110 protein-coding genes, 1 tRNA gene, 7 pseudogenes and 1 riboswitch (2 of these 119 running past the window's edge) are annotated in these 110982 nt (G+C 68.6%); of the genes and pseudogenes, 50 read left to right on the top strand and 68 right to left on the bottom strand.

The window, feature by feature from the left end; genetic code table 11:
• Positions 1-39 carry the 5' portion of an SMI1/KNR4 family protein gene (locus ACQUQD_RS01120; RefSeq protein WP_428949984.1) on the bottom strand. The gene continues 363 nt to the left of window position 1, outside the view, so the window shows 39 of its 402 coding nt (coding positions 1-39); its start codon is at positions 37-39; its stop codon lies beyond the left edge, outside the window.
• A 329-nt stretch (positions 40-368) separates the two neighbouring features.
• Here ACQUQD_RS01120 and ACQUQD_RS01115 point away from each other — a divergent pair, with 329 nt between their 5' ends.
• Positions 369-839: an N-acetyltransferase family protein gene (locus ACQUQD_RS01115; RefSeq protein WP_428949983.1), complete on the top strand. Its 471-nt coding sequence runs from the start codon at positions 369-371 to the stop codon at positions 837-839.
• Between the two features lie 83 nt (positions 840-922).
• Positions 923-1505, top strand: a pseudogene (locus ACQUQD_RS01110) (transposase).
• A 4-nt stretch (positions 1506-1509) separates the two neighbouring features.
• Here ACQUQD_RS01110 and ACQUQD_RS01105 read toward each other — a convergent pair.
• A complete protein-coding gene (locus tag ACQUQD_RS01105) occupies positions 1510-1869 on the bottom strand; it encodes a hypothetical protein (RefSeq protein WP_428949982.1) in 360 nt (119 codons plus the stop codon).
• A 297-nt stretch (positions 1870-2166) separates the two neighbouring features.
• Here ACQUQD_RS01105 and ACQUQD_RS01100 point away from each other — a divergent pair, with 297 nt between their 5' ends.
• Complete coding sequence (locus ACQUQD_RS01100) at positions 2167-2427, top strand: hypothetical protein (RefSeq protein WP_428949981.1); 261 nt, start codon at positions 2167-2169, stop codon at positions 2425-2427.
• Between the two features lie 165 nt (positions 2428-2592).
• Positions 2593-2935 (top strand): annotated as a pseudogene (locus tag ACQUQD_RS01095) (IS5 family transposase); the annotation flags it as partial.
• Between the two features lie 46 nt (positions 2936-2981).
• On the opposite strand, the gene ACQUQD_RS01090 reads toward ACQUQD_RS01095, so the two are convergent.
• Positions 2982-3827, bottom strand: coding sequence for an endonuclease/exonuclease/phosphatase family protein (locus ACQUQD_RS01090; protein WP_428957415.1), 846 nt, complete (start codon positions 3825-3827; stop codon positions 2982-2984).
• Between the two features lie 331 nt (positions 3828-4158).
• Between ACQUQD_RS01090 and ACQUQD_RS01085 the strand changes: the two genes are divergently transcribed.
• A complete protein-coding gene (locus ACQUQD_RS01085; protein ID WP_428949980.1) occupies positions 4159-5664 on the top strand; it encodes an arabinofuranosidase catalytic domain-containing protein in 1506 nt (501 codons plus the stop codon).
• 244 nt (positions 5665-5908) lie between these two features.
• Here the strand turns inward: ACQUQD_RS01085 and ACQUQD_RS01080 are convergent, their stop codons facing one another.
• On the bottom strand, positions 5909-8110 hold the full coding sequence (locus tag ACQUQD_RS01080) for an alpha-L-rhamnosidase C-terminal domain-containing protein (RefSeq protein ID WP_428949979.1): 2202 nt from the start codon (positions 8108-8110) through the stop codon (positions 5909-5911).
• 639 nt (positions 8111-8749) lie between these two features.
• Positions 8750-9370, bottom strand: coding sequence for a dihydrofolate reductase family protein (locus ACQUQD_RS01075; protein WP_428949978.1), 621 nt, complete (start codon positions 9368-9370; stop codon positions 8750-8752).
• Between the two features lie 261 nt (positions 9371-9631).
• Between ACQUQD_RS01075 and ACQUQD_RS01070 the strand changes: the two genes are divergently transcribed.
• From ACQUQD_RS01070 to ACQUQD_RS01060, 3 genes are all read left to right on the top strand, one after another.
• The gene (locus ACQUQD_RS01070) at positions 9632-10378 is read left to right on the top strand and encodes a phosphotransferase family protein (RefSeq protein ID WP_428949977.1); all 747 of its coding nucleotides are present in this window, start codon (positions 9632-9634) and stop codon (positions 10376-10378) included.
• Between the two features lie 221 nt (positions 10379-10599).
• Entirely contained in the window at positions 10600-11262 is a 663-nt protein-coding gene (locus ACQUQD_RS01065) for a hypothetical protein (RefSeq protein ID WP_428949976.1), read from the top strand.
• Positions 11246-11521 (top strand): hypothetical protein, encoded by a 276-nt coding sequence (locus tag ACQUQD_RS01060; RefSeq protein ID WP_428949975.1) that lies wholly within the window; start codon positions 11246-11248, stop codon positions 11519-11521. Before ACQUQD_RS01065 ends, ACQUQD_RS01060 begins: the two co-directional genes overlap by 17 nt.
• Positions 11522-11564: 43 nt before the next feature.
• On the opposite strand, the pseudogene ACQUQD_RS01055 reads toward ACQUQD_RS01060, so the two are convergent.
• The 4 genes and pseudogenes from ACQUQD_RS01055 to ACQUQD_RS01040 form a co-directional block, all read right to left on the bottom strand.
• Positions 11565-11825, bottom strand: a pseudogene (locus ACQUQD_RS01055) (transposase); the annotation flags it as partial.
• Between the two features lie 199 nt (positions 11826-12024).
• Positions 12025-14622, bottom strand: coding sequence for a rifamycin-inactivating phosphotransferase (gene rph, locus ACQUQD_RS01050; RefSeq protein WP_428957414.1), 2598 nt, complete (start codon positions 14620-14622; stop codon positions 12025-12027).
• 706 nt (positions 14623-15328) lie between these two features.
• On the bottom strand, positions 15329-15952 hold the full coding sequence (locus ACQUQD_RS01045) for a histidine phosphatase family protein (RefSeq protein ID WP_428949974.1): 624 nt from the start codon (positions 15950-15952) through the stop codon (positions 15329-15331).
• A 25-nt stretch (positions 15953-15977) separates the two neighbouring features.
• On the bottom strand, positions 15978-16571 hold the full coding sequence (locus ACQUQD_RS01040; protein WP_428957413.1) for an Imm21 family immunity protein: 594 nt from the start codon (positions 16569-16571) through the stop codon (positions 15978-15980).
• A gap of 119 nt (positions 16572-16690) precedes the next feature.
• Here ACQUQD_RS01040 and ACQUQD_RS01035 point away from each other — a divergent pair, with 119 nt between their 5' ends.
• Both ACQUQD_RS01035 and ACQUQD_RS01030 read left to right on the top strand, forming a co-directional pair.
• Positions 16691-16933, top strand: a complete 243-nt coding sequence (locus ACQUQD_RS01035) for a hypothetical protein (RefSeq protein ID WP_428949973.1) — start codon at positions 16691-16693, stop codon at positions 16931-16933.
• Between the two features lie 4 nt (positions 16934-16937).
• Positions 16938-17723: a hypothetical protein gene (locus tag ACQUQD_RS01030; protein ID WP_428949972.1), complete on the top strand. Its 786-nt coding sequence runs from the start codon at positions 16938-16940 to the stop codon at positions 17721-17723.
• A 55-nt stretch (positions 17724-17778) separates the two neighbouring features.
• Here the strand turns inward: ACQUQD_RS01030 and ACQUQD_RS01025 are convergent, their stop codons facing one another.
• From ACQUQD_RS01025 to ACQUQD_RS01010, 4 genes are all read right to left on the bottom strand, one after another.
• Positions 17779-18516 carry a S1 family peptidase gene (locus ACQUQD_RS01025; protein ID WP_428949971.1) on the bottom strand — a complete coding sequence of 246 codons (738 nt, stop codon included), beginning with the start codon at positions 18514-18516 and terminating at the stop codon, positions 17779-17781.
• Between the two features lie 75 nt (positions 18517-18591).
• Positions 18592-20058 (bottom strand): glycine betaine/L-proline transporter ProP, encoded by a 1467-nt coding sequence (proP, locus tag ACQUQD_RS01020; RefSeq protein WP_428949970.1) that lies wholly within the window; start codon positions 20056-20058, stop codon positions 18592-18594.
• 416 nt (positions 20059-20474) lie between these two features.
• Positions 20475-20690 (bottom strand): hypothetical protein, encoded by a 216-nt coding sequence (locus tag ACQUQD_RS01015; protein ID WP_428949969.1) that lies wholly within the window; start codon positions 20688-20690, stop codon positions 20475-20477.
• A 98-nt stretch (positions 20691-20788) separates the two neighbouring features.
• A tRNA-Trp gene (locus tag ACQUQD_RS01010) sits at positions 20789-20863 on the bottom strand.
• Positions 20864-21073: 210 nt separating this feature from the next.
• On the opposite strand from ACQUQD_RS01010, the gene ACQUQD_RS01005 reads away from it, so the two are divergent.
• On the top strand, positions 21074-22177 hold the full coding sequence (locus ACQUQD_RS01005) for a barstar family protein (protein ID WP_428957412.1): 1104 nt from the start codon (positions 21074-21076) through the stop codon (positions 22175-22177).
• Between the two features lie 170 nt (positions 22178-22347).
• On the opposite strand, the gene ACQUQD_RS01000 is transcribed toward ACQUQD_RS01005, so the two are convergent.
• From ACQUQD_RS01000 to ACQUQD_RS00990, 3 genes are all read right to left on the bottom strand, one after another.
• Positions 22348-22611: a GlsB/YeaQ/YmgE family stress response membrane protein gene (locus ACQUQD_RS01000; RefSeq protein ID WP_428949968.1), complete on the bottom strand. Its 264-nt coding sequence runs from the start codon at positions 22609-22611 to the stop codon at positions 22348-22350.
• A 267-nt stretch (positions 22612-22878) separates the two neighbouring features.
• Positions 22879-23730: an arylamine N-acetyltransferase family protein gene (locus ACQUQD_RS00995; RefSeq protein WP_428949967.1), complete on the bottom strand. Its 852-nt coding sequence runs from the start codon at positions 23728-23730 to the stop codon at positions 22879-22881.
• A complete protein-coding gene (locus ACQUQD_RS00990; RefSeq protein ID WP_428949966.1) occupies positions 23720-24088 on the bottom strand; it encodes a helix-turn-helix domain-containing protein in 369 nt (122 codons plus the stop codon). The genes ACQUQD_RS00995 and ACQUQD_RS00990 overlap by 11 nt, the downstream gene beginning before the upstream one ends.
• A 444-nt stretch (positions 24089-24532) precedes the next feature.
• Here ACQUQD_RS00990 and ACQUQD_RS00985 point away from each other — a divergent pair, with 444 nt between their 5' ends.
• Complete coding sequence (locus ACQUQD_RS00985; protein ID WP_428949965.1) at positions 24533-24955, top strand: hypothetical protein; 423 nt, start codon at positions 24533-24535, stop codon at positions 24953-24955.
• Between the two features lie 106 nt (positions 24956-25061).
• On the opposite strand, the gene ACQUQD_RS00980 is transcribed toward ACQUQD_RS00985, so the two are convergent.
• On the bottom strand, positions 25062-26267 hold the full coding sequence (locus ACQUQD_RS00980; RefSeq protein ID WP_428949964.1) for a cytochrome P450 family protein: 1206 nt from the start codon (positions 26265-26267) through the stop codon (positions 25062-25064).
• Between the two features lie 509 nt (positions 26268-26776).
• On the opposite strand from ACQUQD_RS00980, the gene ACQUQD_RS00975 reads away from it, so the two are divergent.
• Positions 26777-26962, top strand: a complete 186-nt coding sequence (locus tag ACQUQD_RS00975) for a hypothetical protein (RefSeq protein ID WP_428949963.1) — start codon at positions 26777-26779, stop codon at positions 26960-26962.
• Between the two features lie 308 nt (positions 26963-27270).
• Positions 27271-27624: a VOC family protein gene (locus ACQUQD_RS00970; protein ID WP_428949962.1), complete on the top strand. Its 354-nt coding sequence runs from the start codon at positions 27271-27273 to the stop codon at positions 27622-27624.
• 682 nt (positions 27625-28306) lie between these two features.
• Here the strand turns inward: ACQUQD_RS00970 and ACQUQD_RS00965 are convergent.
• From ACQUQD_RS00965 to ACQUQD_RS00940, 6 genes are all read right to left on the bottom strand, one after another.
• Positions 28307-28753, bottom strand: a complete 447-nt coding sequence (locus ACQUQD_RS00965) for a hypothetical protein (protein ID WP_428949961.1) — start codon at positions 28751-28753, stop codon at positions 28307-28309.
• A 294-nt stretch (positions 28754-29047) separates the two neighbouring features.
• On the bottom strand, positions 29048-29404 hold the full coding sequence (locus ACQUQD_RS00960) for a hypothetical protein (RefSeq protein WP_428949960.1): 357 nt from the start codon (positions 29402-29404) through the stop codon (positions 29048-29050).
• 396 nt (positions 29405-29800) lie between these two features.
• On the bottom strand, positions 29801-30640 hold the full coding sequence (locus ACQUQD_RS00955) for a hypothetical protein (protein WP_428949959.1): 840 nt from the start codon (positions 30638-30640) through the stop codon (positions 29801-29803).
• 40 nt (positions 30641-30680) lie between these two features.
• Positions 30681-31748 (bottom strand): Leu/Phe/Val dehydrogenase, encoded by a 1068-nt coding sequence (locus ACQUQD_RS00950; RefSeq protein ID WP_428949958.1) that lies wholly within the window; start codon positions 31746-31748, stop codon positions 30681-30683.
• 55 nt (positions 31749-31803) lie between these two features.
• Complete coding sequence (gene ilvB / locus ACQUQD_RS00945; RefSeq protein ID WP_428949957.1) at positions 31804-33555, bottom strand: biosynthetic-type acetolactate synthase large subunit; 1752 nt, start codon at positions 33553-33555, stop codon at positions 31804-31806.
• Between the two features lie 24 nt (positions 33556-33579).
• The gene (locus tag ACQUQD_RS00940; protein ID WP_428949956.1) at positions 33580-34542 is read right to left on the bottom strand and encodes a hypothetical protein; all 963 of its coding nucleotides are present in this window, start codon (positions 34540-34542) and stop codon (positions 33580-33582) included.
• 578 nt (positions 34543-35120) lie between these two features.
• Between ACQUQD_RS00940 and ACQUQD_RS00935 the strand changes: the two genes are divergently transcribed.
• Both ACQUQD_RS00935 and ACQUQD_RS00930 read left to right on the top strand, forming a co-directional pair.
• Positions 35121-35954 carry an AMP-binding protein gene (locus ACQUQD_RS00935; protein WP_428949955.1) on the top strand — a complete coding sequence of 278 codons (834 nt, stop codon included), beginning with the start codon at positions 35121-35123 and terminating at the stop codon, positions 35952-35954.
• A 185-nt stretch (positions 35955-36139) separates the two neighbouring features.
• Positions 36140-36715 (top strand): peroxidase-related enzyme, encoded by a 576-nt coding sequence (locus ACQUQD_RS00930; RefSeq protein WP_428949954.1) that lies wholly within the window; start codon positions 36140-36142, stop codon positions 36713-36715.
• A gap of 604 nt (positions 36716-37319) precedes the next feature.
• On the opposite strand, the gene ACQUQD_RS00925 is transcribed toward ACQUQD_RS00930, so the two are convergent.
• The 3 genes from ACQUQD_RS00925 to ACQUQD_RS00915 form a co-directional block, all read right to left on the bottom strand.
• Positions 37320-38558, bottom strand: a complete 1239-nt coding sequence (locus ACQUQD_RS00925) for a hypothetical protein (RefSeq protein ID WP_428949953.1) — start codon at positions 38556-38558, stop codon at positions 37320-37322.
• 625 nt (positions 38559-39183) lie between these two features.
• Positions 39184-40404: a metallophosphoesterase gene (locus ACQUQD_RS00920; RefSeq protein WP_428949952.1), complete on the bottom strand. Its 1221-nt coding sequence runs from the start codon at positions 40402-40404 to the stop codon at positions 39184-39186.
• 243 nt (positions 40405-40647) lie between these two features.
• Positions 40648-41802 (bottom strand): MFS transporter, encoded by a 1155-nt coding sequence (locus ACQUQD_RS00915; protein WP_428949951.1) that lies wholly within the window; start codon positions 41800-41802, stop codon positions 40648-40650.
• A gap of 120 nt (positions 41803-41922) precedes the next feature.
• On the opposite strand from ACQUQD_RS00915, the gene ACQUQD_RS00910 reads away from it, so the two are divergent.
• Positions 41923-42687 (top strand): AraC family transcriptional regulator, encoded by a 765-nt coding sequence (locus ACQUQD_RS00910; RefSeq protein WP_428949950.1) that lies wholly within the window; start codon positions 41923-41925, stop codon positions 42685-42687.
• Positions 42688-42825: 138 nt separating this feature from the next.
• Here the strand turns inward: ACQUQD_RS00910 and ACQUQD_RS00905 are convergent, their stop codons facing one another.
• Together ACQUQD_RS00905 and ACQUQD_RS00900 are read right to left on the bottom strand one after the other, a co-directional pair.
• A complete protein-coding gene (locus ACQUQD_RS00905) occupies positions 42826-43164 on the bottom strand; it encodes a hypothetical protein (RefSeq protein WP_428949949.1) in 339 nt (112 codons plus the stop codon).
• A 168-nt stretch (positions 43165-43332) separates the two neighbouring features.
• Positions 43333-44070, bottom strand: coding sequence for a VOC family protein (locus ACQUQD_RS00900; RefSeq protein WP_428949948.1), 738 nt, complete (start codon positions 44068-44070; stop codon positions 43333-43335).
• 354 nt (positions 44071-44424) lie between these two features.
• On the opposite strand from ACQUQD_RS00900, the gene ACQUQD_RS00895 reads away from it, so the two are divergent.
• Positions 44425-44799, top strand: coding sequence for a hypothetical protein (locus ACQUQD_RS00895; protein WP_428949947.1), 375 nt, complete (start codon positions 44425-44427; stop codon positions 44797-44799).
• 202 nt (positions 44800-45001) lie between these two features.
• Here ACQUQD_RS00895 and ACQUQD_RS00890 read toward each other — a convergent pair whose 3' ends face one another.
• Positions 45002-45634 (bottom strand): hypothetical protein, encoded by a 633-nt coding sequence (locus ACQUQD_RS00890; RefSeq protein ID WP_428949946.1) that lies wholly within the window; start codon positions 45632-45634, stop codon positions 45002-45004.
• 138 nt (positions 45635-45772) lie between these two features.
• Positions 45773-46225, bottom strand: coding sequence for a MarR family winged helix-turn-helix transcriptional regulator (locus tag ACQUQD_RS00885; RefSeq protein WP_428949945.1), 453 nt, complete (start codon positions 46223-46225; stop codon positions 45773-45775).
• 184 nt (positions 46226-46409) lie between these two features.
• Between ACQUQD_RS00885 and ACQUQD_RS00880 the strand changes: the two genes are divergently transcribed.
• On the top strand, positions 46410-47867 hold the full coding sequence (locus tag ACQUQD_RS00880; protein WP_428949944.1) for an MFS transporter: 1458 nt from the start codon (positions 46410-46412) through the stop codon (positions 47865-47867).
• Between the two features lie 64 nt (positions 47868-47931).
• Here ACQUQD_RS00880 and ACQUQD_RS00875 read toward each other — a convergent pair whose 3' ends face one another.
• Complete coding sequence (locus tag ACQUQD_RS00875; RefSeq protein WP_428949943.1) at positions 47932-48492, bottom strand: CGNR zinc finger domain-containing protein; 561 nt, start codon at positions 48490-48492, stop codon at positions 47932-47934.
• 121 nt (positions 48493-48613) lie between these two features.
• On the opposite strand from ACQUQD_RS00875, the gene ACQUQD_RS00870 reads away from it, so the two are divergent.
• From ACQUQD_RS00870 to ACQUQD_RS00840, 7 genes are all read left to right on the top strand, one after another.
• Positions 48614-49246, top strand: coding sequence for a LysE family translocator (locus ACQUQD_RS00870; protein ID WP_428949942.1), 633 nt, complete (start codon positions 48614-48616; stop codon positions 49244-49246).
• A 365-nt stretch (positions 49247-49611) separates the two neighbouring features.
• On the top strand, positions 49612-50022 hold the full coding sequence (locus ACQUQD_RS00865) for a DUF1622 domain-containing protein (RefSeq protein WP_428949941.1): 411 nt from the start codon (positions 49612-49614) through the stop codon (positions 50020-50022).
• A 729-nt stretch (positions 50023-50751) separates the two neighbouring features.
• On the top strand, positions 50752-51156 hold the full coding sequence (locus ACQUQD_RS00860; RefSeq protein ID WP_428949940.1) for a hypothetical protein: 405 nt from the start codon (positions 50752-50754) through the stop codon (positions 51154-51156).
• A gap of 214 nt (positions 51157-51370) precedes the next feature.
• Positions 51371-51763, top strand: coding sequence for a hypothetical protein (locus ACQUQD_RS00855; protein ID WP_428949939.1), 393 nt, complete (start codon positions 51371-51373; stop codon positions 51761-51763).
• A gap of 278 nt (positions 51764-52041) precedes the next feature.
• A complete protein-coding gene (locus ACQUQD_RS00850; RefSeq protein WP_428949938.1) occupies positions 52042-52923 on the top strand; it encodes an alpha/beta fold hydrolase in 882 nt (293 codons plus the stop codon).
• Between the two features lie 192 nt (positions 52924-53115).
• The gene (locus ACQUQD_RS00845; RefSeq protein ID WP_428949937.1) at positions 53116-54498 is read left to right on the top strand and encodes a mycothione reductase; all 1383 of its coding nucleotides are present in this window, start codon (positions 53116-53118) and stop codon (positions 54496-54498) included.
• A gap of 167 nt (positions 54499-54665) precedes the next feature.
• Positions 54666-55223, top strand: coding sequence for a Dps family protein (locus ACQUQD_RS00840; protein ID WP_428949936.1), 558 nt, complete (start codon positions 54666-54668; stop codon positions 55221-55223).
• Positions 55224-55466: 243 nt separating this feature from the next.
• On the opposite strand, the gene ACQUQD_RS00835 is transcribed toward ACQUQD_RS00840, so the two are convergent.
• From ACQUQD_RS00835 to ACQUQD_RS00820, 4 genes and pseudogenes are all read right to left on the bottom strand, one after another.
• On the bottom strand, positions 55467-56030 hold the full coding sequence (locus ACQUQD_RS00835; protein ID WP_428949935.1) for a dihydrofolate reductase family protein: 564 nt from the start codon (positions 56028-56030) through the stop codon (positions 55467-55469).
• Positions 56031-56084: 54 nt separating this feature from the next.
• Positions 56085-56423 carry a hypothetical protein gene (locus tag ACQUQD_RS00830; protein ID WP_428949934.1) on the bottom strand — a complete coding sequence of 113 codons (339 nt, stop codon included), beginning with the start codon at positions 56421-56423 and terminating at the stop codon, positions 56085-56087.
• 634 nt (positions 56424-57057) lie between these two features.
• Positions 57058-57207 (bottom strand): annotated as a pseudogene (locus ACQUQD_RS00825) (IS5/IS1182 family transposase); the annotation flags it as partial.
• Positions 57208-57259: 52 nt separating this feature from the next.
• A complete protein-coding gene (locus ACQUQD_RS00820; protein ID WP_428949933.1) occupies positions 57260-57898 on the bottom strand; it encodes a DUF6518 family protein in 639 nt (212 codons plus the stop codon).
• A gap of 342 nt (positions 57899-58240) precedes the next feature.
• Here ACQUQD_RS00820 and ACQUQD_RS00815 point away from each other — a divergent pair, with 342 nt between their 5' ends.
• From ACQUQD_RS00815 to ACQUQD_RS00805, 3 genes are all read left to right on the top strand, one after another.
• Positions 58241-58606: a hypothetical protein gene (locus ACQUQD_RS00815; protein WP_428949932.1), complete on the top strand. Its 366-nt coding sequence runs from the start codon at positions 58241-58243 to the stop codon at positions 58604-58606.
• A 166-nt stretch (positions 58607-58772) separates the two neighbouring features.
• On the top strand, positions 58773-58955 hold the full coding sequence (locus tag ACQUQD_RS00810; RefSeq protein ID WP_428949931.1) for a hypothetical protein: 183 nt from the start codon (positions 58773-58775) through the stop codon (positions 58953-58955).
• A 101-nt stretch (positions 58956-59056) separates the two neighbouring features.
• Positions 59057-59563, top strand: a complete 507-nt coding sequence (locus ACQUQD_RS00805; RefSeq protein WP_428949930.1) for an SMI1/KNR4 family protein — start codon at positions 59057-59059, stop codon at positions 59561-59563.
• Between the two features lie 297 nt (positions 59564-59860).
• Here ACQUQD_RS00805 and ACQUQD_RS00800 read toward each other — a convergent pair whose 3' ends face one another.
• Together ACQUQD_RS00800 and ACQUQD_RS00795 are read right to left on the bottom strand one after the other, a co-directional pair.
• On the bottom strand, positions 59861-63166 hold the full coding sequence (locus ACQUQD_RS00800) for a S8 family peptidase (protein ID WP_428949929.1): 3306 nt from the start codon (positions 63164-63166) through the stop codon (positions 59861-59863).
• 87 nt (positions 63167-63253) lie between these two features.
• Positions 63254-64117, bottom strand: a complete 864-nt coding sequence (locus ACQUQD_RS00795) for a glycoside hydrolase family 16 protein (protein ID WP_428949928.1) — start codon at positions 64115-64117, stop codon at positions 63254-63256.
• Positions 64118-64289: 172 nt separating this feature from the next.
• Here ACQUQD_RS00795 and ACQUQD_RS00790 point away from each other — a divergent pair, with 172 nt between their 5' ends.
• From ACQUQD_RS00790 to ACQUQD_RS00770, 5 genes are all read left to right on the top strand, one after another.
• Positions 64290-65384 (top strand): substrate-binding domain-containing protein, encoded by a 1095-nt coding sequence (locus ACQUQD_RS00790; RefSeq protein WP_428949927.1) that lies wholly within the window; start codon positions 64290-64292, stop codon positions 65382-65384.
• A 104-nt stretch (positions 65385-65488) separates the two neighbouring features.
• Positions 65489-65574: riboswitch (ZMP/ZTP riboswitch) on the top strand.
• A 21-nt stretch (positions 65575-65595) separates the two neighbouring features.
• Positions 65596-66462, top strand: a complete 867-nt coding sequence (locus ACQUQD_RS00785; RefSeq protein WP_428949926.1) for a bifunctional 5,10-methylenetetrahydrofolate dehydrogenase/5,10-methenyltetrahydrofolate cyclohydrolase — start codon at positions 65596-65598, stop codon at positions 66460-66462.
• A 529-nt stretch (positions 66463-66991) separates the two neighbouring features.
• Positions 66992-67609 carry a Pr6Pr family membrane protein gene (locus ACQUQD_RS00780; RefSeq protein ID WP_428949925.1) on the top strand — a complete coding sequence of 206 codons (618 nt, stop codon included), beginning with the start codon at positions 66992-66994 and terminating at the stop codon, positions 67607-67609.
• 291 nt (positions 67610-67900) lie between these two features.
• Positions 67901-69301, top strand: a complete 1401-nt coding sequence (locus ACQUQD_RS00775) for a sensor histidine kinase (protein WP_428949924.1) — start codon at positions 67901-67903, stop codon at positions 69299-69301.
• Between the two features lie 28 nt (positions 69302-69329).
• The gene (locus ACQUQD_RS00770) at positions 69330-69998 is read left to right on the top strand and encodes a response regulator (protein ID WP_428949923.1); all 669 of its coding nucleotides are present in this window, start codon (positions 69330-69332) and stop codon (positions 69996-69998) included.
• Here ACQUQD_RS00770 and ACQUQD_RS00765 read toward each other — a convergent pair.
• The gene (locus ACQUQD_RS00765; protein WP_428949922.1) at positions 69961-70329 is read right to left on the bottom strand and encodes a hypothetical protein; all 369 of its coding nucleotides are present in this window, start codon (positions 70327-70329) and stop codon (positions 69961-69963) included. The two genes, ACQUQD_RS00770 and ACQUQD_RS00765, sit on opposite strands and share 38 nt — an antisense overlap.
• Positions 70330-70357: 28 nt before the next feature.
• Positions 70358-71173 carry a DUF4184 family protein gene (locus tag ACQUQD_RS00760; protein WP_428949921.1) on the bottom strand — a complete coding sequence of 272 codons (816 nt, stop codon included), beginning with the start codon at positions 71171-71173 and terminating at the stop codon, positions 70358-70360.
• 243 nt (positions 71174-71416) lie between these two features.
• Here ACQUQD_RS00760 and ACQUQD_RS00755 point away from each other — a divergent pair, with 243 nt between their 5' ends.
• From ACQUQD_RS00755 to ACQUQD_RS00745, 3 genes are all read left to right on the top strand, one after another.
• The gene (locus tag ACQUQD_RS00755; protein ID WP_428949920.1) at positions 71417-72142 is read left to right on the top strand and encodes an ANTAR domain-containing protein; all 726 of its coding nucleotides are present in this window, start codon (positions 71417-71419) and stop codon (positions 72140-72142) included.
• A gap of 616 nt (positions 72143-72758) precedes the next feature.
• Positions 72759-73448, top strand: a complete 690-nt coding sequence (locus tag ACQUQD_RS00750; protein ID WP_428949919.1) for a restriction endonuclease — start codon at positions 72759-72761, stop codon at positions 73446-73448.
• Positions 73449-73731: 283 nt separating this feature from the next.
• A complete protein-coding gene (locus ACQUQD_RS00745; RefSeq protein WP_428949918.1) occupies positions 73732-73926 on the top strand; it encodes a hypothetical protein in 195 nt (64 codons plus the stop codon).
• A 56-nt stretch (positions 73927-73982) separates the two neighbouring features.
• On the opposite strand, the gene ACQUQD_RS00740 is transcribed toward ACQUQD_RS00745, so the two are convergent.
• Positions 73983-74816: a PIG-L family deacetylase gene (locus tag ACQUQD_RS00740; protein WP_428949917.1), complete on the bottom strand. Its 834-nt coding sequence runs from the start codon at positions 74814-74816 to the stop codon at positions 73983-73985.
• 252 nt (positions 74817-75068) lie between these two features.
• Between ACQUQD_RS00740 and ACQUQD_RS00735 the strand changes: the two genes are divergently transcribed.
• Both ACQUQD_RS00735 and ACQUQD_RS00730 read left to right on the top strand, forming a co-directional pair.
• Complete coding sequence (locus ACQUQD_RS00735) at positions 75069-75554, top strand: DUF2975 domain-containing protein (protein WP_428949916.1); 486 nt, start codon at positions 75069-75071, stop codon at positions 75552-75554.
• Complete coding sequence (locus tag ACQUQD_RS00730) at positions 75554-75775, top strand: helix-turn-helix domain-containing protein (protein WP_428949915.1); 222 nt, start codon at positions 75554-75556, stop codon at positions 75773-75775. Before ACQUQD_RS00735 ends, ACQUQD_RS00730 begins: the two co-directional genes overlap by 1 nt.
• 174 nt (positions 75776-75949) lie before the next feature.
• Here the strand turns inward: ACQUQD_RS00730 and ACQUQD_RS00725 are convergent, their stop codons facing one another.
• The 12 genes from ACQUQD_RS00725 to ACQUQD_RS00670 all read right to left on the bottom strand — a co-directional run bounded on the left by ACQUQD_RS00725 (position 75950) and on the right by ACQUQD_RS00670 (position 87909).
• Positions 75950-77869 carry an NAD-binding protein gene (locus tag ACQUQD_RS00725; RefSeq protein WP_428957411.1) on the bottom strand — a complete coding sequence of 640 codons (1920 nt, stop codon included), beginning with the start codon at positions 77867-77869 and terminating at the stop codon, positions 75950-75952.
• Positions 77870-78729: 860 nt separating this feature from the next.
• Positions 78730-79326: a GTP-binding protein gene (locus ACQUQD_RS00720; RefSeq protein WP_428949914.1), complete on the bottom strand. Its 597-nt coding sequence runs from the start codon at positions 79324-79326 to the stop codon at positions 78730-78732.
• On the bottom strand, positions 79307-79507 hold the full coding sequence (locus ACQUQD_RS00715; RefSeq protein WP_428957410.1) for a DUF742 domain-containing protein: 201 nt from the start codon (positions 79505-79507) through the stop codon (positions 79307-79309). Before ACQUQD_RS00715 ends, ACQUQD_RS00720 begins: the two co-directional genes overlap by 20 nt.
• Positions 79480-79743 carry a hypothetical protein gene (locus tag ACQUQD_RS00710; RefSeq protein WP_428957784.1) on the bottom strand — a complete coding sequence of 88 codons (264 nt, stop codon included), beginning with the start codon at positions 79741-79743 and terminating at the stop codon, positions 79480-79482. The genes ACQUQD_RS00715 and ACQUQD_RS00710 overlap by 28 nt, the downstream gene beginning before the upstream one ends.
• Positions 79740-80204, bottom strand: coding sequence for a roadblock/LC7 domain-containing protein (locus ACQUQD_RS00705; protein ID WP_428949913.1), 465 nt, complete (start codon positions 80202-80204; stop codon positions 79740-79742). Before ACQUQD_RS00705 ends, ACQUQD_RS00710 begins: the two co-directional genes overlap by 4 nt.
• The gene (locus ACQUQD_RS00700) at positions 80201-82642 is read right to left on the bottom strand and encodes a nitrate- and nitrite sensing domain-containing protein (RefSeq protein ID WP_428949912.1); all 2442 of its coding nucleotides are present in this window, start codon (positions 82640-82642) and stop codon (positions 80201-80203) included. Before ACQUQD_RS00700 ends, ACQUQD_RS00705 begins: the two co-directional genes overlap by 4 nt.
• 146 nt (positions 82643-82788) lie before the next feature.
• Positions 82789-83571: an MHYT domain-containing protein gene (locus ACQUQD_RS00695; protein WP_428949911.1), complete on the bottom strand. Its 783-nt coding sequence runs from the start codon at positions 83569-83571 to the stop codon at positions 82789-82791.
• Between the two features lie 437 nt (positions 83572-84008).
• Positions 84009-84350, bottom strand: coding sequence for a chaplin (locus ACQUQD_RS00690; RefSeq protein ID WP_428949910.1), 342 nt, complete (start codon positions 84348-84350; stop codon positions 84009-84011).
• 251 nt (positions 84351-84601) lie between these two features.
• Positions 84602-85387: an aminotransferase class IV family protein gene (locus tag ACQUQD_RS00685; RefSeq protein ID WP_428949909.1), complete on the bottom strand. Its 786-nt coding sequence runs from the start codon at positions 85385-85387 to the stop codon at positions 84602-84604.
• A gap of 290 nt (positions 85388-85677) precedes the next feature.
• Positions 85678-86238: a hypothetical protein gene (locus ACQUQD_RS00680; protein ID WP_428949908.1), complete on the bottom strand. Its 561-nt coding sequence runs from the start codon at positions 86236-86238 to the stop codon at positions 85678-85680.
• A gap of 177 nt (positions 86239-86415) precedes the next feature.
• On the bottom strand, positions 86416-87123 hold the full coding sequence (locus ACQUQD_RS00675) for a GAF and ANTAR domain-containing protein (RefSeq protein WP_428949907.1): 708 nt from the start codon (positions 87121-87123) through the stop codon (positions 86416-86418).
• A gap of 45 nt (positions 87124-87168) precedes the next feature.
• Positions 87169-87909 carry an ANTAR domain-containing protein gene (locus tag ACQUQD_RS00670; RefSeq protein WP_428949906.1) on the bottom strand — a complete coding sequence of 247 codons (741 nt, stop codon included), beginning with the start codon at positions 87907-87909 and terminating at the stop codon, positions 87169-87171.
• 372 nt (positions 87910-88281) lie between these two features.
• On the opposite strand from ACQUQD_RS00670, the gene ACQUQD_RS00665 reads away from it, so the two are divergent.
• Positions 88282-88728 (top strand): hypothetical protein, encoded by a 447-nt coding sequence (locus ACQUQD_RS00665; RefSeq protein WP_428949905.1) that lies wholly within the window; start codon positions 88282-88284, stop codon positions 88726-88728.
• 84 nt (positions 88729-88812) lie between these two features.
• Here ACQUQD_RS00665 and ACQUQD_RS00660 read toward each other — a convergent pair whose 3' ends face one another.
• From ACQUQD_RS00660 to ACQUQD_RS00645, 4 genes are all read right to left on the bottom strand, one after another.
• Positions 88813-89361 (bottom strand): GNAT family N-acetyltransferase, encoded by a 549-nt coding sequence (locus ACQUQD_RS00660; RefSeq protein WP_428949904.1) that lies wholly within the window; start codon positions 89359-89361, stop codon positions 88813-88815.
• A gap of 37 nt (positions 89362-89398) precedes the next feature.
• A complete protein-coding gene (locus ACQUQD_RS00655) occupies positions 89399-89683 on the bottom strand; it encodes a hypothetical protein (protein ID WP_428949903.1) in 285 nt (94 codons plus the stop codon).
• A gap of 5 nt (positions 89684-89688) precedes the next feature.
• Positions 89689-90183 (bottom strand): DUF5994 family protein, encoded by a 495-nt coding sequence (locus ACQUQD_RS00650; protein ID WP_428949902.1) that lies wholly within the window; start codon positions 90181-90183, stop codon positions 89689-89691.
• A gap of 227 nt (positions 90184-90410) precedes the next feature.
• Positions 90411-90875 carry a DUF5994 family protein gene (locus tag ACQUQD_RS00645; RefSeq protein ID WP_428949901.1) on the bottom strand — a complete coding sequence of 155 codons (465 nt, stop codon included), beginning with the start codon at positions 90873-90875 and terminating at the stop codon, positions 90411-90413.
• Positions 90876-91838: 963 nt separating this feature from the next.
• On the opposite strand from ACQUQD_RS00645, the gene ACQUQD_RS00640 reads away from it, so the two are divergent.
• Positions 91839-92252 carry a DUF5994 family protein gene (locus tag ACQUQD_RS00640; protein WP_428949900.1) on the top strand — a complete coding sequence of 138 codons (414 nt, stop codon included), beginning with the start codon at positions 91839-91841 and terminating at the stop codon, positions 92250-92252.
• Between the two features lie 224 nt (positions 92253-92476).
• A complete protein-coding gene (locus ACQUQD_RS00635) occupies positions 92477-93805 on the top strand; it encodes an MFS transporter (protein WP_428949899.1) in 1329 nt (442 codons plus the stop codon).
• A gap of 562 nt (positions 93806-94367) precedes the next feature.
• Here the strand turns inward: ACQUQD_RS00635 and ACQUQD_RS00630 are convergent.
• Both ACQUQD_RS00630 and ACQUQD_RS00625 read right to left on the bottom strand, forming a co-directional pair.
• Positions 94368-95531, bottom strand: coding sequence for a hypothetical protein (locus tag ACQUQD_RS00630; protein ID WP_428949898.1), 1164 nt, complete (start codon positions 95529-95531; stop codon positions 94368-94370).
• A 325-nt stretch (positions 95532-95856) separates the two neighbouring features.
• A complete protein-coding gene (locus tag ACQUQD_RS00625; RefSeq protein ID WP_428949897.1) occupies positions 95857-95988 on the bottom strand; it encodes a hypothetical protein in 132 nt (43 codons plus the stop codon).
• 357 nt (positions 95989-96345) lie between these two features.
• Here ACQUQD_RS00625 and ACQUQD_RS00620 point away from each other — a divergent pair, with 357 nt between their 5' ends.
• Positions 96346-97068, top strand: a complete 723-nt coding sequence (locus ACQUQD_RS00620; RefSeq protein WP_428949896.1) for a dienelactone hydrolase family protein — start codon at positions 96346-96348, stop codon at positions 97066-97068.
• 195 nt (positions 97069-97263) lie between these two features.
• Here the strand turns inward: ACQUQD_RS00620 and ACQUQD_RS00615 are convergent, their stop codons facing one another.
• From ACQUQD_RS00615 to ACQUQD_RS00600, 4 genes are all read right to left on the bottom strand, one after another.
• On the bottom strand, positions 97264-98292 hold the full coding sequence (locus tag ACQUQD_RS00615) for an ABC transporter substrate-binding protein (protein ID WP_428949895.1): 1029 nt from the start codon (positions 98290-98292) through the stop codon (positions 97264-97266).
• Between the two features lie 41 nt (positions 98293-98333).
• Complete coding sequence (locus tag ACQUQD_RS00610) at positions 98334-99107, bottom strand: ABC transporter ATP-binding protein (RefSeq protein WP_428949894.1); 774 nt, start codon at positions 99105-99107, stop codon at positions 98334-98336.
• Positions 99107-100207 (bottom strand): FecCD family ABC transporter permease, encoded by a 1101-nt coding sequence (locus tag ACQUQD_RS00605; RefSeq protein WP_428949893.1) that lies wholly within the window; start codon positions 100205-100207, stop codon positions 99107-99109. The genes ACQUQD_RS00610 and ACQUQD_RS00605 overlap by 1 nt, the downstream gene beginning before the upstream one ends.
• A 355-nt stretch (positions 100208-100562) precedes the next feature.
• On the bottom strand, positions 100563-101003 hold the full coding sequence (locus ACQUQD_RS00600) for a PPOX class F420-dependent oxidoreductase (RefSeq protein ID WP_428949892.1): 441 nt from the start codon (positions 101001-101003) through the stop codon (positions 100563-100565).
• A 127-nt stretch (positions 101004-101130) separates the two neighbouring features.
• Here ACQUQD_RS00600 and ACQUQD_RS00595 point away from each other — a divergent pair, with 127 nt between their 5' ends.
• Both ACQUQD_RS00595 and ACQUQD_RS00590 read left to right on the top strand, forming a co-directional pair.
• Entirely contained in the window at positions 101131-101529 is a 399-nt protein-coding gene (locus tag ACQUQD_RS00595; RefSeq protein ID WP_428949891.1) for a DUF2809 domain-containing protein, read from the top strand.
• 209 nt (positions 101530-101738) lie between these two features.
• Positions 101739-102245 carry a DinB family protein gene (locus ACQUQD_RS00590; protein WP_428949890.1) on the top strand — a complete coding sequence of 169 codons (507 nt, stop codon included), beginning with the start codon at positions 101739-101741 and terminating at the stop codon, positions 102243-102245.
• A gap of 2 nt (positions 102246-102247) precedes the next feature.
• Here the strand turns inward: ACQUQD_RS00590 and ACQUQD_RS00585 are convergent.
• Both ACQUQD_RS00585 and ACQUQD_RS00580 read right to left on the bottom strand, forming a co-directional pair.
• Positions 102248-102459 (bottom strand): annotated as a pseudogene (locus tag ACQUQD_RS00585) (IS5/IS1182 family transposase); the annotation flags it as partial.
• 83 nt (positions 102460-102542) lie between these two features.
• Positions 102543-103109, bottom strand: coding sequence for a hypothetical protein (locus ACQUQD_RS00580; RefSeq protein WP_428949889.1), 567 nt, complete (start codon positions 103107-103109; stop codon positions 102543-102545).
• A 218-nt stretch (positions 103110-103327) separates the two neighbouring features.
• Between ACQUQD_RS00580 and ACQUQD_RS00575 the strand changes: the two genes are divergently transcribed.
• Positions 103328-103951 (top strand): TetR/AcrR family transcriptional regulator, encoded by a 624-nt coding sequence (locus tag ACQUQD_RS00575; RefSeq protein WP_428949888.1) that lies wholly within the window; start codon positions 103328-103330, stop codon positions 103949-103951.
• Between the two features lie 192 nt (positions 103952-104143).
• On the opposite strand, the gene ACQUQD_RS00570 is transcribed toward ACQUQD_RS00575, so the two are convergent.
• On the bottom strand, positions 104144-104791 hold the full coding sequence (locus ACQUQD_RS00570; RefSeq protein WP_428957409.1) for a TetR/AcrR family transcriptional regulator: 648 nt from the start codon (positions 104789-104791) through the stop codon (positions 104144-104146).
• A 155-nt stretch (positions 104792-104946) separates the two neighbouring features.
• Between ACQUQD_RS00570 and ACQUQD_RS00565 the strand changes: the two genes are divergently transcribed.
• Positions 104947-106416 carry an MFS transporter gene (locus ACQUQD_RS00565; RefSeq protein WP_428949887.1) on the top strand — a complete coding sequence of 490 codons (1470 nt, stop codon included), beginning with the start codon at positions 104947-104949 and terminating at the stop codon, positions 106414-106416.
• Here the strand turns inward: ACQUQD_RS00565 and ACQUQD_RS00560 are convergent.
• Both ACQUQD_RS00560 and ACQUQD_RS00555 read right to left on the bottom strand, forming a co-directional pair.
• Positions 106311-107041, bottom strand: a pseudogene (locus ACQUQD_RS00560) (epoxide hydrolase N-terminal domain-containing protein). The gene ACQUQD_RS00565 and the pseudogene ACQUQD_RS00560 sit on opposite strands and share 106 nt — an antisense overlap.
• A 99-nt stretch (positions 107042-107140) precedes the next feature.
• On the bottom strand, positions 107141-107761 hold the full coding sequence (locus ACQUQD_RS00555; RefSeq protein WP_428949886.1) for a TetR/AcrR family transcriptional regulator: 621 nt from the start codon (positions 107759-107761) through the stop codon (positions 107141-107143).
• 224 nt (positions 107762-107985) lie between these two features.
• Between ACQUQD_RS00555 and ACQUQD_RS00550 the strand changes: the two genes are divergently transcribed.
• The gene (locus ACQUQD_RS00550) at positions 107986-109122 is read left to right on the top strand and encodes an oxygenase MpaB family protein (RefSeq protein ID WP_428949885.1); all 1137 of its coding nucleotides are present in this window, start codon (positions 107986-107988) and stop codon (positions 109120-109122) included.
• Between the two features lie 100 nt (positions 109123-109222).
• Here the strand turns inward: ACQUQD_RS00550 and ACQUQD_RS00545 are convergent.
• Positions 109223-109510, bottom strand: a pseudogene (locus ACQUQD_RS00545) (LD-carboxypeptidase); the annotation flags it as partial.
• Positions 109511-109729: 219 nt separating this feature from the next.
• On the opposite strand from ACQUQD_RS00545, the gene ACQUQD_RS00540 reads away from it, so the two are divergent.
• Both ACQUQD_RS00540 and ACQUQD_RS00535 read left to right on the top strand, forming a co-directional pair.
• On the top strand, positions 109730-110335 hold the full coding sequence (locus tag ACQUQD_RS00540) for a hypothetical protein (protein WP_428949884.1): 606 nt from the start codon (positions 109730-109732) through the stop codon (positions 110333-110335).
• Between the two features lie 93 nt (positions 110336-110428).
• Positions 110429-110982, top strand: partial view of an N-acetyltransferase family protein gene (locus ACQUQD_RS00535; RefSeq protein WP_428957408.1) — the 5' portion only. The gene runs 4 nt beyond the window's last position; 554 of the gene's 558 nt are visible here — the first part of the coding sequence; the start codon lies at positions 110429-110431; the stop codon falls past the right edge of the window.

The raw sequence follows: 110982 nt of genomic DNA, 5'->3' as shown, positions 1-110982 counted from the left end.
CTCTTCGCTTGCCGGGTCGCCGAGTTCGGCATCGGACATGGTCTTGAGGATCTGTTCACGCCACATCAGCGAACCCTCTCAGATGCCATGCCGAGGGACGCATGGCGCCCCTGCCAGGTGTGTTGTGCACACGTGCATCATGGTCGTATGACCAATCTTGGGGAGCCCTCACTCGAGCAGCCTCTGAGGCCTGTCGATTCATCCGCGTTGCTGGCGCCGGCCGATCGATACCACGCTCGTGCGGTACGCCCCCTGGGCAGCCGGGCGGTTACGGGGGCACCTGGTAGCGGCCACGTCCTCGTTCACCCATGGATCGAGGGGTACATGTCCGACCTCGCCGTCCTCGTAGGTCCGGCTGGGGATGTCCGATGACGGGCACCGGTTCGGTCAGAGTACGCCGCGCACGCGTCGCCGATCTTCCGCAGGTCGTCCAGCTCGTGTCCGAGCACGCCGCCTACGAGAGGGCGGCGGCCCCACCGACTGGCCTGGCTCGGCGGCTGGAGGCGTTGCTGTTCGGCGCGGACACACCGCGATTGCGTTGCTTCGTCGCGGAGTTGAACGACGGCGAGATCATCGGATACGCCACGTGTGCTCCGGAGGTGTCCACGTGGGACGGCGCGGAGTATCTCCACATGGACTGTCTGTTCCTGCGCGATGGTCATCGGGGTCTGAAAGTCGGCCCCCTGCTGGTGGAAGCCGTGGTGGCCGAAGCGCATGAGCTGGGGCTCGGGCAAGTCCAGTGGCAGACCCCGCCCTGGAACACGGACGCGATCAGATTCTACGACAGGCTGGGGGCGCAGGCGAAGGAGAAGCTGCGGTTTCAGCTGTCAGTCGGCTGAATTCTGCTGGACCGCTCCCACATATCGCTCCCGCCTAGGCCGTGTGTCGAAAGTGGATCTTGGGCTGTGGATGATCACGGTTCATGGGCCGGGGAGATCTCACGGACGAGCGGTGGGCGATGCTGGAACCGCTGCTGCCGAATGGCACGAAGGCAGGTCGGCCACCGGTCTGGTCCCGGCGGCGGTTGATCGACGGCATACGGTTCAGGGTCCGGACCGGTGTGCCGTGGCGGGACGTGCCCGTCGCGTACGGACCGTGGGGCCGGATCTACGACCTGTTCCGCCGATGGCAGCGGAACGGCACCTGGCACCGGATACTCGCCCGGCCGCAGTACCTGGCCGACGCGGAAGGTGCGATCACGGTCCGCCCCGACCGGGTCCGCGCGGACAAGGCGTACGCCTCCCGCAGGAACCGCGCTTACCTGCGTCGCCGCGGGATTTGCTGCACCATCCCTGACAACCGACCAGGCGCGCAACCGCCGGAGGCTCGGTTCCCGCGGCGGCCGGCCGCCGCGCTTCGACCCGGCCGACTACCGCGAGCGCCATGCGGTCGAGTGCGGGATCAACCGCCTCAAGAGGAACCGCGCGGACGCCACGCGCTACGACAAGCTCGCCGTCCGCTACGAGGCGAAAGTCCTGGTCGCGGTGATCAACGAGTGGCTGTAATCCTTCACTGAAAAGGCATCGGGGTCCACGGCAGCGCCTCCCGCCATCCCTGTCGATCGTGAGCCCAGTCCATCATCACCTTGGCGGTCGACTCTTCCGGGCCGAACACTTCATGGAGCCTTGGAACGTGGGCCTGGTAGTGCTTGTCTGCACTGCCTTCGCGGTACTCGACCTGGTAGCTGAGGTCGTCGTTCAGGTACACCTGAATGTAGTGCTGATCCACAGCCTCCAGATCGAGTCTTTCCAAGATCACAAACCGGTGCGACAGGTTCATCTCAGAGAGCAGGTCGTGCAGAGCCTCCTCGGTCGGATCGTCCACGGTACGACCGCCCGCTTCAACTACACGCAGCACTGGCTTCAGCATGCACGCGACTGTACCGACCCACAGGACTCAACTGCCCAGCAGCGCACTCCCGCAATAGGCCCTAACGCTCCCTCGTACCGCTTGCGCGTACCGGTCGCCGACCGGCGTCGGTGCGATGAAACCCAGCCCTGGGAGTTGTCGACAAAGTGACCTCGGTGAGACCCCGTGCACATCCAGTGCCGTAGGTCGCCAGGCGAGGCATCCCGGTGAGTAGAGACGCTTGGGTTCCGGCAGCTGGGACCACTGCCTGCGCCGATACTCTCTCCGGAAACAGCCCAGACGAATTGCGAGGAGCCAGTGATCCGAGACCTGTACAACGTCCGGGCGCAACCTGCGGAAGGCGGTACCACGCCGCTGACGGAGGAGGAAGAGCAGCGCGCTCGGGCGGTGTTGCTCAGCGATCTCGGCGACAACATCGCCGAACGAGGCTGGGTCCGGTTCCCCGCATACTCGGCTCATTGGGGGCAGCAGGTGCTCATCGAAGCCGAAGACCAGTGCGCCATGAAGCCCTATGGTGCCGGGCACGGATCGCAGCCGGCGAATCCGCTGCTGCCGTAGGGGGGGGCGCGATCTGCGCGATCCCGGCTAGTGGATCATGGCTGGGTGATCTGTCGCAGTGAACTGGCGGACTCCGAGTGGGAGTTCGTCCGTCCCCTGTTGCCTCGGTCGGAACGGTGGAGGAAGCGGCTGGACGACCGGACGGTCCTTAACGGGAGCATCTGAAAGTTCCGGACGGGCGCGGCTTGGGCGGGACGTGCCGGAGAGGTCCGGATCCTGGGCCACGCTGCGCACCCGCTACCGTCGATGGGTCAAGGACGGCACCCTTCAAGCGGATGCTCCGGGAAGCGCAAGGGCGAGTGGACGCTGCTGGTGAGGTCTACTGGGAGGTGTCGGTCGGCTCCACCCTCGTTCGCGCCCACCAGCACGCTGCGGGAGCCCGAAATGGGGGCTCCACACTCCTGGTCCTGGACGTTCCCGAGGTGGTCCGACGACCAAGATCCATCTCGCTTGCGACGCCTCGGGCCGTCCGCTCGCGTTCACCGTCACGGGCGGCAACACCAACGATTGCCTCGCATCGTTCCTGATGTGGGCGTGACATTTGACGACACTCCCTAGCTCGGGTCCAGGTCCGCGTGCAGCGGGTGGTGATCCGAGTACGCGCTGGGATGAACCCCGTGCGCGATCGAGGCGATGCCGCGCAGGAAGACGTAGTCGAACTTGCTCTGCCAGTCGGTGGTCGTTTCGCAGGGGCCGGCGGACGACGGGCGGCAATGAGGATCGGCATCCGTGGCCAGCGCCCACATTCCGCTGAGCTCGGGGGCGCCCGGCACGGCGTTGAAGTCGCCGAGGACGATCGTGCGCTCGTGCCGGGCGACTTCCGCGGCCAGGACGCCGACCTGGTCCGCTCGGACGGCCTCTTGACGCCGTTCCGCGAGGTGGGTGTTGAAGACCCGGACGGGGCGGCCGCCCACCGTCGTGGTGACCGCCATGTATCCACGGTCCTCCGATCCGCCGTCGGGGTACTCCACGTTCGTCCGGTCCGTCATCGGTGCCGCCGAGAGGATCGCCTGGCCGAAGCCTCCCGGGCGCCACGGAAACCCGCCGCAACGGCCCCAGTTGCGCAGCACCGATCCGTACTCGACGTGGTACGGGAGCCCGTAGAAGTTCTCCAGATACTCCCGGATCTTCTCGACGTCCCGTACACACGCTTCCTGCAGGCCGATGACCTGAGGCGCGTACGTGGCGATCTCCGCGGCCCGGCCGAGGTTGTGCCCGCTCTGGTTGCAGGGATTGCAGATGTTCCACGTCATGACCCGGTTCGGTACCACGTCCTTGGCGGCGTCGACCGGCAGCGGCCGCGCGATGAGGGCACCGCTGGGTGCGCTCGGGCCGATGAGCACCATGCAGACCGCGGTGATGGCGACCGCGAACAACCGCGTGCCCCTTCCGAGCACCAGCGCCTCCTCGGACTTGATGCACCTGGCAGCGCATGACGTCTTTGTGCACGAGGTTATGGGACGGGTCGTCGACGGCACACGCGGTGTTCCGGATCGCGTTGCGCTCGGCCGGGAGCGCAACGAGCAGCCGGGTCTTGCTCGTGGCCCGAGAAGGTCTCCCCACCCGAATCCGAAGGAACTCCAAACATTCCTTCAAGAAGCCGCGCAGCAAAGCAACAAACATTGACCCAACCGAACATGGAGTCTACGTTCCCGCTCTGGCACGCAACGGCAACTGTGCTACCAGACCGTTGAGTTGAGGCTCCACTCCATCCCCCCTCAGGAGCACATCATGCGCAGAACGGCTCACCCCGCAGGCAGAACAGGCACCTCCGCACTCGGCTTACTGGCCCACCCCCGCCGGGCCGCCCTCGCCCTCATCGCGACTGTGGCCCTCGTCTTCGGGGCGCTGCTCAACATGCCGGGACTCTCGCACGCGGCGACGTCCCTGCCGTGCGACATCTACGGCAACGCCGGCACCCCCTGCGTCGCCGCGCACAGCACCACACGCGCCCTCATCTCCTCCTACAACGGGCCGCTCTACCAGGTGAAACGGGCCTCCGACGGTACGACCAAGGACATCGGCCCGCTCGCGTCCGGCGGATACGCCAACGCCGCGACGCAGGACACCTTCTGCCAGAACACCACCTGCTCGATGAGCAAGATCTACGACCAGACCTCGCGCCACAACGACCTCACGCCCGGGCCCGCCGGCACCGCCGGAATGGGCGCCGACCGCGGCGCCGACGCCGCCGAGATCTCGGTCACGGCAGGCGGGCACAAGGTCTACGGGATCTGGGTCTCACCCGGCGTCGGCTACCGCTCCAACGGCCAGGCCTCGGGCACGGCGGTCAACGGGCAGGCCGAAGGCGCTTACATGGTCGCCAGCGGCACCCACGTCGGCTCCGCCTGCTGCTTCGACTACGGCAACGCCGAACGCACCCCTGCCGACACCGGCAACGGTCACATGGACGCCGTATCCATCGCCACGACCTGCTACTTCGCCCCGTGCACCGGATCGGGACCCTGGGTGGAGGCCGACCTCGAGAACGGCATGTTCCAGGGGGCCAACGGCTCCAACACCGCCAATCGTGGCAACAACTCCACCTACGTAACGGCGATGCTGAAGAACGACGGGCAGACCAAGTACGCCCTCAAGGGCGGCAACGCGCAATCGGGCGGTCTGTCGACCTGGTGGGACGGGGCCCTGCCCGATCGGGGCGGCTACAAGCCGATGCAGCAGGAGGGCGGCATCATCCTGGGCACCGGCGGAGACAACAGCAACTGGAACCGCGGCACCTTCTTCGAAGGCGTGATGGTGTCCGGCTACCCGACCGACGCCGCGGAGAACGCCGTCCAGGCCAACGTCACCTCCGTCGGCTACTCCGGCCAGACCGACGAACCCAACGGCGACCAACGCAAGTTCACCGGCCCGGGCGGCAAGTGCGTCGACGTCGCCGCCGACGACACCGGCGTCAACGGTGCGGCGGTCCAACTGTGGGACTGCCAGAAGTACGCCGAGGACCAGCACTGGGCCCACCCCTCCGACGGCACGCTGCGCACCCTGGGCCGTTGCCTGGACATCAACGGAAACGGCACGGCCGGCGGTACCAAGGTCGAACTCTGGGACTGCAACGGGGTCGGCGGCCAGAAGTGGGTGACCCAGTCGGACGGTTCGCTCCTCAATCCGCAGTCCGGCCGGTGCCTCGACTCGCCGAGCGGCGCCACCGCCAATGGCACTCGGCTGCAGATCTGGGACTGCAACGGCGCCGACGCGCAGAAGTTCCAACTGAACTGAGGCCAATGACCTGACGGGTGCGGGGACACGAGGAGTTGGAGTGCTCCTGGTGTCCCCGCCGGTCCCGGCCTTTCGGCGGCGCGTCAGCTGGTCCGGCATCGGGGGGCGAGTTCGGGGCTCTGACCGGCGAAGGCGGCCAGATTCTTGGTGTGCCGACGGTCGGGAGGCTCACACTGCCAGGCCACCGGGGACGGTCGGCGCCTGAAGCGCGGGCCGTCCCCCGGCGCCACTGCAACCACCCGGGTCAGCGGCGCCGAACCGTCACCGTGTGCTTTCCTTCGGCAAGTCCGGTGAGCCGGACGTACCCACCCTCGTACTGCGCGTCGTAACTCCGCGCATCGCGATCCCACGCAGCCTTGCCGTTCACACGTACGACGTAGGAGTTGGCGTCGAGCATCGGCACAGCGACCTCGGTCACGCGCCGAGCAGGTATCTCGGCGGTCAGCCCGAACTCGCCGCGGCCGGTGCTCTGCCACGAGACGGCGATCACCCCCGTAGGGGTGGTCAGCTGACCCTCGGCACGCTTGACGTCGCCGGGCTGCGGAGCGATGCGGTACGTCCCCTTCCCGTCGGCGACGGGCGCGATGCCCAGCAGATGGAACGTCAGAGCCGAGGTGGGGCCGGTCGACCAACCGTGCGCGGCGCTCATGTAGGAACCGGAGTAGTCGGAACTGCCGTCCGTCTTGTACCCCTCCCAGAAGGTGCTGGCCGTTCCTTGCGGGGCATCGAGCATGTAGCCCCACTCCAGACGGATCAGATCCAGCGCCGTCCGTGCGCGGCCCGCGGCGAAGTGACCGTGGACCTCCATGCTGCCCGGGAACGGATGCACCGAAGAGTCGGTCTTCTCCGGTGAGAGGGCGCCGGTCTTTGTCCAACGCTTGGCCAGCGCCTGGCTGATGGCCTGCGCGCGCTCCTCGTCGTCCACCAGCCCGAACCAGAGGACGAGCGCGTTGGCATCCTGCGGATAGAGCGTTGCCCCGGGCTTGTTCCGGTACAGGCCGGTGGCCCCGTCCCAGTAACCGGCGTCGTCGACGGCCGTCTTCAGCGCACCGGCCTTCTTGGTGCACGCGGCACCGGTCTCCGCGTCGTCGACGGCTTCGGCCAGGGCGGCCGAGGCGCGGAGCGCCCGGTACATGATGGCGTTCGCTTCGAGATTCTTGCCGTCACTGTCCCTGCGCGCCCAGTCGCTGGACGCGGTGACGTTCAGGAGTCCATCACTGTCGATCTTCGCGGTGATGTAGTCGAGCGCGCGTTTGAACTTGGGGTAGATCGTGTGCGCCCACGCCGAGTCGCCGCTGAACTCGACGTACTCGGCCGTCCCGATCAGCGTCCACAGGTGGTAGGCGTCGGAGTTCCCGATGAAGTTGACGGCCGGACCGGCGTAGGGGAGCGCCCCGCTGTCGGCCTGGTGGTTGTACAGCGTCTGCAGCGAATTGCGCATGGTGACCGTGTCACCGAGCGACACGTAGTCCGTGAGCCCGGAGATGCCCAGGTCCCCGGGCCACACGGTACGGTCCCGCTTCGCACCGTCGACCAGGACGGTGTCCCCGACGTCCCCGATGCGGGCGCTGTTGTCCCACCCCAGGTCGGGCGGGCCCCACACCCGGCCCTGGGTGTTGGCGACGATGTTGGTCTGCACGGTGTAGGCACCCGCGTACCAGATACGTGTGAGCAGGTCGTCGTCGCAAGAGAAGTAGTTCGGGTAGGCGCGCAGGTCCGCCACGTTCGGCGCGAACGCGATGTCGACGGACACGCCCGTGATCTCGACGGTGCCGCCGCTCTGGTTCACGAGCGTGAGGTACCGGAAACCGCCCCGCAGGTTGGCGGCGGGATTCTTGGTGGCGTCGGTGCCTGCGGTCGGGGTGGACGTGGCGGTGTTGATCCGGCCACCGGGCAGGGCCGTGTAATTCACCGGGGGTTCGTTGTTCGAACCGCCGTTGGATCCGTCGCTCGATGTCGTGCTGATGTAGGTGGACAGCTCGGAGTACGTCAGGCCCAGGACCTGGTCGGCGTCCGTGCCCTGCCCGAGGGTGATCGTGACGTAACCGCCCACCTCCAGCCCGAAGTCGAGGGTCACGGATGTGCCCTTGCCGTTCAGGCGGGCGTGGGCCGGTCCGGACTTGCCGGCGAGGTTCTTGGCGCCGTCGACCGAACCGGTCGTGCCGTGGACGGACGTCGGGCGCACTGTGCGGTCGGCCGGGGAGAGCTTGAACCGGTCCCACGGACCGCGTGGGGCGACGGAGGAGCTGAGAGGCGCCCCGTCCGCGCCCGTTCCGCCCGCTGACGGTGACGTGACGGGAGCTGCGGCCGCTGCCGTGGTGCGCATTCCGGCGGTCAACGCCACGGCCGCGGCGCCCGCCCGCAACAACGCGCGCCGCTTGAAAGCACCGACGCTGCCGTCGACAGATCTGCCGGCGTGCTCGGGCGAAGTCGGTTCCTCGGACATCGGGGCTCCCGCTCAGATAGACGGTCGTACGTCGTGCCTGACCGCAGAGCACGGCGGGTTGTGACCCTGGGACCGGGCCAGCCGCACTGCGGACAGAGACGCTTCGGAAGAGAGGCGTGCAGCAGACGAGTTGAATGGATTCACTCGCGAGCCGCGGAACACGCTAGCCATGGGTTCACATCGGCGACAACCGTCGTGCGCCGCTCAATCTTGATCGCGCGCCTGGTTTATGCGGTTCTATCTGGTAACTCCTCATACCTGCGCTGCGAGATGACAATTCAGGGGCGGTGTGGAGTTGAACTGGTCGTGTCGCAGGGGTTGTTCGACCGGCTGGCGAGGGCTATCACCTGAATGGGCTGAATCGTTTTATGGCTGGAGGTGATGGGACGGGCTGAGCCGCCACGCGTGCGACGGCTTCAGCTTGGGCTTGGGCTTCTGCCTTCTGGGTCTTGTGGGCGTGTCCGTGAGATGCGCGAGATGGATCGTTTGGTCGCGCTCAGCGGGGGCTCACAGATGGTGAGCCGACAGGTCTCCAGCCGTAGCCCGTTGCCGGGAACAGCACCCGATCAACTCACCTGGCTACGCGCCTTGTCTCGGTCGCAGAGACAGGCCCAAGCGGCCGGTCGGTAGTGGAGCTGGTCATGGCAGCACGCGATAGGTCAGGTGTGTGACGAGCGTTGCGGACCTCGACGACACCTGCTCAAGTCTCAGGGACGGGGCGCCCTCGAACAGCCGCGGGCCGGCGCCGAGCGTGAACGGCACGAGGTGCAGCCTGAGCTCGTCGATCAGGCCGGCGGCGAGGTACTGATTGATGGTGGTCGCGCCGCCCTGGACCAGGACATCACCGCCGTCGGCCGCCGCGCGGGCCCGCGTCAGCGCTGAGGTGATTCCGTCGGTGACGAAGTGGTACGTGGTGCCGCCGTTCATCGTCTGCGGATCGCGCGCATGGTGGGTGAGCACGAACACCGGTGCGTGGAAGGGCGGTTCGCCACCCCACCAGCCGTTCCACTGCCGGTCCCACGCGCCACGCACAGGGCCGAACATGTTGCGCCCCATGATGAATGCCTCGGCGGCGGCCATCTGATCGATCTCGGCCCGGTTCTCGTCGGGAGTGTCGAACATCCAGGCGTGCAGCCGGGCGCCCGAGCCGTCGCCGCCGTCGTCTCCGAACGGGCGCTTCTCGGTCTGATTGAGCCCGGCCGCGTACCCATCGACCGAGATCGTGATGTCGCAGATCACCCTGCCCGATCGTTCGGCCATTGCGGCGCCTCCTCGTTGCGGTGCCCGCCGCTTTCGCGGTCGGCGAGACCTCTGTACAGCGTCGGCAAGAGGACGAGTACACGCAACAGCTGCGCACCCTTCGCGAACTCGTCCTCAGGACTCCTCACAAAAGCGGTGGGCTTGACCTGGTCCGAGGTCGGTGTCGTGCACGAGGCGCCGGGCAGCGGGTAGCGTCAGCCGCACCGTCACACGCGATAAACCCGGCGACATCGGCGATCATCGCCGGGATACTGGTCGCCCATGGATGAGGTCAAAGTCGTCGTCGCCCATTCCGAGCGCGCGACCCTGCGCGTCGGCGACGTGTTCCTGAAGGTGGACGCCGATCAGGCGCGCATCGACGTCGAGGTCGAGGCGATGTCCCTCGCGCCGGTCCCCACCCCGGAAGTCCTGTGGCGCAAGCCGCCCGTGCTCGCGATCGCCGCACTCCCAGGGACGACGCTCGGGCGCCTCGGCGGGCCGTCGACCGGGTCGCCGGCGGCGTGGGCCGCGGCGGGCGCGGCCATCCGGAAGCTGCACGACGCGCCGCTGCCGCCCCGGCACGGCCGGGCGGGCCGGAGCAGCCGCGCGCTGGCGGCGGAACTCGACGACGAGTGCGAGTCGCTCGTGGCGAACGGTGTCCTGCCCGCCGACCTGGTCACCCGCAACCGCCAGGTCGCCGAGGTCGCGCTCCGGCCGTGGACTCCGGCGTTCACCCACGGCGACCTGCAGATCGCCCACGTCTTCCTCGACGGCGACGAGGTCACCGGCATCATCGACTGGTCCGAGGCGGGCCAGGGCGATGCCCTCTACGACCTCGCCACCTTCACACTCGGACACGAGGAGCACCTCGACGACGTCATCGCCGGCTATGGCACCGATGTCGACCTCGATGTGATCCACGCGTGGTGGTCGTTGCGAAGCCTGTTGGCAGTTCGCTGGCTGATCGAGCACGGCTTCGACCCGTCCGCGCCGGGCTGTGAGATCGACGTGCTGAGATCCCGCATGTGAGGCCGCGCGGGGCCCGCGTGCTGTGAGTTGGCTTGGGAGGGCTGAACGGAAGTCGTCGCGAACCCTTTTCGACGTCCGCCTGGCTGCGCGTATTCCGAGGCTTGCGTATCCGCTGAGGGAGCAGAGCCGACATCCAGGCATCTGATCAGCACGTGGGCTTGACCCTCACGCCGCTGGAGAGTCGATGATCGCGCCGTAACCCTCACCTGGTCGAGCGGGATGTGCGGGTCATCACCGAGGACCTGCACTGCACCGCGATCCGCATCACCGGTGGCGACCTGGAGCGGATCGAGACCACCGCACGCCACGCCGCGGCCGCCGGGCTGGAGGTCTGGTTCTCGCCGTTTCCCTGCGAGATGACGGACGAAGAGATGCTGCCGTACTTCACCGACGGCGCCGAGTGGGCCGAACGGCTGCGTCGCGACGGCGCCGACGTCGTCCTGGTCACCGGCTGTGAACTGAGCCTGTTCGCCCGCGGGTACCTGCCCGGCGACACCTTCAGCGACCACGTCCCTGTCCTGGCCGGCCCCGACCGTGAGGCCGCGCTGCAGCCCCTTCCCACCAAGGTCAACGCCTTCCTCGGCGAGGTCGTCCGCGCGGTGCGGCCCGTCTTCAGCGGGCTCGTCAGCTACGCCTCCTGTCCCCTGGACGGGGTGGACTGGAGCCCGTTCGGCATCGTCGGCCTGGACGCCTTCCGGGGCGTGCGGAACGCCGCGACCTACCGCGACGATCTGCGCGAGGAGTTCTCCCACGGCAAGCCGGTCGCCATCATGGAAGTGGCTGCTGCACCTTCCGGGGAGCGGGCGACTACGGCGGCGCGGGCTGGCACGTCGCCATGGGGCCGGACGGCGTCACCCCCAAGCCCTGGTGCGCGACGAGGGTGAACAGGTCCGCTACCTCGACGACTTCATGCCCATCTTTGAGGACGAAGGAGTCGACTCGGTCTTCTGGTTCAGTTTCTCCGGCTACCGCACCCCCCACCGTCTGACCGGCCCGGATCCCGACCTCGCGTCCTACGGCATCGTGAAGGTCCTCGACGGGCAGAGCGGAATTCCGGCGGACGCACGCGCCTACCCCGGCATGCCGTGGAAACCGAAGGAAGCGTTTCATGCGTTCGCCGGCCACTACGAGGCCCTCAGGTAACGAGAAACTCCTCACCGGCGCCTGCGGGAAGGCGGACCCCGGGCGGCGCAGTGGCCGGCCGTCCTTGATGCGCATCGGCGGATCGGCGGATCGGCGGGACGGCCTGGACCAGCGGGATCAGTTGGGTGTCGTCGTTGCGGTTACCGCCGGTGGTGATCGCCGCGAGCGGGATGCCGTGTGCCTCGACGATCAGGTGGTGCTTGCTGCCGGCCTTGCCCCGGTCCACCGGGGACGGACCGGGGGCCGGCTCGCCCTGCACCGCGCGGATGTGGCTGGAGTCGACCGCTGCGCGGGAGAAGACCAGGCAGGTCTGCGGCCCGCAGCTCGATGTCCGCCCACAACTCGTCGTCGATCTCCCGAGGCCGGGCAGCGGTCCTTCTCGTCTCGACTGGCTCGGCCCCTAGGCCAGCATCCAACAAGAACTGGCGCACCGTCACTTCCGGCGCCTCAGAGCCCTCCTGTTGTGAGGAGTCGTGAGCGGTGAGGCTGCTCGGTGCGGTCGGTCAGGGCAGGATCTCGATGTACCCGTCGGTTCCGTGCACACGGATCCGCTGTCCGTCCCGGATCAGCCGGGTGGCCTGCTCCACGCCCACGACGGCCGGCAAACCGTACTCACGGGCGATCACTGCGCCGTGGGTCATCAGGCCGCCCACCTCCGTCACCAGTCCCGCGATTCCGACGAACAGCGGCGACCAGCTGGGGTCCGTGAAGGCCGTGACCAGGATGTCGCCCGCTTCGAGATCGGCCTCCGCCATGTCAAGGATGACGCGGGCCCGACCCTCGACGGTCCCCGCGGAAACCGGCAGGCCGATCAGAGCGCCGGCCGGCACGTCGTCGCGCCGGTACGCCCCGCTCACGGCCTCACCATCCGATGTGAGCACCCGCGGTGGCGTGAGCGCGTGGTACGACTGAAACGCGTCCTTGCGCTGCTGGATGAGCCCGTCATCCACCTGGTTCGAACGCACGACGTCGTGGAGTTCCTGGAACGTGAGGTAGAAGATGTCCTCCTTCTCAGGAAGCACGTCGGCCTGCACGAGGCGCTCGGCCTCCGCCAGCAGGGCCTGCTTGTAGACGAAAAAGCGGCTGATGATGGCGTACTTCGGGTACTCGCGGTAACCGATGAAGGTCCTGACCCTGTCGATCATCCGCTTGGCCTCGTCGGCCTTCCGATCCCCGTCCGGCAGGGCCCGCAAGCGCGACAGAACCTCCTGTTCCTTCCTCTGCGCCTTCTGGCGTCCTTGCTCGAAGCGGCGCTCGGCGGCGCCCGGCGCGAAGCTCCTGACGTTGTCGAGGATCACGGGAACGAGCGTGCTGGGGCGCTCGCGCCACCGTGGCCTCGTGATGTCGATCTCGCCGACGCAGCGCATGCCGTACCGGTCGAGATAGGCCTCAATGGCGTCGCGTGCTTCGGGCCCGCCCGCGAGTTTCGCCAGCTCGTCCAGGAATCCGTCGTCCTCGACGTTTTGCAGGAACGCCACCACTTCCGACTGCGGGCGGATCACGTCCGCGACGTCGAGCAGCGCCAGTCCCATCTCGGAGGTGACGTTGTCGGGGGCGGACAGCGTGAGCGTGTCAGCGGCGTTCTTCTCGCCCAGCCACTCCAGCAGCTTGTCGTTGAGCCACCACGTGGCCTCCATCCCTGCCATGATCCCCTGCAAGCTCAGCGGATCACTCAGTACCCGCTTGTGCTCCTCGAAGGCCTTCAGCAGGAAATCGAACAGCGCCTGTCCGGTTTTCGTCCGGATGTCGCGCTCCAGGGCGGCGATGGACGCCTGGCTGCGTTCGACCAGCCCGGTGACGATGGCCGGATCGGTCTCGATCGGAGCGGAAGCAGGGGTGGCCCTCGGTCCACCGGTGGTCGCGTCCGGGAGCGACGGGACGAAATCGCCGCGGTCCAGGACGGTCTCCAGCGCGTCTCGGATCAGTGGATCGCCTCTCCCTACGAGGTCCAGGAGGGCGGTGCGGCTCGCGGGCGAGGCCAGGCGCCGGGTGGCGTCGACGAACAACCGCCCGCCTGCCTCATGCATCGGCGCCATGGCCGTCAGCCGCCACACGGAGAGCCCCAGGGGCCTCATGGGGTCGGTCATCATCTGCTGATGACCGACGGACAGGTAGACGTGATTGTCCTGGTCGCCGCTCTCGGGGATGGGGAACAGCGTCGTGATCGGCCGACTCTGCACGATCTGGAAGTCATCGTCGACCAGGCACCATTCGATGTCCTGCGGGCGGCCGAAGTGCCCTTCGATCCGCCGCCCGAGCTGCACGAGCCGCACGACCTGCGCGTCCGTCAGCGCCGGCTGCTCCTGCCGCTGCGAGTCGATCGCCACTTCGTGCGTGCCGCCGCTCGGTAGGGCGAGCACGGCACGCTGTTTGGCGGAGACCGCCTTCGCGACGACTTCGCCCTGTCGCACCTTGAACACGTCCGGGTTCACCAGACCGGAGACCAAGGCCTCGCCGAGGCCGAAACCGGCGTCCACGGTGGCGACCTTCCGGTTGCCCGTGACCGGGTCGGCCGTGAACATGATGCCGGCCGCATCCGGGAAGACCATCCGCTGCACGACCACGGCCATGTGGACCGTACGGTGGTCTATGCCGTTGCGCTGGCGGTAGGTCACGGCCCGCTCGGTGAACAGTGAGGCCCAGCACCGGCTGACGTGCCGGAGGATCGCCGTCGCCCCCACGACGTTGAGGTACGTGTCCTGCTGGCCGGCGAAGGAGGCCGTCGGCAGGTCCTCCGCCGTCGCACTGGATCGGACGGCGTACGCGGCCTGCTCACCGAGCCGGGAGACCGCGCGGGTGATCTCCGCCGCGACATCATCCGGGATCGCGATCTCTTCGATGGTCCGGCGGATCTGCGAGCTGAGCCGGCGCAGCGCCTCCCGGTCGTCCGGGTGCAGACGGGACAACTGCTCGAGCCGATCCCCGACGGACGGCGCATCCGCCATGATCCGCCGGAAGGCGTCCGTCGTCACGCAGAATCCGGCCGGTACGCGGATGCCTTCGATCCGTGACAGCACGCCCAGGTGTGCGCCCTTGCCGCCGACGATCGCGACCTGCGACTCGTCGATCCCTTGAAGATCCAACACGTATTGCTCAGTCATTCCGATACCTCCGAGGGGGCGGTGCTCCGTGACTCCGTGACCGCCCTGCCGGTCCCACCACTGGTTCGATGTCACCGTGTCCCGCATACGTCCACACCAACGCACACACGTCCTGCCCCCCCATTTACGCAGGTGGTGGCATCGGCCGATGATTCTGCGGCATCACCCGGGCCTTGCGGCAAGCCCCCTGGCGCGCTATATGTTGAGAGTGGCAAGGAGATGGTTCTCCTTGCCTTTTGCTTTTCCTGCACGTCGGTGTCTTGGGCACGGCGGGACTGGCTCAGTCGTGCGGCTCAGGCGGTGTCGTGGTGCCCCATCGGGACAACCACGAATTGTTCTCGTCCTCGTAGACGACCCGTCCTGGGTTCCATGACTCCGACCGATGGCGTTCGACACCGTGTGCGGCCAGAAGCTCCAGGTATCCGTCCACGCGCCGGATCAGCTCTGTGGCGGATGACTTGAACCAGGCGACATCACCTGGATGCACTTGCGGGTTGTACACCTGTGGGCCGACACGTGACGGGTTCGTGTAGTCGGCGTCGCACCAGTCGTTGTCGGCCCTCCAGAATGGGTACTGCTCCTCAGCCAACTCGCTTTGTGCGACGATTTCGTGGGCGAGGACGAAGACGTTGAGAAAGCGTCGCCTGCGTTTCGCTCGGCTCCCAGGAAGCGGACGTACAGCCTGTGACTATGACCATTCCGCGCTTCAGATGTGAAGTTCGGCGGGGAGGCCCGTCCAGCGAAGGTCGCGAGGAAGATGGCCCGTGTCGTTGTAGACGAGCAGGGACGCCGGGCGGTCGGGCGCGTAACGGATGACGGTCAGTGCGGCGTTGGCGTGGCTGAGGCCGATCCACCGCCAACTCGGGGCGTCGAGGGCATCGCGGACGAGCCAGGCGACAAGGAAGTTGTGAGTGACGACCAGTTCGTGGCGGGGTTGGTCGCCTTCCACCGGTCCCGTGAGGCGAGCAAGGGCCGCCTGTGCGAGACCCGGCCCCCCCTCGCGTGCTTCCCTCGGGAACTGGGCCAGGCGCTCCAGGGTGGCGTCCGCGGTCCCGGGCGGCAGCTCATCTCGGTTCGGCAGGTAAGGCAGGTAGTCTCCGGCGAACTCCGAGCATCGGACAGGGACTTGGTCGAGCCGGCCGTGGATCAATTGGGCCGTCTGCCTCGCTCGGGGGAGAGGACCGTGGTGGATCACCGACAGAGGTGTCTGTCGAAGCCGTTCGCCGAGCAGTTCAGCCTGGCGTCGTCCCCGCGCGGTGAGCTCAGTCTCGTCGTCGGTTGCCTCGCCGTGCCGGGTAAGGTACAGGTATCGGGCTGCTGTTGAAGGCATACACGGCCCTCCGGTCGTTTCAAGATCACCTGGCCTCGATGACGCACCCCGAAGTCGACTGGTTCCCCTCACGCTCAATCGGTCCCTGAGGGTTGCAAGCAGCGATGGGCAGGACCTGGACCAGGCCGACCCGGACTCCCTCGTCGACCTCGGTATGGGTGGCTCGGACCCTCCAGCGGCCGGCGGGCAGAGAAGCCGATGCCTGGGCGGGCAATCCACCGCCGGGATACGTGGTGTCCAGCTCAGAGCCTGCTTCGGCGGAGTCCATGAGCATGGCTGGACCGTCCGACACCCACGTGCCGCACTCCTCCCAGCTGGTGGCCGGGTCGGTAAGGACGGACACGGCCGCCGCCTTCAGCTCAGCCTCGGAGCCGGCGGCGAGCCAGCGCAGGAAGGCCCGATGGTCGGGCAGGTAGCAGCTGGTGGCCGGCTCGTCCGCCAGCACCAGTGCTTGCGCGCCGTTCTCGCCCACGGTGATCACACCGGCCAGATCGTCCACCGCGCAGGCCCGGTCGTAGTCGTCCGGAGCGGTGGCATCCCCCGCCATGACACCGGTCTCCGTACACCCATGCCATGCGTCCAACGCGGATACGGGGATGACGACCAAAGGCCCGCCCATCGACTCGACCCAAGCAGTGGCGGTGCGGGACGCATCCGGTGCGGCAGACGAAGAAGAGCTCATGCCGTCAGTGTGCCCGTGCCCACTGACAACGCTCGCGGTGGTCCATAGGCGCTCCTGTGCTCCTCGACGAGCTGGACGGCGGCCTCGCCGACCTGCCCAACATGAAGTGGACGCTGAGCGCTCCGGCAGTGGATGCGGCCGTCGCCCGCTACCTGGATGCCTATGTCAACCAGGCCTACCGCACCCTCCCGCTGGTTCGCCCACCCGCACTCCTGACGCTCGCTCCTCTCCCCGAAGGGCAAGACACCCGAAGCGCGGAGGGCTGCTGCACCACCCTCCTGCGCTGGGTGCGATCCTGAGCGGATGTACGAGACCGCCGCCGCTCTGGCGATCGCCCGGTGGCCGCTCGCCCCGTCCGAGGAGACCGACTGGCTGCTGGACCTGACCTCGGATGACGGGCTCACCGGATTCATGCCGCGGGCGCTGCCCGACGCGGCCTGGGTGCTCCACTCCATGTATGAGCACGAACTCGGGCCGACCGACATGTCCTACGTCGCATACCGACGGGCCGCGCTGACGAGCGGAGGTGTCGAGACCATCCCGGGCCTTGACCCCGCGGACGTGCTCACCGGCACCGGGGGAGAGCGCCCCGGCCCCCGTTGGCGCCGACTGCGCTGGGCCGAGCTGGCGCGGCGGACCGGTGACCCCGTGGTGCCCGAGGGACGGCTGCCGTGCCACACGTCGTTTCCTTCGATCGCGCCGGGCGGCTGGCCGGTCGGCATCCAGGCACCGTCCGAGGGCAGCCTGAACCGGGCCGACTGGAACCGCCTGGTCGACATCCTCACCGAACACAGCCCACAAGGCGCCGCAACCGGCTGCCTGGCCTACTACAGCCCCTTGCTGCACGGAGCCGAGGATCTCGACAATCCGCACGTCCGGGCCGGCACCCTCGCGGACGCCAAAGCGTTGTACGACCACCCTGAAGAGGACGGCTGGAGCCCGTCCAACCTCTGGGCGCAGGACCGCTCCTGGGTGCTCTGCACGGATTACGACCTGTGGGCGACGAAGGTGGCGGGCCCCGCCCCACTCGTCGAGGCTCTCCTCGACGACGCGGAGATCGAGGCCGTTCGACTGCGATGGGCCTGCTGATCCTGATCGCTCGACAGGGGGCTCGGCTCACCTTTCCGACCGCAGCAGCTCCGCGCTATCGCTGGGTCACCGAGCGGATCCAGGCGAGTTGCTGCTGGATCTCCCCGGCTTCTGCGATCTCCTGCCGGTCGGAGCCGTCGAAGACGCCGAGGAGGGTCTCCTTGCCGCGAGGGCCGATGCTCATCACCGGACCTCCCGAGTCGCCGCCGGCGGGGATTCCGGACACCCTTTCCATGCAGAAGTCCGAACCGCCAGGCGCGGTGTAGCCCTCACAGCGGGGGTCATCGGCCGGAACGACCCGCAGATCCGACTGCTTGAGCACGGGGGACTGACAGGCGTTCTCATCCCCGGCGCACGTAGCGCCCCAACCGTACTGGCGCACGGCCTGACCTGGCCGGACACCGGTTGTGGCCAACCGCGCCGTACGGATCTTCATCGCCGGTACTTTGACGAGCATCATGTCGGCGTGCGCGCTTCCCACGCGTTTGCCGGGCAGGGGACGAACCGTCGCGCCCTTGCGCACGTCGAGGCTGCCGACGCGGAACGCAATGCGCTTGTCGGCGACCGGCTGCCCCTGCTCGAAGAAGCAGTGTGAGGCGCTGATGATCCACTGAGGCGTGACGGCCGTCCCGGTGCAGGCTGGTTCGCCGTCGACGAGCATGCGTACCGCCCATGGGCCGTAGGAACTCTTCGACCCTCCGATGACAGCGGACGCGGGTGCGGACGACATCACCGAGCCTGCCATCAGCAAGAGAGCCGTCAACAGCAGCACGCGCACGCGACCACCGACCATCAGCTACAGCTCCTCACTCGTCGGTCATGGACATGGATGGAGATGCCGTGTTGCAGCGAGAGCACTGAGGGCGGCTCAGCGTGCCGAGGACTGCTCCTTGGCGTACCGCACCAGGTCCTGAGACGTGTCGATCAGTTCCTGCTGCTCCTCCTGCGAACCGACCATGGGCTGGGAGCCGTTCAGCGGCAACTGCGCGCTCTCCGGAAGGAACTTGACGGTCACCAAGCCGATGACTCCGGCCACCATCAGGTAGTAGGCGGGCATCAACTCGTCACCGGTCACGTTCACCAGTGCCTCTGTGACCAGCGGGGTGGTGCCGCCGAAGGCCGCCACGGCGAAGTTGAAGCCGATGCCCATGGCCGCGTACCGCACCGCAGTGGGGAACAGCGCGGGCAGCGTCGCGGCGCTGGGTGCGGCAAAGCAGGCGAGGAGCGTGGACAGGATCAGCACTCCGATGACGGGACGCCATGTGCCCTCGGCCTTGATGAGGAGGAAGGCCGGGATGGCGAGGACGATCATCGCGGCTGCCGCGGTGGCGTACAGCGGTCGCCTGCCGATGTGGTCGCTGAGCCGTCCGAGGAAAGTGATGATGATGACGATCCAGACCATGCCGACGAGCACCAGGATGTCCGCCGAACTGCTGGAGCGGTCGAGCGTCTCCGTCTGATAGGTCGGTAGATAGCCGGTGACCATGTAGTTCGTGACGTTGTAGAGCAGCACCAGGCCCATGCACAGCAGCAGGGGACGCCAGTGGTCGCGGACGATGGTCTTGAACTCACTGCCGACCGAGTCCTGGGCGAGGTTCTTCTCGTGGTCGTCGAGCTGTTGCTGGAAGGCGGGAGACTCCTCCAGCTTCAGCCGCATGTACAGGCCGATGACGCCCAGCGGACCGGCGATCAGGAACGGGAGGCGCCAGCCCCAGGACAGCATCTGGTCGTCCGAGAGAGCCAGGTTCAGGACGGTGACCAACGCGGATCCGAGGGCGTAGCCGACGAAGGTGCCGAAGTCGAGCCAGCTGGAGAGGAAACCGCGACGGCGGTCCGGCGAATACTCGGCCACGAAGGTGGTGGCACCGCCGTACTCGCCGCCGGTGGAGAAGCCCTGCACCATTCGGGCGACCAGGAGGAGAATCGGAGCGGCGATACCGATCGTGGCGTAGCTCGGGATGAGACCGATCGCGAACGTACCGGCCGCCATCATGATCATGGTGGTGGCGAGTACTTTCTGCCGGCCCACGCGGTCGCCGAGCGGGCCGAACACGAGGCCGCCGAGCGGTCGGACCACGAACGCAGCAGCAAACGTTGCGAAGGACGAGATCAGCTGGGCGCCCGGGGAGGCGCCCGGGAAGAACACCTTGCCGATGGTCGCGGCGAGGTAGCTGTAGACGCCGAAGTCGAACCATTCCATGCAGTTGCCGAGCGCGGAGGCGCCGACGGCCCGCTTGAGCAGAGGCTTCTCGACTACTTGTACGTCCTGCTTGCGATAGGCCCGCTTGGTGCGGCGCAGCCGACGGGCCAGTTCCTCTCGTACGTGCCGAGGCATGTCCGCGACCGTTGCCGGCATGCGCTTGCGGACTCCGCCGCTCGGGCCGTCAGAAGGTGTGTGGGCCACGTGCCGATGCCGCCTCTCTCGTTCTCCGACTCTGCTCGCCAAGGGAAAGTGTCTGCCACATTGATCACCCGGCGCACGTCGGAACCGCTTCCCGCAATTTGCTCCGGCACACCAAATCTTGTGCGGCGCCGTATCGCCGAGGTGGGTCGATTGCTGCGGGCAGAGGGGCAGCGACCGGGTGACGTGCGGCGGATACGGTGCGGGCGGCGGCTCTGTGAGGCAGGCCTCTGGTGTCCCGTCGGCTGGGCCGTTTGCCCGGTGGCATGTGGAGTACGGGGCGCGCCGCCTGCCGGCCCGGCACGGCGCTCGGCGTGCTGGACTGACCGGCCCGATCGGGGGCACCTGACCTACATGAAGATACTGATCCTTCTGGTTGTGATCGTCGTTGCCGCGGTCTGGTTCGTGAAGTCGCGCAAGGGCAGGTGAGCCCGCACCCCGGGGGCGTGGCGAGCGCCCCGATAGTCGTTCACCCACCGCTCGGCACGGGCGGCCGGCGGGTTACTGCGCACGGACAGATCCTCGGCCTCGCGCACTCGGATGCGGACCTCGTCGATTTCCTGCACCGCGCGGGCCTGCCCAACGTGGACGGGTTGCTCGACGACTCGTCGTGGGTCAAGTGGCGAGGCGGGCGCGCACACCAGTACGAGGATGACTGAGAGGGGCGGAGCGACCGGATTCGAACCGGCGTCCTCGCGATTTTGGAGACCGCGCGCGTCGACCGCTGCGCTACGCCCCGCCTTGGTGCGTGAGCCTAGCTCGTTCGTTCGCCGTCTCGTCCGTGTGGACGGGCGGACCGGTCGGTGTGAGGCTCCACCACTGCTGACCCAGACGCAGTAGGGCGTGAACTCCGGTCCGGTCTCCGTCTGCTCCGAGAGGCTCTGCCTGTCGTCGTCACAGTCACGGCGTGAGCCGTGAAAAGGGCTTCGCGGCTTCCTCTGGTCCAGGCATGATTGCCGCCGTGTATGAGGGCGGCGGCCAACACAGGCCGGAGCGGTACGTGTTGACGGGGACAGAGCCCGGTTGGGTCTGGGGTGCCTGTGTCGAGGTCGACGGGCTGTTCAGGGAACCCCGCCGCGGGACGTACGAGCTGTTCGGCTGGGAGTCGTCCGGTACCGAAGTGCGAGGCTGGGTCGGATGTGAGGTGTGGCTGGTACCGGAGGACAGCACGCTCGACGCCTGGCTGCTGGAAGACGTGGAAAGCCTCGGGCTGCACGCGCGGACGGACGCTCTCGTGCTCACCGGTCTGGACGACTACCTGGGCCCGCCAGAAGGACACCGGGCCCAGGTCCGCCTGCACGACGGGTACCAATGGCTGGGCTCGTGCCGGGAGTTCACACGTGTTCTGCCCGACAAGCAGGCTGCACCGCCGCTCGTCCTGCGAGGCCTGGCACCGAGTGAGCGACTGAGGCGGGTACTGGCAGTGGGCACCCGCCGCGCGTTGGACTTGGATGAGGCCTGGCTGGAGATACGAGACGACAATGGAGATCGGCTCACCAGCCGACTGCTGCACCCCAAGGTTGGTGCGTGGCACCCGTCCGCGCACGCGCCGGGCCTGATCGACCTGGAGCTCGAGCTCGACCAAGAGTTCCACGAACCCGTACCTGGCCATGCCCGTCCGGTCATGGACCGGTGGCTCGCCGGCCCGCCCACCACCTCTGGCCTCTGGGCCGGCCTGGATACCCGGCAGCGGGCATTGTGGCTCGACCTCGTGCGCGAGAGGGGCTGCCGGTTCAAGCACCAGGGCCGGCCAGGCGGAGCTGCGTACGAGCTTGATGGCCGGCACATCACTGACGAGGCGAGCCTCTTCTTGGCACTCGGCGAGGCGGTCAACGGGCCGGGCGGCTACTTCGGCGGATGCGTGGACGCCGTGGTGGACTGTCTTCGCGGAGACTTCGGCTACACCGCCCCCGCAACCCTGCACTGGCGGGACTCCGCGATCGCCCACCACCATTTGTCCCGGGTTCTGGCATCGGACGGTGCACCTTATGACTTGGTTGCTGTGATGCTTGAGATCCTGGAAGAAGGCGGGATGAGTGTTGTCTTCACGTGAGGAGCGGTGTCTCGCCGCTGACACGCTCACCCGGGGGAGTCCTTCACCAGGGCCAGGGCGTCGCCTATGAGCTCGAGCAGCTCAGACCTCGTCGTCCGATAGGCGGCGCGGAGAGCAACTCACCGACGTGCCTTAGCGATGCGCAAGAGCCCTGCTTACATGGAGGAGGGTCAGCGCGAGCGACCTGTCACCACCCGGTAGAGCAGCAGCACGATCACGGAACCCGCGATCGCGGCAATCCAGGTGGAGAGGCTGAAGAAGCCGTTGATCGAGTGGACGCCGAAGATCACCTTGCCCAGCCAGCCGCCGAGCAGGCCGCCGACAATGCCGATCAGCATCGTCACCAGGCAGCCGCCGGGGTCCTTGCCGGGGGTGAGCGCCTTGGCGATGGCGCCCGCGATGAGGCCGATGAGGATCCAGGCGATGATGCCCACGAGGTGTTCCTTCCGTTCTGCTGTAGCGACGTCGAAACCCCGACCGGAGCTCCGACGTACTTCCGGATATCCCTCACGCAGTGGCATATGCGGGACTAAGGTCCTCAATTTTCCTCGGCCTTCCTCGGCCCCGACGCTTGGGGGCGGTCGACCAGTGGGACGGCCACCAGACGCGCAGCTTCAGCTCGCCGCTCGCCGCTCGCCTTTCGTCATCGGATTCGTCACCGGCCTGGCGGGCGACAGGCGCTCCAGCAGTTTCTGCTCCGGTCAGACGTTCAGCTCCGTGAGCCGGGTCACCAGCAGACTGGCCTCCTGAGGGTCCACGCGGATGTCGAAGACGTCGTCGAGCAGCTTGGGCACTTCCTGCGGCTGAACGGTCTCGGTCGCCGGGGCGCGGTCGGGGCGTTCCGTCGTCCACACCAGCGCGTCGAGGGTGTCGTGCCGGTCCGTGCGCAAGCGCTGGATGTAGGGGCGGGTCACAAACGGAGAGCGGTCGTGGGTGGCCACGAAGTGGTTCCCGACCGCGTAGTCGATGGGGTACTGCGGGGTCTCGGTGAAGACCTGGCGAACCGTCCAGCCTTCCGGCCCCTCCGCACCGTCCCCGCGCTGGTGCACTGCCCAGCCGGGGGAGCCGTGGGTTACGTTCTGCCGGCGCAGCAGGTACGGCCACGGTCCTCCTTCGCTGCGGCTGCCATCGGCCAGCTCGATGGGCTCCAGAGGACTGGCGCCGAAGCCGATGTCGTTCAGCCAGCGTGTGCCGTCCAGATCCACGATCAGCATCGCGTGGGTCGCTGGGCGCGGCGTGGTGGAGTCCGCGCCGAGTTGCACCCGACCAGAGACGGCAGTGAAGCGGAACCCGAGCTTTTCCAGAGCGGCAGCAAAGAGCACGGTGTGCTCATAGCAGTAGCCGCCACGGCCCCTGCGCAACAGCTTGTCCTGGACCGACGGCACGTCCAGCCGCACTTCTCGGTAGAGGAAACTGTCGAGAGTGTCCCACCGCACAGTCAGCACATGTGCACGCTGTAGGGCTCGCAACGTCTCGAGAGTGGGTGCTCGATCGCCCTCGTACCCGAGGTGAGTGAGATATGCGTCCAGGTCGAGTTGCTCGCTACTCCACATGTGAGAGACAACTGGCGAGGCCGTGACAACTATTCCGTGGGGTGCTCCGAATCGACCGGCCGCACTGGTCCTCCGCGATCGCGAACGCCTTCGTGCGGGCCGTCGCCATCCCGTCGGCGGGCGTCCACGCGAGCAGGGCCGTTACGTCGATTGCTTCGCGGGCATACCGGTATCCAGTGACGAGCTTGATGCCGAATCGGAGCGCGAGCTGCGCGTGGGTGTCGCCGTCACAGCGAAGGTGGGCCAGGGCGAGCAGGGCTTGGCGCCCCGGAGTCAGCCGGCGCCTGGCGCCGAACTCCCCGCGTCGCGCCGCCAGTTCCCGTCTGGGTTCAAGCAGATACGCGGTGGACAGGTCCATCGCCGACGGCTGAGCAAGCGTGGGTTAGCTGGCGGGCCGGGCTCAAGACCGCTCCGCTCCCAGCGGCCTGGCAGTAGTACGAAGCCTTACGGTGCCGCGTCACTCGGCTCACGCAGGCGGCTTGACCGCTCAACCCCCTCCGTACGCCGTTTCGAACTAAGATCCGCCGAGGAGGGGATGGCGGTGTCGATGCGACGGGCTTTGACAAGCATGGGTGTTGTGCTGCTGGTGACGCTGACGGGATGTACGTCAGGGCACACGGCGTCACCCACACCCACGAAGTCCTCGGGCACGAAACCGCCGGCCCTGCACCGACCGTACGACACGATGCCCGCCCGACCCAGGGGCAAGGCCGCCGCTACCGATCGCGACGGTGCGCTCCTGAGTGCGGCGTTACGCCGTGCCCAGCTCCCCGTACCGTACGAGCTCCCCTCGGATGACATCGTGACCGTGATTCACCGAGTGGACGACGACAACGGCGAGCTGGCGTGGATGCCTGACGGACACACCTTCTGCTATGCCCTGGTGCGGCGCGCGAAGACCACGCTGGTCTGTGGCACTCTTCCCGACCGGGCGCCTGCGCCCGGGCTGCTCCTCGTTCGCCGCGGTGACCCCGACCAGGTCCTGGAACAGGGCAAAGAGGGCCGGACTCGAATGGTGAGCTTCGTGATCGCCGAGGGTGGTCACCGGCACTTCGACCATGTCGGGCGGGCGGCGGGCGCGGGACCGGTGAACCAGGCCGTAGCGAGGTTTCCCTCAGGACGGATGGTCACCTTCCTCACCTTCGACCGTCCCTATGGCCCCATCAACTCGAAGGCTGAGATCTGCAGCACGGACCAGTCGGTCTGCTTCCCCTCTCAACCGTGAACTGAGCCTCTGGACAGGCCCCGGCCCGTCCAGCCCGCGCGTGGTCCCTCGCTACTTGTAGGGGAGCGCTTCTCGTCTGCCTCAACGCGCGAAATGGCCTTAACTCCTACCAGCGCACCGGCAGTTCTTGCAGGCTCCTCATCAGACTCGCGCGCCATTTTGGTGTGCCGTCGCCGTCGAAGGCCAGACCGGGGAAACGGTCCAGCAGGATGCGCAGGGCCACATTCGCCTCCAAGCGGGCCAGCGGGGCGCCCAGGCAGTGGTGCAGGCCGTGCCCGAAGGCGAGGTGGGCTCGGGTCGCTACGGGGTCGCGGTGGATGTCGAACCGTTCAGGGGCGGGGAAGCGTGCGGGGTCGCGGTTCGCGGCGGCGATGGAGAGCACGACACGCGCACCCGCTGGTATGCGGGCGCCCCCGAGGTCGACCGGTTCGGCGGCGTAGCGGTAGGTGCCCGCCGGCGCGGGGGATTCGAAGCGCAGCGTTTCCTCCACGGCGCTCTCCAACAAGTCCGGCTCGGCGCGCAGGTCAGCGAGCTGCTGGGGATGGCCGAGCAGTAGATGTACGGAGTTGGCGATGAGGTTGACGGTGGTCTCGTGTCCCGCGACCAGCAGCAGGAAGGCCATGCCGAGCAGCTCTTCCGGCGTCAGCCGGTCGCCGCCGTCGCGGTCGTGGGTGCGGACCAGTGCATGCAGCAGATCGCACTCCGCTGCGTCCCGCAGCCGCCGCTTCTCCTCCGCCAGTCCCGCGAGGTAGGCGGCCATCTCCTGTGAGGCTTGGGCAGACTCTTCGGCATCGTCGAGGGCGACGACCTTGGTGGACCATGCCCGGAAGGCGGCCCGGTCCACGTCCGGCACGCCGAGCAGCTCGCAGATGATGGTGAGCGGGAGCGGATAGGCGTACGCGGCCACAAGGTCGGCGCGGCCGTCGGCGGCGACGGCGTCGAGGAGTGCACCGGCCGCCTCCTGGATGCGGGGGCGCAGAGCCTGGACGCGTCGGGCGGTGAACTCGCGTGCCACCAGGGTCCGCAGGCGGGTGTGATCCGGTGGGTCGACCTGGAGCATGTTGCGGCCCACGGAGTAGAGCCCGTCGTCCTCGAAGTCGGCGGAGTGCCGTACGTCATTGCGCAGCCGGGGGTCGGCGAACGCGGCGCGTACTTCCGCATGCCCCACCACCAGCCACGACTCGTCCCCGGTGGGGAAACGCACGTGGTGGACGGGCCCGATGGAGCGCAGAGCGGTGAAGGCGGAGTAGGGGTCGACGGCGAAGTCGTCCGTGAGGTCAGCGAGTTGGACGGTGGAGGGCTGCGTGCGCATGGCGGCTCCCGGACAGAAGTGGGGATCTTTCCCCGTTTGCGTGTCGGAGGTGACCGTAGCACTAAGTGGGGAGTGCTCCCCACTTAGTGCCTCAAGGGCGGCGCTCGGGGGCGGCTTAGGGGATAGGCCCGGAAGGCGTCGACCGCGCCTCGCGGCTGGCTTGCTGGTGGTGACGAGTCCCGCCGCTCTCGGTGGGCCGCGTCGCTCGGTGCCCGGATGTGCCGGATGGAGGGCGTTGAAGATGAGCTCCCGTCCGTACGCGAACGGGGTGGCGTTCTGGGTGCGGCCCACTCCTGGCTGTGCAAGCAGGCTGCCTGCCAACAGAACTGACGGGCTGTCACCGCACCCGCCCAGATCCGACGCTTCCTGGTGTTCGGACTTTAGGTAGCTAGCCATGCGCTACCTTGAACGCGTTCAAGTTTGAGCCTCGGGCTGGCGGCGGTGTCGGGGAGGTCGAGGGGGCTCGGCGCCGTCCTGGCGCATGAGTGGGTTCGGGGGAGGACCTGTAGATGAGTGTCACGTTCTTGGGGCTCGCGTGGCCGGTGTTCCTTCTGTGTCTGCCGCTGGCGATTTGGTTCTGCCGCGCGGTCGGAGCACAGTCCTCGCCGCGCGTCGGCTGGGTCAGCGGCTTCGGCATCATCTTTCTGCCCGCGGTTCTCCTGGTTGCCCTTTTCGTGCCCCTCGGGTCGTCGTGAGACACGGAGTCAGAGCGTCCCTCAGTGCTGCGCCGGTAGATCGTGATCCGAGACACGAGCGGCTCCAGCGGGGCGCGGATACGTTCCACCGTCTGGCGACGAATGGTCCCCGTGGTTTCCGCAAAGGCCGCCCCTAGCCAAGCAGGCGTGAAGCGCGCCTGAGGCGCAGGACTTACTGCCAGCGACCGAAGACCCCCTCAGCTCTTCGCTCGGGACGGTCAACTTAGGTGCTCAGGGCGGCAGGGCGAGGCAGGCAGACGCTCGTGTACTGCCAGTCCGGTTGACGGTCGTCCTGGCAAGATGGCGGCATGGAGCGTGTGCTTGGAATCGGTGGATACTTCATGAGGGCCTCAGACCCGTCGGCCCTGAGCGCGTGGTACCGCGAGTGCCTCGGTTTGGACACGGATGACAATGGCCTGTGGCGTCAGGCGGCCGGGCCGACGGTGTTCGCGACGTTCGAATCCGGCTCCGACTACTTCGGATCCCGCGTGCAGCAGACCATGCTCAATTTCCGGGTCCACGACCTGGACGCGATGCTCTCGCAGCTGCGCGCCACGGGAGCGGACGTGGCCGAAGAGACCCAGGACATTGAGGGTGTCGGGCGATTCGGCTGGGTCACTGATCCTGAGGGCAATCGGGTCGAACTATGGCAGCCCGCGTGACCGGGTTTCCACAGGTCCGGTGATGAGGGAGCGGCCTGTCAGACCGGTGCGGTGTGAAACAGGCCCTGTAGTGGACTCATGCGACACAGTCGCTAACGGCAGCACGTCAGGACTCAAGAGCTCAGCCGGCAGTTCGTCCAGTGCAGTGTGCTTGTCGCCTGCTTTGCCAGTGAGCCTTTTCCAACCTGAGGTTGAGGCGTGGTGAAGGACGAGAACGGTCTGCACGATGTCGGTGATCCGGTTGTTGCTGCAGCGGAGCTTTCGCAGGAGGACCATCCCCGCCGGCAAGGTCCCGGTCTCCATCGGCACCTCGGCCGCCAACGCCAGCTACGCGGGTTCGATCACCGTCAAGTAACCCCTTCAGTACGTCCGTTCGGGGCACACGCGCCCCGAGCAGTCTCCCCATGCTGCCCCCTGCCCGGGCCACGATGTCCGGGCAGGGACTGTGGCCAGCACCATCCCACCGCGGCGGGAAGGGCTGAGCCACGTGCCTTCTCCAGGCGGCGCCCCACTGATGCACGCACCTTGCACGCACCTTCAGATCCGAAGTAACCCGGGCTTGCGTACGCATAGGAGAGCGGCATGAACCACCTCAGCTGTCGCACCGTGGTCTCCGCGGCGTTGGGTATCACGCCGCCACAGCACTGCCAGCCACCCATGCCGCCGCCAGCGGTGCGCGCTGTCAAGGCTGCGGCGGGCAGGGCTTGGCGACACGCATCGGCACGTAGACCGCCAGCGCGTACCCGATGACCACGAACACGGTCCCTCCGATGCGCAACCCCACGTGCTCACTGGCGGTGCCCAGTCCCCAGATCAGCACCACAGCGATGGTCAGGCACAAGCACCACCAGATCGTCATTGCTGACCACGCACTGAGCCCCTCGCGATACTCGCCCTCCTTGAAGGCGCGGTCGCGAGCAAGGGACTCGGGGGTGTCGCACAGGATCCGAAAGCGCCATTCCACGAACACCCCCCGCTGCTCGCGGTCCAGGGTGTCCCAGTCCGACGGCGTCAACGTGGTGGGCATGCCGTGCTGGTGCAGGTAGGACCGTCGCTCGTCTCCGCTCAGGCCGTCCCATTCGGCTGGCGGCTGCCAGGCCATGAGTTCCGCGCTGGTTCTGATCGCCATGCCAGGTCACGGTAACGGGCGGTCGTGGCAGGCGCGCCCGCGACTGCGAAGCTGCCCGCAGGGGCGATCAGATCTGACCGCCTCGCAGCGAAAAACGGCCGAGATCAACCGATTTCCCCGTACCCCACACGGTCTCGGCGGCCTCACGGAAAGCCGTACCCCGACGGCGTCGAGCGCTGATCGCAGACCTCCGCATCGCGTCGGCCGTCTCCTTCTGGCTCCTCTGGCAGCGACTGACGCCGCTCCACTCGCGAGCCAGCGAAACTCCGAAATCCAGCGCGCCGGCCCAGACAGTCAGTTGAAAGCGTCGGTCACGCAGTCCACCCGGCAGTCGGCGGCCTCATAGCGTTGGCGGAGGGCGGCAGCCGCCTCCTCGCGCTCCACGAAGACGTGCCCGTAGTGCTGGCACGCCACGCTGGCCACGTCTCCGACCGTGACGATGGCCGGTTCGCCGCGTGCGGCCCGGCGGCGCGCTTCGGCGATCGCCATGTCCGCGGAACGCAGCAGATGTCTGGAACGGTCCCGGATCACGGCTGCCTGGGCCCGTTTCGCCGAGAGGGGGCGCAGGACGCGTCCCCGCCAGAGGAAGCCGGCGGCGACAAGTACGAGACCGAGCGCTACGAACATGAGTCCGCCGGAGTCGCGAGGCATCTGTCCAGTCTTCACCACTTGCACGGTGATCGTCATGCCCGCGGCGGCGGCCGATTCTCGGAACGGCTTGGCTGCCGAGCAGCACGCCCCTGAGTGACGGTGAGGAGCACGCGTTTGTGGAGGAGGGGAAGTCTGGGCCTGCCCGCGACAGACAACGAGCCCGCCGCTCTCCTCGCCGCGATCACGCTGCTCGCCCTCGCGCACGCCAGGATCGCAGAGCTTCGGGTCGAGCGGACGGGGCGATGCCATGCGCCGTGACACATATCCGTAGTTCCGCACGCACCGGAGCGCGAACTCGCACCGCCTTAGGGCATCCTCTACGTCCTGCACCGCGACGTCGCCTGGCAACTCCTGAAGTCGTACGACTCATAAGCCGTACGCGCGGCTGCAGTTGCGCTACCCGCGGTGCCCGGCGGCGAGGTACCGGCCGAGCGCTGTGCGAAACGCGTCGACGAACGTGCGCCTGGTGCTGTCGGGTACGAGGTCCAACGAGAGGTACGGATTGAGATCCTCGATCTCCATGAGCAGCAGTTGCCCGTCCTCGGTACGGCAGCCGTCAACGCGCTGGATGCCGTGGCGGATGTCGTTCCAGGAGATGAAGGAGCGGGCGAAGGCGAGATCGGCGGCCGTGGCCTCGTAGGGTTCCAATGCCCAACGAGCCTGTGGATCAGGTGCGTTGAGGGCGTACTGGAAGATGTCGTCGACGAAGTAGAACGAGACCTCGTAGCGGATCGGAACCGTCGGCTGCAGCAGGTTGCCTGTCCGCTCGACGGTGGCGGCCTGCCGGGGTGACAGGTGCTGAAGCCCGATGGAGTCCGCTCCCCACAGCGGCTTGAGTACGTAGCCGTCAGCACTGGGCAGGGCGCTGAATTCCTCGTGGTCCTCGATGGTCGGGATGACCGGACAGCCCGCGCGGTAGAGGTGGGGGAGGTAGGCCTTGCCGGCCATGTCGGCCTTGCCCCGCAGCTCGTTGTAGACCAGCGCACCCGTGCTTGCCGCCTGCTTGCAGAACTGCTCGTACTCGAGGCGGTAGTGGATGACGGGGCCGCTGTTGCGGACCACGACCAGGTCATGCTCTTCGAGCATGTGGGTGGCCTGCGCAGGTGTGCAGGTGGTGATCGCGAAGGCGTCGCGGAGCTGGTCGGTCAGGAAGACGTCCTCTGCTCCGTAGGAACGTCCGCCCTGGGCTCCGTAATGCGGGTCGGTCACGTACAGCACGGAGGGCTTGCCGGTCACGGTGGTGCGCCTTTCCTCGGGAGTCTCACATGCCATGAGTTCAGCGGACCGTCTGGGTGGCGGGGCCGCGTGCCACGATGCGTTCCGCGAGGTCCAGGGCGACGTGGTGGGGTGTCTGTCCCGTGCCGGCGGATTCGGCGAGGACTTCGCGCGTGGTGGTGCGGATCCGCTGGGTGTGGGCCCGGGCGCGTTCGGCGTCGAAGTGCTTGAGCTCGTCGGCGATCTGGATGACGCCGCCCGCGTTGACCATGAAGTCCGGGGCGTAGAGGATGCCGCGCTCGTGGAGTACGTGGTCCAGGCCACTCTCCTGGAGTTGGCGGTTGGCGGCGCCGCAGATGACGCGCGCCTCGATCGTGGCGGCCCGCTCGGCGCTGATCGCGCCGCCCAGCGCGCAGGGTGCATAGATGTCGAGGCCGGCGGCCAGTACGGCGTCGTCGTCCTCGACCAGGGTGACGTCGGGGTGGCGGCTCTGGAGCTGTGCGCGCGCCTGCGGCAGCACGTCGGTGGCCACGACCTTCGCTCCTGCCTGGCGCAGGTGTCCCACGAGGCGGCGCCCCACCTTGCCCAGGCCGGTGACGCCGACGGTGCGTCCGGACAGGTCCGCGGAGTTCCAGGTGTGTTCGGCGCAGGCCAGCATGGCCTGGAACACGCCGAAGGCGGTGAGTTCACCGGAGTCGTCGGCGCCGCCGTGCTCGGCCGGCCGGCCGGTGACGTAGGGGGTGGTGTGCGAGATGCGTTGCATGTCGGCGGGGGCGGTGCCGACGTCGCAGGCGGCGATGTACTGGCCCGCAAGGGAGTGCAGGAAGACGGCGAACGCATCCAGCCGCGCCGGAGACTTCTCGGTGGCGGGGTCGGCCATGATCACGGCTTTGCCGCCGCCGTGCGGCAGGAGAGCGATGGCGTTCTTGTGCGTCATCGCGCGCGAGAGTTCCAAGGCGTCCTCGACGGCTGCTTCTTCGCTGGGATACGGCATACATCGCGTGCCGCCCAGGGCCGGCCCCAGGCGGGTGGTGTGTACCGCGATGACGGCCCGCAGTCCGCTGGAGGCGTCCCTGCACAGCACGACTCGCTCGTGCTGGTGGCCGGCCGTCAGGTCGATGATGTCCATGTCGTTCGTTCTCCTCAGATAGCGGTGGTGTGCCTGTTGGTGAGAGAGGGTTGGATCAGGCGTCGTCGCCCCATGCGGGCGACATGTTTCGTGCGAACTGAATGGCGCTGTTGCTCGAGTGAGGCATGACCATGGGCCACAACGTCTCGTCGGCGCGGACGTGGAAGTCGATGACGACCGGGCGGTCGTTGACGGCCTGAGCGCGAGCCAGGACGGGCTCGATGTCCTGCGGGCGCGTGCAGCGCAGCCCCACACAGCCGAAGGCGCGGGCCAGGTCCGCGATGTCAGGGGTGCTGCGAGGCAGTGTGGTGTGTGCGCGGCGTCCGTCGTAGAAGAGGTCCTGCCATTGCCGGACCATGCCCAGACCGCCGTTGTTGATCACGGCGACCTTGACGGGAATGCTCTCCACTACGCACGTGGACAGCTCTTGGCAGGTCATCTGGAAGGATCCGTCGCCGTCGATGACCCACACGGGGCTGTGGGGATCGGCGAGTTGAGCGCCCATCGCGGCGGGCAGCCCGTAGCCCATGGTCCCCAGGCCGCAGGAACTGAGAAAGCTCCCCGGACGCTCGTAGGAGATGAACTGGGCGGCCCACATCTGGTGTTGCCCCACACCCGTGGCAATACGTGTGTGCGTGCCGCCGATGCGTCCGACCGCTTCGATGACCTCCTGTGGTGCGACAGCCCCCTCGCGAGAGGGCTCGTACCCCAGGGGATAGGCGTGCTGCCAGGCCCGCAGCTGCTCGCGCCACGACTCGTGGGCCGTAGTGGAACGGCCATGGGCCCATGCCTTGTACAGGTCAGTCAGGAAGCGTCGGGCATCGGTGTGCACGGCCAGATCGGCGTGACGGATCTTGCCGATCTCGGCGGAGTCGATGTCGGCGTGGATGACCTTGGCATGCGGTGCGAACGTGTCGGCCTTCCCCGTCACCCGGTCGTCGAAGCGGGTGCCCACGGCGATGACCAGATCCGCGTGCTGGAGCGCCCCGACCGCGGCGATGGTCCCGTGCATCCCCGGCATCCCCAGGTGTGCGGGGTGACTGTCGGGGAAGGCACCGCGAGCGGCAAGGGTGGTGACCACCGGGATGTGCGTGGCGTCCACCAGATCTCGTAGCTCGCCCGTGGCCCGCGCCCGTAGGACGCCCCCTCCGATGTAGAGGACGGGCCGGTCTGCTGCCCGCATCATGGCCGCGGCGGTCTCCATGGCCGCCTGGTCCGGCGCCGGAGAGGAGGGCGGAGCCGGCACTGCGGACAGTGGCGCTACGGCGGTGGGAGCCTGCAGCGCGTCCTTGGTCACGTCGACGAGGACCGGACCGGGGCGACCTGAAACGGCCAGATGGAATGCCTCGTTGAGTGCCTCGGCGATGTCAGCGGCGCGGGTGACCTGACGGCTCAGCTTCGTCACCGGTGCCGCCAGGGCACAGATGTCGGCCTCCTGGAAGGCGGCAGTGCCCAGAGCCGTGCTGTCCACCTGCCCGGTGACAGCCACCAGGGGGACCGAGTCCGCGCATGCATCGGCCAGAGGGGTGAGGAGATTGGTCGCTCCCGGTCCACTGGTGGCGATACACACTCCGGGCTTCCCGCTCACCAAGGCGTATCCCTCGGCCGCGTGTCCGGCGCCCTGCTCGTGGCGGACCAGTACGTGGCGGATCGAGCTGCTGCGCGCCAGCGGGTCGTAGAGCGGCAGTACCGCGCCACCTGGAATTCCCCACACATGCCGCACGCCGAGCTGTTCCAACGTGTGCACCACGACGTGGGCTCCCGTAACGGTTTCACCTGACATGGAGTCTCTCCCAAGTAGGGGCATGAGGGCCGGACGGCTGTCGACGGTTCAGCACAGGAGGTTCTGCACCTGACGCCGCAGGAGCGGCAGGTGGGACGACAACGCGGGATCCGCAGCGACGGGCAGCCAGCGTGAAGCGGTACCCAGATTCGTGTTCGGGGGAATGCCGCAGGTGCCGGCCAACAGAGCCAGCAGCCACGCCGTCACCTGGCCGGCACGCGCGCCGGCCAGCGGGTCACTGTCGCGGCCGCCCAGGACCCCCAGCATGATCACTTCGTCGTCGGGCGGTGAGATGCGGCCGGGGGCGGCACACGGAGCCGGCGCTTTGCCCTGCCAGATACATCCCTGAGCATCGATGAGGTAGTGCCACGGCAACTCGTCGCGGCCCCGTATGTCGGAACAACATCGAGCCAGGGCCGACATGTTCAGCCACGCGTTGCTCTCGCAGTCCGCTGAGCCCTCCAGAAGGTCCTCTGCACAGACATGCTGAAGAGCGATCACTTGCGGATGGCTGCCCGGCTGACCAGAGTCGCGCAGATCAAGTTCCGCTCCTGCCGCCCACTGGGCACGGGAGACGAAGTCGCTGCGGATGCTCTGGCCTTCGGGGAACCGGAATCCCTTCACGGGTTGGGGACGCACGGCAGACGCAGGGTCCAGGTCGAGACAGAGCTCGACGATGCGCACCACCGACGCGCCTCGGGGGACGCGCAGCTCATAGCGTTCACTGAGCGGGAGCGCGATGAGACCGAAGTAGTCGCCGTCGCCCCGCGATCCGCCCGTCGGCACCAGGCCCGGCAGACGCACCCACGGGGTCCACAGCCCCTCGGACTCGGCACGGACCACCACTCCGTCCGGCGCCCCGTGCCACACCACCTGAAGGTGCGTGAGTCGGTGCTGCGCAGTGAAACTGCCGCCGGTGGGCGAGTGGTGTGCGTACTTCCAGACGAGCCGTGGAACGTCCGGCGTATTCGATTCAACTTCTGATCGCACTAATTGGGTAGTGGTGGCCATTTCTGTCCTCCGCTTGATTTGAGGCGCGGGGTGATCCCAGGCCCGCACAGGGCGGTCGTGTGCCGTCCGGTACGTGCGGGCTCGAGCGGACGGTGTGCGGTTGCTGTAGTGGCGTCTTCCTTGAATCGGTTGGGCCACTCCCGGGATTCAACAGATTCAACATCTGCGCCGCTCGCTGCGGTTGGCGACAGGGCGAGGAGAACCCGGGAGCGCTCCGCATGTTCGCAGTTCAGCGGCGATGCAGACCTTCGTGGTCCGAAGTCTCGGTCCGGCACGAATACGCCACCGGATGCGCCGGGCGCACGCCACTTCCCCTCAGTGCGATGCGGAAGCCCCTTTATCAGATGGCGTGCGCAAGATACGGTCGGCCACCTGCCCATTGACTGGCTGGAATAGGTCACCCGCGCAGGCGCCGCCGTCGGCGAAATCGCAGGAGCACGAAATCTCGCCTCACAGGCCGTGTTCTCTCACCCGTGCGACATCGGGCACTGCGCCAAGGTGCCGCCCAGCCGAATCAAGCGCCGGAAAAGCGCTCACAGAGTGAGGTCTTGAAATCCTTCAAGGAGACGGAGCGACCTATGAATGCGACAGCGGCTTGGCAGGTGACGGCGCGCCATTCTCGCCTGCTGCCCGGCCCCATGACCAACAGAACGGGACACAAGCGCGACAGGGGCCTTACGACGTCGTCCGCCGCCTTGACCGACCAACTCGTCCACCAAGCATTCTTCGCGCTCAGTCACGCGAGTCCGGCGCAGCCGGCGCTGCTCGACACGCGAGGGTGCCTGAGCAGGACCGCCCTCGCCTACCACGCGCGACGGGTAGCGAGCGTGCTCGTCGGCCACGGGGTCAAACACGACGACAGAGTGGGCATCAGCGTGCACGACAGCCGGCACTACGTCAGCGCCCTCCTGGGAATCCTGCTGTGCGGCGGATGCTGTGTCCCCGTCAGCCCCCGCAGGAAGCCGCGACGACAGCAGGTCGAACTCGCCCGCTCCGGGTGTCGCTTCGTCCTCACGGACCGAACCTGGGACGCGGCGCTCAGCCCTACCGATCCCACCCCCGTAGACGCAACCGATCCGTATGACGTCCCCACCATCTGGACGGTCCCGCCGATCCAGCTGCGCACGGCCGCGCACGCTCCTCCACTGCCGGCCCACAACTTCGCCAAACGGGCGGGTGATGCCTGGATATGGCGAGCAACGGGAACTGCCGAAGCCTCCGCGACCGGTCACCGCACGGCGACCCGTACCGTCTCTGCCTTGTGTTCCCGCCTCGGCCTGCACGAGCACACCCGGACCAGTCTCCGGCAAGCATCGGGATCCGAACTGTCTCCCTACGCCATTCTCCCTGCGTTGAGCACTGGAGGAACCTTGATCGTTCCGGATGGGCAAGCGCCGACACGGCCCACATGAAGCGCCACCAAGCTGCGCTCGCACCCGTCAGCTGACCTGCAGCATCTCTTCATCCTGCAGATTCGCCTCGAGAGGCCACAACCGTCAGGTGGTGTGCCGCGCCCTCAACGGGGGAGTGACGATCAAAGCGGGGGCTGCGCGCGACGCGGCCACCCAAGTGAACCTGTTGGAAAGGGAGTCGACGCGTGAGCAGTCACAGTGTGAGCCGCTTCGGACACGTTGCACTGGCGGATTTCCCACAGGACCTGCGGGAGCGGATCGAGGCGGTCGCGGAGAAGACGGGGTTCGTACCGAACGTCTTCCTGGCTCTCGCCCGGCGCCCCCGTGAACTGCGGGCCTTCCTGGACTACCACGATGCCCTCATGGACTCGGACGAGGGGCTGTCCAAAGCCGAGCGCGAACTCATCGTGGTGGCAACCTCGGGGGCCAACCGCTGCACCTACTGCGTAGTGGCGCACGGCGCGATCCTGCGGATCCGTACCAGGGACCCAGAGATCGCGGAGAAGGTAGCCACGAACCCTTACGGCGCTGAGCTCAGCCCCCGGCACAGGGCTCTCGTGGATCTGGCGCTGGTGATCGCTCAGGATTCCGCCTCGCTCACCGAGGCGCAGCTGGAGCGGGCGCGCGCTGCGGGACTGACCGAGGACGAGATCTGGGACGTCGGGGCGATCACCGCACTGTTTGCCCTGTCCAACCGAATGGCCCACCTGACGGCACTGCAACCCAACGCCGAGTTCTTCACGATGGGCCGCCAGGTGTAGTGATCGTAAGGGCTGCCGATGAGGGCGGGATGCGGTGATAGCGAGGGCCCTTGTGCGGAGGGGATGCCTGACCTTTGCCTCCACGGGGCGCCCACCCGCGGGACGCCAGTCACACGGCGGCATCAACTCTGCGATGACTCTCATGGTCGACGTTGGCGTTGGGCCGCTGTGGGCTGTGCGGTGGAGGCGTTGGAAAGTGCCGACCCCTCGGCGGGTTGCTCCGGCGGGCCTGTTTTCCGTACCTGAACTCAGCCTCAAAGAATCGGGCTTGGCCCAGCGGACCAGGACGAGGTCCGCTCCGCGTCCGCGGAGGCGAGTCGAAGGCCAGAGAGCAACAGTGAGTTCACCCGGGTGGCTGTGACCGCTCGTGGCCGGGTGCGAGCTGTACCAGCATCGCTCTCGGAAGGCGGCTGTCGAGGCGGAGAGTGAACTTGGCATGAACGACCCATTGATGACCGGAGCTCTCCTGCACGAGTGGGCGGAAAAGCCGGAGGCAAAAGAACCGCGGCTCCACGGAGCGAAGAACGCTGACGCCGGACAGAACAGCGCCGGCGCGCCCAATCCGTCGGTGCGAAGGAGCGCATGCGCACACGGAGATCACCAATCAGCGCGCCGGTAACGCCAGTCGCGCCACCCATCGATGCAGCTGAGCATTTCGCTGGGTGAGCGGCTCGTTGCGCACGCTGCGTACGAGGCCGCGAAGCGCGTCCTGGACGGCGTCCGATCGCAGTTGCCCGGGCAGACCCAGATCGAGCAGAGCATTCAGGTGGGGCGTCGCGGCAGCTGCCGAGGAAGGCAGAAGGAGTTGGGCGAGCCTGACGTGAGTCAGAGCCCGATTGCGCAACTCCGCCGCGGGGCGCAGCTCCAGAGACTCGTTGAGTACGGCAATGGCCTCCTGCCGGTGACCGCAGTCAGCGAGGACATGGGCTTGCTGGAAAAGGAATCCGGCTTCTGGGTACGTCGTGAAGGGATCATCAAGCGCCCCGGGCGCCTGGTAGAGCGACTGGGCCCGGTCGAGGGCGCGTCGGGCGGCTTTCGCGTTGTGGATAGCGGCCAGGATACTGGCGCTCATGATGACCGAGTAGGCCTGAGTGGCAGGCGCCTGGGCGTAACGGCGGGCCTCGTCGGCCAGGCTGAGTGAGGTGATGTGCTGCCCGCGGCGGTGGGCCAGGGCTGCGCGGGCCCGTAGGGCGATGGACTGCAGGTCAGGGGAACCCGCGTGCTGCGCCAGACGAATGGTGTGCTGCCACAGTGTGTCCGCTCGTCCAGGTTCTGCGCGGTCTGCGACGAGCAGGCCGAGTGTGTAGGCGAGCTTCGCGGAATCGGTCAGTGACGCAGGAGAGGTGTCTCGGGGCCCCTCGTCCGTGATGTATGTGGTCAGCGCACTGCTGCCATGACTGCCGTAGCGGTAGTGCAGATGAATGAAGAACGCAGCTGTTGCTTCACGTGGTGTTGGCGCGGTCGTTCCGCGTTGCCCGGACGACGACGTGTGAACTGACGGCGCAGGGTGCTGTTCTGCGTGAGCAGGGGGAGGGGCGCATGTCTTCAGGAGATCTTCGATGAGGCTGGAGGCGGCCGGCCCCGAAGCAGGGGGAGCTGCCAGACCGACATCGGACAGCGTGAGTGCGCGATTGAGGCGAATGCCCAGCGCGGCGGCAATCAGACGCGGGGTGGGATCGCGCGGTCGTGTACCCCTGAGCCAGTGCGCCACCGACGTGCGATCGTAGTGGAGAGACGTTCCTTCGTGGCTCGCCAGAGCATTTACTGAGCGAGCCAGCTGTTCCATCGTCCATCGCGCATCGTCAAGTAAACGGCGCAGCTGCAGATTCGGCGTGCGCGTCATGTCTGGCTTCCTCCTCGACCAACCGTACGGAGATACCTTTCGTCGGCACACCTGGAACGGATGCGGTCCTTCGTCAACGGTGATCAGCTGGCTTGTTTGCAGCGTCTCGCGGCCGACAGCCGTCGCTCGGGCGTGGGCTGGTCGAGCGTGTGTCCAGCGGCTTCGCAGAGGTACAGGCAGAGTCGGTGGCGGCTTGGGCATGAGGCGCCGCTGCACCCGTGAGCCACAAGACCTTGATCAGTCGGCCCTCGAAGGATGCCCGTACTTGCCATCGGAATGCGCGGATTCCATCGATAGCGTGGGCGGTACGCGTGAATTCAACACTTTCAACAGTCAACCGCGCGATTGCTGCTTGAAGTGTCGCGAACCGGCGCAGCATGCCACGTGAGTGCAGTGAGATCCCTGCGCGGCCGGCGGCTGATGGCTCCCGAAATGCCGCAGCACTTTTGCAGGACTCATCAGCAGCTCGTGTGAACGCGTCTTCAACCCACCTTGGTCGTAGAGGGGTGCTGTCGTCCTGCTCCGGGCACGCCTCGCACCATCCCTACCGTGACCGTGACCGTGACCGTGACCGTGACCGTGACCGCGACCTGGAACAGCCCACCCCCCTCCAGCCCGGTCAGGTCTACGGCGAGGGGGGCCGCTGCGGGGAGCGGAGCACGAGCAGGGTGATCTCACTGGGGGCGAAGATGCGGAACGGCGGACCCCAGAAGCCGGTGCCACGGCTGGTGTAGAGAAGAGTGCGGGTGCCGTGGTGGCTGAGACCGGCGAGTGCGGGCTGGTCGATGCGGACCAGGTGGTGGAAGGGCCAGATCTGTCCGCCGTGCGTGTGCCCGGAGATTTGGAGGTCGATGCCGGCGGCTGCCGCCCGGTCGACGAACTTGGGCTGATGGGCGAGGAGCAGGACGGGTAGGTCGGGGTCGGCGCCGTTGAGGGCTCCGGCGAGGTGGGCGCGGTGGCCGGCCAGGCCGGAGGACTCGGCGGTGACGTCGTCCACGCCGGCGACCACGAGGGTGTCGCCGCCGCGTTCGAGCAGCAGATGGCGGTTGCGCAGCGGCTCCCAGCCCAGCTCGTCCATCAGGTCGACCCAGCCCTGGGCTTCGCTGTAGTACTCGTGGTTGCCGGTGACGTAGACCCGCGCCCGGCCGGCCCGTACGGTGCCGAGTGGGGCGGCCTGGGCGCGGCGGCGTTCGGCCGTGCCGTCCGCGATGTCGCCGGTGTGGCAGACCAGATCGGCCTCCAGGGTGTTCACCGTCTCGCAGACCCGTGCCGACCAGCGAGCGCGATCGAGCGGGCCGTAGTGGGTGTCGGTGATGAGGACGACGCGGGTGCCGTCCAATCCGGCTCCCAGGCGGGGGAGTTCCACGTCGAGGTGACGCACGCGTGGCACCCGGCGGGCCTCGGCGTATCCCCAGGCCAGGAGCACGGCCGCTGTGCCGAGGACCGCCCAGGTGACGATCCGGGCCCGGTCCTGGCCCTCACCGACGCCGGCCAGGGCCAGGGCGAGCCGCAGCAGGACGCCGAGCAGGACGGACCAGGTGAACAGGACCCAGCTGGTGCCCAGCAGGGTGTCCCCGACGATCGCGGCCCGGTCCTGCTGCCGCCGCCCGTGGCCGCGCATCATCGCGAGCGGCATGCAGATCAGGCCGAGGGCGAACACTGCGGTGCCGACCAGCGTGACGGGGAGCGGCCAGTGCTGGCCGGTGTGCAGCAGCAGCCAGCAGGGCACGGCCCACAGCAGGACGGGGGCGATGAGGGGGATGTAGCGCATCAGGCGGCGCAGTCGGCTGTGCTCAGCCGCAGCCGCTCCACTGTCGGCGGGTGAGGTTTCGCTGGTGTCGGTCACGCTGCCCCTTCTCAAGCAACCGGACTGCCGTTGCGCGCACTGTATCCGGTCGTCTTTGGGCCGGTTCCTGGTGGTGACCTATGCGGTGAATGGGCAGAGCGTGCCGCTGCTGCTGTCGCTGCAAGCGCGCGACGAACTACGCTTCCGGGCCACCCGGTTCAGCGCCGGCATCGGCCGCATCGCATCGTGGACGACTACGTGCGTGCGCATGCCGTGCAGGGTTCTCGCATCGACCGTGCGGGGTCAGACGGTCGGGGGAGGGGCATCCCCTGAGGCCTCCCGTTCGTGATGGACCGGTTCGCGCAATGCCGTTGAGAGCAGGATCGCGAGGATCGGGACGGTGGCGAGGACCATCAGCGCGCCCCGGGGGCCGTAGTGGGTGGCGACGATGCCCAGCAGCGGCATGAACAGACCGCCGGCGCTCATGGCGAGGCCGAGCGTCACCCCGGCTGCCGTGCCGGGCCTGCTGGGCAGGTAATCCTGGCCGAGCTTGATGAGCACCGCGAACGGGATGTTCGAGATCAGCCCGACCAGCAACGCCAGAGGCAGCGCGGCGTATTTGTCGTCGCAGATCAGCATGAGCCACAGTGCGGGCAGCATGGCGGCGTTGCCGATCTGGACCGTGCGGACCATGCCGATGCGATCGGCGAGCCGGCCGCCGAGCAGTGTGCCGAGTACGCCACCGCCGAGTTCGAGGGTCAGGGCGAGGCCACCGAGGCCGCTGCTCGCCTCAAGGTGGCGGATCCAGTACAGGGAGATGAACGTGTTGAGGCCGGTCGAGATGGTGGAGCGCACGATCTCGACGGCGGTCAGTGCTGCGAACAGGCCGGGCCGGTCCGTGCCCTGACGCTGAACCGTCCTTGCCGCGGCACCGGCGGTGCGATGGTGGTGGCGCAGCAGGATGAAGCCCATGAGGACGGCCGGCGGGACGAACAGCGCGGTCGCCTTCATCCCGAGGGTGTCCAGAGCTGGTGTGACCAGCGCCGGGGCGACGAAGAAGCCGACGCTGCCGCCGGCGGCGAAGTAACTCATCGCGGTGGCGCTGCCGCCGGCCGCGCGGCGTGCATCGCGCCCCGCCGGCGGATGGAACATGGCTATGCCCACGCCCGCCAGCAGCAGGAGCGCGAACACCAGCGGGTAGGAGGTCACCCGCCCGGACAGACCTGCCCCGGTCCCTGCCAGGCTGATGCCCAGCGGCGACATCCATCGCATCCGGTACCGGTCGGCCAGCAGCCCGATCGGTACCTGCGGCAACGCACTGCCTAGCGTTGCGGCCAGCGCCAGCCCCGACGCCTGCACGTAGCTGAAGTCGCGTTGCAGCACGAAGTACGGGACGGTCGCGGGCACCAGGCCCTGGTAGAAGTCGTCGACGGCATGGGCGCAGGCCCAGATCCGCATCCGACGCCAGTGCCCTGGCGAGGCATCGGCATGGAGGGGAGTGCTTGTTTCCTGAGTCGATGTCACCCCTCCACGATGGAGAAGAACACCATGGGCGCACTTCCCGTATTCTGCCTATCCATGTCGCAGATCCGCCATACGCCTGTCGCGCCGACCAGCACCCAGTTCCGCGACGGTGGCGACATCATTGACCGGCACCGCCACGACGACCACCAGCTCATCTACGTCAGCTCCGGCGTCCTTGCGATCACCACCGAACACGGCTCCTGGATCGCCTCCAACGACCGGGCCCTGTGGGTCCCGGCGAACACCTGGCACGAGCACCGCTTCTACGGACAGAGCCGCTTCCACACCATCGGCTTTCCCACCCGGAAAACGCCTCTGCTCAATGCCCGGCAGCCGACCGTCATCGCCGTCGACCCTCTGGTCCGCGAACTTCTCATCGCCCTGACCAGCACCACCCTCACACCGTCCGAGACCAGGCACATCGACGCGGTACTGCGCGACCGGCTGCGCCGCGTCACGACCGAGCCGATCGCCCTGCCCGCCGCACAGGACCGACGCCTCGCCGACGCCTGCCGCCTCGTCGAGAACGACCTGCGTCAGCCTCACACCCTCGCCCAGCTCGCGGCTCAGGTGCACACGAGCGAGCGCACCCTCTCGCGGCTGTACCGCGACGAGTTCGGCATGACCTACCCCCAGTGGCGCACCCGCGCCCGCCTCTTCACCGGGCTGATCATGCTCGCCGAAGGCGCCGCCGTCACCGACACCGCCCACGCCTGTGGCTGGGCGACCACCAGCGCGTTTGTCCACACGTTCGCCCAGACCATGGGCACCACCCCCGGCGCCTACCGAGCGGGCGTCCGCACGTCACCGGATCAGTAGCCCGCGCGCAGGCAGACAGGACTGCCGGCGTGGTGGCGGCTCGACGGCGAACGGCGTGGGGGCTGGCGAGAGTGGTCAGTTGGTGTCTGGATCGGGTTTCCACGACGTGGAGGGGCGGCGCCGGGCTCCTGCTCTCGGCTAGCACTCGCCCAGCAGCGAGGCGAGGGGGTCCTGGGTGAGCGGGCCCGGCGCGGCCAGAGCCTCGTCGTAGGCCGGGCGCGAGAAGACGTAGGGGCCCAGGGGCAGTTCGCCCCACTCGGGACGTTGGGGCTGGTGGAAGCCGGACCAGACGACCTCCGTCGAGGTGGCGCGGACCATGGCGGGCAGGGGCCAGCAGCCGGGCAGACCAGCCTGGTTCTGGGCCCGATAGACGAGGAGCTGGTCCCCGCCATGTGTTGACTTGCTCTGCGAGATGCCCGGCTCCAGGTTCAGGACCGGGCATCTGCAGCCACTCCAGGTCGCGCAGAGTGACGCCAAGCGCTCCAGCGTTCGGCATCGTTGCGGTGGGGGAGAGGGGGTGAGCAGGCGCCCATCTGCGTCGGCTCGCTCCGTAGCACCGCCAGACCCTCGACATCCTGGGTGACCCCAGCCCACCCTGCCGGTCTAGGAGGGCCGCGCTCCAGGCCATTGAGTACGGGTAATCAGTCAGCCCCGGCCGAGGACGCAGAACTGGTTGCCCGCAGGGTCGGTCAGGACGACCCAGGAGACGTCACCCTGACCCACGTCGGCCCTTTTGGCGCCGAGGCCTTCGAGCCTGGCGACCTCCCTCGCCTGATCCTCGACGGGCTCGGACATCACGTCGAGATGGATGCGGTTCCGTACGGCCTGGGCTTCGGTCGTACGCCGGAACTCCAGGTACGGCCCCACACCCTTGACTGAACGCAGCAGCGCTCGCTCGTCCGTCAGCTCGTGGACGGCCCAGTCGATCGCCTCGCCCCAGAACTCGACCATGGCCTGCGGCTCGTCACAATCGACGACGATGGCGGCTATCGGCCCGGTGTCCCGGTAGAGCTCCCGGGGCTCCAGAACACTGAACGTGTTGCCTTCCGGGTCGGCCATCACGGTCCACGGAGTGTCGCCCGAACTATCAGAGGCGGGTGATGCCCCGAGATCTGTCAGGCGTCCGACCAATTCCGCCTGATGGGCTTCGGAGGTGGTGGCGAGCTCGATGTGTACTCGGTACTTCACCGCCTCCGGGTCCGGGACACGGACGAGATCGATACAGACGGCGGACGGGTCCGGCCAGTCGAAGCCCACGGGTTCCAGGTTGGTGACGCCGGGGCCCTCGCTGGATACGTCCCAGCCGAGTGCCTTCGCCCAGAACTGGCCGAGCGCCGAGTCGTCCCGGGCTTTGAAGTTCACCTGAACAAGTTGCAGCGTCATGCAGTGCAGCCTAGGCGATCATCTGTCGCGCAAGTGTGCGGAGTTGAGGGCGACGCCGGCCTGGAGCAAGGCCTCCTGAGTCGGACATCTCTCGTGTGAAGCGGGTGTCCTTACACGCCGGGTGTTGCTCAGGGGCTGTCGGCTGCAGCGTCATGACCTTCCGGGCCCGGCCGTGACCGGAGGCTTCCTGCGTGCGTAGATCTCTATACGACAGGTGTCCAGCAGGCATTACTGCAAGAAGCGCTCCGCGAGCTCGCAGTGTGTTGCATATGCCTATGGAAAACACGCGGGGTGGCTAGCGTCTGGAGTGAAACTGGCTGTGCAACTGGCTGCGCCCTGCGTACGGAGGACCGAATGACCAATGTGGATGTCTCCCTCAAGATGCTGCTGACCGAGGTCGAGGGAGCGCTGGGTGCGGCCGTCGTCGACTACAACAGCGGTATGGCGCTCGGTGTTCTCGGGGGCGGCAAGGAACTGGACCTGACCGTCGCGGCGGCAGGGAACACAGATGTGATCCGGGCCAAGATGCGAACGATGGAGACACTCGGTCTCCAGGACAAGATTGACGACATTCTGATCACTCTCGGCACGCAGTATCACCTGCTCCGGCCCGTCGTCGGCAGTAACGGGCACGGGCTCTTCATCTACCTGGTGATCGACAGGTCACGGTCGAACCTGGCCATGGCGCGGCACTATCTCAAGCGTGTAGAGGAGCAGTTGGAGGTCTGATTGACCATCGATCGCCCTGCGCGGTGACGGCCTGCAGTGCGGACAGGCTGGCTCGCCGTCCTCAGTGGAGCCGCGACGACGATCGACGGGCCTACGGCGGGGTCAACGACCTTCAGATCCCACCCGTCGGTATGACCTTCGAGGCCAGAGCCGTCGCCACGGTACGCCAAGCGTGGATACGCCTGTCGGTACCCAGCCCCCGTCAGCCCGGCAAGCCGGCAGCCCTGCGCCTGGACGCGTCTTCGACGATGAGTGTGGTCACCCGCACCAGCGCGGGGCGCGGGGGAGTTGAGCCGAAGCCGAACCGGACCGGAGGGGTGACCGTGGTGAGGGGGCCTGGATCGTGCCCGTCGAGGCGTACGGATGCTGAGGTCAGTAGGCGTTCGTCCAGGGCGCAGTAGTACTCGTGGCGGGCGCCTCCGGCGCTGCCGTTGGTGCGCACGCCTCGACGTGCCAGCCGTGCTACCGGGTTGATCAGGCGGCACCAGCCGCGGGTTCGGGCGAGTGGCCGTGGCAATAGTGTGAGCAGTACCCCGACGCCGGTGCGGCGGCCGGTCGTCAGCGCGAGTTCGACCGAGGGGCTCCGGACGATGAGGCGGCCCGATCTCTCGACGGTGAGTACGACGGATTCAACCCGTACTTCGTCGAACGTGTACGTGGTCGCGATGTAGTCGGCGACGGAAGGGGTCGGTGCGATCAGTATGCGGTGTCCGTCCGGCCGCTCGATCATCACGTCGGTCACCGGTCCGAACGGCGAGTCCCGCCACATGCCGACGACCAGCCGTACGCCGGACCGTGTGCCCAGCCCCGCGATCGCACCGTCGAATCGGTCCACGTCATCAAGCTTATGCGGTCGGTGCGGATCGTGATTGTTCCGGTTTCCTTACCCTGAGCCGGAGGTAGCCCACAAGGGCGACGTGAGGCTCGCCCCTGAGCGTTGTGGCTATCGCAAAGAACTATCGCGAAGAAGGGGTCAGGACCGGGGCCAGGGCTGGCCGCTGAGTCGCTCGATGCTGGTGTTGAAACGCTGGAGGTAATGCGCGAAGGCTGTCACGTCCTCGGCCGGCCAGTCCTCGAAGACCTTGTCCAGTTCCTCTACGTGCACCTTCTGCTCCGCGTCCAGCCGCCGCACGCCCTCCTCGGTCAACCGGAACTTGCGGGCCATGCCCCCGTCGGGGTCGGGAATCCGCTCGAGCAGTCCTGCCCGCATCGCCTGCGCCGTCTGGCGATTGACCGTGGAGGCGTCGAGCGCGAACGCCTCGCTGAGCTGACCGATCGACATCGGCCCCTGCGCCCGGATCCGGCTGAGCATGATGTAGGCGCTGCGCTCGAGACGGTCTGCCTGCCGACGGCGCTTGTCATTGCCGAGCTGATGCCGGCCCAGCACCATGTGCTCGAACTCGACCAACTGCGAGGGCTTGTCCATGTACGTGCGTCCTCCCAGGTCCGACGGTATCGCAGGGCTTACGTCCAGGTTTCCCTGCCCTGGGCTGCACGCCCCTCATGCATGCGCCCTCTGCATGCGATATGCACGATACATTGTATGTGTATGCTGCACATCGTCGTACGCGGTGAAGAGATTCACGTGTTGAAGAGATAGAGGAGCCCTTATGGATGCCCCCGAGACGAGCAGCAGGTCAGGCGCTGTCGTCGCCACCCTCGCGCTCGCCGGTACCGTGGCCGCGATCATGCAGACGCTGGTGACGCCGTTGATCGCTGAGCTGCCGCAGATCCTGGACACATCGTCCTCGAACGCGGCGTGGGTCGTCACAGTGACACTGCTCGTGTCGGGCGTGTGCGTGCCGGTCTCCGGCCGCCTGGGAGACCTCATAGGCAAGCGCCGCATGATGCTCATCTGTGCCGTACCGCTGATCGTGGGATCGGTGGTGTGCGCGCTCTCCTCCTCGCTCGTGCCGATGATCGCCGGCCGTGGTCTGCAGGGCATGGGCATGGGGATGGTGCCGCTCGGTATCGCGCTGCTGCGTGACGTCGTGCCGGCCGAGAAGCTCAGTGGCTCCATCGCCCTGGTCAGCGCTTCCATGGGCATCGGCGGTGCCATCGGGCTGCCGATCGCGGCCGCGGTCGCCCAGTACGCGAACTGGCGCGTGCTGTTCTGGGGTTCGGCCGTGCTGGCCCTGATCGTCAGCGTGATGATCTTCGCCATCGTGCCGGATGTTCCCGCAGGCGCGAAGGGGCAGCGGTTCGACGCGCCCGGCGCCGTCGGCCTCGCCATCGGCCTGGTCTCGCTGCTGCTGGCCATCTCCAAGGGAGCCGACTGGGGCTGGATATCGGGCACCACGCTCGGCCTGTTCGCGGTGGCCGTCGTCGCCCTGTTCGCCTGGGGCCTCTACGAGCTGCGTACTCGTGAACCGCTCGTCGATCTGCGCACCACGGCCCGGCCCCGGGTGCTGTTCACCAACGCCGCTTCGATTCTCATCGGCGTCGGCATGTACTCCTTCATGCTGATCGCGCCGCAGTTGCTGCAGTTCCCGAAGGCCACCGGCTACGGCCTCGGCCAGTCGATGCTCGCGGCCGGTCTGTGGATCGCACCCGGCGGCATCATGATGATGCTGATTTCGCCGCTCGGCGGAAGGCTCATCAATGCGCGCGGCCCGAAGACCGCCCTCATCTGCGGTGCCCTCGTGATCGCTGTCGGATACGGCGTCGCTCTCCCGCTCATGGGGACGGCGTGGGGCATCATGCTCGCCGGAATCGTGATCAACAGCGGTGTCGCGCTCGCCTATGGCGCCATGCCCGCCCTCATCATGAGCTCGGTGCCGCTCTCCGAGACGGCCGCCGCCAACGGCTTCAACACCCTGATGCGCTCGCTCGGCACCACGATCGGCTCCGCCGTCATCGGCGTCGTTCTGGCCCAGATGACCATCAGCATGGGCGGATTCACCTTCGCCTCCGAGAACGGGTTCCGTACCGGCCTGATGATCGGCTGCGGCGTGGCTCTTGTGTCCGCCGCCGTCGCGACCCTCATTCCCGCCATGCGCAAGCCCGACGGCGACGGAGCCGCCGACGGACAGCCGACCGACGCCGACCAGGCTCCCGCCCGGGCCTGATCCTTCCGACGTGCGCGGTGCGCCCGGTCCTTCGGCCGGGCACACCGCGCACAGTCGCATGTGCTCACTTGGCTGCGGCTTTCGTTCTCCGGCTGCGGAAAGCGGCCACGCGCGCGCGGTTCTGACAGGTGACCGAGCAGAAACGGCGTCGGCCGCCGGGCGACTGGTCGATGTAGACGTCGGCGCAGTGCCCGCCGGTACAGACGCCGATCCGCCCGAAGCCGTGCTCGCCGAGGTACTGGCGCAGGGTGACCGCCGCCGCGGCGAGCAGGGCGCGGTCGGTCTTGGTCACCGTCCAGACCGCGCGGAGAGTGTCGTCGGCGCCTGCAGCTTCGAGTGCCGGCCGCGCGCCGCTGGTGGACAGCAGCCGCGTCAGTCGTCGCGCGCAGGTGCCGGCGTCCTCGGCGGCGAACACCGGGTGCAGCGCGTCCGCCGCGTCGGCCAGCATCTCCTTTGTGAGTCCGGCCCGCGCCTGCCCGGTAAGGCCCAGCCCCAGGTCCGCAAGGGTGTCCGGAGACGGCAGAGGTTCCTCTCCGCGACGGTCCTCCTGGCGAGGTCGTGTGCCCCATCTGTTGACCAGGTCAACGAGAACGCCCAGCGGGAGCGTGGAGATGGTGATGGCCATACCGCCCAGCGTAACGCATTGACCGGCTTCTTGGCGTTGCAGCCTCATCGGTGCCGACGTAACGTATTAAGCGGCTCTTGTGCGTTACGCAAATGGGTCGGGACAGACCAAGGAGGACGCCATGCTGGACCTCAGCCTTTTGCCGGCCTATCTGGTGGCAGTAGCGCTCATCTCCGTCGCCCCTGGTCCGGACGCCGCGTACATCGTGGCGGTGGCCGTGGAGCGCGGACCGCGAGCGGGTCTGCTCTCCGCGACGGGCATGGCGCTGGGCATGGTCGTCCACGTCACGGCCGCCGTACTCGGCCTTGCCGTACTGCTGCAGTCCACACCCGTGGCGCTGGCGGTAGTGGAGCTGGCGGGCGGCCTCTACCTCGGCCGACTCGCCGTGATCACCCTGCGCACGGCGACGAAAGCTCCCGAGCACTCGCCGGGACCGCCGCCCGAACGCGAGATCCTGCGCCGGGCGGTGCTCACCAACCTGCTCAACCCCAAGACCGTCCTCTTCTTCGCCGCGTTCCTCCCGCGGTTCACCAGCCCGGAGCACGGGCCGCTCTGGCTCCAACTCCTCACACTCGGGCTGATCTTCCTGGCCATGGGCCTCATCTGGGACAGTACGATCGGCCTCTGCGCCGGCCGCTTGGGCCAGGGCCTGATGCACGGCCGCAAGGCGGCCACCGCGGTCAACGTCGCAGCGGGCACTACCTTCGCGACGCTCGCCGTACTCCTGCTGAAGGACGCGGTCGCGGCGCTGTGAGACCCGCTGAGGCCGGGACGAGCAGCCCGCTGTCCGGGCGCGCATCGAGCACCCTGCTCGTCTGCCCGGCGTCACGCGGCGAGGGGACGCGCATCTTCGAGGATCGGCAGAACCTGAAGGTGGCGGAGGCCGCAGCCTTCGAGAACGGCGAGGAGGGCAGTCTCCTCCAGCAGCCTGCCGGGCTATTGCGATTGCCCCGTCACCGCGTTCCTCCAGCAACCGCGGGTGCCGTCCCCTCGTACTCCGTACTCCCGAGTCATCTGTCGCCACCCGAGGCATTGCCACAGAGGCCGTCGGCCCTCCGTGGCCCGGACGGGCGTGAACTCGTCCTTGCCTCTTGGCTATTGGGAGAAGAGCCTCCACCAATGACCCCGTTGGTGGAAAAGCTGCCCGAGTCGAGCCTGCACGAAGTGATCGGTCTGCTGGTCAGGCTGGTGGAGTCCGCGGGCGCACTGGTCATCTTCATCGGTGCTGCGTGGGCGTTCGGGCAGTTCATCCGGGCGGGTGTGCGCGGGCGCGGCAAAGTGGCGGAGTTCAACCGAATCAGGCTGGGCCTGGGGCGGTTCCTCGTCCTGGGCCTCGAGTTCCAGCTGGCCGGCGATGTGCTGCGCACGTCGGTCGCACCGAGTTTCGCCGAAATCGGCCAGATGGCAGCCATCGCGGCCATCCGGACCGGGCTGAACTTCTTCCTCGGACGGGAGATCGCCCAGGAGCAGGCCGAGATCGAACGAGGTGCAACGGCGCGCTCACAGGGACCGGGGGGACTGCCGAAATGAACGGATGGCTGCGTGCCAGCCCGCTCGCACGATTCGACAGGGCGTCGTGGCCGCATCGAAGCGGCTCGTCCTGCCACCCCGCGTAGGACATGATCTTCAGATTCCTGACGCGGCCTCCTACTGATAGCAGTTGCCAGAGCACAGCACGGATACCGTGCCGCTGTCGCCGACCACCGTCGTGGAGACGCTGATGTGGGTGGTGATCGTGGGGATCTTGCTGGTCTCCCAGGGCATGGGAGCGGCCACAGCCTGGGGAGCGAGACCCGCGAAAGCTGCGCCGGCCACGAACACGGCGGCAACTGCTCGCTTGGGCAGACGCGTGTTGACTCCTTGATCGACGAGTGGTCGGCGAGGTCCAGCGGCTGGCGCGCCGAGCGGAATGGCCGCCGTGGCCGGCCGTCAGTCTCGCGGTGCCCGCAGCCACAAGCCAGGATCAGCGGAGGAGTTCGGCGCATCTCCATGCGATCGACGCGAACGGCAGACCGTGTTCCGGCCAGACCCGGTAGCAGCCGAGGTGACTCCCGGATCGCCGCCCGCTGGTACGCCCGCAACAGACTTCACGACGCGACCACTGTCATGTCACGAACGTGTCCTGAGAACGATCAAGGTGCAACGTGGGCAACCACACCACCTGTCTAAGGGGACAGAACCCCACACGGGCGAACACTCGCCCCGCTCACTCGCCCGCCCGCTCCCCAGGAGCGACGGCCCCACGCAGAGGACACCAGCATGCGCACTCGGAAGATCTCGGCACTGACCATGACCGCAGTGGCCCTCTCACTGGCACTGACGGCATGCGGCAACAACGGCGCCGACCACGCCTCCTCCCCGAGCAGCTCATCGGTGGCCACGAGCACCCCGTCGTCCGGCACGGCGGAGAGCAAGCCGTCGAGCACGCCTGCCACGTCGGACACCAAGTGCACGGACCGGCTCAACTACGCGGGCGACCCGCGTTCCAACGCTGAGATCAACTCCATTGGTGCGGACACGGGTACGTGCCCGCCGGTTCAGAAGGAGCCGTCCGACACCAAGTGCACGGACCAGCTCAACTACGCGGGCGATCCCCGTTCCAACGCTGAGATCAACTCCATCGGCGAGGACACGGGCTCCTGCCCTCCCGTCAAGCAGAAGTGAAGCGCCACAAGTGAAGCGCCAGTACCCCTCTCGCCGGGCCCTCCGCCACAGTTCGCGGGCGAGGTGAGGGACCCGATTCCGCTGCTCGCTGCCGTTCGGGTGAGCGTCTGGTCTGTTGGGGTGGTGTGACGTGACGTTTCTGCCGTGGGCCGAGTTTGGGCAGGTCGGCAGGGTGCACGATGCTCCCACCACCCCCCCCATACTTGGAGTAACCATGATCCGTAAGGTTCTGGCCGGTGCCGCTCTCGCGTCCGCCGCTGCCGCTGCGACGGTCGGCGCGACGGGCGTTGCCTCGGCGACCGAGGGCGGTCCGCAGGCGGAGACGATGACCAGCGCACACGATGCGAACCAGGCCGCCCGCGCCTCTGTCGGCTCGACCTCCTACGGCACCGGTGCCTCGGAGTTCGCCACCGACAACGGGGACGTCGCCATCGCCGGTGACCCGGGCGGCATCGCCAACTCCTACGGCGCCCCGTTCGTCGACGTCGACCTGCGCTGCGCGGTCCCCGCGGCCCAGGGCGTTGGCGGCAACGTGCTCGGCGGCCCGGTCGCCGCCTGCACGAACGAGCCGGTCGACCAGTTCGACGCGCCTGAGCGCATCCTCTGATACCCCCACTCCCCGGACTCTTCCCTTCGTCCGGGGCATGGGAGCACCGGGTAGGGCCCTTGCGATGATCCGTGTTACTCCTTGCACGGATCGTCGCGAGGGCCCTGCTGCGTCACGGCGCACGCAGCGCCCGAGTCCGAGAGAACACCAGGTGGTGGCGGAGTGGGCTGACGTGGCCGGGCCCTGTCCGGCAGATCATGTGCGGACAGGGGCGGGACGTGCAGGTCAGGCGCCATATTCTTGGTGCGCTTTATGGGCGGCCGTGGCAGGCTCCGTGCATGTCGATCGTTGGTGTGTCTCCCGAGGTGTCCATCGCGTACGAGAGCTTCGGCGACCCCGGGGATCCGCCAGTTCTCCTCGTGATGGGTTTCGGCGCGCAGATGATCGCCTGGCACGAGGACTTCTGCCGGGCGCTCGCAGAGCGCGGCCGCTACGTGATCCGATTCGACAACCGCGACTGCGGGCTGTCCACCAAGTTCGACGATCACCCCGTCGACATGGGCGAGTTCATCGACGCCGTCAGCTCGGGTGACATTGCCACCGCCCTTGCGATGGTTCCCTACCGGCTTCGCGACATGGCCGACGACGGCCTTGGCTTGCTCACCGCGCTCGGTATCGAACGCGCCCACGTGGTCGGCGCCTCGATGGGAGGAATGATCGCCCAGATCATGGCCCTTTCCTCTCCGGAGCGGGTGCTGACCTTGACGTCGATGATGTCCTCGACGGGCGAGAGTGAATACGGCCGGCCCAGCCCGGAGGCCCAGGCTGTGCTGTTCAGTCCGAAGCCGGCGGACCGTGAGGGATACGTCGAGGCCGCGGGGAGGGAACTGGTGTGGGCCTCCAAGCGATACGGCAACGCCGCGGTACTGCATGAACTGGCCGCCGAAAGCTACGACCGCGCCTACTGTCCCGCCGGGATCGGACGACAGCTCGGCGCGATGATCCTCAGCGGTTCACGCGCGGATGCACTCCGCGAACTGCGCGTGCCGACCCTGGTGATCCATGGCCTGGACGACACGCTGATCGACCCCAGCGGCGGGAAACGCACCGCGGAGCTGGTGCCCGGTGCCGAACTCCTGCTGGTCCCCGACATGGGCCACGACCGTCCACGCGAACTCTGGCCCGATCTCATCGATGCCGTGGTGGCCCACTCCGGTTGAGCATGCGTCCGCGCATCGCCGCGTCCTGCGCGGGGACGGCTTCAACTCCTGCGCGTGGGGTCGCAGTATCTTCGCCAGCCGTGCCTGGCGTTGACGATGCACGGACACGGCTGCCAGGGACGGGCTGCCTCCTGTCGGAGGCGATCGTGCGCGCGAGGGTGTGAAGGCGGACGATTCGGCTAGGGATCTTTCATGCCACACCATGATCTCGTCGTGCTCGGTGCGGGCACCGGCAATGCCCTCATCGATGACCGGTTCGCCGACCTGGACGTCGCCATCGTCTCGGAAGGCCCATTCGGAGGCACCTGCCTGAATGCGGGCTGTATCCCCAGCAAGATGCTCGCCGCCACCGCCGAAGTGGCTGACACCGTACGCGCCAGCGGACGGCACAACGTGCGGGCCCGTCTCGACGCAATCGTCTGGCCACAGGTTCAGGAGCGTGTCTTCGACCGACTCGACACGCAGTCCCGCGAGGGCGAACAGGGCCGCGCAGACACCGCATGGATCACTGTCTATCGGGGCGCCGCGCGGTTCACCGGAGAACGCGAACTCCTCGTGCAGACGTCGTCCGGCAGCGAGACGATCACCGCTGACCGGATCGTCGTCGTCGCAGGCGGACGCCCCGCAGTGCCGCCTGTCGTGGCCGATTCAGGAGTTGCGTACGAGACCTCGGACACGGTGATGCGACTCGATGAGGTTCCCGCTCGGATGATCGTGCTCGGCGGTGGATACATTGCCGCTGAGCTGGCTCATGTCTTCCACTCCGCGGGCACCGCCGTCACCGTGGTCGAGCAGCGCAACTCCTTGCTGGCCCAGCAGGACGAGTCCCTCGCTCGCGCCTTCACCGACATCGCTGACCGACAGTGGGATCTGCGCTTGGGGAGTGAGGTCACCGGGGTAGCCGGAAACCGGGGCAACGTCACCGTGACGCTCGACGACGGCAGCGAGATCGAGGCGGACACCCTCCTCGTCGCAGTGGGACGACGCCCCAACACCGACAGCCTGGAAGTCGAGAACGCCGGCATCGCCTGCGATGACGAGGGGCTGATCCACGTCGACCCGCAGATGCGCACCAGCGCGACCGGCGTTTGGGCGCTCGGTGACATCGCCGACGCCGGAGCGCCGCTGAAGCACGTTGCCAACCGCCAGGCGGAGATCGTCGCCCATAACCTGCTGCACCCGGACCGGCCGCGTGAGATGTCATACGACGTAGTGCCCTCGGCGGTCTTCGCGCATCCTCAGATCGCCCAGGTCGGTCTCACCGAACAGGACGCGCGTACGCAGGGGCTCGACTACGTCGTCGGAGAGCGCCGCTACGAGGACGTGGCCTACGGGTGGGCTCTCGAGGACACCGACGGATTTTGCAAGGTGCTCGTCGACCGCGCCTCCGGCCGCCTCATCGGAGCCCATGTGCTCGGCCAGGAAGCGGCCGCGCTCCTGCAGCCACTGGTCATCGCCATGACGTTCGACCTGAGCGTGCAGGACGTCGCTGAGCGGCCGTTGTGGATCCATCCGGCCCTGAGCGAGGTCGTGGAAAACGCGCTGCGCAACGCGATCGGGAAGATGGCCGGGTAGCGACGCAGCCCGAGGCTCTGCCATCCGACCCGGCCGAATCGCCGAGGACAGCGTGACTGCGGGCGCCAGTGTTCGCTGTCGTGGTGGACTTCGGCCCGGCTGCTGAGTGTGAACAGCTCGGTCTCGGGTACCGAGAGGTGATATTGCCCTAGATAGGAGTAAGAAAAGTGACATCTTCGCCTGCTCCCCGTTACACCGTGCCTGGCGTCTCCGTTGAGGACGCGCACCTGATCATCGGATTGCTGCAGCAGCGCTTGCACGCTCTCAACGATCTGCACCTCACCCTCAAGCACGTGCACTGGAACGTGGTCGGACCGCACTTCATCGCGGTGCACGAGATGCTGGACCCGCAAGTGAACCGGGTCCGTGACATGGCAGACGACGTGGCCGAGCGCCTGGCCGCTCTCGGTGGTGTGGCCCAGGGAACCCCGGGCGCTCTGGTGCGCGAGCGGACGTGGGAGGACTACAGCGTGGGACGGGCGGATGCCATCGCCCACCTGGGCGCACTCGATCTCGTCTATACCGGGGTCATCGAGTCGCTTCGTGACGCAGTCAAGCAGGTCGGGGCGATCGACCCAGCCACTGAAGATCTCCTGATCGGGCAGCTGCGAGACCTTGAGCAGTTCCAGTGGTTCGTTCGCGCACACCTGGAAACGGCCGGCGGCCGGCTCACCACTGCTGGAGCGGAGACGGAAGCGGAGGCGGCGTCGTCCGCACAGCGGTGATTCGGTGATGGCGTAGCTTCGGGCCCTCGCGTGACAACCCGGGCTCGAAGCTACGCGGACGGGTTACGCGGCCGGTAGCGGTGATGCTCTCCGCCATCGTGGTACGTGCGCCTGCGGGCGGGCGTGGTCCGTCCGACTCGCCTCCACCAGGAGCTGGTTCACGCCGCCTCGCGCAGGTCATGGTGCTGAGAGAACGTCACCGGCCGGCCTGTTCTTGCCAGGACTCGGCGGATCATCAGCCGGCTAGCGCGCCACGCGGTAGCGGAGGTAGACGACTTTCGAGCTGAAGGTGCGGGTCTCGACGAGTTCGAGATCCACCCGGCGCTCGTGCTGGGGGAAGAACGGAATGCCGCCGCCGACGAGCACCGGGTAGACCCTGGCACGGTACTCGTCGATCAGACCCAACTCGGCCGCCTCGGCGGCGAGAGTCGCGCCGCCGATCGCGATGTTGCCGTCCCCCGGCTCGGCTCGCAATCGCTCGATTTCCTCCCCCAGGCCGCCGGAGGCCAGGCGGGCATGGCCCTGTACCGCGGACAGCGTGGTGGAGAACACCACCTTGGGGAGCTGCTTCCAGACCGCGGCAAACTCGAGCGTTGAGAAGTCGAGTGACGGATTCTGGTCAACGGTCTCCCAGTACAGCATCGTCTCGTACAGCCGCCGCCCCAACAGGTGGACACTGGCCTCCCGTACCTCGTCGGTGGCGAAGCGAAAGACCTCCTCGTTGGGCGCCGTCCAGTCGAAGCCGCCGCCCGGCCCGACGATGTAGCCGTCCAGTGAGACGCTCATGGAGTAGGTCACGCTGCGCATCAGAAGTCCTCCTGGGTGACGGGTTCGACAGTACGGTCTGCCGCATTGCAAGCGTCACTCATGGGGACCATCGGGTGCGGGCTCATCGAGATGGCGCAATCCCTCTTCCCACCTCCGCCTACGCGCCTCCTCGTCCTGTTCCCACCATGGCGGCGTACCCCGCTCCCCAAGAGCGACCTTCGCGGCGTTCACCTTCTTGCGCGCGGCGCGCTCCGCCGTGGCGTTCTTCTCTCGGAGCGCGACACCGACCGCCCGGCGAGCGGCCATGAGATGCGAACGTAGGCGTGTCGCGGCGTCTTCGGGCACGGCTGGGTCGGTGGCTCGCCACTTGCGTCCGCGGATCACCACGTAGTGACCGTCGGTTGTGTGCTCGGGTTCGGTGTGTCGGTTCACCTACGGCGTATTCCATGGTTGCCGGATTCCTGAACCCAAAGCGCCGCCTCCGTGTCGTGGAAGAAGGTGGACGGCTTGTTTGTGGGAACGACGAGGGCGCGACGATCCGTATTGGGGACCACAGGGGCGCCATGAACTGTGTCCCTGCGTAGAGATCTGGAACCGGGCGCATGTGTCAGGTCTGTATGGCCAGGACGGGGCTCTGCGGCAGGGGTGGCAGAAGGCGAACTTGAGGGGATTCATTTCGGGAGACCGGCGCTCCGTCGAGCGAGCGACCAACTCAGCGAGCCCGTGCACACCTGCTGCGACGCCGGGCCCTGCAACGGAAGCGCGGCGTGCACGATCTTCGACCTCACCAACGCCGACGTACCCACCGCCCTGAGCGAGCGAGTACGCCTAGCACTTGATCAACGACGTTCTGATTCGCCCATGATTTACACGTTCGACCCGTCACGGCACGGCGCCGGGAACGCGGTCAGTGCCGACAGCATTGCCTTCGGGGCTTCCTCGGCGGGGTAGTGCCCGCACTCGACAAGGACGAGGCTCTGCACGTCGGCGGCGGCCAGCCTCATCGTTGCGCCGACCGACGCGCCCAGGTTCTCCGCGCCCCCGATCGCAAGGACGGGGAGGGACAGCCGTCGACGGCAATCTGGTCGAGCGTGAGCCCAACGATCTGATCGTAGGACTCCAACGCGATCTCCTTGAGCCGGGCGAAGATGCCGAGCCGGATCCACTCGTTGCGGCCGTTGCGGGTGGTGGTCGCCGAAGAGGTCGTGTCGGAGATCGGGTGCTCACCTTTCCTCGCGGCCCCCCATATCTCCTATCTGCGCAAGTTCTTAGGCGGAGATCTTGTCGAGCAGCCCGTACACGGCCGCGTAGGCGAGGGGAGAGGCGAGGAACGCCGCAGCCACGCTCAAACCTCGCTCTCTCCATGTGCCTGCAAGTAGAAGCGGGAGTGCGCAGGCAACCGAGCCAGTGGCCACCGCCTGACCTGTGTACCCGAGGGTGAGCCATGCATGCAGGCATTCGCTCCCGAACAGGCCACCGAGTGCGCCCAACCCGGCGACTCGCTGCCAACGGAGAGGACTCCGCCGCCACCAGGCGCCAGCGACACCGAACACAGGACCCGCAATGCAGGCCATGACCAGCCAGACCAGCGGAAAGACGAGGCTCCCCATGCCGCCTCGGCCGACTTCCGCGTAGCCGTAGTAGCCGACAACGAGGCCGATCTCTGTCAGTGCTCCGGCTGCAGCGAGACTCCGCAAGCTGCGTATGCGGTGCGCGAGGACTGCGCCGGTGACGAAAGCGAACGCCGACCACACGCCGCCCGAGTTCGCTAGCTGACTCCACGGCCATGGCAGCCAGCCTTGAAGCAGGTTCGTCAGGACACCGAGGGCGAGACCAGCGACGACACAGGCAGTCAGCGTGGTCGTGGTGAGGTTCGTGGCGCGTCGGAAAGTCATCGTGGGGGTCACGAGGAAGACTGTACCTTCGATGTATACACGTGGTTCATAGTGGGGTCCTGTGATGCTGGACCTTCTGTTGTGGTATCGCGTTCGGCGCGCAGCCTCGCAGTTCAATCCCGGTCGGCTGCAGTGTGACGGCGGCCGCGAATCTCCGGCCCAAGGAAGCCCTCAAGGCAAGCACAAAAGGCCGCAAGTAGTCGATCATGGTTTGGCCTTTGCAGGGCACCTGTCCTCCCACGACGTTTCCGAATGGCAAGGGGAGATTCAGTGGCGATGCGAGAGCCCGACAGCGTGACAGGTGCGACATTCACCAGCACAAGTGCTGCCGCCACCCGTGGCGAAGGAGGGCGCATGACCGGGCTCGTGGTCCCCCTCGCGCTGATCGGGTTCGTGTTCTGCGCCGGCCTGTTGCTCTTCGTGCGCTTCGCCCATTGGGTCGGGGCACATCCGATGGCGGGGGCCTTCGTCATGCTGCTCACTGGCCCCGTGTTCTACGTGGCGCTGCGGGCGATGCCCCGGGCGCGCGAGCTGCGCCGGGCTGCCCGCGCCGGAATGGCCCAGGCCGACCGTGAGCTGGCGGTGGACCCAACCCGTGCATCGCCACCGGTCCGAGCGGTGGCACGCAACGACGCGGCCGTGCCCGGCCCGGAAGCCACGGATGCGGTGCATGACGGGCTGACGGTCGAACTCCACCATCGCCGCCCTGACTTCGGGTAGCCGGCCGGCTTCGAAGGCCTGGTCCGTCGGAGATTCACCTGGCTCGCCTGCGCGTTCATCCCGGCCGCCGTCGTTGTCTATGCCGTGATCCGCACGACTCGTCACGCGCAGACCCGTGCTCGTGACCGCCACCGGAACGGGACCCTGCGGGTGCAGCGGGCACGACGTGACCCGACCCCCACGCGTCCGCGCCGGGGAGGTCAACACCGCTGAGCAGTCGAACGAACCGTTCCGTGGCTGGTCGGCGGCCGACGCCTCCGCCGTCGCCACTAACCGCAAGCCCGAGCACTTCGTCGTCTTCGTCGGCATGGCCGCAGGCGTCATCTGCCACCGACGCTTGACCAAGTGAGGCAACAGCAAAGGGCTTCGGGTGCAGTTTCTTCTGAGGGAAGACGCTGAGCTGGGACCTTGCCCGTCGACAAGTCATTCGGTGTGGTCGAAGATCTGCGTGTGACCGATGACGATCTCATCGTGGCCGTGCGCGAGCGGATGGCCGACCAGGAACTGCCGGAGCCGGCGTCCGCGGACGATGTGCGGGCGGTGGAGCAGATGGTGGGGCAGCCGATGCCGCTGCTTCTGCGGAGGCTCTACCTCGAAGTGGCCAACGGTGGCTTCGGTCCGTGGGACCTGGTGTCTTTGACGGATGCCGGCGACTGGTTCAGCGACTGTGCGGATATCTCGGAGGTGTACCGCGACTTCGCCGATCCCGAAAGCCCGCTTCCGCCGGGGATCGTTCCGCTCATGGACCGGGGCGGCGCGATGTGGGCGCTGATCGACTTCAAGACGGCCGACGGGCAGATGTGGGACTGGGACCCCAACCTGTGCTGCATGGGGCATGCCCTGGCCCCGCTCGGGCAGTCGCTGGCCGAGTGGCTCACCGGCTGGCTGCACGGCACCACCCCGGACGGTCCCTACCCGCACCGCGAGCTGGCCGCCAAGGACTGCCCGGCGCGCTGACGCGGCACGCACGGGACGACGGCCTGAGCTGTCGCCTCTACCGTGACGGTGGAGAAGGCGCCACCGATGGGCTCATCGTTCGAGGAACCGCGGGCCCGGGAGGCGGCAGCACGAGAGCGGGTGGCTGACCTCGAGGATCAACTGGCCGAGCTCCGCGGCCGGTTGAAAGAGGCGCCGAATGACCGCTGAAGAGACGAGAGGGCTGTGCCGCAGATTCGGGCGGGCTGAGCTGGGGCCACAAGGACGCAGACGGTCCGGGGCGCAGTGCGCCCCGGACCGTCCGGATACGACGTCGTGCTACTTCGCGCGGTAGGCGTCGATGATTTCCTGGGTCACTGTGTTGCCCTGCTTGTCGCTGGCCACCGCCTTCAGGGAGACACTCTTGCCGGAGGCCGGGCTCAGGATGAGCGCGTGGGAGGACAGCATCGCTGTCCTGATCCAGTGCTCACCCTTGTCGTACGAGGCGTAGACCTTCAGCGAGGCGAGGTTGCCGTCGGCCGCCGCGCCGGTGACGGACACCGGCACGCTCAGCAAGCGGTGGGCAGGGGTAGTGGAGTCGAGCGCCAGCTTCGGGGCGAAGCGCACGGAGGACAGCGGCAGGAAGGTCTGCTGCGCGGTGTTCTGCGAGGAGAAAGTCCACTCCGCGCTCACCTTCGTGGACGCGTCGGAGACGCCGCTGCGCGAGGCGGTGGCGGTCAGCCGGTAGGCGGCCTTGTCGGCGGGAACCGTGAAGGAGCCACCCAAGGTGTCCTTGCTCGAGACCAGTTCGCCGTCGCGGTACAGGCTGGTCCGTGCGGAGTCGGTCAGGGACGCCCCGCTGTGTCCAGCGCTGTCGGAGAACAGCGGCACTGCCGCGGTGAGGGTGTTGCCGGAGCGGACGGCGCCGGTCGACGTGCCGTCGATCTTCGGGCCGAACACCCCTATGTTGTAGTCAAGTTGATACTTCTGGCCCGCCTTGTAGGTGCGGGTGATGTCGTCCTGCCGGGCCTCCACGACCAGGCCGGAGGAGTCCCGCTGCTGGAAGCCGATGTTCCACTGCTGGCCGTCGTCCGCGGACAGGTACATCCGGAAGTCGCGGGGGACCGCCAGGATCGGGGTGATGGACAGGCCCACGCCGGTGCCGGTGTAGGGGCGTACCGCGAAGGCGCCCTTCTTGCCGGGAGCGGGGGAACCGACCCGGACGTCGGCCGCGGCGAAGGCACTCTTGCCCGGGTGCCGGGTGAAGCCGTCCTGGACCCGGTCGCCGACGGTTCCGTAGGCGACGTTGTACTCGGTGCCGTCGGGCTTCTGGAAGGTGCCGTAGAACTCCTGGCGGATCTCGTCGGCCTTGCCGGGGTCGCCGACGTTGCCGATGCGGACCTGGTCGAAGGAGTTCGTCAGGATGTAGCGGTTGAGCGGCAGGATCCACTGCAACTCGATGCTCGAGCGCGTCAGTTGGGGCTTGGCCGCGGTGTCGGGGACGGTGATGTCGACAGGCTTTGCGGTGCGGGCGTCGATGACGACCGTCTGGTCCCTGTCCACGTTCAGCGACGGCTGGTACAGCCAGTCGATGGCGGTGATCTGTCCGTCCTGGACCACGGGCAGGCTGTTGCTCGCGAAGTAGCGGCCCTTGGGCAGCCGGACCGTGGTGGAGTCCGAGGCCTGGGTGATGTCGGTCTGCGAGCCGAGGCCCTTCCCGTCGAGGCCGAGGATCCGGGACTCGTACTGCTGGGCGGGGTTCCCGTCCCGGCCGATGTACTTGTACGTCACCTCGTAGGACTCCGTGGACCGCTCCACGACCGCAGCGGTGGTGAGGACCTGGCCGCCGCCGGTCGCGGTGATGCGGGCGTCGTAGACGCCGTTGGCGTCGCCGCCGGGCCGGGTGTCGGCCGTCACCTTCGCCTCGGCGGTGCCGCCCGCCGGGACGGTCAGCTGCGAGGTGCCGAGGGTGAACATGCCCTCAGGGGCTGAGGATCCGTCCGGTGCGCTGCCGTGGACGGCGAGATCCAGGGTGACCGGCTCCGTGCCGAGGTTGCGGTAGGTGACCGACTTGTCGACCGGCTGGTCGTCGTCGTGCGGCCATTCCTGGGCCCCGAAGTTGACGCTGCCGGACTCGGCGACGACCTGGGTGGCGATCGCCTTGGTCAGGTCGATACGGCCCGAACCCTGCTGGTATCCGGGGAAGTTGCCCGGTGTGGTCGCCGAGGCGAGCAGGGCCTTGAGCTGCTGCCCGGTCCAGTCGGGGTGCTCCTGCTTGAGCAGTGCGGCGGCTCCCGAGACGTGCGGGGTCGCCATGGACGTACCGCTGGCGGCGGTGTAGCCGTCGGGGCCGGGGGTTCCCATGGTCGTGCCTGCCGCGCGTGCGGCGACGATGTTCACGCCGGGGGCGGTGACGTCCGGTTTGATGGCGCCGTCGCCCAGGCGCGGGCCGCTGCTGGAGAAGGGCGCCATGGCGTTGTTCTTGTCGACGGCGCCGACGGTGAGTGCCGCGTCGGCGCTGCCGGGTGTGCCGATCGTGCCGGTGGCGCTGGGGCCGGCGTTGCCGGCGGCGACGACGAAGAGGGGCCCGCCGTTCGCGGAGAGGGTGTCGACCGCCTCTTCCAGCGGATCGGTGCCAACGTTGTCAGTGGCTCCCAGGCTCATGGAGACGATGTCGGCGTCCTGCTCGGCGGCCCACTCCATACCGGCGAGGATCCAGGAGTCGGCGCCGCTGCCGTCGTCGGCGAGGACCTTGCCCACCAGGAGCTGGGCGCCGGGGGCGACGCCCTTGTACTTGCCGCCGGACTGCGCTCCGGTACCGGCGATGGTGGAGGCGACGTGCGTGCCGTGTCCGTGACCGTCGACGGCACTGGCGTCCGTGGTGAAGTTCTGGGCCTGCAGGACCTGTTGGGAGAGGTCCGGGTGGGTCCGGTCGATGCCGGTGTCCAGGACGGCGACCTTGACGCCCTTGCCGTCGTAGCCCGCCTTCCAGGCGTCGGGAGCCCCGATCTGGGGGACGCTCACGTCCAGCGAGACCTTCGCCCGGCCGTCGAGCCACACCTTTCTGACGCCCGGAGCGGTCGATCGGGCGCCGGACTTCGCGCCGTCGGTGAGCGCCTGCCAGACGTCGGCCGCTCCCTTTGCCGGTGCCGTGACGGCCTCGGCGTTCAGCTTGCGGTAGCTGCGGGTGACGTCGGCGTCGTCGGTGGCGTGCAACGCGGTCTTGGCGGCAGGCTTCGCGCCCCGGTAGGAGACGATGAGGCCGAGACCCTCGGGGTGGGTCTTGCGGTAGGCGGCGCCGGCCAGTTCGGTGACGTCGAACAGGCGGCGGTCCAGTGTCCCGTCGGAGATCAGCCGGGCGGCGTCGGCGGGTACGACGTGCGTGTGGCCCTGGTACTGCTCCACCTCCACTGGTATCCGCTCGCGGCCGTCCGCTCTTTCCATGCCGACGGGCGTGCCCTTGCCGTCGACGGCCACCCGGTCGCCGGTGATGAGGGTGACCCAGCGCTCCGGTGCGGTGGTGGGCTTGTGGAGCGGGGCGGGCTTCTCGGCCGCCGAGGGCGAGGAGGTCATCCCCACGGTCAGCGCCATGGCGGCGGTCGCGACGATGGCCGCGACGCCGGCTCTCTTACGTCTGATGGACAACACTTCTCCTGATAGGTGCTGGTGTGCAGGGGCAGCGGCCGTGCGGGGGCCGTTGAACAGGGGGTGGGGGAGGGGCGACGTCCCGGCTCACTTCCATACGCGGACGTAGTCGACGTACATGGTGGAGCCGGAGTCGAAGGTCTCGTCGGCGATGTTCCCCTCGGGGAAGGCGCTGATCTCGTGCGAGATGACGATGAACTCGTCGACGAGGGGGATCTGCTGCGGATCGGTGACCGTGCGCACGACCTGGCCGTCGTAGAGGAACTTGAGGTAGTCGCCCGTCCAGCTGAGGCCGAAGGTGTGCCAGTACGTGCTGTGCAGGGCCGCCGCGTCGAGCACTCCGGGGGACGCCTTGTGGTCGGCGCCGTAGCCGTCGTAGTGGATGTTCGTGGAGTACGTGTCGGACTGGTACGCGGTCTCCGCGATGTCGATCTCCGCGCCGTCGGCGGCCGTGCCCGGCGTGCTGCCGTGGGTGGGGTGCTGCAGCCAGACCGCGGCCAAGTGGCCGTTGGTGGGAGGCACATGGACCTTGAACTCGATCGCGCCGCCGTGCCAGGCGTACTTGCTCTTCGTCTCGATCCGGCCGCCGGCGTACTGGCCGGCGCCGATGTTCCGGACGTCGATGGCGAGGGCACCCTGCCCGGCTGCGTCGGGGCGGACGTTGGCCGGCTTGTACCACCAGCGGATGCCGTCGTGCGGGTCGCGCTCCTGGTCCAGGGCGGTCCACTTCGTGCTGTCCAGAGCGGAGTCGGTGAACTCGTCGCTGAAGACCAGCTCGGACGCCGAAGCTCTCTCGGCACCGAGCGGCCGAACACCGGCCGGGGATGCGGGGTCGACTGCGGTCGAACGGGCCGTGGCGCCCGCCCCCGCCGTACCGGCCGCGGTCGTGAGCAGTGTGCATGCGCTCAGGACGGTCGCGACGACCAGGAGACGACTCGCGTTGTTCGTCACTGTGCACTCTCCTCGCGCCTCGGTCGCAGGGTTGCTTGCCGAGGAGTGTGGAGGAAGTCATTCGCATGGTCAACTAATTCATTAGAACGAATTAGATCGACAGGCTGAACCGGCCGGGCCGTCCCGCCAGTAAGGTCGGATTCGTCGCGTTGAGAACCGAGGGCAGGAACACGTGAGCGCACCACAAGCCTCCGCGGGCACGGCCGTCCGGGGCCAGAAGGCCCGGAGCCTCGCCGAAGAGCTCCGCAAGGGCATCGCCGAACTGCGCTGGCCCGCGGGCAGATTGCCGACCGAGCAGGCGCTGGCCCGCGAGCAGGGCGTGAGCCTGAACACCGTACGCAGGGCGGTCGACCTGCTGGTCCAGGACGGGCTCGTGTACCGCAAGCAGGGTTCGGGCACATACATCGCAACGGCGGACAAGGCCGAGGCGGGGCCGCTCGTCGGGGTCGCGGTGCCCTCCATGACGTACTACTACCCTCGGATCATCGGGGGCATCGAGCGTGAACTCGCCCGGCACGGCGCACAGATGATGCTGCGCAGCACCGACTGGGACCCCGCTACGGAACGGCAGGCGATCGAGAACCTCGCGAACGCCGGCGCGGCAGGGCTGCTCCTGGTGCCGGGACTCGGCGAGACGGCCTCAGGGCTGTGGACCGACGGCCTCGACGGCCTCGGACTGCCGGTGGTCCTCGTCGAGCGCGGCCTCGAGATCCCGGCCACGCTCGACGAGTTCGTCGCCTCGAACCATGCCGCCGGCGCGCACTCCGCGATCCGTCACCTGGTGGAGCTCGGGCACACCCGGATCGGCTACCTGGAGCGCGCCAGCGCGCACACCGCCGCGCAGGTCAGATCAGGGCTGCGGGCCGGTCTGCAGAACGCGGGGCTCGGTCCCGACCCGACCGTCTCCGAGTCGCTGACCCGGTGGACGCCCAAGGACGCCGAGCGCTTCCTCGACCGCCTGATCGCACACCGGGCCACGGCGGCACTCTGTTTCGCTGACCGGGAGGCCGCGCTGCTCGTCAGTGTCGCCGGGCGACGTGGACTCGACGTCCCCGGGGACCTGTCGGTGATCGGATACGACGACGAAGTGGCCGATCTGTCGGAGGTGCCACTCACTGCCGTGTCCCCGGCCAAGGCCGAGATTGGGCGGCTGGCGGTGAACGTCCTGCGCGCGCGTCTGTCCGATCCGGACGCCCCGCGCCGCCAGGAGTCCCTCGTGCCGCGCCTCGTCGTGCGGGACTCCACCGGGCCCGTACGGCATGGATGAACGGGAGGGAACACATCCCGGGGAGATCGCGCGGGCAGTGGCGCACCGGCTTTCGATGCTGAGGCGTTCTGACCGGCGTGAGCATGCTGCGCCTACTACAGTGCGGTGTGGGCCGTGACTGGCGCTGAGGTGGAGCACCACCGGGGAGCGGCCTGACGAGACGTCGTTGCCGTGCGCCTGGGCGAGTGGTCAGCAACGCCTGGAGGCAACGATGCCCGCGACTCGGACGGCCCGGCTCATGGACGGCACCGGCCTCGCCAAACGCATCATCGAAGAGGCTGCTGCCAAGGCGGCAGAGGTTTCACGGCGTGGGGGGACCCGCCCCTGCCTGGCGACGGTGCTGGTGGGAGAAGACCCCGCGTCGGCCACGTACGTCCGCATGAAGCGCGCACGGTGCGCGAAGGCGGGCATCCAGTCCCGGCACATCGCTCTGCCCGCCACCACCACGACCGCCGAACTGATCGACACCCTCGCTGGTCTGTCCGGCGATCCGGACGTGCACGGCATTCTGCTCCAGCATCCTTGCGGCCCGCACATCGACGAGCGAGCGGCGTTCGAGGCCATCGCCCCGGAGAAGGATGTCGACGGGGTCACGCTCCATTCGTTCGCCGCGATGAGCTTCGCGCGGCCGGGTTTTGTGTCCTGCACTCCGGGCGGAATTATGCGGTTGCTGGAGGCGTACGACGTCGACCTCGCCGGCAAGCACGCCGTCGTGGTGGGCCGCAGTGCGATTCTCGGCAAGCCTGCAGGGATGCTCCTGCTCGCCAAGGACGCGACAGTGACCTACTGCCACTCCCGCACGGCGGACCTGCCGGGGATCGTCCGGGAAGCTGACGTCGTGGTGGCGGCCGTGGGACGGCCCCGGCTGATCCGGGGTCAGGACATCAAGCCCGGCGCGGTGGTGATCGACGCCGGATACAACCCGGGCAACGTCGGCGACGTGGACTTCGACACCGCCCGTACCCGCGCCCGTCTGATCACTCCGGTGCCCGGCGGCGTCGGGCCGATGACCATCGCCGTCCTGCTCGCGCAGACCGTGGACGCCGCCGCCGAACAGTCCGGAACGCAGCACCACTGACCGCCTGAACGAGAGACCTCGTAGCGGGCTGGTCGGCAGTTCGTCCTGATAGCGGCTCGCCGCCCGTGAGTGCGGTGAGCCGCAGAGGACGAGGGTCCGCAGACGTCGTCAAAGTCGCTGTCGAAGTGCAGCCTCCCGTCCACCAGTTCGTGTGTGCATGATCCTGGCTGCCATCGGCTCAGGACAAGGTCCGCTGTCGTCGCCCCACCGGGGGAGTGAGGCGTCCTGGCCCTGGGTTACGTCGATCTGCCGCTCGTCACGGCATGTCACACTTCCTGTGATCACGCCGCCGGCCGAGCCTGCGCCGCCAGGGCGGGCCCCTGTCTCGCCAATGCCGGGACCGCAGTGAAGTTCCGCTCCCTGGTGCCTTGCAGGGCCCACCTGATCAGTCGCTGGTGAGCGGTCTGGGACGAGCCGAGCTTGCATCAGTGATCACTGACCGGACAGGCACATCCGACCGACTGGCCAACCGATCAGAGAAACGACGCTCTAGCCGTGACGTGGGGCGACAATCCCGGTGGAGGATGACATGCGGTTCCTGGTGCCCGTGACACGGGTCGCTCTTGCGGTGCTGACGGCGGCGGCGCTCGCAGCCAGTGCCGCCCACGCCCCGTCTGTCGGCGTGGGCATCGACGACTTCTTCAGCTATTTCACGGTGCTGAGCAACTGCGCCACCACTCTCGTGCTGGCCTACGGCGCCCTGGCCGCCGCTCTGGGCCTCCCGCCGACTCCGGACCTGCTGCGCGGAGCGGTGACGCTTTACATGGTGATCACCGGTCTCGTCTTCGCCATCGCTCTGGCCGACGTGGAGACCGCGATGCTCCCCTGGACCAACACGGTCCTGCACCAGCTCATGCCTTTGGTCATGCTCGCCGACTGGCTCCTGTTCCCGCCCACGCGCCCGCTCCGCCTGAGTCGTACGGTGACCTGGCTGGCATTTCCCCTGCTCTACGCCGCCTACACGCTCGTACGTGGACCCCTGGCGCACTGGTATCCCTACCCCTTCCTCAATGCCGAGGCCCACGGCTACCCCCGCGTGCTTGTCGCCTGTCTGCTGATCGCTGTCCTGGCGTGCGCTCTCACTGCCGCAATCACCTGGGCGGCCAATGCCCGCCGGCGCCAGAGTGCTCAGCGCACGCAGGCCTGACCGGGCGGCGCACACCAAGTACGGCGGTCTCACCGCCCGATGATGCGACGGCCGGCGCAACAGGCCGTCGGCGCGGACCGGAACGTGATGGCCGAAGGCGGGACAGGACCCGCGGCGTGCGGACCGCCGAGAGGGACTGGATGTGATCATGTGAGGGTGCTGCGCTCTTCGTCGTTCCACGTCCCGTACCCGGCCTGGTGGCGTCCTGTTGTGGAGGCAGCGGCGGCGTTCCTGGTGCTCGGAGCCACGGCGGCCGTCCTGGAGTGGTCTTTGGGCTGGGGACCCCGTGGCGTGGGCGAGCTGGTGCTCGGGGCGGTCGCTGTTGTCCTGGTGGTGCTGCGGCATCGGTTTCCCGTGGTGGTGCTGCTGGGGCTTTCGGCGGCGGCGGGAGCGGTGCCTGCAGTGGCGCTGCTGACGGCGGCCGCTGCCTTCGAAGCAGGTCGGCGGACCGGCGCACTGCGATGGCCGGTCGTGGTGTTCGCCGCCGCGTCGCTGCTGCCGATGGCGACCGCGCCGTACCGGGCTCCCTCTGCCGGACAGATCGTGCCCTTGGGGATGGTCGTGGCCGTGCTGGCCGTGATCGGGCCGGCGCTGGTCGGCATCGTGGTCGGCCAGCAGGAACGGGCGGTGCGCCTGCTGCGCGACAGCGCCCTGGCGGCGGACGGCAGAGCGCGGCTGGCCGAACGCTCCCGTATCGCTGCCGAGATGCACGACCTTGTAGGTCATCGGCTCAGCCTCATCTCGCTCTACTCCGGAGGCCTGGAACTCGCCCTGGCCGAACGGGAGCCGTTCCTGCAGGCGGAAGCGGCCCAGATCCACACCGCCGCCGGCCTCGCAGTGACCGAACTCCAGGAGGCACTGGGGGTGCTCGGGCCCGACGACGACACCCGTCCCACCGAGGCCACTGGCACACACGCCGACCTCGCTGCGCTCGCAGCCGCCTCCCGCGCCACGGGCACCCCCGTCACGCTGGAGTGGACCGGCGACGATCTGGCCGGAGCCGTGCCACGACTCCGGCTCGCGGTGCACCGCGTCGTCAGGGAAGCCCTCAGCAACGCGCATCGCCATGCCTCCGGTGCGGCGCTGCAGATCACCGTCGTCTCTGCGCAGGACGACGTACGGGTCCGCGTGCACAACGGTCCCTCGCCGCTGCCCGCCGACTCCGCCAGTACAGGCCTGGGCCTGGCCGGGCTCAGAGAGCGTGTCGCGCTGCTGGGCGGAACGCTGGACGCGCACGCGACAGGCGCGGGCTTCACCGTGGAGGCCTACCTCCCCCGGAGACCTCCTGCGCAACTGCCGACGGCAGACGAGAACCCCGCCCCCACTCCCGTCCGCCCCGCCCGCGCGCTGCGTCTGACGGCCGGGGCAGCAGGGCTGATGGTCGTCGGCGGGCTTCTGCTGCTCGGACTGCGGCTGGTGGACCGGTACGCCCCGGAGCCGGTGCCCTTGACCGAGCCCGGTCCGATCAGGCTCGGCATGTCCAGAGAGACAGTCGAGCAGCGGGCGGGCGAGAACGAGCCCCTGGCCCGTGCGGCTGCGACCGGACATGAGCCACCACCGCCCGCTGCCGCCGCCTGTGTCTACCCGTACGTGAGCCAGGAACCGGACGACGACGAGCTCCACCTGGTGCGTTACTGTTTCCGCGACGATCGGCTGGTCGAAATCTCCCGATTCGCAGTTCCTGCCCGATGACCCGACGCCACCGTTCCCGGAGTGCCTCATGATCAGAGTCCTGCTTGTGGACGACGAGGTGCTGGTGCGTGCAGGTATCCGGCTGGTGCTGCGCCATGCCGACGACATCGAGGTCGTCGCCGAAGCGGGGGACGGTGACGAGGCCGTGGCCGAAGCCACTCGTGTCCCGGTCGATGTCGTCCTGCTCGATGTACGGATGCCCGGTTCGGGCGGACTGGCCGCCGTGCAACGCCTCAAACAAGCCCGGCCCATGGCAGCAGTGCTGATGCTCACCACCTTCGGCAACGAGGAGTACGTCGCCGAGGCGCTGACCGCGGGCGCGGACGGCTTCCTGCTCAAGAGCAGCCGCCCCGAGGAGCTGATCGGGGCGGTCCGCTCGGCCGCCGGCGGTGAGGCGGTGCTCTCGCCCGGGGTGACCGGCCACGTGCTGCGTACGCTGCGGGAGTCGGCCGCGCGGGACAACACCGGGGCCGCCGCTCGCGCCAGGGAACTGATCTCCTCGCTCACCGACCGGGAGCGTGCGGTGCTGGCCCTGCTCGGCAACGGCATGTCCAACGCGGAGATCGCCGGCCGGCTGGGTGTGGAGACCGGAACCGTGAAGGCGCACGTCGGCCGCATCCTCACGAAGCTCGACGCGGCCAATCGGGTGCGAGCGGCGATCATCGCCTACGAAGCAGGACTGACCGGAACCCCTTGAGCACGACGCACCGAGCCTGATACGCCAGCACAGCCACCAGCGGCACGACGGTCAATGCCGCGACCAGCCAGTAGAAGGGCGTGCTCTCGCCCCAGCCGCCCGGGTCGAACAGGGCCGCCAGTTGATCTCGAGCACGGTAGTAGCCGTACAGCATGATCAGTACGGACAGAGTCGAGCAAAGCACCGCGGACAACCAGGATCCGGCACTCGCACCCAGCACCGCGACGAGCAGGTACCACGGCCACACGGGCTCACTGACCAGATAGCCCCACCGGCCGCCGTGGGCATCGCCTGCCGACACGCACCACTGAAGGCCGAGGCCGACGGCCACAGCGACACCGAGGTCGATCAGGAATCGCCTAGCCACAGGTGGCCACCCGCTGTCCGGTCCGCCGCAGCCGCCGGCACAGCCGCCAGGCCTGCCAGAGCGCCGCATACGCAACGAGTCCGTCAATGCCCCAGTCCAGGCCGCGCAGCGACGCGTCGACCGCCACGGTCCACAAGTAGTCGAAACCTGTCGGCATCTGCTCCGGCTGGAACGTGCGGTAGATGTCGATCCGCGGGTGGATCACCTCCGCGGCGACACCCGCCAGCGCGTAGCCCAACAGCACCGCCCGGGCTGCGGTTCGGGCCGCGCGCGGCATCGCGGGCAACAAGGCGCCGGGGTCCACGACGTGGGGAGCTGTCCGGTACCAGGACCTGTACGCCAGGACCAGTGCGACCAGCCCCAGAAGAGAGAGCCCTTCCTGGACGAGCTGGGTTCCGCTGTAGGTGCCGATGACCGGGGTGAGGCCCCAGTCGACGTACCGGCCGTGAGTGATGTCATCGAACAGCAGATGGGTGGCCGTTCCCTGGACGGCCGACAGCCACAGCCAGCCGAACGCGGCGGGCCCGCGAAGCCGGAACCCGGTGGCCGGCCCGGCAAGCCTGCCCCGCAGCCGAGGTCCGGCCAGGTCCACCAGCGGGCGCTTGAACAGCGCGTGGAAGACCACCAGCATCAGCGCCGTCTGCAGCGGACAGAAGAGGAGACCCGGAACCCAGTCGTGCATGCCGAGGTTCGGGAACGGCAGTTGGTAGACGTCCGGCATCATCGAGCCGATGACCAGAGCGGACGGCACGAGTCTGCCTCTGAACAGCGGGACGACGGCGGCAGGATGTACAAAGGTCGCGGGCATGCGGGGCTCCGGGGAAGGGGGGACTGGCCCTTCCATCCTCGAAGCGCCCGACCGTCCCTCTCTCGTCCCCGGGCAGGAAAACGACCCTGGACCTTCGGAATAGGTTCCACCGCGACGCTGTGGACCCAGGGCCACGGCACTGTTCCCCGAGCCCGGCAGGGAGCCTCCGGACGGATTTCGCAGGGTGGCTTGTTCGTGCCACATCCCCTGCGCAGGCGGTGTCGCTGGCCCTAGTCTCAGGAGATGACGCCCCGACAGACGGATATTGCAGAGGTTTTCACGCGGGTGCTGGAACAGGCCGCGGCAGATCCGCTGGATGTGCAGGGTGCGCTGGCCGTGTTCGTGGAGAGCAGCCGGTGGCTTTACGGGGCCCGCGCCGCGCTCGTCCGCTACACGCCGCTCGGCACGACAGTGGTGTGGACGGACGGCACCGACAGCGCGGTCCGGTCTCTGGCGGCGGACGCTGCCGGCTGGGGCGAGGGCCCGGGCCACGACGTGCAGAGCTCGGGCTGCGCACTGCTCGACGTGGACGTGACCACGCACTCGGCCTGGGAGCGCTGGCCGCGGTGGGCGCCGCGAGCCGCGAGCCTGGGCTTCGGGCGAGTCACGGTGCTGCCCCTCAGCGGCGATGACGGTTTGGTCGGCGCCGTGGTGCTGCTGGGCGCGCCGGGCAGCCCATTGGATGAACCGGCCCTGGAGCTGGTCCGTTCTCTTGCCGAGGCGGCAGCCGGCATGTGGAAGTTGCAGCGTGAGGTAGAGGAAAGCCGCTCTCACGCAAGCGACCTGCAGCAGAGCCTGTCCACGCGCGTGGTGGTCGAACAGGCCAAGGGGATCCTGGCCGCACGGCACAACATCAGTCTCGAAGTCGCCTTCGCCCGCCTGCGCCTCCGTGCAACCACCGGGCAGCGCACCATCTTGGAGGCGGCCCACGACGTCGTGGAAGGCCGGCAAGAAGCAGTCGGACCGTAGAAAGACGCCTGCGGCTGACGGTGCGACGATTCACGTGGGGCTGCTCAGGGAGTATGTCCTGATGTAGAAACGGGATGAGGGCGGCAGCCCGCTGGCTCTCCGTCGATGATGCTCTCGTAGAGCGCCCCTGGCCGCAGGGCGCTGTGAAGTGTTCCTCGAGAAGGCCTCGGAGCGCGGCGGAGCCTCCCCGTGAATCCGGGCTGCCACGGTTCTGGCTTGGCGATCACTGCGACGCAGAATCCCTGACCACTTGTCAGTGGGTGATGCCAGCATGGGTAGTTCGTCGGGCAAGCAGTCTCGGAGGGGGAGCCGTGGTCTGGATCGACAGGTACTGGCGAAGAGACGGTACGGAAGTCAGGGCGCACTCCAGGTGGGCCGCCGGAGCCCGCCGTGAGGTGGCCCTCTTCGTCGGCGTAGCCGTGGTGGTCGTGGCCGCGGGAAGTTCCATGAGCACCACCACCGATTCGCCCGGATCGAAGCCGGGTCCCTCGGGGCGTACGCCCGGACCGACGTCCACGGCGGCCTATCCGGTGCACTTCCCGGGGTGGGAGAAACCGAGGAGACCCACGCCGACGGTCTCGTACCCGATCCGTTTCTCGCGCGGCGGTGAACAGTAATGGGGCGGGCGCCTGCGCGGCGTCGTCGGCCGACCAAGCGTCAGCAGCGCCTGCAGGCGCAACTGCTGACCGTCTTACTAGGAGCAGTGGCCGCGCTCTGGCTGATCGGCGCGGTGGTCGGCTGGCTGCTGGCTCACTGGTGGGTCCTGCTCGTGCTCGCTGCGCTGGCGGGACTGGCAGGCGCGGGGTTCTTCCAGCAGCGGCAGCAGCGGGCCGCGTGGGCGGACGCCCGGCGCCAAGGGCTGCGTTACGCGCTGTCCCAGCTGGACCGGCTTCACCACCGTGAGTTCGAGTACGCGGTGCGGGACCTGATGCTTCGCGACGGCTGCACCGACGCGAAGCAGGTCGGCGGCGCCGGCGACAACGGCGCCGACGTGCTCGCCACCGACCCGCTGGGGCGCAGATGGGTCATTCAGTGCAAGCATCGCAAGGCTGGTGCGGAAGGTTCAGCGGTGGGAACCCCGGACCTGCAGCGGCTGAACGGGACGGCCCGGCCGCTTCACCATGCGGACGTGGTGGTGCTGGTGACCAATGGAAGGTTCTCGTCGAAGTGCCCGCCACTTGCGCAGCAGTTGTCCATTGCTCTGGTGGATCGGCAGGTGCTGGCGGCCTGGGCTGCGGGGTCGCGGCCCTTGTGGGAGGTGTTGCCGAAGGTGCCGCCCCCACGGCGATCGACTCCCCTGAGTTGAGAGAAAGGCAGGCCAGAGCGGCGTTGAAGAGCGAGGCTCCGGGGCGTGTGGCCGCGGAACGCACCAGCCCCTGTTCTTCCGACCGATCTCGCTGACCGGCCCGCGGGGCAGGCCCTCAGAGCCTGCCCCGCGTCGGAAGCCCCGCTTTCACCGTCCGTGTTCGCTCGAGTAGCGGGAGTGATCGTGCGGTCATAGCCTGGCCGTTGTGGCAGCGGCTGGCGTGAGGCTGCCACCGGCGACCGCGGGGCGCACCCGCGACAAGCCGGGACGCGAGGTGAGACCCATGAACGCCCTGCATCTGCCGGTGTTCCTCGTCCTGATCGTGGCAGTGATCTTCCTGCTGCGAAAAGGCGAGGGCAAGCTCTCCCACATCGTGGTGGGCGCCGCATTCGGCTTCTATCTGGCGGGCACGTCGGCAGCGTCCGCCGTGTCCTCGACGCTCGACTCCGCAGTCACGGCCATCAGCTCGCTCATGTGACGACACAGGCGTGTGCCCCGCCTCCAGGTGCGAGCACGCTCGACAGCGCTTGCGGATCAGCGCAGCCCGTCGAAGAGATCGTTCTCGGGTACGGGCGCGCCGGTGGTGTCCTGGACGCGGAGGAAGGTCTCCATGCCCATGAACTCGCCGAACCTCTCCTTGCCCATCTTGAGGAAGAAGATGTTCTCGCCCTGGCTCGCGTGCGCGGCCAGCGCGTCGAACTTCTGATCGCTGAACGCGGTGGTGTCCACCCACGTGGTGATCTCGTCATCGGGCAGGCCGATCTCGGCCATCGCGGCGGCCTCGGCAGGATCGGGCTCCGGCATGTCCGGATGGAACTCGCGCATGATCTCACCGAACCGCTGCATCCCCGAGCGGGGCATCGTCGTCCAGTACACCTTCGGTGTCAGCCCGGTCATCTCCAGCGCTGCCATCGTGATGCGGTGGGCCTGGATGTGGTCGGGGTGGCCGTAGAAACCGTTCTCGTCGTACGTGACGACCACATCGGGTCGGTAGTGGCGCATGAGTTCCGCGAGTCGCGCGGCGCCTTCCTCCACGGGTGTCTGCCAGAAGGATCCGGGGGCGTCGTTGCTCGGCCAGCCCATCATTCCGGAGTCGGCGTAGTCCAGCGTCTCCAGATCGCTGATCTTCAGCGCTTCACAGCTCGCCTCGAGTTCCTGACGGCGCATCGTGGCGACGGCCGCCGGGTCGTGCCCGGGGTCGCCCGGCTTGACGCCCCCCGGCCCGTCGCCGCAACCGCCGTCGGTACACGTCACCAGAACCGTGCGGATTCCCTCCGCCGCATACCGCGCGAGGACCCCTCCGGTTCCGGTGGCCTCGTCGTCGGGGTGGGCGTGCACGGCCATGAGCGTCAAGGGTCGGTCAGTCATGAAACGTCCTTCTGCAGAAAGTGCGTATCGGTGCGGGTGCGCGATGGGCGTACCGCGATCCCAGGGTCCGGAGTCTGTCAGGCGGGCGACCTTGTGGTCCGTGTGTATCCCGTCCGTAGAGCGCCGGCCCCTCGGTCGATGCAACAGTGCCGGGCGGACCAGCTGTTCCCGACGACCCGCCTTCACCTCGACTCTTGATACATCTATCGAGATTCGATAGATTCCCATCGTGAATCGATGGGAGGGTGGGCTGTGGGACAGCTGACAGTGGGGGCGCTGCGCGCCGTGATCGTGGTGGTGCTCGCCGGAACCGTGTTCGTGCAGACGTCGATGGTGTGGGCGTTGGCCTCCGATCCGGAAGACGGGTCGCTCCCGCTCACCCCGCTGCGCGTGATCATGATCCTGGGCATGGTGGCGGCGCAGGTCGCCCTGGTCTGCGTGTGGCGGCTGGTCATGATGGTGCGGCGCGGAACCGTGTTCTCCCACGCTGCCTTCCGGTACGTCGACACCGTGATCGGCGCGATCGTGGCGGCGGCTCTCCTCTGGTTCGCGGTCACGGGCATCAATGCCCCCGGCCAACGGGACGACCCGGGCGTCACCCTCATCATGGGCGGGATCGGCGTGGCCATCCTGGGAGTCGCGCTCATCGTGCTCGTGCTGCGGATGCTGCTCGCCCAAGCCGTGGCGCGCGACGCCGAAGCGACGCAGATGCAGGCCGAGTTGAACGAGGTGATCTGATGCCGATCGCCGTCGACATCGACGTGATGCTGGCGAGGCGGAAGATGTCTGTGGGCGAGCTCGCAGACCGTATCGGGATCACCCCCGCCAACCTGGCGGTACTCAAGAACGGCCGTGCCAAGGCGGTGCGCTTCGCGACGCTCGCCGCGCTCTGCGAAGTACTCGAATGCCAGCCGGGCGACCTGCTGCGATGGGAGCCCGAGGACGCCGTGGGCGAATGAACCGTGTCTGACGACGCGGCATCGCCGAATGCACTGTCTGTGATCAACTCGGCGAGCGCCTCGGGTGCTCCCCAAGGGGATCCCGCGGCCGGCGACGATGCCCCGCCCTCGTGATCCGGGTGGAGTTCGGCACGCCCTGATCGCCGTGCGCGCCGACCGCGTACGCGGATCCGGTCACGGTGCCGCTCGGCCGGGCCGCGTCTCGGTGCGCGGGCCGAGGAGTTCGGCAAGGCCCTGGCGGGTGGCGGCGAGGACGACGCGGTCGGTGGGGCGTAGTACGTAGCCGGGGTGCAAGCGCCAGACGAGGCCGGGCGGCGATGCCGAGGTGTCGTCGTCGGGGGAGGCCGCGAGGTCGGGGCGCCGGTCGTCCGGTGCGGTGGAGTCGATGGCCAGCACCCGCCAGGCGCCGGACCGGAACGACTCGGCGACGGTCCGCCCCTCCAGCAAAGGGTGCCCGGCCACATCGAGGGCAGCGAACAGCAGCACCCTCCGTTCGACGGGGATGGCCCCCAGGACCTGACGGCCCATCATCGCGCTGGCGAAGGCAGGGGCGGCGAGCGTGGTGACGCTGCGGCTGCGGGTCAGGGCTCGGGGGTGGGCGGCGCGCAGGGTCCGGTAGACGGCGGTGGCGAACGCGTCGTCGTACAGGCGCAGGGAGACCCGCAGATCGGGTTTGACGGAGCGGGCGTACAGCGCGGCTTCGAGGTTGGTGGTGTCGTGGCTGGTGAGGGCCAGCAGGGCGTGTGCGCGGTGGATCTTCGCGGCCTCCAGGACTCCTTCGTCGCGTACGTCACCGAGGAGGGTCGGCACGCGCAGGCGACGGGCGAGCGGGATGCCGCGGGCGTCCGGGTTCTCCTCCACGCACACCACGGGGATGCCCAGTTCGTGCAGTCGGGCGAGGACGCGGGTGCCCACCTTGCCGAGACCGAGCAGCACCACATGTCCGGACAGCCGTCGGGGCGGGCGGCGCAGCGCGGACGCAGTGCGGAAGGTACCGAATGCTTCGAGGGCGGCGGCGAGCAGGACCGGCAGGAGCAGCAACCCGGCCAGCCCGGTGAGAAGTTGGAGTATCTGCCGGGCGGCAGGCTCGCCGATCGCCGGATCGTCGATGGCGAACAGGTCCAGCAGGGTGAGATACCCGGCGCGCAGCGGACGGGGCTCTGTCGTGGCCCAGGTGGCCAGGGCCAGACCGACGACGCAGACCACCAGCCCTGCCAGCGACCAGCGCAGGCGGCGCGAGAACAGCGACCCGATCGGCAGCCCGCGTCCCGTCAGACGGCGTGGCGGCAGACCGCGACCGGCGGGAGTCACGGCGTCAAGGACCACCGTGCCGCGACCGGTGGCGGCCGCGACCGTGCGGTCGTCGGGCAGCAGCAGCGGTCCGTCCTGACCGGATGCGTCCGAACCCTCCGTTCCCGCAGGATCGTTGGTGGTGGACGACAACAGCGCGAGCGTGCACATACCGGGGTCGGCGACCCCGCCGCGACCTGGTGGGTGGCGTTCCACGGCGCGCAGCAGCAGCCCGTCGGCCTGGACGACCTTGCTGGTCCCGGCCACGGCGGTGGCCGCCAGTGCGGGGGCCGCGGTGTCCGCGTCCGACAGGACGGTCGTCGAGGTGTCCACGGCGTCCGGGTCGAGGCCGGGCTGCGCCAACGCGGCAACCTGGTCCAGGAGTTGGGTCAGGTGCTGCCCGAGCCGGCGGTCGTAGAGCCGGATCACCAGGCGCAGACGGGGGTTGAGGCGGCGGGCGGCCAGTGCGGCGCGGATGTTCGTCTCGTCGTCGTCATGGACCAGGGCCAGAGCATCCGCCCGTACGACGCCGGCCTCCGTGAGCGTGTCCTCGTCCAGCACCGGAGCTTCCAGTACCCGGGGCGTCTGTCCGGCGAGGGAGTCCATGGCCATGGGGGCGGCCCGGTTCATGGCGGCCTGCAGCCGGCTGAGCAGCGCTGCCGCCCGCATCCTGCCCGCGCCGCCGGCCTCGGGCTCGGTAACGGTGCGCGCGGTCGGGACGACGATGGTGACTTGGGTGCGGTAGAGCTCGCGCAGTTCGGCGGCCAGTCGTTCGGCGAGCGCGTCGTCACCGCAGACGATCATGTGGCCGGGCAGAGGGGGCTGTTGGGTCTGATGGGGAAGCGGCACAAGGATCATGGTGCGGGGAGTTCACTGGGGGCGTCCACCGGATCGGCGTGCGGGGGAAGGCAATTCTTCAAGTGCTGGCACCGGAACGGCGGTCGGTGGGGTGTTGAGAGCGTGTCCATGGCTGCCGTGGAGTCCCCCTCGTATGAGGTCAGCAGAAAGGAAATCCGGCTGCCAGGAGGGGAGTTGCCTGCGGCGCGTCGGGCTCCCAGGTGCGCCGCCGGTGGCCGCCGCGATGCCCGGACGAGGCGCGGCTCGTGGCCTCGCCCCGCGTCGACTTGGCCGACATGAAGCAGGTCTACGACCTTGATGGATCGGGTCGGCGAGAGAGGCGGCTCTAAGCTGACGGTCAGCCGGCGTCAGGCGGGAGGGCGGTGTCACGTGATGCCCGAGGACTGGGCGGGGATTCATCCCTCCCACCCTGACTTCGGGTGGGCTCTCCGTCACCCGCTCATACGAGCTCTGCCTCTCGACGCGCAGCCCCGGCAGTGCGACGAGGTAGAGGTCCCCGTCGCACTGCGCTCTCCCGTGTTGTCGCCGGAGCACGACGCATCCGAAGCGGTTCGCTCGCGGGCCGTCAGTGCGGGGCTGATCGCCTTGCTGGCCGCGATGACGGGCACATCACCCGGGCAGCAGCGCCAGTTCAGCCACTCGCCCCAGACCAAGGCAGCAGCTCCAGCAATCCCCAGTCCTGTCCTTCGCCGCATGCGGCGACTCTAGGGGACCTAGGTATCAGGCAGCAGAGGTAGCAGAGGTACCAGTCGCCCTTTCGGTGTCGGACTCCTGGTTTGCGCCGCACGGGCCGCCCGCGGCAGGCGTCATCGGGTGACCAGCTCCCGGCTCAGGACATGCTCGACCAGGGAGATCAGGACCTCCTTGCCGGACTCCCGATCGCGTACGTCGCAGAGCAGGACGGGCGTGTCCGGGTTCAGGTCGAGCGCGCGGGCCACCGCGTCCGGGCTGTGGCTGCGGATCCCGTCGAAGCAGTTCACCGCCACGATGAACGGGATGCCGCGGCTCTCGAAGTAGTCCACAGCGGGGAAGCAGTCCGCGAGCCGGCGGGTGTCGGCGAGAACAACCGCGCCGAGGCAGCCCGTGGCCAGTTCGTCCCAGACGAACCAGAACCGGTCCTGGCCGGGCGTGCCGAACAGGTAGAGGGCGAGGTTCTCGCGCAGGGTGATGCGGCCGAAGTCCATGGCGACTGTCGTCGTGGACTTGGTGGCCACCCCCTCCAGGCTGTCCACCGGGCGCGAGGCCTCCGTGAGAGGTTCTTCGGTGCGCAGGGGACGGATCTCGCTGACCGACTCCACCAGCGTGGTCTTCCCGACGCCGAAGCCGCCGGCGATCAGAAGCTTGAGCGCGGTGAAGTCGGCGGGCGCCGCATGCGGGGCGCGGTCAGAGTGCGCGGAGGCCATTGATCACTTCTCGCAGGAGATGGGCGGGGGGACGTTCTTTCCCGGTGGCGGAGGATTCGGGCGGGGTGATGTGGATCAGGCCCTGCGCCGTGAGGTCGCCGAGCAGGACGCGGACGACACCGAGTGGCAGGCCCGAGTCCGACGCGAGGTCCGCTACGGGGCGCGGGCCGTGGGCGCACAGGGCCAGCAGCGCGCGCTGCTCGGGCGGGAGCGGGCCGCGCGCGGGGTGGCCGCGGTGGGCCGGGCGATCGCCATGAGGTCGACGCGTTCGGCGCCGTTGTGGGTGCGGGCGCGGCCGGCTGTCATGGCGTAGAGCCTGACCAGAGGGCCGGCCTCTTCGTCGTAGCGGTCGGTCCAGGCCTCGTCGGAGCGTCCGCCCGGGCCCCCCGCGTGGTGGTTGGGAGGTCGGTCCGTCATGAGGCTCCACCATCCGGCGCCGGTGTGCCGTCCGCGCGCAGGGGCACGGTGAGGTGCTCGCGCACCCGGTCCACCAACAGGGCCATCTCGTACGCCACCAGACCGATGTCGGCGTGACCGTCGGTGAACACGGCGACGCACGAGCCGTCGCCGGCTGCGACCACGAAGAGGAAACCACCTTGCAGTTCGACCATCGTCTGGACGACGCCGCCCGCGTCGAAGTGCCGGCCCGCCCCCTTGGCCAGGGAGTGGAAGCCGGAGGCGATGGCGGCGAACCGCTCGGACTCGTCGCGGCCCATCCCGTGCGACGCGCCGACACACAGACCGTCGGTGGACAGCATGACCGCGTGCCGCACCTCCGAGACGCGGTCGACGAGGTCGTCGAGGAGCCAGTCGATGCCGCTCGCGCCGTGGTCGCTGTTCTGGTCGCCCACGGTGGTCACGGAGTAGGTCGGCGTCATCGGTCTCGGAACCCTTCGTCGTTCGCTGCGTGGTGGTGGGGCAGGTGGCCCAGGGTGCCCGGGCCGGCCGGTTCCTCGCGGGACGCGGAGGCGCGGCGCCGGCCGGAGCGCAGGGACGCCATCGTGGCGCGGGCTGCTTCCGGGGAGCGGACAGCCTGGCTCTGGGCGGGGTTCGGGCCCGCGCTCGTGTCCTCGTCCTTGCGCAGTTCGGGGGCAAGGCTGGCCTGGCGCACCCGGCGCGGCAGTCCGTCCTCGGCGTCGTCCGCGTCCGGTACCGGTGTGGGTCGCGCGGTGGGGGAGGGCTGTGGAGGTGCGGCATGCCGGGCGCGGGCGGGGAGTTGGCGGGGCGCCAAATCGCTGGGCGACATGCCGGGCTTCGCCTCGGGTGCGGTCGCCGGTTCCTGGCCGTAGTGCCGCTGGGAGGGGATGCGCGCGACGGTCGGTTCGGCAACTGGTGCGAGGCCGGGCTCCACCGCTCGTAGCGGCTCCGGCTCCGGGTCCGGCTCCGGTTCCGGCAGGGGCCGCAGGCCCGGGTGCGGGGCCTCCAGGAGCTGGTGCGGGAGGAAGACGACCGCGGTGATGCCGCCGTAGACCGAGCGGCGCAGGGTCACATCGACGTGCTGGCGCTCGGCGAGGCGGTTGACCACGAACAGGCCGAGCTGGCGCGAGTCGAGCAGGTCGATGTCCGCGGCCTGGATCTTCTCGTTGGCCGCGGCGAGCGCCTCGTCGCCCATGCCGAGACCGCGGTCCTCGATCTCCAGGACGGCGCCTGCCCCGACCTCCTCACCACGCACCACCACAGGGGTGTGCGGCGGTGAGTACGAGGCGGCGTTCTCGGTGAGTTCGGCGACGAGATGGATGAGGTCGGCGACCGCCGTGCCGGCCAGGCTGAGGTCCGGGATGTCGTGCAGCTGGACCCGCTCGATGTCCTCGGTCTCCGCGATGCCCGCGCGCACCGCGTCGATCAGCGGGACCGGGTTGCGCCAGGCGCGGCCGGGCGCGGAGCCGGAGAGGATCAGCAGGGACTCGGCGTGGCGGCGCATCCGCGTCGTCAGATGGTCCAGGCGGAAGAGGTCCTCCAGATCCGTGGGGTTCTCGGTGCGGCGCTCCATGGTGTCGAGGAGTTCCAGCTGCCGGTGCAGCAGCACCTGGCTGCGGCGGGCCAGGCTGACGTACACGCCGGACACCCCCGTCAGCACGGCGGCGCGGCCCGCGACGGCGCGCAGCGCGGCCCGCTGCACCGTGGTCAGCGCCGCGCCGACCTGCCCGATCTCGTCCCGGATCGGGTCGTGCGACAGCGGGGCCTCCTGCTCCAGGTCGAGGCCGTCGCCCCCGTGGATGCGGCGGATGGCGGCCGGGAGCCGGTGGGCGGCGAGTTCCAGCGCGGAATTGCGCAGGCGGGTCAGGTCATCGACGAGGCCGCGCCCGATGCGTACGGAGAGCAGCAGCGAGAGGATCACACCGAGCAGGCCGAGGAGTACGGCAAGGCCGGAACTGCCCAAGTTGGACAGGGAGTACGGCTGCGCGTCGGCGCCCGTGTCGATCGCGCCCCGCTCCGCGGCGGCGAGCCCGGACAAGGTGGGGCCGGCGACGGAAGTCCAGTGCCCTGCGCTCACCACGGTGGCGGCGGAGGAGGGGCCGGCGGCAAGGACGGCGTCCTGGGCGCCGACGAGGTCGATCGCACTGCGGGAGCGGAGCACCTTGCGGTAGGCGGCGGCGTCCTCGGCCCGCAGGTCGGACACCGCTGCGTCGGCGAAGGCACGCTGCTCGGCGACATCGCCGACGAACGTACGGTACTGGGCCGCGGACATGTTCCCGCGCGCCTGCGCGGCGCCGAGCACGGCGTCCTGGCGGCTCAACGCCTCGCGGGATCGGGCCAGTTCGAGCACGGTACGGGTGTCGGAGGCGCGATCGGGCTGGTCGGCGCCCGCGAGCTTGGAGCGAAGGGCGAAGGCCCGGTCGACGGCCGTGCCGTAGCCGGAGAGCACGGCGGAGGCGCTGCGGCTGCTCTCGCGCTGCTCACCGAGCGAGTCGGCGCCGGCGAGCAGGGAGCGCAGTCGGCCGGGCAGCGCGGCGTCGAGGGCCGCGAGGTCGGTGCTGCTGGAGCGGACGCCCGCGCGCAACGCCGTGACGGCCTTGTCCGTACGGGCTTTCGCGGCGTCGAAGTCGTGACGGGCGGTGCCGCCGGGCGCGGCCCGGTACTTCAGGGCCGCCGCCCGCTCGTCCTGCACCGCGGAGGTGAACCGTGCGACGGGCCCCACCAGGGTCGAGTCGATCTGGCGCAGTTGCTCGGTGGCCGAGACCTGGGAGGCGGTGGTGACGGCCGCGTGTCCCCACAGCGCCATGAGCGAGAGGACCGGCACGGTCAGCAGGGTGACGACCTTCGCGCGGATCGATTTGGGGCGCCAGCGATCGGGCACCAGTGGGCGTGCGGGCATGACGAAGCGGCTCCTTGGCGGTGCAGGAGTGTGGGCGCGCGCAGTGCGTCGGGCCCTGGGGAACGCGCGGAGCCCGACGTGCGTGACGTAAGGGCGTGCCGCGGTGGGGAGTGTGACGGTGCGGGCCGGGGAGCGCCCGGCTGCGGTCAGGCGACCGGGAGTTCGACCTCGTGCAGCGGGCGGGCCGCGGCCTCGCTCTCGGCGCGTTCGCGCGCCGTGGGGGACAGCGCGACGAACGCGCAGGTCAGGAAGAGGAAGGAGCCGAGCAACACGGCCAGCGGCAGGATGAAGGCGGTGGCGCTCGCGCCCTGCAGGGGCGCGGTGCCGGCGTGCACGTCCACCGTGACGGCGGCCATGCCTGTGTAGTGCATGCTGCTCACCGCGAGGCCCATCACGAGCGAGGCGACGGCCGCGACAGCCGGCCCCTGCACGGACAGCGCGGCCCACAGAGCGGCGGAGGCGGCGGCGATCGCGATGACGACGGAGATCGCGACGAGCGCGGGGTCGTACGAGATCGAGCCGTTGAGCTGGACGGCGGCCATGCCGATGTAGTGCATCGCGGCGACGCCGAGTCCGGTGCCGGCGCCGCCGAGCACGATGGAACGCACCCGGGAGTTGCCGTATCCGGCGGTGAAGACGCCCGCGCCGACCACGGCGATGGCGACGACCAGGCTGAGCAGGGTCAGCGGGATGTCGTACCGGATCGCGGTGCCGTCGACGGTGTAGCCGAGCATCGCGATGAAGTGCATGGTCCAGATGCCGGCGCCGATCGCGACGGAGGCACTGATCAGCCAGTTCCGCTTGGACCGCCCACCGGCTGCCAGCGCCCGGACGGTGCAGCGCAGTCCCAGCGCGGCGCCGACGACGGCCATGGCGTACGACAGGACCGGAGTGGCCCAGCCTCCCGCCATGTGGTGCATGTGACCCACGGAATTCCTCTCACGTCGCTGTGTCGGCCCCCCGGCGACCCGGGACGCTAGCACGCAGTGGATCTCCCGCCAGGGGACACGAAAGCTACGGATTGTGAGGGCTACTGATCAGTAAAGCCCGAGTTCACAGGGATGCGCGCTCATGGAGTCATCACCGATCGCACACATAGGTGCGACTCTTGTCACGCCGCGTATCGAGCCCCTCGCGACACCGAGGACGAGGCGCGCAGTTCCGGATATCGGCGACATGTTGGTGCAGTTTCCGCTCGGCGGACGGGCGGTGCGCGCGGGTCCCGCAGGGCGCGTATCCGGAGGCACGTTGCGGTACGGGCCCGCACCCGGATCAGATCGGCGCCGGGACGGTGCTCCGGCCGATAGTGCCTGGGCGGCGGCCCGCGCCCGATCCGGCAGGACGCGGGCCGCCAGGTGACTGGGGGTCACATGCTCCAGGGGCCGTCGTCGCTCATTCCGTAGCCGTCGTCCATGGCGCCAGGCTGTCCCTCGTGTCCGCCCTGCTCCATGCCGTCCGGGGTCCACTGCTCACCGTTGACACAGGTGTTGCCGAAGGCCGGGTTGAGCGCGCCGATCACGTTGACCGAGTTGCCACACGCGTTGACCGGCACGTGGACCGGGACCTGCACCACGTTGCCCGACAGCACGCCCGGGGAACCCACCGCGGCACCCTGCGCCTCGCTGTCGGCCGCAGCGACACCCGCACCCGCCAGCATCGCGCCGCCCATCGCCAGCACGACCGCAGCAGTCTTCACTACACGCATCATGGAAGATCCCTCACTCACCGAAGCACGCCGGCCCGTCCGGCCGGCGCGGAGGACTGACTGCCCTCACCTGACCCATCGGCAACAAAGCGCCCCAGGAGCGCTCCGGAGCGGATACTTCACTCTCCCGGCGCAGTCCCGGCGAATCCCTCATCTCCGGGACTGCGAGCCATAAGTCCCCGGTGCGGGTGGCACACGATCGCCGACTCCGAGCCTCGCGGGCTACCTCAAGAGGCTCAGGCGCAGGGCTCCGTCTACAGTTTGTCGCCGGGAATCCTGGCGTAGCCGTCACGCAGTGCGTCGAGGACGGAGTGGTCCTGCGGGAACTCCACGTCGTCCAGCGCGCTCACGGAACGCACACCGATCGTCGTGTTCGTGGCGAATGCGGCGGCCATGCCCGGGACATCGACAAGCCGCACCGGAGCCGTGACCTGCTCGGTGAGGCCGAGGCTCTGCAGCAGAAGCATCGTCGTGCCGGGGAGGACAGGAGCATCCGGCCATATGACCGTCCCGTCCTGGTCCACGAAACCGAGGTTCCACGTGCTGCCCTCGGAGACGCGACCGTCCGGCTCGACGAACACCGCATCGTCGAAGCCGGCGCGCTGTGCTTCACGTCGGACCCGCAGCTGCGAGTAGAGCCCGATGTGCTTCACGGCCGCGTTGTCACGAGTGAAAGTGAAGGACTTGGCAGTGAGCGGCGGCGGGGGCGTGGCGCTTGCAGGCCGCAAGTGCACGAGAACGTGAGGATCCTGGGCCTCGCCGGGACGGCCCATATCGATCGCGGGATCAAAGACCGTGACCCGCACACCCGCGACACCTGAGACACCAGCGGCCGCCTGCCGGATGTAGCTCAGCGTCTTCTCGCGATCCAACTCGACGCCGAAGACGAGCCGGCAGTCCCGCACCAACCGGTCCAGGTGAAGCGACAGGCCCCGAATGGTGCCGTTCTCCATACGCATGGACGTGAAGTGCCCGTAGTTCGTGAGGGCGAGGCTCTGGAGCTCGTCGAGGGTCACGGGTCTTCCGTCCAGTTCAGCCATGCGACCAGTCTGGCAGTCACTCACGGGCCGCCGACAACCTGTTCAAGCGGCCCCGAGTGCGTACGCGTCGTTCGGGCCTCGGCCCGGCCCAGGCCGACGTTCTCGGCAAGCCAGTGCGGTTCGGCGGCGGCCGGGCCACCCGTCCGGCCCCTCCCGGTCAGAGCCGATGACATCGCTCCCCGCAACAACCATGGGCGTACGGGCTGTGGGCGTTCCTACCCGGCTGCCGACGCACCCGAGGGCGACCCGATGCCGACGTCGTGCCCAGCGGCCGCGGCGTGTTCTGCTGCTCAAGGACAGAGCAGCAGAACACGCCGCGGATCCAACTCCGTCATCCCGTAAAGGTGTCCGGACGTGCTCCGCCATCCCCAGGAGCGCAGCGCTGCCAGCTTCCTCGCGTCGCTGCGCTCGACCAGGGTGACGCCAATGGCGTCGCCGTGATCGCCGAGGAGTCGCCGTTGCAGTCGCCGCGACAGGTTCCAGTCAAGATGCGGGGATTGCACTCGCACCCATTGCGGAACAACGATCTCCCTGAACTCGAAAAGCCCCGCGCGCAGGCGGAACCCATACGCACACGCCGTAAGTGCCGTGTTCTCCGCCACCAGCAGGCCGAACCCGGGGCGCCGGATGTCGAGCACCAGACGCCGCAGGAAAGCCCGGCTCAGCCCATCCCATTCTCTGGGCTCCGTGCCGGAGTTGACCGCGTACAGCGCGCCCAGTTCCTGGAGGCGATCGGCGACCTGGCATCGGGACAACGGGCGGACCCGCTCCGCTTCCAGCGGGGACGGGCTCTGTTGCCGCACCTGTGGACGCGGCTGCGCATCGACCGGTCGGAGCGCATGCTCTGCCATGAGACGATCCCTGTCCCGAACCCGCCGCAGCGGGTCGGTGTCGTCGATCGCCGAGAACGGCACGGGCGCCGTAGCCGATGCACGGGGGACTCTCGGTCCTTTCACCGTACTCCGAACCCAGGCAACCTCTTCCGGGAGAAGCGGTCCCCGAGCGCCGAAGCTCGACAGGAGAGGGAGTCAACTGTCCCCAGTGTCGTCGGTGTTCAAGTGCAGCTGGTGGTCGAGGACCTGGCGGGCGATGGTGAGCAGGCGCTGGTCATTGCGGAAGGCGTGGCCGCGCAGCCGGGCCAGCGCATGAGCGCAATCGATGCCCAGTTGGGCGGCGAGCATTCCGGTGGCCTGATGGACCTCGGCGAAGTGCAGTTCGGCGCCGTCCAGGAGGCGGCTCACGTCGCCGCGGGTGCTACCGCGGTGGATGAGGTACTGGGCGAGCAGATCGGCCACGATCAGCGCGGAGGCGAGCTGGTCGGCGGTCATCGGCCCGGGTGTGGTGCGGTGGCCGGTCAGGACTCCGATCGCGATGACCCCGATGCGTAGCGGGAAGGCGAACACGGCACGTATGCCCAGCTGCAGGACCGATACGGACAGGCCGGGCCAGCGGACGGGGTCGAGGGCGGCCATGTCGGAGATGAGGATGCTGGTGCCGCTGAGGGCCACATCAGGGCTGGGGCCCTGTCCCTGTGTCAACTGCAGGTCCTCCAGAGGTGCAGTGCGCTCACCGAAGACCTGTACGAGTTCGCCGGGCCTGCCGCCGGGAGCCAGCAGAAACGCCAGCCCGTCCAGTCCGAATTCCCGGCTGGCCTGCTTCAGCGGCAAGGCAGGCAGCCCCGGACCCCGGTGTGAGTCCAGGGCGCGCAGCAACGAGGTCGCGATCCGATAGGGCATGGTGTTTCCCGCCTCCACCGCTGCCGGGCCGGCCCGGCAGCGGTTTCACGCGCCGGGATCCAGCAGGCTGGTTGCGGCGGTGCCGTTCAGGACCTGCCGGGCCACGTCGGTGAGTTTGACCCCTTGGCGGCGGGCATGGCTGCGCATGCGGGCAAATGCCTCGTCCACGGTGGTGTGCCGGCGGTGGGCGAGGTATCCCTTGGCCTGTTCGATGATGATCCGTGAGTTCAGTGCGTGTTGCAGCTGTGCGATCACGGCCGTCTGCTCGTGTGCCGCACGTTGCTGGAGGATGCCGATGGTGGCGGTGTCCGCCAGTGCCTGGGCCAGGCGCAGCTGGCCCCCGCCGAGGTGACCGGGCCGGTTACGGAACAGATTGAGCGCCCCGATCACCTGTTCCTGCCAGCGCAGTGGGGCTGCCACCACCGAAGTGAAGCCCAACTGCCGGGCGCGCGGGGCGAAGTGGGGCCAGCGATTGCCGGCGGCCATCGTGTCCAAGGAGATCTCGGCGATGGAGGCGCGGGCATGGAAGCAGTCCCGGCACGGGCCTTCGTCCCACTCGACGCCTTCCAGCTCCAGCGCGCGGGTGAGTTCGTCGGAGGCCGCGGCCTCTACGACCTGGCCCTGTGGGAGACCCAGCAGGACACCGGCCGCCTGTACATCCAGCAGGTCCACGCAGCGGTCGGTGAGTGTGTGGAGCAGTCCGATGACGTCGAAGTCGCGCACCATGGTGTCGGCGAGTTCTACGAAGGCGAACGCGAGTCGCTCCTCACGCGGTGTCTCGGGCATGGCGGCTGCACCGCCCTTTCCCCAGTAGCACACTCCGCGAGGCGCCCGCAGTCGTGGACTGCACAGGCCGGTCAGGCAACGGACCGCCCAGCGGTGAGTGAATCGTCGGCCGCACAGGACCGTGAATATCCGCTGGCGAAAGTTCGGTCTCTCTCTTCATTTACGTATCGTCGCCGAACACCGGCATCACGAGGGATGAACACGTTGGTGGAGGCATCCACGGAGTCACCACCAGACTACTGCGAATCGCCGCCGCACAGTAGGCCTCCGCCTGCGGGTCCGCAACCGGTCTCAGCCACGACCTGGTCCTGCCGTCACCCGTTCGCCACGTGCCCGCGCGCTGGACGCCGGATTGGCGCGTTGCATGAGCGCATGACGTTTCCTCGCAGCCTCTCTCGTCGTCTCTCCGTCACTGTTGCCGCCGCCGGCGCGGCCGCGCTCCTACTGGGGGGCTGCTCCGACGACGACAGCACACCCAAGGAGGAGGCCTCCAAGAGCGCCCAGGCCCTGTGCGACAGCCTCGGCGACCTCAAGGAAGACACCGCGGACCTGACCACGCTCGATTCCGACAGCACCCTCGATGACATCAAGGACGCCCGCGAAGACATCGCCGAAGACCTCAAGGACATCAACAACGATGCACAGGGCATCGGCAATGCCAAGACGGACGCCATCTCGAATGCCTACGACGACTTGAAGAAGGCGATCGACGGCCTCGGGGGCGATACGACAGCATCCGAGGCCGCGCAGAAGATCCAGCCCCAGGTCGAACAGCTCAACAAGGCGATCGTGGCTTCGCAGGCATCGGTCCGCTGCTGATCCGCTGCGAGACCTGTAGCCGTCGACGGCTCAGGACAGGTGCCGCGCCCGCACCAGAGCCGAGTTCTGAGCCCCCTGGCCGACTCATTGCACAGGCCCTCGCGCCCACACCTCACGGCCCGACGCCTCCGCGTCCGGCCCCGCTGCGGGCAGTTCCTTCCAGCCCCAGGCACGGAGCAGCTCTCCGATCCCGGCCGAGGCCTTGTCCCGGTCGATGCCGGCCACCACCAGTTCCTGGGGGAGGCGTGCGAGCAGCAGCTCCCCGAGGCGGGTCGCGACGCCGCGGCGGCGGAACGCGGGGAGCACCATCAGCTCGGTGAGCGCGAACACCCGCCCGGACGCAGTGAGTTCCTCGGTCTGGGGCGTCACCTCGACAGGGAAGTCGCCCCACCACGCCCCGTCGCGATCCAGCCGGTACCCGTAGGCGCAGCCGACGAGGCCCGGTGCGTCGGCGACGGCCATCTCGAAACCGTCGTGCCGTACATGCTGCTCGTAGCGGCGCAGAAACCTGGTCCGGTCCCGGTACTCCGCCCCGGCGGCGCCGCGGTACGCCGTGACGTACACATCGGCGATGGCTTCGCGTTGCTGCTCGGCCTGCCATCGGGTGAGCCTGCGCAGATACACCTCGGCCATCCGGACTCCCTTCGCGGTCCCTTCGAAGAGGCCCGGTTCAGCGGGCCTGTTTGTGTGTGGTGCGGTCACGGCGGCGGCGCGCCGGGAACCGCCCGCGGCCTCCGTCGCGATGGTCGTGCCGGTCGGCCGGGGCGCCCGGCGGGAGCGTGGGAGGCGGCGGGCCGCCGCCTCCCGGATCGGTGGGGGCCCGGTGGTCGGGCGGAACGCGGTGGTAGGTACGCAAGGTGGTCCCTTCGGCGTGCTGGGTGTTGCGGCGCTGGATCACATGGGCGGTGACGGTGATCAGGAGCAGGAGGGCGGCTGAGGTGAGTGCGGCGTCCATGGCGGTCACCCCCTCCTGGTCGTCGCGACGGGATGGGTGGAGGTCGCGCCACCCTCGTACTCCCACGATTCCTCCGCGCTCTGCGGCCGGTCGCCGACGGCGATGTCGTGGCTGCGTGCGGCCTCGGCGGTGATGAGACCGGTGGCGGTCAGTCGGGGCCCGTCCGGGTCGCAGGTGATGCTCATGAGCCGGGCGGCGCTTGCGGGACGCGTCTCGGGCGGGATGACCAGGAGGTCCCAGCGGCCGATTCCGTATGACAACAGCAGCTTGTGCGGGTCGAGTTCAGGGGTGAACCAGCCGACCTTCAGCACGTGATCGCCGACGGTCACCTTGCGCGGGACGACGGGCCACAGCATCGGATTGACGGCGACGCGGGTCATGCGGCCCCACAGTGGATCGAGAACGGCCGCCAGGGGAGGCAGTTCGGCGACCAGGTCGCGCGAGCGGGGCCACCAGGCGCCGTCGAGCAGGCCGCGGCCCGTCGGGAGTTGCAGTGCCACACGGGCGGCACAGAGGGGAGGCGGAGAGGCTGCGCGGGTGGACGTGGTGATCGCGGCCATGATGCGAACCCGTCTTCGGAGCGACGCGCCGGTCGTCCCCGATGTTGTTGCTCACCGAGGACGAGACCCGCGTGGATGCCGGAGTGCGAAATGCCCTTGGTGCTCCCACGGTACTCCTGCCGACGCGCTCGGCGGCGACCTCGTCGCCGCCGAGCATGAGCGCCGGGTCACCCGGACGGGCCTCCGATCGCCATCAGGGCGGTGCCGGTGAGGCGGAGGGTGGGGTCGGCCGCCGCGGTCATCAGCCGGGCGGCCGCGCCGGCCTCGCTGTGCGGCGGAACGACGAGCAGGTCCCAGCGGCCGGTGCCGTACGAGAAGAGCCGGATCGTGTGCGGGTCGAGGCCGGACGCGTACCAGCTGGCCGTGACCGTGTGACCTGTCACGGGGAGGGTGCGCGGCTCGTTCGGCCAGCTTCCGTGGTGGGACGCGATCCGGGTCACGCGGCCACGGGATACGTCGAACACATCAGTGAGTGCGGCCAGTTCGGCGGCCAGGTCATCGGTGCGCGGCCACCAGGCCCCGCACACCGGCCCCGGGGGGAAGGTCGGAGGACGCAGGGCGAGCCGGACGGGCGGGCACGTGGTCGGCTGCCTGGATTCGGCTGAACTGCGCCGGGCGGTATGTGCGTTCATCACGCACGCCCCTCTTCGGGCCGCCATGTCGGCGCGGCCCGGTGTCGTGGTGCGCCGGAAGCGACGCCGAGCGGAGTCGGCGTACGAGGAGCACCCGGTGGTCCCAGCATACGTCCCGGTCCTTCTTCGTCCGGCAGGAGTATGTTGAAGGAGGCGAGGATCCCTGTATGCCGGTGCCCGATCACCTGGAGCACCCCATGCCTCGCCGTCCGCCCACTCAGGGGCAGCCCCCGACCCCGGCCGCGCCATCCGCAATCCGGCCGAGGAGCCCTCATGTCCCTGACATCCGCCTCGCGCACCTCCGAATCCCCGTCGTGCGGCTTCCGGTCGCCGCAGGACCATGAGGTCAACTCGCTTGCACAACAAGGCAGTTGGTGGCCTCCGCGCAACAGTGGACGTCACCAGTGCATGACGGTGACGGCGGTGATCGTCACGCCGCTGTTCGTGGCGCTCGGAGTCGCCAGACGACTGTTGTGGGGGGTGTCTGATCCATCCTGCGGACATCGTGCTCGGGTGCGCCCCATGGGCGGTCACGGGCCTCGGTGTCGCGGTCGGCTTCCACCGTGGTTCGCTGATGGCGGTTACCGGGGCGTCTGTCCTGCGCGCAGCACCTTCATGGCGGCCGGGTCGATGAGCTCGCTCTAGGCTGAGTGATCGGAGTCGGCTTGCTCCACGGCGTCACCGCCCTGCTGTGGGCGGGACTTGGTCGGAGCGAGCTGGCCACTGGCCCTGCTCTCCTCCGGCGACAGCTGGCACAACCTCCACCACGCCGACTCCCCAGCGCGCCTGTCACGGCGCGAAGCGCGGTAGCCCGGCCCGTCGGTCGCTGTCATCAGCCTTCTGGACAGCTCGGTTCGGTGCACGGCGCGCACAGGCCGAGACCGGCCCGCAACGCGGCCCGCCGCACGCGAGGCCCCTCTCAACTCCCCATTCGCGCACGTCAGTCGGCAGGAGTCACACATCATGGCCCTCGCACCGCACCCCCCGCTTCCCTCCCGGCCTCTGCTGCGCCTGCGCCTTGCGCCCCACGCCGGCGGGCCCCGCGCCATCGATGGAGCATGGTGGCCGCGCTCGTACGATCTTCTTGCCGAACTGCCCGTGCTGCTCGCCGGGTTGCCCCGGACCTGGGGTCACATCGCCAGCATTGTGCTCAACGGTGAAATGTGGTCACCGATGCCGGGCCGGATGCTCGTCGCCGGCCAGGTCGTCGGCCTGCACAGGCGTCCGGCGCCGGGGGCCGCGCACACTGTCGTCCTCGTCGCCCCCGGCCATGGACGCTGGGATCTGCTCGTCGTCCCCCCGGACACGACGGAGGAGGAAGCGGTCCAGATCATGACGCGTGCGTCGGACGCGTACGGCGACCGACGTCCCGCGTGACGGAGGCCGGCTGGGAGTACGACACGGAGCCGATGCGGTCATCAGCGTGGGAATGAGGGAAGACCGAACCTGCCGTCGACGGCGCGCCGGGTGAGGTCCGTGGGCCAGGCAGGTGCCCGGCCGGGCCACGTCCGGGCGTGCTGCAAGAGTGATCGGCCCGATCGCGGCCCTCATTAGGGTGCGTGGGTACGCCCAACGTCCCGTCTCCGGAGGCCCACGCCCTCATGGATCCCGTCCCCGTGGACCCACTGCTCCGCCGTCACCGCATTGCCTTGCAGCTGTGCTTCGTGATCCCCGGCCTGTCGCTCGCCACCTGGGTGACTCGCACCCCCGATGTCCGGGACCGGCTCGATGCCTCCACCGCGGAGATGGGCCTGGTGCTCTTCGGCATGTCGATCGGCTCGATGCTCGGCATCCTTGTGGCCGGTGCCCTCGTGGCACGATTCTCGACCCGCCCCGTCATCATCGCCTGCATGTCCCTCGTGCTGGCCGGTGTGGGCACGGTGGCGCTGGGCACGGCGGCAGCCACGGCACCGATGGTTGCCTGCGGGCTCCTGCTCTTCGGCGCCGGCGTGGGCATCTCGGAAGTCGCCAGCAACGTCGACGCTGCTGAACTGGAACGGCAGCTCGGCCGGCCCGTGTTGCCGGCCATCCACGGCTGTTACAGCCTGGGCACCCTCATCGGGGCGGGCCTCGGAGTGGCCGGTGCTGCGGCCGGTCTCCCGGTGCCATGGCACCTGACGGTCACGCTGCTCGTCGCGGTCGGGCTGTTCGCCTTCGCGGTGCCGCGACTGCGCCCCGGCACCGGGCGCCGCCCCCGGACCGCCGACACATCAGCCGCCGGTGCCGCGTCCACCACCCGCCCCGCCGACCCGGAGGCCACCGCGGGAGCCAGGGAACGGCGGCTGTACCTCGACCCGCGACTACTGATGATCGGCGGCGTGGTGCTCGGCATGACGCTCGCCGAGGGCGCCGCCACCGACTGGCTTCCGCTGCTGATGGTCGACGGCCACCACATGCCCGCCGGACTCGGCTCGTTGGTGTACGCAGGGTTCGCCGCGGCCATGGCGGCCGGCCGCTTCGCCGGCGGCCCCGTGGTCGCCCGGGCCGGCCGGCCCACGGTCCTCCGCGGCGGCGCGCTGCTGACGGCCGCCGGCATCGCCCTCGTGTCCTTCGTGGATTCACCGGTGGCGGCCGGCTGTGCCGTGGTGCTCTGGGGGCTCGGCACCTCTCTCGGCTTCCCGCTGGCCCTCTCCGCAGCCGGCGAATCCGGTCCGGACGCCCCCGGCCGAGTCGCTCTGGCCTCCCGGATCGGCTACGTCGCGCTGCTGGCCGGACCGCCGGCACTCGGCTTCCTCGGCGAACACCACGGGCTGCGCGCCGCGATGGTCCCGGTCCTGCTGCTCATGCTCGTCGCCGCCGCTCTCTCACCCGCCACCGCACCCCGGCCCACCACCGCGGCAACGGGTGAGCCCGAGACGGACAGCTCCGCCCTGGCGGCACCCCGTCAGGACGTCGGAAGTGGAACGCATCCCACCCACAGTCAGCGGTAGCCGTACGCTCTCGATCGGGCCCGGACCGAACGCCGTGCGTGTGCCCGCGGAATCGCCGACTCTCTGTTGCTCACAGCCCTTCCCGCACCACAAGGTCGATGTGGTGCGGGTCGAACGTGATCCACCGGGCCGCCGTGCTGCCGGACGGACGAAGCAGGCACATCGTTACGCCGGAGTCAGTGGTGAACCACCCGAGCACGGTCGCCGGCCGAGGCCAAGGCCCGTCCCCGTGCACCAGGGCAGGACGGTAGGCAGATTGCACGCGGCCGTCCGGAGGTGCCCAGCCGTCAACGGTGGGGTGTGTGGCTGGAGATGGGCGTGTGTGACGCGAGCATCCGTCTGTCTCTCTGCCGGGGCGGCAATGATTTCCTATATTGCGCAAGTGCGCAATATAGACTGGAGGTGCAGAGGCGGATGCACCGCCCGCCCGGGCGCGCGTGACGTGTCAGGCGGCGACGTCAGCCGGTGTGTGAGCCTCCCTCTCGCCTATGAGCGGCCCCGTGTCGGGCGGAAGCGCCATCGCGATGCAGCCGGGCGGGGTGCGCCCGGCTGCATCGAGGGGTCAGGACCGGACCGGCGGGTGCAGGGGAAGGTCGAGCCAGGCGAGGCCGACATCGCGGCCCATGTGTGAGGTGTCGTCGGCAGCACGGCCGTCGTAGAAGACGGCGAGTCGGCCGTCAAGGGGGACCACGGACGGCAGACCGATGACGTACGGCGACCAGGCGCAGTTGTTGCGGTCCAGGACGACCGCCTTGTCGGTGGGGTCCCATTGGTCGAGGTCGCGCGTCCAGTAGACCCAGATCGCGTCCGTGTACTCGCCGTGCTCGTCGAGACCGACGTGGTTGGTGAACAGGAACCACGTGTCGTTGACGTGCTCGTAGTAGAGCGACGAGTTCTCGACCTGCTCCGCCAGCGGTACCACGGGCTGGTCGTCGAGCTGCCAGGTGCCGTCGAGGTCCCGGGTCCGTGCCCGTCCGATGGTGCGGTGCGTGCCCTCGGCGTCCTCGGTGGAGGCGCTGAAGAACTGCACGTACTCGCCGTGATGGCGGACGATCTGGCCGGGGCTCGCCGTCACGGAGTAGTACGTGTCGGGCGCCGGGCGGAAGGGGACCACGTCCGGCGCCTTGGTCCAGGGTCCGGCCGGCCCGGGGCCATGGGCCTTGAGCGTCATGTAGGGAAAGGCCGGGATGCGATCGGGCGGGGGAGTGGTGTGGGGGGTTCCCAGATAGAACATGTGCCAGTCGCCGGGAGCCTTGCGATAGGTGACGCCGTAGCTCGCGGACCCGCTGTCGTCGGAACCCGGTTCTCCCAGGTCGAGGACGGGGCCGTGCTTGGTCCAGCTCACGCCGTCACGGCTGGTGGCCAGGGCCGCCAGCCAGCCCCGGTCCCCGGCGGCGTCGTAGTTCATGTAGAGCGTGTCCGCGTCGCGGTAGACCCAGACGTCACGAGCGCCCAAGCGGTCACAACCACCCGGACCGTCCCCGTACTTGAGGACCGGACCGCTGTCGCGCGCATCGAGCCGCAGCGTCGCCACCGGGCGACCGTCCGGGTACGAGGGGATCCACGGCCCTGCGCCGGAGCGGCCCCGACCGCGGGACACGCTCGGCTGCCGGTATGGGGCGGCGGCGCTGGACGGGGCTGCCATGACGGCGACAGCTGCGCCCGCCGCGGCCCCGGCAGCCAGAACGTGGCGGCGGCTGAGTGGTGAACCGGGCTGCTCGGGCATGGAGACGGTTCTCCTTGTCGGTCGACGAACGGCGGCGGCGAGGCTGAACGCAGCGACCCGCCGCACCAATTGCCACTGGCTCGCTGGAGCACTCGTCCCGCGCCTCGCATCCTGCATGGAACGTTTCAAAGGAACGTAGGCATCCGCCTCGGCATCGTCAACCCCTATGCGTTTCATGATGGTTGGGCGCTCTGGCGTGACGGACGTTCAACGACACGGCCAGCGGTACGAGTGGGCGTTGTGCGCCAGGGCCTGAAGGGGAGGGGCGGCCGGGGTCGCGCACGGCGGGATCACGCTGCAGGTCCAGGCCTCGTCAGGCGTGCCGTCACCACGGAATAGTGGTCGACTTCGGTACTGAGAAGAGGATCCAGAGCATGATCGGCAGGAGTATGAGAAGGACGATCGCGGCGAGGGCCTTCGCCCATGTCGCCGACTTTCCTGGTTCCTGTGAGGTCATGACTGGAGCCTGCCAGGCGGAACTTCATTCGTCATGGGGCTGATGGCGCTGGAGACCCCGGCGTGACCGTAGTGGGCCAGGAGCCGTCCTGCCGCGGCCGGTCCGTAGGCGAGCCACTGGCTGCTGCCCGGGCAGGGGATGCCCCCAACGCGAGAAGTCAGGCTTTCGGCCATCGGTCCTTCGCAAAAAACCCGTTGGTGGGTTACGGCGACCACTGCTAGGTTTTCGGAGGCCGTGCGAGAGAACGAGGAGGTGGTACCCGTGAACGTATTCACATGGGTGCTCTCCTCCGGGGTCACGGTCGGGCGATAGGTCGTCCGGGAGCGCCGTCCAGCAGCACTCCCGAAAGGCACGACCATGCATTTCACTTCTGAGCAGCGCCTCGACGACGGCCTGCTCGAACGCGAATTCACCCTCGGCGAGATCCCCGGCACCCTGTGGACGCCTGAATCCGACGCGCCGGCCCCGCTGGTCCTGATGGCCCACAACAACGGCCTGCCCAAGGCACAACCCCGGCTGGTGGCCCGGGCCCGGCACACCGCGGCGAACGGCTACGCGGTGGCGACCATCGACGCCGCCGGGTGCGGTGACCGGCCCCGTTCGGCCGCCGACGAGCAGGCCCGCGCCGAACTGCGCCGGGCGATGCAGGCCGGCGAGCCGGTCGATGAGATCTTCGAGTCCCTTATCGGCCCTCTGGTCGACAAGGCGGTCCCGGAATGGCGGACCACCCTGGACGCGCTTCTTGCGCTGCCCGAGATCGGCGGCCCGGTCGGGTACTCGGGGTGGACCGCCCTCGGCATTCGGCTGGCCGTGGTCGAGCCACGCATCTCGGCCGCCGGCTTCTTCGCCGGGGGGTACGTGCCCCGCGCCCAGCGCGAGGAGGCTCGGCAGGTCACCATTCCGCTGCTCTTCCTGCTGCAGTGGGACGACGAGGGAAACCCCCGGCAGCGGGCCCTGGACCTGTTCGACGGCTTCGGTACCAAGGAGAAGACGCTGCACGCCAACCTGGGCGGGCACACCGGTACCCCGTGGTTCGAGGTGGAGGACGGAGTCCGGTTCTTCGGCCGGCACCTGAAGTGAGGCCAGGCCGTCGGCCCGACAGCGGACGGTAGGAGCTGTCAGCCAGGACGCTGCTCGTCGAGGGCCGGGACCCGTCCTCGATGAGCAGCGACCAGCAGGAGCGCAACCGCCCGATTGCGGCGCTCCTGGCGGGCCGGGGCGGAGCTCGGCCACCCGCGCCTGCAGCAGTTGGGCTCAGGCGTGGGCACTGCGAGTTCAGGAGCGGAAGCTTCTCAGCTTCGCCGCGAGTGAGCTGATGGCGGCGGGGTTGCGCGGGCTCTCGACGAGGTCGACGTAGTCGAGGACGACGATCCGGTGGTTCTTGATGGCGGAGACGTTCGCGAGCGGCTTGTACGACGTGAGGAACTTCCGCTTCTGATCCGCGGTGGTGTCCCCGTAGTTGTTGATCACGATGACCTCCGGGTCGCGGGCCACGACCGTTTCCCAGCCCACGGTGGTCCAGCTGTCCTTGACGTCCTTCGTGATGTTGTCGCCGCCGGCCTTGGTGATGATGTCGTGGGGCCCGGCGTAGGCGCCGGACGTGAACGGCTTGTCCTGGCCGCTGTCGTAGAGGAACACCCGTGGCCGCTCGGCGCCCTTCAGCGCCTTGGCCTGCGCTTGGGACACCTGCTTGCGGAACGAGGTGATCAGGGCGTCGGCTCTGTCCTCGACGTCGAACAGGGTGCCCAGGTTCTTCAGGTCCGTGTACAGCGCGTCGAGGGGCGCCATCACCCCGCGGGCTGTGCCCTGCCCGTTGCGGCACGACTCGCTGAGCACGTATGAGTCGATGCCGACTTCTTCCAGCGCGTCGGGTGTGAAGCCTTCGCCCTCGTTGAACCCGTAGTTCCAGCCCGCGAAGACCAGGTCGGCGCCGGCGTCCAGGACCAGCTCCTTGTTGATCTGTTTCTTGGAGAGCCACTTGGTCTTCTGGTAGCCGCCCTTCCACGGCACTGTGGTGAGGTCCCCCTTGTCGTCGGGCATGACATAGCCCGCCATGTGGTCCTCGAGGCCGAGGGCGAACATGATCTCGGTGATTCCGACGTCGTTGGTGACCACGCGCTGCGGGGCCCTCTTATAGGTCTTCTTCTCGCCGCAGTTCTCGATGGTGACGGGGTAGTGGCTGTCGGCTGCACGGGTGCCCTCTCCCTTTCCCCGGCCCTCCTCGGGCGTCACGTCCGCGCCACAACCGGTGAGGGCGAAGGCCAGAGCGAGGGCGAGGGCAGCGGGACGTGCACGGTTCTGCATGGTGGCGGTGGCTCCTTGGAAGGGGGCGGTGCGATGGCGGATCAGGGGGAGGGGAGACGGTCGAAGAGCAGTTGCACCGCGCCTGTTGCGGGGTGCGGCACCCGATGGGCCCGTACCTTGAAGACGTCCGCCAACAGTTCGGGCGTGAGGACGTCGTGAGGGGCGCCGGACGCGACGATCCGCCCGGCATCGATGACGTGGATGAGGTCGCAGTGCAGTGCGGCGAGGTTGAGGTCGTGCAGAGCCGTGAGCACGGTCAGTCCGCCGGCTCGTACGAGGGCCAGGACTTCCAGTTGCTGGGCGATGTCCAGGTGGTTGGTGGGTTCGTCCAGCACCAGCACCCGGGGCTGCTGGGCCAGCGCGCGGGCGATCAGAACACGTTGCTTCTCTCCGCCGGAGAGCGTGAGGAATCCGCGGTCCGCGAGGTGGCCGGCGCCGACTCCTTCGAGTGCCGCTCTGCAGGTGCGCCGGTCCTCGTCGGTGGTCCGGGCCACCGCCCCCTGGTGCGGCAGCCTGCCCATGGCCACGACCTCGGCGACGGTGAAGTCGAACTCCGCGACCGCCTCCTGCGGAAGGGCGGCGAGTCGGCGCGCACTCTCGCGTGCGCTCAGTGACAGCAGGTCCTCGCCATCAAGACGGACCATGCCGGCTGTGGGACGCAGGGCCCGGTACACGCACCGCAACAGGGTGGATTTGCCGCTGCCATTGGGACCGACGAGCCCCACGAACTGTCCGCTGCCCGCTCGCAGGGTGACGTCCTGCACCAGCCGGGCCCCTGAGATGTCAACCGTCAGAGCGTCGACGTCGACCTGCATCACACGCCCCCGAAGGTGTAGGTACGCCGACGCATGAGCAGCACGAAGCACGGCACGCCGATCGCCGCCGTCAGTACGCCCAGCGGCAGTTCGGCGGGCGCGAGAACCACGCGCGACAGGATGTCCACCCAGATCAGCAGCACGGCGCCGGCCAGCGGTGCGACGGCCAGCAGCCGACGATGATCCGCTCCCACCAGCATGCGCGCGGCGTGCGGAACCATCAGACCCACGAAGCCGATCGCCCCGCTGACCGCGACCACCGCTCCGGTGACGGCGGCGGCGGTGAGGAAGAGCTCTTTGCGCAGCCGCCCGGGATTCACTCCCAGCGCGGCGGCGGTCTCGTCTCCCATCGCCAGGACGTTCAAGCGCCGGGCCGACCAGCCGAGATGGACGAGGCCGCCGAACACGGCGCCCGCGGCGATCGGCACGGAGGCCCAGTCCGCGCCGCCCAGACTGCCGAGCATCCACATCATCGCGGAGCGGGCCGCTTCACCGTGCTCGGCAGCGAACACCATGAACGTCGTCACCGCCGAGAAGCCGTAGTACATCGCGGTACCCGTCAGCACGAGCCGCAACGGGGTCAGCCCCCGAGGGCTCTGGGCGATCGCGTACACGAGCACCATGGCCGCCAGCGCGGAGAGGAACGCCGCCGTCGACAGCGCCCAGACACCGAACGCGCTCAACGCCCCGAAGATGAGGACGGCGTTGGCGCCGACGGCCGCGCCTGAGGAGATGCCGAGGACGAACGGGTCGGCGAGAGCGTTGCGGACCATGGCCTGGACAGCAACGCCCACGGCCGCCAGGCCGGCACCGACGACGGCAGCCAGCACGGCGCGCGGGAAGCGGATCTCCCAGACGATGACGTACGAGGAGACCTCGTCCGGAGCGATGGATCCGCCGGTCAGCCCCGCCCACAAGTAGTGCAGCGCCTCGCCCCATGAGAGCCCCGACGCACCGATGCCCGCCCCGCAGGCGAGGGAAAGGGGGAGCGCGACGCACAGAACGGCCACCAGTAGGGGCAGCGAGACGCGCTGGGGTGGGGGCCCACCGTGCGTACTTCGGGGCAGCAGGGCGGGTATGCGGTCGCGGAGCGTGGCCACAGGCGGATCGCTTTCGCCTCGGGCCGTGCACCTGCGTGATCAAGAAGGAGCAGCTCCGGACGGGCGCCGTGTGCAGCACCTCTCGCAGTCCACGGCGATTGACAGGAGCTTCACCACCGTGGGTAATCGGGCTTACGGAACCTGAGTTCCGCCTACCGTTGCGGGTCAGCGCCGGACTTCGACCGGACTTCCCCCACGAGGCGCTTGCAGCTTAACGGGTATCCGATGCGGCTCGATCATTGAGGTCTCGCCTTGCGCGGCCGCGGCTTCAAGCGGGGCTCCTGGCCCCAGCCGTTGCGAGGGGCGAGTGTGTCAGGGAGGTGTGCCACGCAACGCACGTCATCCCAGGGGATGTTCAGCCCACGGGCTGGCCGTAGGCGCGTTCCACATGGAGCGTGAGCAGAACTCGCTTGTCGCGGACCATGGCGCTGCGGAAGTCGTCCCAGTCGGGATGCTCGCCATTGCGGTCGCGGTACAGGGAGATGAGTCCCTCGACGGTCGCATCGTACGGATCCGTGGCGACGGGCGTCAGCTCGGCGGTGCCCTCCGCGACGGTCCAGGCCGAGCGGTCCTGGTTGGTGACGTGATAGCTGGCGCGGGGGTCGCGGCGGAGGTTCCTCGTCTTGGCGCGGTCGTCGGTCATGGAGACACGGATGGTCTTGGCTGCGGGGGCGTACACGTGCCACACGTTGGACAACTGCGGGCGGCCATCGCGCTTCAGAGTGACCAGGATGCCTTCCTTGGTGTCGGCGGCGAGCTGGAGCAGTGCGTCATCGTGCGCCTGAGAGTCCGTCATGGCCAGCCCAACGACGCGACGGCACCATCGATTCCCCGCTACCCCTCCCGCGGGCGGTGGGCACCGTGCGCGGAGACCGAGGGAAGGAAACCCGTCAGAGCTCGGCGCAGCGCATAGGGTGCCGGTGATGAACAGACGGTGGTGGGCTTGCGGCGCAGCGGTGTTGACCGTTGCGGCTGGTCTTGGCGTGCGGTCGTGGGCCGGTGGAGACTTTGCGAAGTACGCGGGGGACACGCTCTATACGGTGCTCGTGTGTGTCGTCGTGGTCATGGCGGCGCCCCGCTTGCGGCCCGCTGTCGCTGCCGGCGTCGCGCTGGGATTCAGCTGGGCCGTGGAGCTGTTGCAGATCGTCGGGATCCCGGCGGTGCTGCAGCCGCTGCTCGGGTCGACCTTCAACGCACCGGATCTGTTCTGGTATGTCGTGGGAGCAGCCCTGGGATGGTGTCTCGCTGCGTGCGGATGGGGCCAAGGAGTCGACAGCTCGGCTGGTCCTCGTCGGCGCAGTCGCGTCCGGATCATCGACTGAGTTGGTGTCGCAGTCGTGGCGAAAGGCGGGGAGCGCAGAGTTGACGACGCGAGCTGTCCAAGAGTGGCTGGACGCCTACGTCACCGCCCTCATCGACGATCTGGGCTGAGCCGAGCCAGCCCGGAGGCACGCCGAGTACAGCTGGAGCAGGTGGGGCCCGTCGATAATTGCCTCGACATCGGTTGCCATGATCGGGGAGGCTTCGCGCGATGACCAGAATCGACGACACGCCGCCCGCGTGGGACGAACGCACCCAGCTCACCACGTTTCTCGACTACACACGTGCCACCGCGCGCGCCAAATGCGATGGCGTTTCCGAGGAGAACGCACGTAAGGCGCTCCTGCCGGGCTCACCGCTGATGACCATGAGCGGAGTGATCAACCACCTCCGCTGGGTCGAGTACTACTGGTTCCAAGTGGTCTTCCTCGGCGAGGAGGACCGGGCCCCCATGACGGATGAAGACCCCGACCGCGAGATGCGTATCGCCGTCGACTTCCCGCTCGCGCAGTTGCTCGACGAATACGCCGAGCAGAGCGCCCGCTACCGCGAGCTGGTGGCCGGGGCCGGCCTGGGCGAGCAGGCCCAGCGAGCCATCCGCAACGGCCTCCACGTCGACCTGCGCTGGATCCTGCACCACCTCATCGAGGAGACGGCCCGCCACAACGGCCACCTGGACATCCTGCGCGAGATGCTCGACGGCACGACCGGCAACTAGATCCGGCGTGGGCGGTTGGCCCGCTGGTTCTTCGGTTCGGGGACGGTGTGCTTGATCTGGCGCCGCCGCAGGTAGCGGCGATGGCGCCGGAGGAGTACGCCTTGTCCCCGCCGAGATGGTCGGGCCGCATGCGCGGGTCTCCGCTACCGAGGCCGCCGACACGGATGCGTTCCATGACCGGGATGGCCAGTCCGCCGAGGTGGCCCGGTGGGACAGCTCATCCCCGGTCGGAGCGAGCGATCGGCCACAGCCCGGTCCGGGGCCGGTGATCCACGCGCTCACGCGGGCCGTTCAAGCTCATGCGGTCTTGTCGGCTCGTCCCAAGCGGAGGGCGGAGATGAGGAAGAAGACCCCGCCGAGGAAGGCGTATCCGGCCAGGGTGCTCAGTGAGGCATCGTCCTTGCCGGCCTGCGCGATGAAGGAGGCTCCGGCGAGGGTGGAGATGGCGCCGCTCGCGATCATCGCCCACTGGCCTCCCATGCTGCGTCGCAGGACGCCGACGATCAGCTGGACGAGCCCCGCGGTGATCGCCCAGGCTCCCCATACGCGGAGGACGGCAGGGATGCCGGAGGACGCGGCGGCGACCAGACCTGCTGCGGTGAGGGTGCTGAGCGCGATGTTCGCGTAGAGACCGCGCACCGGTCCGCCGTTCGCTTCGGCGGCCCTGGCATCGACGACGGCGCACGCCACGTCGAACAAGGGATAGATCACCAGCAGCGTCGCGCTGAGGGTGCCAAGGGTGTGGGCGGATGTGAACAGCAGGACGGCCCAGGCGGCGGCGAACGCGAAGCGCACGAAATACAGGTGGCGCAGCGCTGCGGAGGCGCTCGCGGCAGGGGCGGGGGCTGCGACGGAGGTGTCCATGAGGATCCCTTTCGGTGAAAGCGGCGTCGTGTGAGCGAGGTGGCCATCGGGAGCCGTGTGCTGTCCGACCGTGTGCTGTGCGGACCTGCCGCAATGCGTCGCCCGGAAGTCATCCACTCCGATGAGGGAGAACGTTCGGTCTCGCTATTCATCTAAGGGTGCCCGCATCCCACTGTCAAGACCGAACGTTCTCCCTCGCAGGCTGATACGGTGGCGCCATGAGCGCGAGCAGAGAAGGCGGGAGCACGTCCGAGGCGCGGTCTCGCCTGCTCGACACGGCGACCCGGATCTTCTACGCGGAGGGAATCCACTCCGTCGGCGTGGACCGGATCATCGCGGAAGCGCAGGTCACACGCGCCACCCTGTACCGGCATTTCAAGGGCAAGGAAGAGTTGATTCTTGCCTATCTCCAGCAGGCTGACCACGGCATCCGGGCGCAGGTCGCGGCCACCCAGGTGGAGGGCAGGTCAGCGGCTGACACGGTCCGGGCCGTCAGCCGGGCCATCACCGAGGGCATCCAGTACTCCGGGTTCCGCGGGTGCGCCTTCCTGAACGCTGTGGCCGAGTATCCCGACCCGGCGCACCCGGTCCACCAGGCCGTGCTGGCGCACCGTCAATGGTTCCTGGAGACCGTCACGCAGTTGCTGGCGCAGGCGGGCTGTGAGCCCGCCGACGCGGCAGGGCGGCACTTCGTCATGCTCCGGGACGGGGCCATGGCGGCCGGCTGCCTTTTCGATCCGGTGCTGATCTCTGAGACGTTCCTGCACGGTGTCGAAGGCATCTTGTCCTCGCGCGCGACCGCCGTCCCGGAATCGGATGTGGCGCCCGCCCCCCAGGCTTGAGGCCCGATGGTCGCAGCGGCCCGGGGTGCCGGGTCGCCAGGTGCTGAGCTGTGACAGATCCCCACGCTGCGACCGGGCCGACGATCACTCCGGGCCGGTGGATCGCCGTGTTGGTGGCTCGCGGCTGAATCACGGCAACGTCGACTGACGACGCACGGCGCATCGCGGGTGGTCTCGCAGGCGGGTGACCGCTCAGGCGCCGGCTTGCAGGCGCAGGCCCGTCAGGGTCAGCTCCAGCGCGGAGCGGAACTGGTCGACATCGTCGTGGCCGTCGAACTCGTCGACGATCTCGTGCACGAAGGGGAACTCCTCGGGGTCGAGCTCCCGCCAGGTCCGGGCGAAGCGGCCGAGGAACTCGTCGCGGTCCACGGCGCCGCCGAGGACCTCCTCGGGCGGCTCCTGCCCCAGGTCGACGGCGGAGCCGACCACGACCCCCACGATCGCGGACACGGCGTGGAAGCGCTGGAGCGCGGTGAGGTCCAGGCGCAGGGTCTGCCGGCCGAGCTGCTCGTACAGGCGCAGCGCGTTGCCCTGGACGTCGGTGTTGCGCATGAAGTAGGCGCCGAGCCAAGGTCGCTCCACGATCGCGTCGAAGAGAGTCAGGGCCATCGCGCGCAGGTCGTCGATCGGGTCCTCGGTGCGCGGAAGCTTCTCGACGGCGGCCAGTACCTCGCCCATCACGTGGTCGGTGGCGCGGTCGAGCAACTCGTCCTTGTTCGCGACGTACCAGTAGATGCTGGCGACGCCGCCGCCGAGGCGCTGTGCGAGCGCCCGGAACGTCAGCGCCGGTGCCCCGGCCTCATCGAGCAGGGCCACCGCCTCGGTGAGCACGGACTCCATCGAGTGCGAAGCCCGTCGGCGTCCTCCGCCGGCGCGGTTCTGCTGGGGTGCCATGGCTTCATCCCATCACGTTTTGCTTCGTATCGAACGTTGTTCTATCGTAGCGTATCGTACGTTGTTCGATACCCGAACGGCGTTCGATCGAAAGGGCTGCCATGACTACTGCCACGCTCGAAAACCCCTCACGTACCTATCCGTCCCTGCGCGCGGCGTGGATCCCGCTGGCCGCCCTCTGCCTGGCATTCTTCGTCGAGATGGTCGACAACACGTTGCTGTCGATCGCGCTGCCGACGATCGGCCGCGATCTCGGCAGCGGGACCACCGCGCTGCAGTGGGTCACCGGTGCGTACTCACTGACCTTCGGCGGCCTGTTGCTCACCGCGGGGTCGATGGCCGACCGGCTCGGCCGCCGCCGGGTGCTGCTGATCGGACTCGCCGTGTTCGGCTCGCTGAGTCTGTGCGTCGTCCTCGTCACGACAGCAGGCCAGCTCATCGCCCTGCGGGCCGCGCTCGGCATAGCCGCCGCGGCGATGGCGCCCATCACGAACTCGCTGGTCTTCCGTCTGTTCGACGACAAGGCCCTGCGGATGCGCGCCATGACGGTGATGATCGTCGTCGGCATGTCCGGCTTCGTCCTCGGGCCCCTGCTCGGCGGCACCGCACTGGCCCATGTGCGGTGGGAGTGGCTGCTCGTCGTCAACGCCCCGATCGCACTGATCGCGTGCATCGGCGTCCGGCTCGGCGTCCCGGCCGACCGGCCGGAAGACCTGACGAAGGACGCGCTCGACGTGCCTGGCGCCGCGCTGAGCGTCGCCGCCATCGGACTCGCCTGCTACTCGCTGACCAGCGGTGTCGAGCACGGCTGGCTCTCCGCGATCACCCTCACGTCGATCGTGGGTGCCGTCGCGGCCGCAATCGCGTTCGTCCGGCACGAGCGCCGCAGCGCGGCACCCATGCTGGATCTGGGCCTCTTCTCCAACGGCACCGTCCGCGGCGCCGCTCTCGCGCAGATCGGCACGTCCATCGCGATGGCCAGCGTGATGTTCGGACTGATCCTGCACTTCCAGTACGCCTACGGGTGGAGCCCGGTGCGGGCCGGCCTGGCCAACCTCCCGATCATCGTGACGATGCTCGTCGCGACCCCCCTGTCCGAGTGGCTCGCGCGCCGGTTCGGCCACCGCATCGCCTGTCTGGTGGGCGCGGCCTGCCTGGCCGGTTCACTGGCGGGTCTCTCCTGGGGCGTCGACCACGGGTACGCCGTCATCGCGGTCTGCATGGTGCTCATGACCGTGGGGCTGCGCACCGTGATGACGATCTGCGCGGTCGCACTCGTCGACGCCATGCCGAGCAACCGCACCTCGATCGGCGCCGCCCTCAACGACACCGCCCAGGAGGTCGGCTCCAGCGTCGGCACCGCTGTGGTCGGCACCTTGATCGCCGCGTTGGTCACCACCCAGCTCCCCGCGGGCACCTGGAGCAGCGACCTCGTCGCGTCGTTCTTCCACGGCGAGCGGATCACCTACGCGCTTCTCGCGGTCGTCGTCGGACTGATCGCGGCCGGCGGCGCGCTGAGCCTTACTGACTCCCACACCATTGAGGAGCCTGCTGCCGAGGAAGCCGCCTGACAACGGGGGTTGTTGCTGATCAGGGCGCGGGTCTCGTACGGCTTGCCCGGTGAGAGAGTGATCTGCCCTTTGAGCTGCGGGACCGCGTCGACGATCCGGGTGGCTTCTGCCTCACCGAGGTCGGCCAGGGCGGTGATGAGGCCGTGGCCGGTGGAGTCGGTCGGGGCGCCGTGCCGACAGGGCTTGCCCGGCTGCGCCGTGTCAGTCGCGGAGTGTTCTGAAGAAGGCGCGGATGTCGTCGACGAACAGGTCGGGAACCTCGAAGCGAAGCCGGGCAGCGAGGGAATGACGACATGAAACGCGTCCGCCGGGTCCGCGCCGTGCGCGCGCGGATCGGTCAGCGGCCCGCTCGCCTCGAGGAGTTCCACGAACGAGGTGGGATAGCTGTGGCTGAGCAGCAGCAGCGTGGCGTCCGGCTCCGGCGAACGGAGGTGCAGGGAATGGATGGTCTGCCCGTCAATCTCGGTCAGGAACTGCGGAAGGCATTCAGCCAGGCCTCGTGGGCCCGCCAGTCGAATCCGTCCGCCCAATAACCGGCCAACGTATGAAGGTAGGCCGACAGGATGCCGTGATCCCACTCCGATGCGGCGCCCGCCACCGAGTACGGCGATCGGGTGCGCGCCAGACGATCATGCAGGTCATCGATATCGGCCTGCGGGATCTGGATCCGGAAAGGGCTCGATCGCGGCCGTCGTCATTCCGACGCCCAGGCCGTGCTGACGAGTCAAGCCGTCGCTCTGAGGTAGCTCAGCGTCAGCTGGGTCAGCTCCGCCAGGAAACGGTCCCTGGGGATGGGCGGGCGGTCCAACAGATAGCGGACCGTCAGATGCTCGACCGTGCGGACCAGCATCCAGGCCGCCGCGGGCAAGGAGAGATCCGGGCGTAGTTCCTCGCGTCGAGAGGTGAGATAGGCCAGGACCAGTTCGCCGATGCGGTCCTCGAAGACCCGCAGGGCGCGGCCGTCGTCCAACCGGGGACCGTAGACGATGGCGGCGCGCAGAAACGGCGGCTCCACGTCGAGACCGTCCAACAAGGTCGCGAGGGTGGCGCGGACGATCACCGGTGCGGGCTGCTCGAACTGACCCGTCATCTGGGCGGTCACCCCGGCCACCAACTGGTCGCTGTAGCGCTCCAGCACGGCCAGGACGATCGCGTCCTTGTGCGGAAAGTACTGGTACAGCGAACCCGGACTCAGGTCGGCCGCCGTCGCTATACGGCTGGTCGACGCGCCCTCGTAGCCATGCTCGGCCAGGACCCGCTCGCCCGCCTCCAGGATGCGTTCAACCGTCGCCCGCGAGCGCTCCTGACGCGGAATCCTGCGTGGAGACACGCGAGTGCGCGGCACGCGCCGGGCGTGGTCGCCAGGCGATGACGTGGGCATCAGAAGACGAGTTGAACGCGAATATGAAAGACCGTCAGCATCGACTCATGGTCGCACACGAGCCTTCACCGCGAGATGACTTGGCCGAGCCGAACCGGACAAGGACGCCCCCGTCCACGTACCCACAACGCTTCCGCGAGACAGAACGTCGCAACCGTCGCGTAGGGCGGCCGCTGCGCTTGTTGCGCGTGAGCCGCGGCCGCGTCGATGACCGTCTGCTCGCCACCATCGGCGAGCGGTTGACCGCACGCGACGAGATCGGCGCCGCCCTGGCGAGCGCCCTGCGCATCACCGACGCCGCGCACCCCGACAAGGTCACGATGAGGCAGTTCCGGCGCGCGCTCGTCGACGGCATCGACTCGGTGGCCAACCCGCCCCGAGCCCTTCGGGATTTCTTCGCCGCGGTCGACCCGGTGCCGGACTGGGTGGACTTCGACCTGATCGACGAAGGCGGGCGGGTGGCGCGCAGATTCGGTCGTAACACCGCTGACGTGATGCTGCAGCTCGCGCTGATCGGCTCTTACCGGTTCGACGGACCGCCGCGGCTGCTGGTCGAGACGGGCGCGCTGGTCGGCGGCTCCGCACTGCGCAGGATCGCCGAGACCCAGCAATGGGCGACCGCGGTCACCGCTCCCGGCGCCCTGCGTCGCACGGGGGACGGCTTCCGCCTCACCGTGCACGTACGGCTCATGCACGCCCTGGTCAACCACCAGTTCGAGCACAACGACCGGTGGGACGCCGGGCGTTGGGGCCTGCCGGTCAACAGGACCGACCTTGCCGCCACCCTGGGTCTGTTCAACGCCGTTCAACTGCTCGGCGTCCGCCTCCTCGGCGTGCGCGTGACCCGCGCGGAATCACGCGCCCTCATGCACCTGTGGAAATACGTCGGCCATCTGATGGGCGTCGACCAGGACTGGCTCTGCGATCACGAGTCCCAGCAACACCGCCTGAACTACCATCTGCTGCTCACCCAGAGCTACGGCGGAACAGCCGGCCCGCCCCTGGCCGGCGCCCTCGTGGAAGCACAACGCCAGCTGTACTTCCCCCACTTCGCCCACCTGCGCCGCGCCTACACCCGGGCCCGGCTGCTGAGCATGCTGCGCTACTTCCTCGGCCGCCAGGGCATGCGCGACCTGGACCTGCCGCTCGCCCTGCCCTGGGCCGTGCCGCCCCTCATAGCCGCCAACGTCCTGCGCTATCAGATACTCGGCCGCACCGAGGCGGGCCGCGCACACCTCGAGCGCCGCGGGGACCGTTTCATCGAGCGGCACCTGCGGCGACACTTCCACGAACGGACGCCGGATGTCGCGGCGCTCGACGTCTAGGACATGACCTACTCGCCCTCACGCCAACCGCCCGTTATGGCCCCTCCGGCCTCGTCGCCGGGCGGTCGGTTGTGCATGGGGAGGAGCGCGAGTCGATACTTCAGAGCCTGGTCCGGGTGAGTTCGCTCCGCTCGATGTGTGGACCAGGCGGCCGTGCGCCCCATTTGGTGACCGGCATGTACGGCGGCACATGTCCGCATTCCACGTCGGCGATGATCGGTACATTCAATGGGCCGAGCGCGTCCAGCACGGCCTGGTGCCGGGACAGCGAGGGGGCGCCTGGTGCCGAGGTCCGTCCGACAAGCACAGCATTTGCCGCGTCGAAGAAGCCGGCCAGGTGCATGCCGTGCAGGTTGCGGCAGATGGCGAAGGCGTCGTCACCAGCGGACCGCGTAGTCGTCCCAGCCCGAGGACCTGTTGTGGCCGGGCGGGTATCGGCGTGAAGGGCCCCGCGCTGTGCCCTCCCGGACCCCTGGCTCTTGGCGTCTGCGCAACGCCCTATAGGGTCCTGACCACCGAGGCAGTCGTGTGCACGCCGCTGAGGCGGCGGGCCAACTGCCCCGCAGAGTAAGGCAGTTCCAGCTCCCGCCCGCACCGAAAGGCAACGATGAACTCGGCCCCGGCTCCGACTTCCGCCGCAGCGCCGGAGAATCGCGCCGCACGAGTCATCACAGACCTCTTGCAGCCCCGCAACGTACTGGTGGCGGGCATGCTCGCCATCGGCGTCGCCGCTGCTGGTGACCTCTCCGGCCTGCCATGGGGACTGCTCGGCGCACTGTGCGCAGGCATCGTGCCCGCGAGCTATATCGAGTACCACCGCAGGCGGGGCACCTGGGGAGACCGCCACGTCGTCGACCGCACCAAACGAGCCCCCATCTTCCTCGTCATCCTGATGTCGATCGGGGTCGGCGTACTGGTCATGCTGGCGGGCCATGCCCCGCCGGACATCCTGAAAGCCATGATCGCGCTGTGGATCATGACTGTCGCGCTCCTGAGCGTCAACACCGTATGGAAGATCTCGGTCGACTCCGCGGTCGCCTCGGCCGTCGTGGCGCTGCTCGCTGTCGTCCATTCTCCTTGGTGGCTTCTGGGCTGCACCGTCACCGCCGCGGTGTGCTGGTCCCGTGTGGCCTTGCGCTATCACACGGCGCCGCAGACCGTGGCAGGCGCCGTGTGCGGAGCACTCACCACCGTTGCTTGGGTCGTGGCCTGACGGCGAGCGGCTGCCCGGCCGTTCACACCCTGCCAGGGAGCAGGCCCATGCCTGGGCGCGGGGCTGGCTAGGCTGGAGATCATGAATGCGGCCATGAACAGCGGAATCACCACTGAGCCTGACATCCTCGACGCCCGGGAGCTGGCGTCCGATCCGGAGCTGGAGGCCCGGTTCGCGGAATCGGCCCACCAGATCCTGGCGGACCTGGTCGGTGGAGGCGCCGCGCTGGGCTGGGTCGAACCGCCCTCGAAGGATGAGGTGGCGGAACTCGTCGGCCACGTCATGGCTGCGGTGCAGTCCGGAGACGGGGCCCTGCGCGCCGCTTACCTCGGCCGACGCCTTGTCGGCCTGGGGTACTGGCTGCGCTACGCCCGACCGACCCACCGGCCGCACGCCGATCTCGAAAAACTCGCGGTGGACGCCGCTGCCCATGGCCGCGGTGTCGGGCGGGCACTCACCGATTCCCTGATCGCCGACGCCCGCGAGGCAGGCATCGAGGTCCTCACCTTGGACGCCCGGGGCGACAACACCCGCGCCCTGCAGCTCTACCGGTCCCTGGGCTTCACCGAGTACGGCCGACTGCCCGATTTCGTCGCCGTCGGAGATCACCGCTACGACAAGGTCTTTTACATGCTCGACTTCCGTCA

Source organism: Streptomyces sp. cg35 (assembly GCF_050410835.1).
GTDB lineage: Bacteria > Actinomycetota > Actinomycetes > Streptomycetales > Streptomycetaceae > Streptomyces.
The sequence above is the reverse complement of the archived record's forward strand: the minus strand, read 5'-3'. Positions and strand labels throughout refer to the sequence as shown.

Coding starts and splice junctions, on each gene's coding strand:
- ACQUQD_RS01040 (WP_428957413.1), bottom strand. CDS start 16,571: ATGGGCGGGCCTTTGGTCGTCATCCCCGTATCCGCGTTGGACGCATGG.
- ACQUQD_RS00935 (WP_428949955.1), top strand. CDS start 35,121: ATGAATGCGACAGCGGCTTGGCAGGTGACGGCGCGCCATTCTCGCCTG.
- ACQUQD_RS01030 (WP_428949972.1), top strand. CDS start 16,938: ATGTACGAGACCGCCGCCGCTCTGGCGATCGCCCGGTGGCCGCTCGCC.
- ACQUQD_RS00625 (WP_428949897.1), bottom strand. CDS start 95,988: ATGACCTCACAGGAACCAGGAAAGTCGGCGACATGGGCGAAGGCCCTC.
- ACQUQD_RS00720 (WP_428949914.1), bottom strand. CDS start 79,326: ATGGCCTCCGCGCACTCTGACCGCGCCCCGCATGCGGCGCCCGCCGAC.
- ACQUQD_RS00565 (WP_428949887.1), top strand. CDS start 104,947: ATGACTACTGCCACGCTCGAAAACCCCTCACGTACCTATCCGTCCCTG.
- rph (WP_428957414.1), bottom strand. CDS start 14,622: ATGACTGAGCAATACGTGTTGGATCTTCAAGGGATCGACGAGTCGCAG.
- ACQUQD_RS01045 (WP_428949974.1), bottom strand. CDS start 15,952: ATGCCTTCAACAGCAGCCCGATACCTGTACCTTACCCGGCACGGCGAG.
- ACQUQD_RS00575 (WP_428949888.1), top strand. CDS start 103,328: ATGAGCGCGAGCAGAGAAGGCGGGAGCACGTCCGAGGCGCGGTCTCGC.
- ACQUQD_RS00740 (WP_428949917.1), bottom strand. CDS start 74,816: ATGACTGACCGACCCTTGACGCTCATGGCCGTGCACGCCCACCCCGAC.
- ACQUQD_RS00730 (WP_428949915.1), top strand. CDS start 75,554: ATGCCGATCGCCGTCGACATCGACGTGATGCTGGCGAGGCGGAAGATG.
- ACQUQD_RS00660 (WP_428949904.1), bottom strand. CDS start 89,361: ATGGCCGAGGTGTATCTGCGCAGGCTCACCCGATGGCAGGCCGAGCAG.
- ACQUQD_RS00950 (WP_428949958.1), bottom strand. CDS start 31,748: ATGGACATCATCGACCTGACGGCCGGCCACCAGCACGAGCGAGTCGTG.
- ACQUQD_RS00595 (WP_428949891.1), top strand. CDS start 101,131: ATGAACAGACGGTGGTGGGCTTGCGGCGCAGCGGTGTTGACCGTTGCG.
- ACQUQD_RS00610 (WP_428949894.1), bottom strand. CDS start 99,107: ATGCAGGTCGACGTCGACGCTCTGACGGTTGACATCTCAGGGGCCCGG.
- ACQUQD_RS00915 (WP_428949951.1), bottom strand. CDS start 41,802: ATGCGGATCTGGGCCTGCGCCCATGCCGTCGACGACTTCTACCAGGGC.
- ACQUQD_RS00965 (WP_428949961.1), bottom strand. CDS start 28,753: ATGGCGATCAGAACCAGCGCGGAACTCATGGCCTGGCAGCCGCCAGCC.
- ACQUQD_RS00785 (WP_428949926.1), top strand. CDS start 65,596: ATGCCCGCGACTCGGACGGCCCGGCTCATGGACGGCACCGGCCTCGCC.
- ACQUQD_RS00860 (WP_428949940.1), top strand. CDS start 50,752: ATGCGCACTCGGAAGATCTCGGCACTGACCATGACCGCAGTGGCCCTC.
- ACQUQD_RS00780 (WP_428949925.1), top strand. CDS start 66,992: ATGCGGTTCCTGGTGCCCGTGACACGGGTCGCTCTTGCGGTGCTGACG.
- ACQUQD_RS01005 (WP_428957412.1), top strand. CDS start 21,074: ATGATTGCCGCCGTGTATGAGGGCGGCGGCCAACACAGGCCGGAGCGG.
- ACQUQD_RS00630 (WP_428949898.1), bottom strand. CDS start 95,531: ATGCCCGAGCAGCCCGGTTCACCACTCAGCCGCCGCCACGTTCTGGCT.
- ACQUQD_RS00770 (WP_428949923.1), top strand. CDS start 69,330: ATGATCAGAGTCCTGCTTGTGGACGACGAGGTGCTGGTGCGTGCAGGT.
- ACQUQD_RS00750 (WP_428949919.1), top strand. CDS start 72,759: ATGGGGCGGGCGCCTGCGCGGCGTCGTCGGCCGACCAAGCGTCAGCAG.
- ACQUQD_RS00850 (WP_428949938.1), top strand. CDS start 52,042: ATGTCGATCGTTGGTGTGTCTCCCGAGGTGTCCATCGCGTACGAGAGC.
- ACQUQD_RS00600 (WP_428949892.1), bottom strand. CDS start 101,003: ATGACGGACTCTCAGGCGCACGATGACGCACTGCTCCAGCTCGCCGCC.
- ACQUQD_RS00680 (WP_428949908.1), bottom strand. CDS start 86,238: ATGGCAGAGCATGCGCTCCGACCGGTCGATGCGCAGCCGCGTCCACAG.
- ACQUQD_RS01070 (WP_428949977.1), top strand. CDS start 9,632: ATGGATGAGGTCAAAGTCGTCGTCGCCCATTCCGAGCGCGCGACCCTG.
- ACQUQD_RS00615 (WP_428949895.1), bottom strand. CDS start 98,292: ATGCAGAACCGTGCACGTCCCGCTGCCCTCGCCCTCGCTCTGGCCTTC.
- ACQUQD_RS00960 (WP_428949960.1), bottom strand. CDS start 29,404: ATGCCTCGCGACTCCGGCGGACTCATGTTCGTAGCGCTCGGTCTCGTA.
- ACQUQD_RS00745 (WP_428949918.1), top strand. CDS start 73,732: ATGAACGCCCTGCATCTGCCGGTGTTCCTCGTCCTGATCGTGGCAGTG.
- ACQUQD_RS00640 (WP_428949900.1), top strand. CDS start 91,839: ATGGCCCTCGCACCGCACCCCCCGCTTCCCTCCCGGCCTCTGCTGCGC.
- ACQUQD_RS00655 (WP_428949903.1), bottom strand. CDS start 89,683: ATGGACGCCGCACTCACCTCAGCCGCCCTCCTGCTCCTGATCACCGTC.
- ACQUQD_RS00845 (WP_428949937.1), top strand. CDS start 53,116: ATGCCACACCATGATCTCGTCGTGCTCGGTGCGGGCACCGGCAATGCC.
- proP (WP_428949970.1), bottom strand. CDS start 20,058: ATGCCTCGGCACGTACGAGAGGAACTGGCCCGTCGGCTGCGCCGCACC.
- ACQUQD_RS00580 (WP_428949889.1), bottom strand. CDS start 103,109: ATGGACACCTCCGTCGCAGCCCCCGCCCCTGCCGCGAGCGCCTCCGCA.
- ACQUQD_RS00620 (WP_428949896.1), top strand. CDS start 96,346: ATGCATTTCACTTCTGAGCAGCGCCTCGACGACGGCCTGCTCGAACGC.
- ACQUQD_RS00665 (WP_428949905.1), top strand. CDS start 88,282: ATGACGTTTCCTCGCAGCCTCTCTCGTCGTCTCTCCGTCACTGTTGCC.
- ACQUQD_RS00885 (WP_428949945.1), bottom strand. CDS start 46,225: ATGGACAAGCCCTCGCAGTTGGTCGAGTTCGAGCACATGGTGCTGGGC.
- ACQUQD_RS00875 (WP_428949943.1), bottom strand. CDS start 48,492: ATGGCCATCACCATCTCCACGCTCCCGCTGGGCGTTCTCGTTGACCTG.
- ACQUQD_RS00755 (WP_428949920.1), top strand. CDS start 71,417: ATGACGCCCCGACAGACGGATATTGCAGAGGTTTTCACGCGGGTGCTG.
- ACQUQD_RS00900 (WP_428949948.1), bottom strand. CDS start 44,070: ATGACGCTGCAACTTGTTCAGGTGAACTTCAAAGCCCGGGACGACTCG.
- ACQUQD_RS00995 (WP_428949967.1), bottom strand. CDS start 23,730: ATGTGGAGTAGCGAGCAACTCGACCTGGACGCATATCTCACTCACCTC.
- ACQUQD_RS00705 (WP_428949913.1), bottom strand. CDS start 80,204: ATGACGCCGACCTACTCCGTGACCACCGTGGGCGACCAGAACAGCGAC.
- ACQUQD_RS00710 (WP_428957784.1), bottom strand. CDS start 79,743: ATGACGGACCGACCTCCCAACCACCACGCGGGGGGCCCGGGCGGACGC.
- ilvB (WP_428949957.1), bottom strand. CDS start 33,555: ATGCCCCTACTTGGGAGAGACTCCATGTCAGGTGAAACCGTTACGGGA.
- ACQUQD_RS00975 (WP_428949963.1), top strand. CDS start 26,777: ATGAGTGTCACGTTCTTGGGGCTCGCGTGGCCGGTGTTCCTTCTGTGT.
- ACQUQD_RS00675 (WP_428949907.1), bottom strand. CDS start 87,123: ATGCCCTATCGGATCGCGACCTCGTTGCTGCGCGCCCTGGACTCACAC.
- ACQUQD_RS00880 (WP_428949944.1), top strand. CDS start 46,410: ATGGATGCCCCCGAGACGAGCAGCAGGTCAGGCGCTGTCGTCGCCACC.
- ACQUQD_RS01115 (WP_428949983.1), top strand. CDS start 369: ATGACGGGCACCGGTTCGGTCAGAGTACGCCGCGCACGCGTCGCCGAT.
- ACQUQD_RS00980 (WP_428949964.1), bottom strand. CDS start 26,267: ATGCGCACGCAGCCCTCCACCGTCCAACTCGCTGACCTCACGGACGAC.
- ACQUQD_RS00865 (WP_428949941.1), top strand. CDS start 49,612: ATGACCCCGTTGGTGGAAAAGCTGCCCGAGTCGAGCCTGCACGAAGTG.
- ACQUQD_RS00910 (WP_428949950.1), top strand. CDS start 41,923: ATGTCGCAGATCCGCCATACGCCTGTCGCGCCGACCAGCACCCAGTTC.
- ACQUQD_RS01080 (WP_428949979.1), bottom strand. CDS start 8,110: ATGTCCGAGGAACCGACTTCGCCCGAGCACGCCGGCAGATCTGTCGAC.
- ACQUQD_RS00870 (WP_428949942.1), top strand. CDS start 48,614: ATGCTGGACCTCAGCCTTTTGCCGGCCTATCTGGTGGCAGTAGCGCTC.
- ACQUQD_RS00835 (WP_428949935.1), bottom strand. CDS start 56,030: ATGCGCAGCGTGACCTACTCCATGAGCGTCTCACTGGACGGCTACATC.
- ACQUQD_RS00685 (WP_428949909.1), bottom strand. CDS start 85,387: ATGGCTGAACTGGACGGAAGACCCGTGACCCTCGACGAGCTCCAGAGC.
- ACQUQD_RS00590 (WP_428949890.1), top strand. CDS start 101,739: ATGACCAGAATCGACGACACGCCGCCCGCGTGGGACGAACGCACCCAG.
- ACQUQD_RS00895 (WP_428949947.1), top strand. CDS start 44,425: ATGACCAATGTGGATGTCTCCCTCAAGATGCTGCTGACCGAGGTCGAG.
- ACQUQD_RS00990 (WP_428949966.1), bottom strand. CDS start 24,088: ATGGACCTGTCCACCGCGTATCTGCTTGAACCCAGACGGGAACTGGCG.
- ACQUQD_RS00540 (WP_428949884.1), top strand. CDS start 109,730: ATGAACTCGGCCCCGGCTCCGACTTCCGCCGCAGCGCCGGAGAATCGC.
- ACQUQD_RS00700 (WP_428949912.1), bottom strand. CDS start 82,642: ATGCCCGCACGCCCACTGGTGCCCGATCGCTGGCGCCCCAAATCGATC.
- ACQUQD_RS00940 (WP_428949956.1), bottom strand. CDS start 34,542: ATGGCCACCACTACCCAATTAGTGCGATCAGAAGTTGAATCGAATACG.
- ACQUQD_RS00760 (WP_428949921.1), bottom strand. CDS start 71,173: ATGCCCGCGACCTTTGTACATCCTGCCGCCGTCGTCCCGCTGTTCAGA.
- ACQUQD_RS01075 (WP_428949978.1), bottom strand. CDS start 9,370: ATGGCCGAACGATCGGGCAGGGTGATCTGCGACATCACGATCTCGGTC.
- ACQUQD_RS00970 (WP_428949962.1), top strand. CDS start 27,271: ATGGAGCGTGTGCTTGGAATCGGTGGATACTTCATGAGGGCCTCAGAC.
- ACQUQD_RS00725 (WP_428957411.1), bottom strand. CDS start 77,869: ATGATCGTCTGCGGTGACGACGCGCTCGCCGAACGACTGGCCGCCGAA.
- ACQUQD_RS01105 (WP_428949982.1), bottom strand. CDS start 1,869: ATGCTGAAGCCAGTGCTGCGTGTAGTTGAAGCGGGCGGTCGTACCGTG.
- ACQUQD_RS00925 (WP_428949953.1), bottom strand. CDS start 38,558: ATGACGCGCACGCCGAATCTGCAGCTGCGCCGTTTACTTGACGATGCG.
- ACQUQD_RS00645 (WP_428949901.1), bottom strand. CDS start 90,875: ATGAACGCACATACCGCCCGGCGCAGTTCAGCCGAATCCAGGCAGCCG.
- ACQUQD_RS01085 (WP_428949980.1), top strand. CDS start 4,159: ATGCGCAGAACGGCTCACCCCGCAGGCAGAACAGGCACCTCCGCACTC.
- ACQUQD_RS01025 (WP_428949971.1), bottom strand. CDS start 18,516: ATGGTCGGTGGTCGCGTGCGCGTGCTGCTGTTGACGGCTCTCTTGCTG.
- ACQUQD_RS00855 (WP_428949939.1), top strand. CDS start 51,371: ATGATCCGTAAGGTTCTGGCCGGTGCCGCTCTCGCGTCCGCCGCTGCC.
- ACQUQD_RS00815 (WP_428949932.1), top strand. CDS start 58,241: ATGACCGGGCTCGTGGTCCCCCTCGCGCTGATCGGGTTCGTGTTCTGC.
- ACQUQD_RS00690 (WP_428949910.1), bottom strand. CDS start 84,350: ATGATGCGTGTAGTGAAGACTGCTGCGGTCGTGCTGGCGATGGGCGGC.
- ACQUQD_RS00635 (WP_428949899.1), top strand. CDS start 92,477: ATGGATCCCGTCCCCGTGGACCCACTGCTCCGCCGTCACCGCATTGCC.
- ACQUQD_RS00570 (WP_428957409.1), bottom strand. CDS start 104,791: ATGGAGTCCGTGCTCACCGAGGCGGTGGCCCTGCTCGATGAGGCCGGG.
- ACQUQD_RS00670 (WP_428949906.1), bottom strand. CDS start 87,909: ATGCCCGAGACACCGCGTGAGGAGCGACTCGCGTTCGCCTTCGTAGAA.